Source organism: Dactylosporangium darangshiense, from assembly GCF_039537565.1.
Lineage (GTDB): Bacteria > Actinomycetota > Actinomycetes > Mycobacteriales > Micromonosporaceae > Dactylosporangium > Dactylosporangium darangshiense.
The window spans coordinates 565,438-673,254 of sequence record NZ_BAABAT010000002.1 but is presented as its reverse complement, the minus strand read 5'-3'; the positions used below and the strand labels follow the sequence as shown (position 1 = coordinate 673,254).

General features: G+C 72.3%; 90 protein-coding genes and 1 pseudogene (1 of these 91 only partly in view). 33 read left to right on the top strand and 58 right to left on the bottom strand.

Features of this window, described 5'->3' with window-relative positions; all coding sequences use genetic code 11:
* From ABD901_RS06700 to ABD901_RS06655, 10 genes are all read right to left on the bottom strand, one after another.
* Positions 1-1,002 (bottom strand): serine/threonine-protein kinase (locus ABD901_RS06700; RefSeq protein ID WP_345122362.1); only part of this gene is annotated, 1,002 nt, incomplete at its 3' end.
* 65 nt (positions 1,003-1,067) lie between these two features.
* On the bottom strand, positions 1,068-1,829 hold the full coding sequence (gene ppgK / locus ABD901_RS06695; RefSeq protein WP_345122360.1) for a polyphosphate--glucose phosphotransferase: 762 nt from the start codon (positions 1,827-1,829) through the stop codon (positions 1,068-1,070).
* An 87-nt stretch (positions 1,830-1,916) separates the two neighbouring features.
* A complete protein-coding gene (locus ABD901_RS06690) occupies positions 1,917-2,177 on the bottom strand; it encodes a Prokaryotic metallothionein (protein ID WP_345122358.1) in 261 nt (86 codons plus the stop codon).
* 33 nt (positions 2,178-2,210) lie between these two features.
* Positions 2,211-3,815, bottom strand: a complete 1,605-nt coding sequence (locus ABD901_RS06685; RefSeq protein WP_345122356.1) for a SpoIIE family protein phosphatase — start codon at positions 3,813-3,815, stop codon at positions 2,211-2,213.
* Positions 3,812-5,524, bottom strand: a complete 1,713-nt coding sequence (locus ABD901_RS06680; RefSeq protein ID WP_345122354.1) for an ATP-binding response regulator — start codon at positions 5,522-5,524, stop codon at positions 3,812-3,814. The genes ABD901_RS06685 and ABD901_RS06680 overlap by 4 nt, the downstream gene beginning before the upstream one ends.
* Complete coding sequence (locus ABD901_RS06675; RefSeq protein ID WP_345122352.1) at positions 5,521-6,552, bottom strand: ATP-binding protein; 1,032 nt, start codon at positions 6,550-6,552, stop codon at positions 5,521-5,523. Before ABD901_RS06675 ends, ABD901_RS06680 begins: the two co-directional genes overlap by 4 nt.
* The gene (locus ABD901_RS06670) at positions 6,549-6,968 is read right to left on the bottom strand and encodes an ATP-binding protein (RefSeq protein ID WP_345122350.1); all 420 of its coding nucleotides are present in this window, start codon (positions 6,966-6,968) and stop codon (positions 6,549-6,551) included. Before ABD901_RS06670 ends, ABD901_RS06675 begins: the two co-directional genes overlap by 4 nt.
* Positions 6,961-7,362, bottom strand: a complete 402-nt coding sequence (locus ABD901_RS06665) for an STAS domain-containing protein (protein ID WP_345122348.1) — start codon at positions 7,360-7,362, stop codon at positions 6,961-6,963. The genes ABD901_RS06670 and ABD901_RS06665 overlap by 8 nt, the downstream gene beginning before the upstream one ends.
* Positions 7,362-8,198: an STAS domain-containing protein gene (locus ABD901_RS06660; RefSeq protein ID WP_345122346.1), complete on the bottom strand. Its 837-nt coding sequence runs from the start codon at positions 8,196-8,198 to the stop codon at positions 7,362-7,364. Before ABD901_RS06660 ends, ABD901_RS06665 begins: the two co-directional genes overlap by 1 nt.
* Before the next feature lie 165 nt (positions 8,199-8,363).
* A complete protein-coding gene (locus ABD901_RS06655) occupies positions 8,364-8,612 on the bottom strand; it encodes an SCO4226 family nickel-binding protein (protein ID WP_345122344.1) in 249 nt (82 codons plus the stop codon).
* 163 nt (positions 8,613-8,775) lie between these two features.
* Between ABD901_RS06655 and ABD901_RS06650 the strand changes: the two genes are divergently transcribed.
* From ABD901_RS06650 to nth, 4 genes are all read left to right on the top strand, one after another.
* Positions 8,776-11,457 carry an ATP-binding protein gene (locus ABD901_RS06650; protein ID WP_345122342.1) on the top strand — a complete coding sequence of 894 codons (2,682 nt, stop codon included), beginning with the start codon at positions 8,776-8,778 and terminating at the stop codon, positions 11,455-11,457.
* A 51-nt stretch (positions 11,458-11,508) separates the two neighbouring features.
* Positions 11,509-12,297 (top strand): class I SAM-dependent methyltransferase, encoded by a 789-nt coding sequence (locus tag ABD901_RS06645; RefSeq protein WP_345122340.1) that lies wholly within the window; start codon positions 11,509-11,511, stop codon positions 12,295-12,297.
* A 70-nt stretch (positions 12,298-12,367) separates the two neighbouring features.
* The gene (locus ABD901_RS06640) at positions 12,368-13,357 is read left to right on the top strand and encodes a malate dehydrogenase (protein WP_345122338.1); all 990 of its coding nucleotides are present in this window, start codon (positions 12,368-12,370) and stop codon (positions 13,355-13,357) included.
* 70 nt (positions 13,358-13,427) lie between these two features.
* Positions 13,428-14,126, top strand: a complete 699-nt coding sequence (gene nth, locus ABD901_RS06635) for an endonuclease III (RefSeq protein WP_345122336.1) — start codon at positions 13,428-13,430, stop codon at positions 14,124-14,126.
* Here nth and ABD901_RS06630 read toward each other — a convergent pair.
* The 3 genes from ABD901_RS06630 to ABD901_RS06620 form a co-directional block, all read right to left on the bottom strand.
* Positions 14,119-15,204: a DNA glycosylase AlkZ-like family protein gene (locus tag ABD901_RS06630; RefSeq protein ID WP_345122334.1), complete on the bottom strand. Its 1,086-nt coding sequence runs from the start codon at positions 15,202-15,204 to the stop codon at positions 14,119-14,121. The genes nth and ABD901_RS06630 overlap by 8 nt on opposite strands.
* 170 nt (positions 15,205-15,374) lie before the next feature.
* The gene (gene lon / locus ABD901_RS06625) at positions 15,375-17,756 is read right to left on the bottom strand and encodes an endopeptidase La (RefSeq protein WP_345122332.1); all 2,382 of its coding nucleotides are present in this window, start codon (positions 17,754-17,756) and stop codon (positions 15,375-15,377) included.
* Positions 17,757-18,426: 670 nt separating this feature from the next.
* On the bottom strand, positions 18,427-19,617 hold the full coding sequence (locus ABD901_RS06620) for an FAD-dependent monooxygenase (RefSeq protein ID WP_345122330.1): 1,191 nt from the start codon (positions 19,615-19,617) through the stop codon (positions 18,427-18,429).
* A gap of 77 nt (positions 19,618-19,694) precedes the next feature.
* Between ABD901_RS06620 and ABD901_RS06615 the strand changes: the two genes are divergently transcribed.
* Both ABD901_RS06615 and ABD901_RS06610 read left to right on the top strand, forming a co-directional pair.
* Positions 19,695-20,267, top strand: a complete 573-nt coding sequence (locus tag ABD901_RS06615; protein WP_345122328.1) for a TetR/AcrR family transcriptional regulator — start codon at positions 19,695-19,697, stop codon at positions 20,265-20,267.
* Positions 20,264-21,454 carry an MFS transporter gene (locus tag ABD901_RS06610; protein ID WP_345122326.1) on the top strand — a complete coding sequence of 397 codons (1,191 nt, stop codon included), beginning with the start codon at positions 20,264-20,266 and terminating at the stop codon, positions 21,452-21,454. The genes ABD901_RS06615 and ABD901_RS06610 overlap by 4 nt, the downstream gene beginning before the upstream one ends.
* Before the next feature lie 258 nt (positions 21,455-21,712).
* On the opposite strand, the gene ABD901_RS06605 is transcribed toward ABD901_RS06610, so the two are convergent.
* The 3 genes from ABD901_RS06605 to ABD901_RS06595 form a co-directional block, all read right to left on the bottom strand.
* Positions 21,713-22,468, bottom strand: a complete 756-nt coding sequence (locus ABD901_RS06605; protein WP_345122324.1) for a PP2C family protein-serine/threonine phosphatase — start codon at positions 22,466-22,468, stop codon at positions 21,713-21,715.
* Between the two features lie 167 nt (positions 22,469-22,635).
* On the bottom strand, positions 22,636-22,935 hold the full coding sequence (locus ABD901_RS06600; RefSeq protein ID WP_345122322.1) for a hypothetical protein: 300 nt from the start codon (positions 22,933-22,935) through the stop codon (positions 22,636-22,638).
* An 8-nt stretch (positions 22,936-22,943) separates the two neighbouring features.
* Entirely contained in the window at positions 22,944-23,564 is a 621-nt protein-coding gene (locus ABD901_RS06595) for an NADPH-dependent F420 reductase (RefSeq protein WP_345122320.1), read from the bottom strand.
* A gap of 313 nt (positions 23,565-23,877) precedes the next feature.
* On the opposite strand from ABD901_RS06595, the gene ABD901_RS06590 reads away from it, so the two are divergent.
* From ABD901_RS06590 to ABD901_RS06575, 4 genes are all read left to right on the top strand, one after another.
* Positions 23,878-26,052: an ATP-binding protein gene (locus ABD901_RS06590; RefSeq protein ID WP_345122318.1), complete on the top strand. Its 2,175-nt coding sequence runs from the start codon at positions 23,878-23,880 to the stop codon at positions 26,050-26,052.
* A gap of 593 nt (positions 26,053-26,645) precedes the next feature.
* A complete protein-coding gene (locus ABD901_RS06585) occupies positions 26,646-27,947 on the top strand; it encodes a glutamate-cysteine ligase family protein (protein ID WP_345122316.1) in 1,302 nt (433 codons plus the stop codon).
* A 29-nt stretch (positions 27,948-27,976) separates the two neighbouring features.
* Positions 27,977-28,915, top strand: a complete 939-nt coding sequence (locus ABD901_RS06580) for a ribose-phosphate diphosphokinase (RefSeq protein WP_345122314.1) — start codon at positions 27,977-27,979, stop codon at positions 28,913-28,915.
* Positions 28,916-29,585: 670 nt separating this feature from the next.
* Positions 29,586-33,443: an ATP-binding protein gene (locus ABD901_RS06575; RefSeq protein WP_345122312.1), complete on the top strand. Its 3,858-nt coding sequence runs from the start codon at positions 29,586-29,588 to the stop codon at positions 33,441-33,443.
* 195 nt (positions 33,444-33,638) lie between these two features.
* Here the strand turns inward: ABD901_RS06575 and ABD901_RS06570 are convergent, their stop codons facing one another.
* A complete protein-coding gene (locus ABD901_RS06570) occupies positions 33,639-34,286 on the bottom strand; it encodes a hemerythrin domain-containing protein (RefSeq protein ID WP_345122310.1) in 648 nt (215 codons plus the stop codon).
* Between the two features lie 341 nt (positions 34,287-34,627).
* Here ABD901_RS06570 and ABD901_RS06565 point away from each other — a divergent pair, with 341 nt between their 5' ends.
* The gene (locus ABD901_RS06565) at positions 34,628-35,812 is read left to right on the top strand and encodes a cytochrome P450 family protein (RefSeq protein ID WP_345122308.1); all 1,185 of its coding nucleotides are present in this window, start codon (positions 34,628-34,630) and stop codon (positions 35,810-35,812) included.
* 232 nt (positions 35,813-36,044) lie between these two features.
* On the opposite strand, the gene ABD901_RS06560 is transcribed toward ABD901_RS06565, so the two are convergent.
* Positions 36,045-36,905: a helix-turn-helix transcriptional regulator gene (locus ABD901_RS06560; RefSeq protein WP_345122306.1), complete on the bottom strand. Its 861-nt coding sequence runs from the start codon at positions 36,903-36,905 to the stop codon at positions 36,045-36,047.
* 144 nt (positions 36,906-37,049) lie between these two features.
* On the opposite strand from ABD901_RS06560, the gene ABD901_RS06555 reads away from it, so the two are divergent.
* Entirely contained in the window at positions 37,050-38,033 is a 984-nt protein-coding gene (locus ABD901_RS06555; RefSeq protein WP_345122304.1) for an aldo/keto reductase, read from the top strand.
* A 648-nt stretch (positions 38,034-38,681) separates the two neighbouring features.
* Here the strand turns inward: ABD901_RS06555 and ABD901_RS06550 are convergent.
* The 5 genes from ABD901_RS06550 to ABD901_RS06530 form a co-directional block, all read right to left on the bottom strand.
* Positions 38,682-40,280, bottom strand: a complete 1,599-nt coding sequence (locus ABD901_RS06550) for an FAD-dependent oxidoreductase (protein WP_345122302.1) — start codon at positions 40,278-40,280, stop codon at positions 38,682-38,684.
* 847 nt (positions 40,281-41,127) lie between these two features.
* Positions 41,128-41,724, bottom strand: coding sequence for a hypothetical protein (locus ABD901_RS06545; RefSeq protein ID WP_345122300.1), 597 nt, complete (start codon positions 41,722-41,724; stop codon positions 41,128-41,130).
* Between the two features lie 241 nt (positions 41,725-41,965).
* Entirely contained in the window at positions 41,966-42,322 is a 357-nt protein-coding gene (locus ABD901_RS06540) for a tetratricopeptide repeat protein (RefSeq protein WP_345122298.1), read from the bottom strand.
* Positions 42,323-42,373: 51 nt separating this feature from the next.
* Positions 42,374-43,204 carry an alpha/beta hydrolase gene (locus tag ABD901_RS06535; RefSeq protein WP_345122296.1) on the bottom strand — a complete coding sequence of 277 codons (831 nt, stop codon included), beginning with the start codon at positions 43,202-43,204 and terminating at the stop codon, positions 42,374-42,376.
* A gap of 363 nt (positions 43,205-43,567) precedes the next feature.
* Positions 43,568-43,954 (bottom strand): VOC family protein, encoded by a 387-nt coding sequence (locus tag ABD901_RS06530; protein ID WP_345122294.1) that lies wholly within the window; start codon positions 43,952-43,954, stop codon positions 43,568-43,570.
* A 50-nt stretch (positions 43,955-44,004) separates the two neighbouring features.
* On the opposite strand from ABD901_RS06530, the gene ABD901_RS06525 reads away from it, so the two are divergent.
* On the top strand, positions 44,005-46,563 hold the full coding sequence (locus tag ABD901_RS06525; protein WP_345122292.1) for a hypothetical protein: 2,559 nt from the start codon (positions 44,005-44,007) through the stop codon (positions 46,561-46,563).
* A 221-nt stretch (positions 46,564-46,784) separates the two neighbouring features.
* Here the strand turns inward: ABD901_RS06525 and araA are convergent, their stop codons facing one another.
* Genes araA through ABD901_RS06490 form a run of 7 tightly spaced genes read right to left on the bottom strand, consistent with a single transcriptional unit; the run spans position 46,785 to position 55,063 of the window.
* Entirely contained in the window at positions 46,785-48,266 is a 1,482-nt protein-coding gene (gene araA / locus ABD901_RS06520; RefSeq protein ID WP_345122290.1) for an L-arabinose isomerase, read from the bottom strand.
* Positions 48,263-48,928 carry an L-ribulose-5-phosphate 4-epimerase gene (locus tag ABD901_RS06515; protein ID WP_345122288.1) on the bottom strand — a complete coding sequence of 222 codons (666 nt, stop codon included), beginning with the start codon at positions 48,926-48,928 and terminating at the stop codon, positions 48,263-48,265. The genes araA and ABD901_RS06515 overlap by 4 nt, the downstream gene beginning before the upstream one ends.
* Positions 48,925-50,544 carry a ribulokinase gene (locus tag ABD901_RS06510; protein WP_345122286.1) on the bottom strand — a complete coding sequence of 540 codons (1,620 nt, stop codon included), beginning with the start codon at positions 50,542-50,544 and terminating at the stop codon, positions 48,925-48,927. Before ABD901_RS06510 ends, ABD901_RS06515 begins: the two co-directional genes overlap by 4 nt.
* Positions 50,541-51,512, bottom strand: a complete 972-nt coding sequence (gene yjfF / locus ABD901_RS06505) for a galactofuranose ABC transporter, permease protein YjfF (protein WP_345122284.1) — start codon at positions 51,510-51,512, stop codon at positions 50,541-50,543. The genes ABD901_RS06510 and yjfF overlap by 4 nt, the downstream gene beginning before the upstream one ends.
* Positions 51,509-52,534, bottom strand: a complete 1,026-nt coding sequence (locus ABD901_RS06500; RefSeq protein WP_345122282.1) for an ABC transporter permease — start codon at positions 52,532-52,534, stop codon at positions 51,509-51,511. The genes yjfF and ABD901_RS06500 overlap by 4 nt, the downstream gene beginning before the upstream one ends.
* Positions 52,531-54,033: a sugar ABC transporter ATP-binding protein gene (locus tag ABD901_RS06495; protein ID WP_345122280.1), complete on the bottom strand. Its 1,503-nt coding sequence runs from the start codon at positions 54,031-54,033 to the stop codon at positions 52,531-52,533. Before ABD901_RS06495 ends, ABD901_RS06500 begins: the two co-directional genes overlap by 4 nt.
* Positions 54,034-54,064: 31 nt before the next feature.
* Positions 54,065-55,063, bottom strand: a complete 999-nt coding sequence (locus tag ABD901_RS06490) for an ABC transporter substrate-binding protein (RefSeq protein WP_345122278.1) — start codon at positions 55,061-55,063, stop codon at positions 54,065-54,067.
* Positions 55,064-55,363: 300 nt separating this feature from the next.
* Between ABD901_RS06490 and ABD901_RS06485 the strand changes: the two genes are divergently transcribed.
* A complete protein-coding gene (locus ABD901_RS06485) occupies positions 55,364-56,350 on the top strand; it encodes a LacI family DNA-binding transcriptional regulator (protein ID WP_425556661.1) in 987 nt (328 codons plus the stop codon).
* A 426-nt stretch (positions 56,351-56,776) separates the two neighbouring features.
* Here ABD901_RS06485 and ABD901_RS06480 read toward each other — a convergent pair whose 3' ends face one another.
* On the bottom strand, positions 56,777-57,814 hold the full coding sequence (locus tag ABD901_RS06480; protein WP_345122274.1) for a LacI family DNA-binding transcriptional regulator: 1,038 nt from the start codon (positions 57,812-57,814) through the stop codon (positions 56,777-56,779).
* Positions 57,815-58,257: 443 nt separating this feature from the next.
* Between ABD901_RS06480 and ABD901_RS06475 the strand changes: the two genes are divergently transcribed.
* Positions 58,258-58,428: a hypothetical protein gene (locus ABD901_RS06475; protein WP_345122272.1), complete on the top strand. Its 171-nt coding sequence runs from the start codon at positions 58,258-58,260 to the stop codon at positions 58,426-58,428.
* Between the two features lie 211 nt (positions 58,429-58,639).
* Here the strand turns inward: ABD901_RS06475 and ABD901_RS06470 are convergent, their stop codons facing one another.
* Together ABD901_RS06470 and ABD901_RS06465 are read right to left on the bottom strand one after the other, a co-directional pair.
* Complete coding sequence (locus tag ABD901_RS06470) at positions 58,640-59,146, bottom strand: DinB family protein (protein ID WP_345122270.1); 507 nt, start codon at positions 59,144-59,146, stop codon at positions 58,640-58,642.
* 126 nt (positions 59,147-59,272) lie between these two features.
* The gene (locus tag ABD901_RS06465; RefSeq protein ID WP_345122268.1) at positions 59,273-59,872 is read right to left on the bottom strand and encodes a hypothetical protein; all 600 of its coding nucleotides are present in this window, start codon (positions 59,870-59,872) and stop codon (positions 59,273-59,275) included.
* A gap of 101 nt (positions 59,873-59,973) precedes the next feature.
* Here ABD901_RS06465 and ABD901_RS06460 point away from each other — a divergent pair, with 101 nt between their 5' ends.
* On the top strand, positions 59,974-60,789 hold the full coding sequence (locus ABD901_RS06460) for an SAM-dependent methyltransferase (RefSeq protein WP_345122266.1): 816 nt from the start codon (positions 59,974-59,976) through the stop codon (positions 60,787-60,789).
* Between the two features lie 86 nt (positions 60,790-60,875).
* On the opposite strand, the gene ABD901_RS06455 is transcribed toward ABD901_RS06460, so the two are convergent.
* Positions 60,876-61,283: a hypothetical protein gene (locus ABD901_RS06455; RefSeq protein ID WP_345122264.1), complete on the bottom strand. Its 408-nt coding sequence runs from the start codon at positions 61,281-61,283 to the stop codon at positions 60,876-60,878.
* Here ABD901_RS06455 and ABD901_RS06450 point away from each other — a divergent pair.
* On the top strand, positions 61,251-63,269 hold the full coding sequence (locus tag ABD901_RS06450) for an EAL domain-containing protein (RefSeq protein WP_345122262.1): 2,019 nt from the start codon (positions 61,251-61,253) through the stop codon (positions 63,267-63,269). The genes ABD901_RS06455 and ABD901_RS06450 overlap by 33 nt on opposite strands.
* Here the strand turns inward: ABD901_RS06450 and ABD901_RS06445 are convergent.
* Entirely contained in the window at positions 63,266-64,009 is a 744-nt protein-coding gene (locus ABD901_RS06445) for an alpha/beta fold hydrolase (RefSeq protein WP_345122260.1), read from the bottom strand. The two genes, ABD901_RS06450 and ABD901_RS06445, sit on opposite strands and share 4 nt — an antisense overlap.
* 52 nt (positions 64,010-64,061) lie before the next feature.
* Between ABD901_RS06445 and ABD901_RS06440 the strand changes: the two genes are divergently transcribed.
* The 3 genes from ABD901_RS06440 to ABD901_RS06430 are packed head-to-tail and all read left to right on the top strand — an operon-like array spanning position 64,062 to position 67,802.
* Positions 64,062-65,741 (top strand): GMC family oxidoreductase N-terminal domain-containing protein, encoded by a 1,680-nt coding sequence (locus tag ABD901_RS06440; protein WP_345122258.1) that lies wholly within the window; start codon positions 64,062-64,064, stop codon positions 65,739-65,741.
* Positions 65,734-66,360, top strand: coding sequence for a TetR/AcrR family transcriptional regulator (locus ABD901_RS06435; RefSeq protein WP_345122256.1), 627 nt, complete (start codon positions 65,734-65,736; stop codon positions 66,358-66,360). The genes ABD901_RS06440 and ABD901_RS06435 overlap by 8 nt, the downstream gene beginning before the upstream one ends.
* Before the next feature lie 5 nt (positions 66,361-66,365).
* On the top strand, positions 66,366-67,802 hold the full coding sequence (locus ABD901_RS06430) for a flavin-containing monooxygenase (protein ID WP_345122254.1): 1,437 nt from the start codon (positions 66,366-66,368) through the stop codon (positions 67,800-67,802).
* Here ABD901_RS06430 and ABD901_RS06425 read toward each other — a convergent pair.
* The 3 genes from ABD901_RS06425 to ABD901_RS06415 are packed head-to-tail and all read right to left on the bottom strand — an operon-like array spanning position 67,749 to position 70,433.
* On the bottom strand, positions 67,749-68,351 hold the full coding sequence (locus ABD901_RS06425; RefSeq protein ID WP_345122252.1) for an acetoacetate decarboxylase family protein: 603 nt from the start codon (positions 68,349-68,351) through the stop codon (positions 67,749-67,751). The two genes, ABD901_RS06430 and ABD901_RS06425, sit on opposite strands and share 54 nt — an antisense overlap.
* A 42-nt stretch (positions 68,352-68,393) precedes the next feature.
* Entirely contained in the window at positions 68,394-69,596 is a 1,203-nt protein-coding gene (locus ABD901_RS06420) for a D-alanyl-D-alanine carboxypeptidase family protein (RefSeq protein WP_345122250.1), read from the bottom strand.
* A gap of 27 nt (positions 69,597-69,623) precedes the next feature.
* Entirely contained in the window at positions 69,624-70,433 is an 810-nt protein-coding gene (locus ABD901_RS06415) for a class I SAM-dependent methyltransferase (protein ID WP_345122248.1), read from the bottom strand.
* A 47-nt stretch (positions 70,434-70,480) separates the two neighbouring features.
* Here ABD901_RS06415 and ABD901_RS06410 point away from each other — a divergent pair, with 47 nt between their 5' ends.
* Entirely contained in the window at positions 70,481-71,050 is a 570-nt protein-coding gene (locus ABD901_RS06410) for a helix-turn-helix domain-containing protein (protein WP_345122246.1), read from the top strand.
* A gap of 65 nt (positions 71,051-71,115) precedes the next feature.
* On the opposite strand, the gene ABD901_RS06405 is transcribed toward ABD901_RS06410, so the two are convergent.
* Positions 71,116-72,060, bottom strand: coding sequence for a hypothetical protein (locus ABD901_RS06405; protein ID WP_345122244.1), 945 nt, complete (start codon positions 72,058-72,060; stop codon positions 71,116-71,118).
* Between ABD901_RS06405 and ABD901_RS06400 the strand changes: the two genes are divergently transcribed.
* Both ABD901_RS06400 and ABD901_RS06395 read left to right on the top strand, forming a co-directional pair.
* Positions 72,031-72,666, top strand: a complete 636-nt coding sequence (locus ABD901_RS06400) for a DinB family protein (RefSeq protein WP_345122242.1) — start codon at positions 72,031-72,033, stop codon at positions 72,664-72,666. The two genes, ABD901_RS06405 and ABD901_RS06400, sit on opposite strands and share 30 nt — an antisense overlap.
* 281 nt (positions 72,667-72,947) lie before the next feature.
* Positions 72,948-73,961 carry an SEC-C domain-containing protein gene (locus ABD901_RS06395; protein ID WP_345122240.1) on the top strand — a complete coding sequence of 338 codons (1,014 nt, stop codon included), beginning with the start codon at positions 72,948-72,950 and terminating at the stop codon, positions 73,959-73,961.
* Positions 73,962-74,128: 167 nt separating this feature from the next.
* Here the strand turns inward: ABD901_RS06395 and ABD901_RS06390 are convergent, their stop codons facing one another.
* The 7 genes from ABD901_RS06390 to ABD901_RS06360 form a co-directional block, all read right to left on the bottom strand.
* Positions 74,129-75,154 (bottom strand): phosphotransferase family protein, encoded by a 1,026-nt coding sequence (locus ABD901_RS06390; RefSeq protein WP_345122238.1) that lies wholly within the window; start codon positions 75,152-75,154, stop codon positions 74,129-74,131.
* Complete coding sequence (locus ABD901_RS06385; protein WP_345122236.1) at positions 75,151-76,569, bottom strand: SDR family NAD(P)-dependent oxidoreductase; 1,419 nt, start codon at positions 76,567-76,569, stop codon at positions 75,151-75,153. Before ABD901_RS06385 ends, ABD901_RS06390 begins: the two co-directional genes overlap by 4 nt.
* Positions 76,570-76,580: 11 nt before the next feature.
* Positions 76,581-78,557, bottom strand: coding sequence for an acetoacetate--CoA ligase (locus ABD901_RS06380; RefSeq protein WP_345122234.1), 1,977 nt, complete (start codon positions 78,555-78,557; stop codon positions 76,581-76,583).
* Positions 78,558-78,559: 2 nt separating this feature from the next.
* Positions 78,560-79,765: a sugar ABC transporter permease gene (locus ABD901_RS06375; RefSeq protein ID WP_345122232.1), complete on the bottom strand. Its 1,206-nt coding sequence runs from the start codon at positions 79,763-79,765 to the stop codon at positions 78,560-78,562.
* A 13-nt stretch (positions 79,766-79,778) separates the two neighbouring features.
* Positions 79,779-80,555, bottom strand: coding sequence for an ATP-binding cassette domain-containing protein (locus ABD901_RS06370; protein WP_345122230.1), 777 nt, complete (start codon positions 80,553-80,555; stop codon positions 79,779-79,781).
* A gap of 57 nt (positions 80,556-80,612) precedes the next feature.
* Complete coding sequence (locus tag ABD901_RS06365; RefSeq protein WP_345122228.1) at positions 80,613-81,755, bottom strand: substrate-binding domain-containing protein; 1,143 nt, start codon at positions 81,753-81,755, stop codon at positions 80,613-80,615.
* Between the two features lie 108 nt (positions 81,756-81,863).
* Entirely contained in the window at positions 81,864-83,636 is a 1,773-nt protein-coding gene (locus tag ABD901_RS06360) for an NAD(P)-binding domain-containing protein (RefSeq protein WP_345122227.1), read from the bottom strand.
* A gap of 158 nt (positions 83,637-83,794) precedes the next feature.
* On the opposite strand from ABD901_RS06360, the gene ABD901_RS06355 reads away from it, so the two are divergent.
* Positions 83,795-84,988 carry an acyl-CoA dehydrogenase family protein gene (locus tag ABD901_RS06355; protein ID WP_345122226.1) on the top strand — a complete coding sequence of 398 codons (1,194 nt, stop codon included), beginning with the start codon at positions 83,795-83,797 and terminating at the stop codon, positions 84,986-84,988.
* Positions 84,989-85,052: 64 nt separating this feature from the next.
* On the opposite strand, the gene ABD901_RS06350 is transcribed toward ABD901_RS06355, so the two are convergent.
* Positions 85,053-87,194, bottom strand: coding sequence for an FAD-dependent oxidoreductase (locus tag ABD901_RS06350; protein ID WP_345122225.1), 2,142 nt, complete (start codon positions 87,192-87,194; stop codon positions 85,053-85,055).
* 599 nt (positions 87,195-87,793) lie between these two features.
* Here ABD901_RS06350 and ABD901_RS06345 point away from each other — a divergent pair.
* Positions 87,794-88,099 (top strand): annotated as a pseudogene (locus ABD901_RS06345) (transposase); the annotation flags it as partial.
* Positions 88,100-88,147: 48 nt separating this feature from the next.
* Here the strand turns inward: ABD901_RS06345 and ABD901_RS06340 are convergent.
* From ABD901_RS06340 to ABD901_RS06330, 3 genes are all read right to left on the bottom strand, one after another.
* A complete protein-coding gene (locus tag ABD901_RS06340) occupies positions 88,148-88,669 on the bottom strand; it encodes an RICIN domain-containing protein (protein ID WP_345122224.1) in 522 nt (173 codons plus the stop codon).
* 749 nt (positions 88,670-89,418) lie between these two features.
* Entirely contained in the window at positions 89,419-90,192 is a 774-nt protein-coding gene (locus ABD901_RS06335) for an aminotransferase class IV (RefSeq protein ID WP_345122222.1), read from the bottom strand.
* A 42-nt stretch (positions 90,193-90,234) separates the two neighbouring features.
* On the bottom strand, positions 90,235-90,702 hold the full coding sequence (locus ABD901_RS06330) for an Lrp/AsnC family transcriptional regulator (protein ID WP_345122220.1): 468 nt from the start codon (positions 90,700-90,702) through the stop codon (positions 90,235-90,237).
* A gap of 69 nt (positions 90,703-90,771) precedes the next feature.
* Here ABD901_RS06330 and ABD901_RS06325 point away from each other — a divergent pair, with 69 nt between their 5' ends.
* Genes ABD901_RS06325 through ABD901_RS06315 form a run of 3 tightly spaced genes read left to right on the top strand, consistent with a single transcriptional unit; the run spans position 90,772 to position 93,208 of the window.
* A complete protein-coding gene (locus tag ABD901_RS06325; RefSeq protein ID WP_345122218.1) occupies positions 90,772-91,758 on the top strand; it encodes a Glu/Leu/Phe/Val dehydrogenase dimerization domain-containing protein in 987 nt (328 codons plus the stop codon).
* A gap of 42 nt (positions 91,759-91,800) precedes the next feature.
* Complete coding sequence (locus ABD901_RS06320) at positions 91,801-92,355, top strand: hypothetical protein (RefSeq protein ID WP_345122216.1); 555 nt, start codon at positions 91,801-91,803, stop codon at positions 92,353-92,355.
* 49 nt (positions 92,356-92,404) lie between these two features.
* Positions 92,405-93,208, top strand: coding sequence for a maleylpyruvate isomerase family mycothiol-dependent enzyme (locus ABD901_RS06315; protein WP_345122214.1), 804 nt, complete (start codon positions 92,405-92,407; stop codon positions 93,206-93,208).
* Between the two features lie 60 nt (positions 93,209-93,268).
* On the opposite strand, the gene ABD901_RS06310 is transcribed toward ABD901_RS06315, so the two are convergent.
* The 6 genes from ABD901_RS06310 to lipB form a co-directional block, all read right to left on the bottom strand.
* On the bottom strand, positions 93,269-96,187 hold the full coding sequence (locus ABD901_RS06310; RefSeq protein ID WP_345122213.1) for a glycoside hydrolase family 3 protein: 2,919 nt from the start codon (positions 96,185-96,187) through the stop codon (positions 93,269-93,271).
* A gap of 15 nt (positions 96,188-96,202) precedes the next feature.
* A complete protein-coding gene (yicI, locus tag ABD901_RS06305; RefSeq protein WP_345122210.1) occupies positions 96,203-98,533 on the bottom strand; it encodes an alpha-xylosidase in 2,331 nt (776 codons plus the stop codon).
* A 21-nt stretch (positions 98,534-98,554) separates the two neighbouring features.
* Positions 98,555-99,367 (bottom strand): carbohydrate ABC transporter permease, encoded by an 813-nt coding sequence (locus ABD901_RS06300; RefSeq protein WP_345122208.1) that lies wholly within the window; start codon positions 99,365-99,367, stop codon positions 98,555-98,557.
* Entirely contained in the window at positions 99,364-100,236 is an 873-nt protein-coding gene (locus ABD901_RS06295) for a carbohydrate ABC transporter permease (RefSeq protein WP_345122206.1), read from the bottom strand. Before ABD901_RS06295 ends, ABD901_RS06300 begins: the two co-directional genes overlap by 4 nt.
* Positions 100,233-101,528, bottom strand: coding sequence for an ABC transporter substrate-binding protein (locus tag ABD901_RS06290; protein WP_345122395.1), 1,296 nt, complete (start codon positions 101,526-101,528; stop codon positions 100,233-100,235). Before ABD901_RS06290 ends, ABD901_RS06295 begins: the two co-directional genes overlap by 4 nt.
* A 182-nt stretch (positions 101,529-101,710) precedes the next feature.
* Positions 101,711-102,346 carry a lipoyl(octanoyl) transferase LipB gene (lipB, locus tag ABD901_RS06285; protein ID WP_345122204.1) on the bottom strand — a complete coding sequence of 212 codons (636 nt, stop codon included), beginning with the start codon at positions 102,344-102,346 and terminating at the stop codon, positions 101,711-101,713.
* Positions 102,347-102,406: 60 nt separating this feature from the next.
* Here lipB and ABD901_RS06280 point away from each other — a divergent pair, with 60 nt between their 5' ends.
* Genes ABD901_RS06280 through ABD901_RS06260 form a run of 5 tightly spaced genes read left to right on the top strand, consistent with a single transcriptional unit; the run spans position 102,407 to position 107,369 of the window.
* A complete protein-coding gene (locus tag ABD901_RS06280) occupies positions 102,407-103,312 on the top strand; it encodes a S1C family serine protease (RefSeq protein ID WP_345122202.1) in 906 nt (301 codons plus the stop codon).
* Positions 103,313-103,370: 58 nt separating this feature from the next.
* The gene (locus ABD901_RS06275) at positions 103,371-104,360 is read left to right on the top strand and encodes an AAA family ATPase (protein ID WP_345122201.1); all 990 of its coding nucleotides are present in this window, start codon (positions 103,371-103,373) and stop codon (positions 104,358-104,360) included.
* A 5-nt stretch (positions 104,361-104,365) separates the two neighbouring features.
* The gene (locus tag ABD901_RS06270; protein WP_345122199.1) at positions 104,366-105,262 is read left to right on the top strand and encodes a DUF58 domain-containing protein; all 897 of its coding nucleotides are present in this window, start codon (positions 104,366-104,368) and stop codon (positions 105,260-105,262) included.
* A complete protein-coding gene (locus ABD901_RS06265) occupies positions 105,259-106,233 on the top strand; it encodes a VWA domain-containing protein (RefSeq protein ID WP_345122198.1) in 975 nt (324 codons plus the stop codon). The genes ABD901_RS06270 and ABD901_RS06265 overlap by 4 nt, the downstream gene beginning before the upstream one ends.
* Positions 106,233-107,369 (top strand): VWA domain-containing protein, encoded by a 1,137-nt coding sequence (locus ABD901_RS06260; protein WP_345122196.1) that lies wholly within the window; start codon positions 106,233-106,235, stop codon positions 107,367-107,369. Before ABD901_RS06265 ends, ABD901_RS06260 begins: the two co-directional genes overlap by 1 nt.
* Here the strand turns inward: ABD901_RS06260 and ABD901_RS06255 are convergent.
* On the bottom strand, positions 107,303-107,653 hold the full coding sequence (locus tag ABD901_RS06255; protein WP_345122194.1) for a hypothetical protein: 351 nt from the start codon (positions 107,651-107,653) through the stop codon (positions 107,303-107,305). The genes ABD901_RS06260 and ABD901_RS06255 overlap by 67 nt on opposite strands.
* 94 nt (positions 107,654-107,747) lie before the next feature.
* Positions 107,748-107,817, bottom strand: partial view of a LacI family DNA-binding transcriptional regulator gene (locus tag ABD901_RS06250; protein ID WP_345122192.1) — the end only. The gene runs 932 nt beyond the window's last position; only the last 70 of its 1,002 coding nucleotides appear in the window; its start codon lies beyond the right edge, outside the window; it ends in the stop codon at positions 107,748-107,750.

The window sequence follows — 107,817 nt, the reverse complement described above, 5'->3', positions numbered from 1 at the left end:
CGGCGGTGGGGGCGGCGGCAGCGGCGCGGACCGCCCGCCCGGCGGGTCGACCCGTGTCCCCGGGACCGAGCCGTGCCCGGCGGCGGCGAACCGCTGCGTCGGCGGCGACTGCGGGCGCACCGCCGCCGCGCCCTTCGCGAACGTCGCCGTCGCACCCGCCCGGCGGCCCCGGCCCGGTGCGCCGGCGGGGCGGACGGTCGCGGCGACCTGCGCGGCGGCGGGGTCGTCCTGGCCGACGAGCGCGAGGAGCACCTGGCGGGCCGTGGGCCTGCGGCCGGGATCGTCGGACAGCGCCCGGCGCACCACGCCGGCCAGGGACTCGTCGAGGCCGGCGAGGTCCGGCGGGCCGGACGCACCCTCGCCGACCGGCATGCGGCCCGTGCCGGCCCAGCCGACGAGCAGGCCCCAGGCGTACACGTCGCTGGCCTGGCTCGGCGGCCAGCCCCGCACCTGCTCGGGCGCCAGCCAGCCCGGCGTGCCGAAGTTCGGGCCGTGCCCGCCGGTCTGCCCCAGCAGCCGGGCCACGCCGAAGTCGATCACCTTCGGCCCGAACGGCGACAGCAGCACGTTGCGGGGGCTCAGGTCGGCATGGACCAGGCCGACGGCGTGGATGGCGGTCAGCGCCGCGGCCACCCCGACCGCGACCGCTTCCACCTGGCCCTGCAGCGGGCCGTTCGCGGTCGCGTAGTCGTGCAGCGACGGGCCGGCGACGTACTCGGTGACGATGTGCGCCACGGCACCGTCGAGGGCGACGTCGAGGACCCGCGCGGTGCAGAACCCGGCGACCCGGGACGCGGCGGCGGCCTCGGCGGCGAAGCGGTGCCGGAACATCGGGTCGCCGTGCAGCGCCGGGTTGATGACCTTCAGGGCCACCCGGCGGCCGTCAGGGGCCTCGGCGAGGTACACGGTGCCCATCCCGCCGACGCCCAGCAGGCCGCGCAGCCGGTACGACCCGACCTCGGCCGGGTCGCCGGCGCGCAGCGGCGCGGGCGGGTCCCCCATGGATGCCATGGTGCCTCACCCGCGCACGCGCGACGACAGTGCCCGGCGTCGCGCCGGGCCGGCGGTCAGGCCACGCCGGCGTTACGGGCGGCGAGCAGCGCCGCGCCGACGATGCCGGCGTTGTTCTGCAGCGTCGCCGGCACCACCGTCGTCGGCACGTCCACCAGGTGCAGGAACCGGTCCGCCTTCTTGCTGACGCCGCCGCCGATGATGATCAGGTCGGGCCACAGCAGCGCGTGCAGGTGCCGCAGGTACGTCTGCACCCGCTCGGCCCAGTCCGGCCAGCTCAGCTCCGCGCTCTCCCGGATGCGGTCCGACGCGTAGTCCTCCGCGTCGCCGCCGTGCAGGTGCAGCCCGGACATCTGCAGGTGGCCGAGCTCGGTGTTGGGCACCAGCTGCCCGTCGATGAACAGGGCGCTGCCGATGCCCGTGCCGAACGTGACCATGACGACCAGGCCGGACACGCCCTTGCCGGCGCCGTACTCCAGCTCCGCCACCCCGGCCGCGTCGGCGTCGTTGAGCACCGTCACCGGCTTGCCCAGCGCCTCGGCGAACAGCCGCTCCGCGGGCGCGTCTACCCACGACGCGTCCACGTTCGCGGCCGTCTTCGTCACGCCGTGCTGCACGACCGCCGGGAACGTGATGCCGATGCTCGCCGCCGGGTCGAAGGCGCCGGCGACGGCCACGACCGTCTTGACGACGGCGGGCACGTCGGCCGGTTGCGGCGTCTCGATGCGCACCCGGTCGGCCGTGAACTCCCCCGTGGCCAGGTCGACCGGCGCCCCCTTGATTCCAGATCCACCGATATCGATTCCCAGAACGACCACAGCAGCTCCTTCACGCCGATCGGCTCCACGTACTTGCGCGTTACCCAATCATGGCGGCCCAGAGCGATGATCACCGGGGCAAAACACTCAGCCGGGGTACGCCCCGACCGCGTCACGGATCTCGAACCCGGCCGCCGAGTCGGCGGAACGGGCACAGTGCGCACAGCAGTAGAACTTGCCCGACACCTCCGAGCCGTGCCCGACGATGCGGGTGCCGCAGTGCTCGCACAGCGGCGCCAGCTTGTGGATCGCGCACTCGAACGAGTCGAACGTGTGCGTGCCGCCTCCGACCGTACGCACCTCGAACGCCATGTAGTAGTCGTTGCCGCAGGTCTCGCAGACCGCCATGTTTCTTCCCCCCGTGGTTGCCTCCACGAAGCGTCACCGCCCGGGGCGTGCCGCCGCAACCGGTTCGGCCGAAATCCCCCGCCGGATCACCAGCAGGGCGACGTCGTCGTCGGTCTCCTCCCCCAGCCCCGCCAGCAGCTCGTCGCACAGCGCTTGGAGGTCCACCGGCCCCGAGTCCCGGGACATGCCCGCCACCAGCGCCGCGCGCAGCCGGTCCATGCCCTCGTTGAAGGTGTGCCCGCGCCGCTCGATCAGCCCGTCGGTGACCAGCACCAGGGTCTCGCCCTCGGCGAGGGTGAACGCCGTCTCCGCGTCATGCGGCGTCGGCACCCCCAGCAGCGCCACCCGCCCCTCGACCGTGCTCACCCGCGACCCCGACACCCGAAACGGCGGCGGATGCCCGGCGTTGGCCAGCCGGACCTCCCCGCTGGCCGGCTCGATGCGCAGCAGGCACATCGTGGCGATCTCCTCCGGCAGGAACAGCAGCATCATCCGGTTCAGCCGTTCGAGGGTCGCGCCGGGCGCATGGTCCTCGGCGAGGTAGGCGCGCAGCGCGTGCCGCACCTCCGCCATGATCGTCGCCGCCCGCAGCGAGTGCCCGGCCACGTCGCCGATCGCCGCGACCACGTACCCGTCCACCGCCACGACCTCGTAGAAGTCCCCGCCGACATACGCGTGGTCGCCGGCCGGCCGGTAGCGCACCGCGATGTCGTAGCCCGCCACCGGCGGCAACGACGTCGGCAGCATGCTGCGCTGCAGCGTCAGCGCCGTGCGCCGCTCCTCGTCGTAGCTGCGCAGCGCCTCCACCGCCAGCGCCATCGCCTGGCCGAGCTGACGCAGCACGTCGGCGTCGTCGTCGCCGAACCCCTCCGCCGGCACCGCGATGTGCAGCGGCTCCCGGCCCTCCTTGGCCCGCGCCACGACCCGCCACACCGGCACGCCCGGCCACGGCCCCACGTCCTGCCCGAACAGCTGCGTCCCGGCCCGCCCGCCGAGCGGGTCGACGTCGAACTGGGCCCGCACCGCCGGGCGCGCCTGCGCAGCCCCGCCCGGGCCGTCGACCAGCACCGCGAGGGCACCCGTCTCCGGCGACGCCGCGGCGACCGCGGCCGGACCGCCGAACACCCGCGCCGCCCCGTCCGCGCCGAGGCGCAGCAGCTCCGGCAGGCTGGTGGCGGCATTGATCGCCGCCGTCGTCTCCACCAGGCGGGTCAGCCGCCCGGCGAGGCGTTCGGCGCGGTGCCGGGCGCGGGAGTACCGCAGCAGCGCCCCCACCGTCGCCAGCAGCTCGTCCGGGTCGATCGGCTCGGCCAGGTACGCGTCGGCGCCCCTGGTGAGCCCCTGCGTGCGGTCCACCGCGTGCACCGCCGTCGCCGAGATGTGGACCACCGGCACCGCCGCCGTGCGCGGGTCATCCTTGATCCGCTCCGCGACCTCGAACCCGTCGATGTCCGGCAGCCGCACGTCCAGCACCACCAGCTCCGTCGGCGTCGCCGCGTCGTGCAGCAGCGCCAGGGCCTCCCCGCCGGTCGACGCCTCCGTGACACGATGGCCTTCGCGGCGCAGCCAGCTGGTGATGACATACCGCTTGGACGGGCTGTCGTCGACGACCAGGATGTCCGCCGCGGCGCCGTTCACCGCGCCAGCCCGGCCACGAGGTCCACGACCACCTGCCGGCTCAGGTCGTCCTTGGCCAGCACCGCCCGCGCCCGCGCCAGCTCCGCCACGTCGAACTCGGTCACGTCCGCGCCCGTCACCACGAACACGGCGACGTCGTCGAAGCCCCGGTCGGCGGCCAGCCCCGCCAGCAGCTCGGTGCCGTCCCCGCCCGGCATCCGCAGGTCCAGGAAGATCACCGACGGGCGTTCACGCGCCGCGATCGCCAGGCCGGAGCGCACGTCCGCAGCCTCGCTCACCTCGCCGGCGATCCCGGCCAGCAGCCGCCGCAGCAGGTGCCGCGCGGCCGGGTCGTCGTCGACGATCAGCGCCCGCTCCACCCTCGGCAACGGCCCGGCCGCCACCGTCTCGACCGGCTCCTCCGGCAGCGCCGGGCGCAGCGGCAGCTCGAGGGTGAACGTGCTGCCCTCCCCCGGCTCGCTGACCATGCTCAGCGACCCGCCCAGCAGGATCGCCAGCCGCCGCGCATACGGCAGGCCCAGGCCCGTCCCGCCCGCCTGCCGGGCGCCGCGCACCTGGTGGAACTCCTCGAACACCCGGGACTGCTCGGCGTAGGGGATCCCGATGCCCGTGTCCGCTACGGCGATCAGCAGCCGCTCACCGTCGACCCAGCCGCTCATGCCGACCGAGCCGCGGTCGGTGAACTTCAGCGCGTTGGCGAGCAGATTGCGCAGGATCTGCGTCAGCAGCGTCTCGTCGCCGACGAGCTGCACCGCCGGCGGCTCGGCCACCTCGAGCTCCACATCGGGCTTGGCCAGGGGCCGCAGCGTGCCCCGCAGCTGCCCGAACAGCGCCGCCAGGTCGACCGGCCCCCACGCCGGCTCGATGCGCCCCGACTCCGCCTTCGCCAGGTCCAGCAGGTCGTTGACCCGCGCCAGCAGGTCCGCCGCCGAGCCCTGCACCAGCTCCAGCTGGTGCGTCTGCTCCCCGCCCAGCGGCTCCGAACGCGGGTCCAGCAGCAGCCGCGCCAGCCCGATGATCGCCGTCACCGGCGCCCGCAGCTCGTGCGAGACGTTGGCCAGGAACCGGCTCTTGGCCTCGTTGGCCTCCCGCAGCTGCGCCGAGCGCTCGTCCAGCTCGGCATACAGCGCGACCACGCCCTGGTTGGTCTGCTCCAGCTCCTCGGACAGCTGGGTGTACAGCGCCATGACGCCCCGGTTGGTCTCCTCCAGCTCCGCGTTGAGCTGCAGCAGCTCGTCACGGTGCGCCTGGACCTCCTCCAGCGCCGACACGAGCTGGCGGTTCTGCACGCTCAGCTCGTCCAACGCGGTCGTGGGCACGCTCTGCGCCAGCTCCGCGCGCGCCTGCTCGAGCCGCTGCGCGCCGACCTGCCCGGGCAGGCGCCGCGTCAGCACGATCCGCTCGTCCTCCACCCGCACCTCATCCATCAGCCGGGCCGCTGCCGCGACTCCCTCCGCCATGCCCGTACCCACCCGGCCCGGCGACACAACAATCGCCAGGTGGGGCCACGGATCGTCGAGCGCGGCGAACGTCACCGTCGCGCCCGGCACCAGCCGCCCGATCTCGCTCAGCGCCGTGGCCACCCGCACCTGGTCCTGGTACTCCATGCCCAGCGCCGCGGCCACCTCCCGCCCCCGCTGGCGCAGCACGAACACGTCGTGCTCCTCGCGCAGCACCATCCGCAGCACGGGCGCCGGCTCCCAGGTCACGCCCCCTCACCCCCGCGGGCCACGGCCACGCACGCGTCGTCGCGGCGCACCCCGGCCTCGCGCAGCAGCGTCGCCGCCACCAGCAGCGGGTCCCGCCGCGCCAGCCCCGGATACTCGCGCAGGCTCCACCGTTCCGACACCCCGTCGGAGTGCAGCACCACGACCCCCTCGGCCGGCAGGTCGTAGGCGAACTCCCGCACCACGCGGGACTGATGCCCGACGATCCCCGGCATGCTCACCATGCCACGGCGCTCCCCGTCCGGGAACGCGATCGTCCCGGCCACATTGCCCAGGCCGGCGAAGACCACCGAGCCGCCGCCCAGCCGCGCCACCGACACCGCCGCGCCCCGCGTGTGCGACACCGTCCGGTGCACGTGCTCCAGGATCGCGCCCGGCGCCGACAGCGGCGTGGCCAGGAACGCGTCGACGACCGCCGCCGAGGCCGCCGCCGCGAGGGGGCCGTGCCCGAGCCCGTCGGCGACGAGCACCAGCAGCCCCCCGTCCGCGGCCACCCGCGCCGCGAAGCGGTCCCCGCACACCTTCTCCCCGCTGATCGGCCGCGACAGCCCGCCGACCGCCGCATGGCCGACCGGCCCATGCCCCTCCGGCCACAGCTGCGCGGCGAAGACCGTGCCCCGCCCCGGCTGGGAGTAGCCGGTGGCGCGGTCCGACAGACGCTGCACCGCGCCGAGACCGATGCCGAGGGTACCCGCCGTCGAATGCCCGTCCAGGGAGCTCAACGGCAGGTCGGCCATCCCCGGCCCGCTGTCGAGCGCGACGAGCTCGACGCCGCCGACCTCCCCGCGGCGCAGCAGCCGCACCGACAGCACGCCGCCGTCGGCGTGGCGGTGCAGGTTCGACGCCAGCTCCGCGGCGACGATCGCGACCTCGCCCGAGCGCTGCTCGGTAAAGCCGAGCCGGCGCGCGCAGTCCATCGCGACCCTGCGCGCGACACCCGCGGCACCGGCCTCGTCGACCGCGAGCCAGCCGAGCTCCTCGACCGTTGGTGGCGAACTCGGGGCGCTCACCGGGCCCACTTGGTCACCGACACGCGAGTGCCGGCGCCCGGGCTCGTGTCGATCTCGAACTCGTCGACCAGGCGCCGCGAGCCCGACAGGCCCAGGCCCAAGCCCGAGCCGGTGGTGTAGCCGTCGGTGAACGCCAGGCCCAGGTCGACGATCCCGGGGCCGGAGTCGACGAACTCGGCCCGCACCCCGGCCCGCCGGCCGTTGTGCACCCCGGCCACCGTCGCGTACCCGCCGCCGCCGTGCACGAGCGTGTTGCGCGCCAGCTCGCTCGCCGCGGTCACCAGCTTCGTCTGGTCGACCAGCGGCAGCTTCGCGGCCACCGCGGCGACCCGCACCGCCTGCCGGACCCGCACGACGTCCTTGTCGTCGACGATGTCCAGCCGCTGCGGCGCCGCGGCGGCCGCCGGCTCAGTCAACGTCGTCCTCGCGGGCGGCGAGCAGCCCCACGCCGTGGATGTGCCTGGCCGCGGCGAGGATCTCCAGGGCCTTGTCGACGTTGAGCGCGGTGCGCACGCCGTTGAGCGACAGGCCCAGCTCCACCAGCGTGATCGCGACCGCGGGGCGCATGCCGACCACGACCGTCTCCGCGTCGAGCACCCGTGACACCGCCGCGATCGTGGAGAGCATCCGGCCGATGAACGAGTCGACGATCTCCAGCGCCGAGATGTCGATGACCACGCCGTGCGCGCCGGTCTCCACGATCCGGTCCGACAGGTCCTCCTGCAGCTGCAGCGCCGTCTGGTCGTCGAGGTCGATCTGGATCGACACCAGCAGGATGTCGCCGATCTTCAGGACGGGCACGCGATCCATCAGAGCGCCCGGGAGCGCTTGGCGAACTCGACGCCGCTGGCGCGCAGGGCGTGCACGAGCGCGTCGGCGAGAGTCGCCTTCGTGACGATGTCACCGAACTCGATGCCCAGCGCCACCACCGTCTGCGCGATCTGCGGCCGGATGCCGGAGATGATGCACTCCGCGCCCATCAGCCGGGCCGCGACCACGGTCTTGAGGATGTGCTGCGCCACCTGGGTGTCCACCGCCGGTACGCCGGTGATGTCCACGATCGCGTAGCCGGACCCGGTGTCGACGAGGGTCTGCAGCAACTTCTCCATCACCACCTGCGCCCGCGCGGAGTCCAGCGTGCCGACCAGCGGCACCGCCACGACCCCGTCCCACAGCTTCACCACCGGCGTGGACAGCTCCAGCAGCTGCTCGGTCTGGTCGGCGATGATCGACTCGCGGGTCTTGGCGTAGGTCTCGAACGTGAACAGCCCCATCGCGTCGACGAGCGGCGAGAGCGCCAGGAGGTCGGCCGGCTCGGCCCCGGGAAGGCCGAGCGCGACCTCCTTCACGGTGAAGACCAGGTTTGCCGTCTCCGTCGGGGTGAACCCCTGCCGGGCCCAGCGCTGCGACAGCTCGGTCAGCGCGGCGCGCGACTCGCCGCCGAGCGCGCCGGCCAGCTCGCCGTCGCCGTCGACCATCCCCAGCAGCGCCCCGTACACGTCGCGGACCTGCGCGGTCAGCTCGGCGTCCGTGAGCCGGCCGCGCAGGGTCCGGGACGCGGCCTGCGCCCAGCGCTGCAGGACCTCGTCCTCGTGCGATCGCAGGAGCTCGCTGAGCCGCTGCCTGGCCTCGGCGTTCACCTTCACTCGATCCACTCCCCCTACGAAAAAGCTCGATTTCGCAGTGGACGGTACCGCTCGTCGCTCCCCCCGGCGAACGCAGACACCTATTTGTTGCACAGCAATAGTTGCGTGCTTTCGATGTGCCGTGCGCCGCTTCGCGCCTGGCGTCCTAGGAAGCTAGGTTGAAGGTCAGACCTCGATCGGCAGCTCGTACACCTCGGTCGTCGGGTGCCCCGCCTTCTCGTGCACCCGCATCACCGCCTCCTTGCTCGGCCCCGTCGACAGGCAGAACACCTTGCCCGACTCCGGGTCGAGCCACGCCCGCTCGAAGTGCACCCCCTCCTCGCCCTCGATGGCGAGGTCGGCCTCGTGCGCCGCCGCCAGCTGCTCCGCGGTGACGCCGACGAAACCCTCGTGCACGTCCATGAACTTGGCCATCTCAGTCGTACCTCACTCGTGGTCCGGGCCGCGCCGATCGCGGCCCTGCTGACCACCAGCGTTCGCGGCGCCCGTGCCCGCCGCATCGGTACATCGACCTACCGAGGCTCCACGGCGCTTCGCATGTCAGCGCCACGTCAACCCCGCGCCATACGATCCTGAGGTGCACGAGGCGTACCGGGCAAGGGGCCGGCAGGTGAGCCCGTCCCTCATCGGCCGGGACGACCTGCTGGCGCTGTCCGCCCGCCGCCTGCGCGAGGCCGCCGACGGCCACGGCCACCTGCTCTTCCTGGCCGGAGAGGCCGGCATCGGCAAGACCCGCCTGCTGCACGAGGTCCTCGCCCGCACCACCGGCCCCGCCTACGTCGCCGGGGCCTTCCCCGGCGACGCCGAGGTCGCCGGCGGCCTGCTCACCGACCTCGCCGTTGAGCTGCGCGCGGCGGGCGAGCCGGGCGCCACCGACGCCGGTGAGCGCATCGCCGAACGGCTGCGCAGGCGCGACGAGGACGGCGACGCGCTGCAGCGGCGGCGCACGCTCGCCGCCGACCTCGCCGACGCCGTCGCCGGCCTCGCCGCGCCCGGCGGGCCGCTCGTCGTCGTGGCCCTCGAGGACCTGCACTGGGCCGACGACCTCACCCTCGACGTGCTCGAGCGGGTCGCCCGGCGCCTCGCCGGGGTGCCGCTGCTGCTCGTGTGCACGTACCGCAGCGACGAGCTCTTCCCCGGCGCGCCCATCCGCCGGCTGCGCGCCCGCCTGCTCAACCAGCGCCTCGCCGAGGAGGCGCGACTGGCCCGGCTCGGCCCGGACGGCACGGCGGCGATGCTCGCCGCGATCACCGGCGACACGCCCGCCGCCGACGCCGTCGCGGCCGTCCACGGGCGCAGCGACGGGATACCGCTGCACGTCGAGGAGTTCGCGGCGGCGCTGGGGGCCCTGCCCGGGGTACCACTGCCGGATCTGGCTCTTCCCGAAACCCTCGCCGACGCCGTTCGAGCGCGGGCCGAGGCGCTGCCGGAGACGGCGCGGCGGGTGGCCGGCGCGGCCGCGGTCATCGGGCGGGACTTCGGGCTCGACCTGCTCGCCGCCGTCGTCGGCGAGGAGCCGGCCGACCTCGACGAGGCGCTGCGCGAGCTGCGGGACCGGTTCTTCATCGAGCCGGCCGGGGACGGCGACGCCTTCGACTTCCGCCACGCGCTCATCCGCGACGCGCTGTATGCCGACCTCGCCCCGCTGCGCCGCCGCGACCTGCACCGCCGGGCCGCCGAGGCGGGCGCGGCGCACGGCCTCGACGAGGCGTGCGTCAGCGACCACTTCGAACGGGCACAGCGCCCGGCCGACGCGCACCGCCACGCCGTCGCCGCCGGGCGGGTCGCCGCCTGCATGTCGGCCAACCGCGAGGCCGTCGACCTGTTCCGGCGGGCGCAGCGCACCATGCCATCGGCCACGCCCGACGAGGAACGCGCCCGGCTCCTGGCCGACCTCGCCGAGTCCCTCGCCGCCACCGACGACAACCGGGCGGCCGAGGCCGCCTACGCGCAGGCGATCGCGACGCTGCAGCGGGCCGGGCGCCGCGACCTCGCCGCCCGGCTCGCGCCGCCGCTCGTCGCCGTGCGGCACCTGCTCGGCGCGGCGCTGCCCGAGCGGGCGGCGACGCTGCAGGCCGCCCTCGGCGACGCCGCCGACGACGCCGACCGGGCCGCGATCGAGGACGCCCTCGCCGCCGCGTACATGCTGGACCGCCGCCTCGACGAGTCGCTGCGCCACGACCCGACCGGCGCCACCCTCGGAGCCGTACTCGTCTTCGCCGGGCGGATGGAGGACGGCTGGCGGGTCCTCGGCGACGCGACCCGGGCCGCCGAACGGGCGGGGCGGGAAGCGGAGGCCGCCCGGGGGTACCGCATGATCGGCACCAGCGCCTCGGTGCTCGTCGAGTACGACCTGGCCGCGCACTGGCTGCGGGCCGGCATCGCGTACGCCGAGCGCACCGAGCGGTTCAACGACCGCAACTACATGACCGCGCACCTCGGCCACGTCCGCTGGGCCACCGGCCACCTCGACGAGGCCGAGACCCTCGCCCGGCAGTCGCGCGCCGACGGCGAGGGCGGCGTCACCACGCTCATCACCGCCCTGCACGTGCTCGGCTTCGTCGCCCTGTCCCGCGGCGACCTGACCGCCGCCCGCACCCACCTCGGCGACGCCCTCGCCCACGCCGAACGGATGGCGGAGGTGCAGCGGCTCTCCCCGGCGCTGTGGGGCCTGGCCGAGCTGGCGCTGCTCGAGGACGACCCGGCCACGGCGATCGCCCTAGTCGAGCGCGGGTCCGCCGTCTCCGCCGCGGTCCGTGACGCCGCCTACCTGTACCCGCACGTGGTCACCGGCGTCCGCGCGTACCTGGCGGCGGGCGACCCGGACGGCGCCGCCGGCTGGCTGGCCCGCGTCTCGCCGCTGCTGCGCGAGCGGGCCATCCCCGGCACGCTGCCGGCTCTCGACCACGCGGCCGGGCTGCTGCACCTGCGGTCCGGGCAGACCGGCCGGGCCCGGCAGTGCCTCGAGCGGGCGCAGGCCGGATGGCGGGAGCGGCACCGCGCGTGGGAGGGCGCCCAGGTCGCCGGCGACCTCGCCCGCTGCGCCCGGCGGTCCCGGCGCCTGTCCCTGCCGCCCTCGCCGCTCTCGCCCCGCGAGCTGGAAGTCGCGCGGCTGATCGCCGGCGGGCTCACCAACCGGCAGATCGGCACGGCCCTGCACATCACGCCCAAGACCGTCGCGGCGCACGTCGAGCACATCCTCGGCAAACTCGAGGTGCGCAGCCGCGCGCAGGTCGCGGCCTGGGTGACCGCTTTATAGCGTTGTTATCGCGTTGCGGCCCGGTGCTCCCCCTCGGCAGACTCGACCGCCATGAACGACCTCGAGGAACTGCTGCGCGAGGGCGCCGACGCGCCCGTCGAGGGCTGGGACTTCTCCTGGTTCGACGGGCGGGCCACCGAGGAGCGCCCGCCATGGGGCTACGCCAGGCGCCTCGCCGAACGGCTCACCGCCGCCACCGCGGCGCTGGACGTGCAGACCGGCGGCGGCGAGGTGTTCCGCGAGGCGCTCACCGGCGCCCGCGAGGCCGGCGGCGGACCTTCCCGGGTCGCCGCGACCGAGTCGTGGGCGCCCAACGCGGCCCTCGCGCGCGAAGCCCTGGCGCCGTTCGGCGCGTCCGTCGCCGAGGTCGCCGACGACGCGCCGCTGCCGTTCGGCGACGGTGCGTTCGACCTCGTCAGCAGCCGCCACCCGACCGTCGTCGGCTGGGCCGGCATCGGGCGGGTCCTCGCGCCCGGCGGCACGTACTTCGCCCAGCACGTCGGCGTCGGCACCGCCGCGGCGCTCACCGACTTCATGATGGGGCCGCAGCCGGTCGGCGACGGGCGCAGCGTGCGCCGGGCCGTCGACGGCGCCAAAGCGGCCGGCCTCGAGGTGCTCGACGTGCGCGAGGCGAGCCTGCGGCTGGAGTTCTTCGACGTGGCGGCGGTCGCGGTGTACCTGCGCAAGGTCATCTGGATCGTGCCCGGGTTCACCATCCAGCGGTACCGCGACCGCCTGGCCGCCATGCACGAGCTCATCCGGCGGGATGGTTCCTTCGTCGCGACCACGGCCCGGTACCTGATCGAGTGCCGTAAGCCACACGCAGTGGACGGATGGTGAACGCCCGTTGGGGCGGTGAGGATAGTTTGAAGGCGAAGAGCACACCCGCCGCTGCTGCAGGAGAAGTCTGATGAGCGACTCGTCCGTCAATGTCACCGTGACCGGCGCGGCCGGCCAGATCGGCTACGCGCTGCTGTTCCGCATCGCCTCCGGGCAGCTGCTCGGCGCGAACACGCGGGTCAAGCTGCGGCTGCTGGAGATCCCGCAGGCCGTGCGCGCCGCCGAGGGCACCGCCCTGGAGCTGCAGGACGGCGCGTTCCCGCTGCTGGCCGGCGTCGACGTGTTCGACGACCCGAAGACCGCCTTCTCCGGCGCCAACGTGGCGCTGCTCGTCGGCGCCCGCCCCCGCACCAAGGGCATGGAGCGCGGCGACCTGCTCGAGGCCAACGGCGGCATCTTCAAGCCGCAGGGCGAGGCGATCAACGCCGGCGCCGCCGACGACATCAAGGTCCTCGTCGTGGGCAACCCGGCCAACACCAACGCCCTCATCGCCCAGCGCAACGCGCCGGACGTGCCGGCCGAGCGGTTCACCGCGATGACCCGCCTCGACCACAACCGCGCCGTCGCCCAGCTCGCCGGCAAGCTCGGCGTCGCGGTCTCCGACATCCACAAGGTCACGATCTGGGGCAACCACTCCGCGACGCAGTACCCGGACATCGTCCACGCCGAGGTCGGCGGCAAGAACGCCGCCGAGACCGTCGGCGACCAGCAGTGGATCGCCGACGAGTTCATCCCGCGGGTCGCCAAGCGCGGCGCCGAGATCATCGAGGTCCGCGGCGCCTCCTCGGCCGCCTCCGCCGCCTCCGCCGCGATCGACCACGTCTACGACTGGGTCAACGGCACCCCCGAGGGCGACTGGACGTCCGCCGCGATCGTCTCCGACGGCTCCTACGGCGTGCCCGCCGGCCTCATCTCCTCCTTCCCGGTCGTCTCCCGCGGCGGCCGCTGGGAGATCGTGCAGGGCCTCGACATCGACGAGTTCTCCCGCGCCCGCATCGACGCCTCCGTCGCTGAGCTCGCGGAGGAGCGCACCGCCGTCGAGCGCCTCGGCCTCATCTGACGTCTGTGTCCTTGGCGACGGGCGGCCCGACGGGGCCGCCCGTCGCCGGTCCGGCGCGTAGGCTCGTGCGGTGACGCCGAGCACCGTGGACGAGCCCACCATCGCCGAGACCCGCCGGGCGCGGCGGATTCTGCGCCTGCTCACCGCGCGGTATCCGGACTCCCGCCTCGAGCTGGACTTCTCCTCGCCGCTGCAGCTGCTCGTTGCCGCGACGCTCGCCGCGCAGACCCTCGACGAGCGGGTCAACGCGGTCACCCCGGCGCTGTTCGAGCGATACCCGGCCGCCGCCGATCTCGCCGCCGCCGACCCGGCCGAGATGGAGCAGATCCTGGTCCCCGTCGGGTACTACCGCAAGAAGACCGCCAGCGTCATCAAGCTCGCCGCCACCCTCGTCGAGCGCCACGACGGCGAGGTCCCCGCCACCCTCGAGGAGCTCGTCGCGCTGCCGTCGGTCGGGCGCAAGACCGCGAACATGGTGCTCGGCAACGCCTTCGCCACCCCCGCGATCTCCGTCGACACCCACGTCTCCCGGGTCGCCGAGCGCCTCGGCTGGTCGCCGGCCAAGGACGTCCTCGCCGCCGAGACCGCGATCCAGGCACTGTTCGAACGCAAGGACTGGGTGACGGTCAACCTGCTGCTGATCCTGCACGGCCGGCGCACCTGCCACTCGCAGCGCCCCGCGTGCGGCGCCTGCCCGCTGTCGCCGGAGTGCCCGTCCAACACCATCGGCGAGACCGACCCCGAGAAGGCCCGGGCCCTGCTCAAATAGCCGCGAGCCGGGCCCGCTCGGCCGCGAGCTGCTTCGCCGGCACGCGGCCCTGCTCCTCGAACAGCGTCGTGCCGTCCGCGTCCCACACCCCGGCGACCCGCCCGCGGCAGGCCACCACGCCCGAGATCCACCCTGCGGCGCGGCTCACCTGTGCCCTTCGCTCCTTCGGCACCATGCGGGTGTCCGCGGTACCCGGGCCGAGCACGAACTGGTCGAACGGCGGCAGCAGCCGCACCTCGTCGAACGGCTCGACGTCGGCGAGGGACTCCAGGTCCTCGGCCCGCGCGTACAGCCGCTCCCCCTCGACGTCGACCTGCGCCAGCACCCCGTCGCTGACCAGCCCGTCGAACCATCCGCGCAGCGCCGCCTTCTTCGACGCGCCGCGGATCAGCCACTGGTCGAACGCCGCCGCCGACGCGGGCCCGTACGCCCCCAGGTAGGCCGGTATCGCGACCCGCGCCGCCGCCTCGGGCCCGGGCAACCCCGCCCACCCCAGCAGATACGTGTCCGGCCGCGTGAACGTGACCCGGTTGTCGCCCTCGCTGTTCGGCCCGTAGACCAGGACTCCCCGCCACGCCAACGGCTTGAGCACCGCGCCCCACCCCGACGCCAGGTGCTCCCGCAAGGAGTCGTCCTTCGCCCGCTCGACGACCGCGGCGGCCAGCTCCTCCCGGGTCAGCACCGCCCCGTCGAGCACCTCGTACGCCGCCTCGGCGATCTTCTCCAGCTGCGCCACGGTCACGAACGTCTTCTGCCACGGCGCCTTCTCCCACGTGCGCGCCGCCGCGAGCAGCGCCAGGAACGCCGGCGCCTGCCTGGCCTCCAGCAAGTGCAGGGTGCCCCGCTGCGCCCACGTCTTGACCAGCAACTTGTCCTGCAGCGCCGCCCGCACGCTGTGCGGCTGCGGCACACGCTGCCGGGCCGCGACGGCCTGCTCCGCGCACGAGGCGACCTGTGCCTGCACCCCGGCCAGCGCCCGGACGACGGTCACCGGATCGTCCGCCTCGGCGGGCCGGTGCAGCAGCTGGCGCCGGCATCGCCAGTGCAGGACGTCGTCCCAGGTCATCGACAGCGTCACGCCGCCACGGTACAGCGAACAGGGCCCGCACCCACTCAGGTGCGGACCCTGCTGTTCATCGCGGCGCGTTCGCGTCTGACCGGGTTACCGGCTCCAGGCCCGGTGCGGCCGCGGCACGACGCGGCCGGCACCGCGCCCCCAGGGGGTGGGGTCGCGGTGCCGGACGTCGGTCAGATGCCGGCCGGGACGTAGTCCGGCACGGCCGGACCGTCGGCGTCGGAGCCCGGGCCGGCGGCACCGTCCTCGGGCCCGGCGGCGTCCTCCGCCGGGCGCAGCGCCAGAGCCAGCACGTCGGCGACGTCGGCCAGGGCGTGCACCTTCAGCTCGCCGCGGATCTCGTCGGGCAGGTCGTCCAGGTCGGGCTCGTTGCGCTTCGGGATGATGACCTCCGTCAGCCCCGCGCGGTGGGCGGCGAGCAGCTTCTGCTTCACCCCGCCGATCGGCAGCACCCGCCCGGCGAGCGTCACCTCGCCGGTCATCCCGAACTCCGGCCGCACCGGCCGCCCGGTGGCCAGCGACGCCAGCGCCGTGACCATCGTGATGCCCGCGCTCGGCCCGTCCTTCGGCACCGCGCCCGCCGGCACGTGCAGGTGGATGCGCCGCCCCGCCAGCCGGTTGGGGTCGATGCCGAGCCGCCGTCCGTTCGAGCGCAGGTACGACAGCGCGATGTGCGCCGACTCCTTCATCACGTCGCCGAGCTGACCGGTCAGCGTCAGGCCGGGCTCGCCCTCCATCGAGGTCGCCTCGATGAACAGCACGTCACCGCCCGCACCCGTCACCGCGAGCCCCGTCGCCACGCCGGGCACGGCGGTGCGCTCGGCCGACTCCGGCGTGAACCGGGCCCGCCCCAGGTACTTCGCGACCTCGTCCACCCCGACGTTCACCGGCGCCGGGTCGCCGGCCAGCGCGACCGCGACCTTGCGCAGGATCTTGGCCAGGGCCCGCTCCAGCTGCCGCACACCCGCCTCGCGGGTGTGCTCCCCGGCGATGCGCGCGAGCGCCTCGTCGGTGATGGCGAAGTCCGCCGGCTCCAGCCCGGCCCGCTCCAGCTGCCGCGGCAGCAGGTGGTCCCGGGCGATGGCGACCTTCTCCTGCTCGGTGTACCCGTCCAGGGCCACCAGCTCCATGCGGTCCAGCAGCGGCCCCGGGATGGTCTCCACCACGTTGGCCGTTGCCAGGAACAGCACGTCGGACAGGTCCAGGTCGACCTCGAGGTAGTGGTCGCGGAACGTGTGGTTCTGCGCCGGGTCGAGCACCTCGAGCAGTGCGGCGGCCGGGTCGCCCGCGTATCCGGCGGCGAGCTTGTCGACCTCGTCCAGCAGCACGACCGGGTTCATCGAGCCGGCCTCGCGCAGGGCGCGCACGATCCGCCCGGGCAGCGCCCCGACATACGTGCGCCGGTGCCCGCGGATCTCCGCCTCGTCCCGGATGCCGCCGAGCGACACCCGCACGAACTTGCGCCCCAGCGCCCGGGCGACGGACTCGCCGAGGCTGGTCTTGCCGACCCCGGGAGGCCCGGCGAGGGCGAGCACGGCGCCGGAGCCCCGGCCGCCGACGACCTGCAGGTTCTTCTCCGCCCGCCGGTTGCGCACCGCCAGGTACTCCAGGATGCGGTCCTTCACGTCCGCCAGCCCCGCGTGGTCGGCGTCGAGCACCGCACGCGCGGCCGCGAGGTCGGTGTTGTCCTCGGTCCGCTCGTTCCACGGCATCTCCAGCACCGTGTCGAGCCAGGTCCGGATCCAGCCGGCCTCCGGCGACTGGTCGCTGGCCCGCTCGAGCCGCCCGACCTCGCGCAGCGCCGCCTCCTTGACCTTCTCCGGCAGCTCCGCGGCCTCGACCCGGGCCCGGTAGTCGGCCGACCCGTCGGGCTCGTCCTCACCGAGCTCCTTGCGGATCGCGGCGAGCTGCTGGCGCAGCAGGAACTCGCGCTGGGTCTTCTCCAACCCGTCGCGCACGTCCTGGTTGATCTTCTCGTTGACCTGCTGCTCCGCCGCGTGCGCACGCGCCCACTCGACGAGCAGCTCCAGCCGCGCCGTCACGTCGGGCGCCTCGAGCAGCTTGATCTTCTGCGCGAGCGTCAGCCACGGCGCATACCCGGCCGAGTCCGCCAGCTCGGACAGATCCGTGATCTTCTCGACCGTGTCGATGACCTGCCACGCGCCGCGCTCCTGCAGCACGCCGATCACCAGCGCCTTGTACTCGCGGGCCAGCTCCCGCGCCTTGCCCGCCGGCGCCGCCTCGTCCAGCGGGGTGGCTTCGACCCACAGCGCTGCGCCCGGCCCGGGCACCCCGGCACCGATGCGCGCCCGCTCGAGCCCGCGGATCACGGCCGCCGGCTCGCCGCTGGGCAGCCGGCCGACCTTCTCGAGGACGGCGATGACACCGAACGACCCATATGCGCCGTCGACCCGCGGAACCGCAAGGACCCGCTTGTCACCGGCCGCGCGCGCCGCGTCGACGGCCGCCTGCGTGGGGGCCTCGAGCGTCACGGGAATGACCATGCCAGGAAGCAGGACGTCGTCGTTGAGTGGAAGAACCGGGAGAGTTGCCATCAGGACACACCTGCCATCAGTAGGTTGAGCGTGTCAGGCTTAAGTTACAAACGGTGCCCCATGTTCCCTCCAGTGCCTCCCATGTGAGCCAGGCCACTGCTTCTCGCCACTCCGGCTCCCAGGCCCACTCCCCACTCGCCACTCCCGGCCTGGCGGGCGGCGTTCTCTGTCACTTCGGCCCGGCCTCTCCCCTCGGCCCGCTCTCGCTTCCCTCGGCCGGGTAGGTCGCTCGGCCCGCCCGGGCGGAATGAGCTCCGACCCAGCAGTGCCGTCACGCGAGGCAGCACACCGACCCATGCAACGCCCGTCACGCGCCAGCAACTCCCACGCCGGCAGCGCCGTCCGCCGTGCAGCGCCGTCCGTCGGGCAGCGCGCTCGGGCCGGATGCCGGAGCCCGCACGGCCCCGCAGCGCCGCCATACAGCCGGCGTCATGCGCGGCAGCCGCTTCGGCCTCGGAAAGGCCGCGCGAGCCAGTGCTCCGACGTGGGCAGCGCCCGTCACGCGAGGCCGACCGCCATCCGGCGCAGCGCCGTCAAGCCGAATGCTGGACACTCCACACGGCCCTACGGCGACGGACCGCTCTCACCGTCCGCCATCCGGCGCGGCACCGTCCGGCAGGATGCCGGACGCCGCACGGCCGTGCGGCGCCGGACCGCTCTCACCGTCCGCTCATCGCCCTACCAGCTCCGGCAGCTCATACGAGGGCAGGTCGAACGCCGTCGCCGTCCTCGTCGCCAGGTACTTGAACATGCGGCGCGCCGGCGGCAGGTAGCGCACCGTCTTGAAGAAGCGGTTCCGCTGGGCGATCTTCTTCTCGGTCGAGGGCACCAGGAAGTCGGGGCTGCCGTCGGCCTGCTTCTGGCAGGTGGCGACGTAGGGGCGCATCAGCCGCTCGTAGCGCTCGAAGGCCGCCCGATGGTCGCCGCGCGCCGCGTCGAGCTCGCCCGCCAGGACGTGGGCGCCGACGACCGCGAGGCCGGTGCCGTTGCCGCCGGGGCCGCCCGCGAAGCCGGCGTCGCCGAGGAGCACGACCCGCCCGTGCGACCAGCGGTCGAGACGGATCTGGGTGGTGGAGTCGAACCAGAAGTCCTCGGCCCGCTCCATCGCCTCGAGCAGCTCCGGCGTGCGCCAGCCGACGCCGGCGAACCGCTCGGCGATGATCCGCCGCTGCTGGTCGACGTCGCGGTAGTCGAAGCGCAGGCCGGGCTCGGCGAACGACATGGACACGATCTGGTCCCCGCCGTGCGGCGACATGACCGAGACGGCGCGGTTGGGTTCGTTGTACATGAACCCGCTGCGCACCAGCCCCATCGTGCCCGGCATCGTGAAGATGCCGCCGTAGACGCCCAGCGGCTTGGTGTGTGCGGGGTCGTCGCCGAACACCAGGCGCCGCACGCCCGAGTGCACCCCGTCGGCGCCCACCACCAGGTCGAATCGCTGCGGCGGGGCCTCGGCGAACGTCACGTCCACGCCGCGCTCGTCCTGGGCGATCGCCGTGATCTGGTCGCCGAAGCGATATCGCACGTGCTCCCGCGTCGCCGCGTAGAGCACGTCGGCGAGATCCCCCCGCAGGACCTCGAGATCGCCGCTGAAGATCGCCGAGGGCAGGGCCGCGACCTGGGTGCCGGCGGCGTCGACGATCGCGATGTCGCCCATGTGCGTGGCGCGCGCCTCGAGGCTGTCGCGCAGCCCCATGCGCCCGAGGGTCTCCATGTGCACCCGCCCGCGGAAGTCGACCGCGTAGCCGCCGCCCCGCAGTGCGGGCGCCTTCTCCACGACGGTGACGTGATGCCCGTAGCGCTGGAGCCACAGCGCCAGCGAAGGTCCGGCGACGCTGGCGCCCGAGATGAGGATGTCCATGCCGAGGACCATACACCCGTCCTACACGTTTGTATAGAACGCTTGTATAGAACGGCTGTATAGTAAGATCGTGAACCATGGGACACCGCGAAGACCTGCTCGAGGGCGCCGTCCGCTGCCTCTACGAGAAGGGCTACGCCCGCACCACGGCGCGCGACATCGTCGAGGCGTCCGGCACCAACCTGGGCTCGATCGGCTACCACTACGGCGGCATGGCCAACCTGCTCAACGCCGCCCTGGAGCGAGCGGTGGAGAACTGGGGCATGGAGCTGGCCGGCGCGGTGCTCAACGCCGACGCGGAGGGGCTGACCGGCGCGGCGCGCTTCGAGACGTACTGGCAGCACATGATCGACACCGTGACCGCACACCGGCCGGTGCTCATGGCGACCTTCGACGCCTTCCTGCAGATGGACCGCTCGGCCGAAGTGCGCAAGATGCTCGTCAACGGGATGCGCGACGCGCGCCACCTGTGGGCGCAGGTGTTCCACGGCATCGACCCCGAGCTCGAACCGGTGCGGGCCGACCAGATCGGCTCGCTCTACCAGGCGCTGATCAGCGGCGTGCTGGTGCAGGTGCTCATCAACGCCGACGACGCGCCGACACCGCAGGACCTCACGGCGGCGCTGCGCGCGGTCGCCGCGTCGCTGTGATCCGCCGGGCCGCGCCGCTGCTGATCGCCGGCGTCCTGCTCATCGGCGCCGTCGGCCGCGCACCGCTGACCTCCGTCGGCCCGCTCGTCGCCGACCTGCGCGCCGACCTGGGCCTGTCGTCGGCCGCGACCGGCCTGCTCACCACGCTGCCGCTGCTCGCCTTCGCCGGGTTCTCACTGCTCGCGCCGCGCATCGCCGCCCGCATCGGCCTCGAGCGCAGCCTCGGCCTGGCCCTGGCGCTGCTCGTCGCCGGCATCGCGGTCCGCTCCCTGCCGAGCCAGCTGTGGACCGGCACCGTCGCCGTCGGCGCCACCATCGCCTGCTTCAACGTCCTGCTGCCCGGCGTCGTCAAGCGCGACTACCCGGACCGCGTCGCCCAGCTCACCGGTGGCTACACCGCAACGCAGAGCGTCGTCGCCGCCGTCGCCTCCGGCACCGCCGTCCCGCTCGCCGCCCTGCTCGGCGGCTGGCGCCTCGCCCTGGCCGCCTGGGCGCTGCTCGTCCTGGTCGCGGCCGCGGTCTGGGCCCCGCAGGTGCGCGACGGCCCGGCCGCGGCTCGCCCGACCCCGGCGCGCGCCGCCCTGCCGTGGCGCAGCACCCTGGCCTGGCAGGTCACACTGTTCATGGGCCTGCAGTCGCTGTGCTTCTACGTCCTCGTCGCGTGGCTGCCGACCTTGGAGCGCGACCACGGCATCCCCGCGGCCGTGGCCGGCTGGCACCTGTTCGCCTACCTGGCCGCCTCCGTCGTGGCCAACCTGACGGTCCCGGTCCTCATCCGCCGCCTGCCCGACCAGCGCCTGATCGGCCTGGCGTGCGCCGCCTGCATCGCCACCGGCGTGGCCGGCCTGCAGTGGCTGCCGTGGACGCCGGCATTTTCCCTGGCTGCGGTACTCGTGTCAGGCTTCGGCGCCGGCATGGCCATCGTCGTGTGCCTGTCCCTGTTCAGCCTGCGCACCACCAACGAGGCACAGACCGCCGCCTTGTCAGCGATGGCCCAGTCCGTCGGCTACCTCCTCGCCGCGACCGGCCCGGTCCTGATCGGCGCCCTGCGCGACACGAGCGGCGCCTGGACACTCCCCGCCGTCGTACTGTGCGGCGTCTGCGCCACGATGGCCGTCTTCGCCGTCCTGTCCGGCCGCGCCCGCACCCTCCCCGCCACGCCCGCCGCCGAGCCCCCGCCACCGTAGGCTCCACGGTCACTTCGCGAGGATGGCATCCTCGCCACCTGCCCGGCCCACGCCCGCACCCACCGCCCCACCGCCGAGCCCACGGCACCGCAGGCACCACGGCGACTGCGCGGCGATGGCCGCTTTCGCCATCGACACCCGGCGAGGCTGGAGCGGCGAGCCGTGGGCGACACGTTCGGCCGCGAATGGGCCGGGGACCGGGCGACGAGCCGCCGCGGGGTGAGAAGTCCGCTGCGACGCTCAGTCCTGCGGCACGACCTACGCGACCTTGACCACGACGGTCGTGGCGTTGTCGCGGCCGCCGGCCGCCAGGGACGCCGACACCAGGTCGGCGGCCATCACGTCCGGGGGCGCGCCGGAGCCGAGGGTGCGCTCCATGAGCTGATACGGGACCTGTTCGGCGATGCCGTCGGTGCACAGGCAGTACACGTCGCCGGGGAACATGGTCACGCTCAGGACGTCGGGCTCGGGTAGGCCGGGGTGGCCGATGAAGCGGTGCAGCTGGTAGCGGGCGGCGGCGGCCTGCGGGGAATCGGCCGGATACCAGCCGTGGACGGCGCCGAGCCAGGCCGCGGTGTGGTCGACGGTGAGCAGTTCGAGGAGGCCGCCGCGCAGCCGATACACGCGGGAGTCGCCGATCTGGGTCACCCAGGCGCCGGTGGCGTCGGCGACGAGGGCGGTCAGGGTGCAGCCGGTGAGCTCGCGCAGCTCCTGGCCGGCGGCGCGGACCCGGCGCTGGGCGTCGGCGATCGCGGCGAAGAGCGGGGTGGGCTCGAACGGGCCGCGGTGCTGCTGCACGGCGGCGGTGAAGACATCGACGGCCATCCGGCCGGCGGTGCGGCTGCCCTCGCCGGCGCCCATGCCGTCCGCGACGACGGCGCACAGGCCCGGGCGACGCTGCAGCTCGGCGGCGTGCAGCACGTCGAAGTTGGCCGGATAGCGCCGGCCGACCTCCGTGGCGGCCCCGACGCTGAGCTGTCGCCCGGCGCCCTGGACCTCGATCGTCATCGTCATCGCGTGCCAGCGTAGCGGTTGCCGTGACGTCCCTGCGGCCCCGTGTTCATCGTCCGTTCAGCGTTGATCAGTGACGTTCGTCGCTATCTCCGAACCACCGCCACCGATGTACCGCATATCCGGAAATACGGGCGGTCTCGTCCAACGCAGCGGGGCAGGCCACGGGGCTACGCCGCGGTGCGGTACGCACGGACCTCCCACGTGCCGTCGTCGCGACTGAGCCAGCCGTCGATCTCGCCGCCGAGCTCGGCGAACATCATCACCCGGTCGTACACCCAGTCGGCGAAGTCGTCCTGCTCCTGCTCGGTAAGGCCGGTGCGTACCGCGGCGCCGAACGTGATCAGGCCGGTGCCCTCCAGCGGCGACGCGCCCAGGACACCGACGACGCGCTCGTCGTCGGGGGCGATGTCGTCGCGCTCCTCGACCTCGAGGTACCCGCCGTCCGGCATCTCGACCAGGAACGCCACGGCGCAGCTCAGCGGGTCGCGGCGGCCAGGCCCGCGCGCACCTCGTCGGCGTCGCCGTCGGTGCCGTACACGGGGGTGCCCGGCTCCTGCCGCCAGCTGTCGTCGAGCCCGCCCGCGTCGATCGGGTCGAAGCCGAGCTCGTCGACGAGGCCCATGACGAGACGCTTCGCGGTGGCGTCGTCGGCGGCGACGGGCAGGGCGATGCGGCCGGCGCTGCCGGGCGGGCGGCCCATGCCGAGCAGGTGGTCGGACTGGATGTTGTTGAAGACCTTGACGAGCTGAGCGCCGGGCAGCAGGCCCGCGGTCCAGCGGCTGGACGTGCTGCCGCCGTCGATCTCGGCGATCTGCCCGTCACGGGACGGGTAGTAGTTGTCGGCGTCGATCACGACGCGTCCGGCGAGGTCGGCGGCGGGCAGGGCGGGGACGGCCCGCAGCGGTACCGCCAGAATCACCAGCTCCGCGTGCGCCGCCTCGGCGGCGGTGCCGGCGATCGCCCCGGTCTCGGCGGCCAGCCCGGCGAGCGATCCGGGCCCGCGCGAGTTGGCGACGGTGACGTCGTGCCCGAGCTCGCGCAGGCGGCGGGTGAGCGTGCCGCCGATGTGCCCGGACCCGATGATGCCGATCTTCATGCGTCTCCCCCATAGAGCGCCGAGTGCCGTGCCGCTCCCACGCTACCCGCGACACGGCGTCGCATCCGGCCGATCGCCGCGCCTCGCCATTTCCGTGCGAACCGTACGTGTCCGCGTGACCGCCTTGCGTTGCGGCCGCGGCGCGCACCGAACGGCAAGGCGTCGTGAACGTTGCGCGGCCGCTCGGCCACGTTGCGTCATACGCGCGGCACCCCTGCGCGACGGAGCGCTATGGCGGCGCGGCGGGGAGTGAGTGCGACAACGCGCAGGTAGGACACATGGCGTGTGGCCTGGTTGACGGTACAGTCGCCGGATGGAACCCGCGGCGGGTGCGACGGCGACGCTGCCGGCCCCGCTCACGTCGCTGGTCGGCCGGGACGCCGAGGTGCGTGCGGCCGTGCGACTGCTCGACGGCGATCGACGGCTCGTGTCGCTGGTCGGGCCCGCCGGCAGCGGCAAGACCAGGATCGCGATCGCGGTCGGGGCGGCGGCGCCCGGGCCGGTGCGGTTCGTCGATCTGTCCACGATGGACGGGCAGGAGCCCGCCGGGTTCGTACTGGACGCGTTCGGGGTCGCCCGCCGGCCCGACCTCGGCGCGGTAGAAACCCTGCTCGGGGCGCTCGACGAGGCCGCGCCGGGCGGGGCGCCGCTGCTGCTCGTGCTCGACAACTGCGAACGCGCCGCCGCCGAGGTCGGCGGGCTGGTGGGGCGGCTGCTCGCGGTACACCCTGGGCTGCTTTTGCTCGTGACGAGCAGGCAGGCGCTCGGGCTGCCGGGCGAGGCCGTGCTCGCGGTCGAGCCGCTCGACGCGGACACGGCGCTGCTGCTGTTCCAGACGCGGATGTTCGAGCGGACCGGGCGGCCGCTGCCCGCCGAGCATCGGCCCGCGGCGGCGGCGATCTGTGCCGCGCTGGACGGGTTGCCGCTGGCGGTGGAGCTGGCGGCGGCCCGCGCGGCGCTGCTGTCGGTGCCGGAGGTGCGCCGGCTGCTCGCCGACCGGTTCCGCGTCCTGGCCGACGCGAAGGCCGCCGGCCCCGAGCACCATCGCACGCTGCGGGCGGCGCTGGACTGGAGCTACCGGCTGCTCTCGCCGGACAAGCAGGCGCTGCTGCGGCAGCTGGCCGTGTTCCAGGGTGGCTGGGGCGCGGCGGCGGTGACGATCCTGCCCGCGCACCGTCCCGAGCTGCTCACGGCGCTCGCCGAACGATCGCTGCTGAGCGTTTCGGCGACGGGTCCGGCCGGTGACGGGTACCGCGGCCGGATGCTGCAGACCGTCGCCGCCTATGCCGCCGCGCGCCTCGCCGAGCACCCCGAGGAGGCCGCCGCCGCGCTGGACGCGCACGCCGCCTTCTATCTCGGCCTCGCCGAGCAGGCGGCGGCCGGCATCCGCGGCCCCGAGCAGCGCGCCTGGCTGCGCACGCTCACCCTGGAGCAGGAGAACCTGCGGGCCGCGATGACGAGGCTCGCCACGCGCCCCGGCGGCGGCGTCGACGCGGACCTGCGCATGGCCGCCGCCATGGCACCGTTCCAGCATTTCATCGGGGGGTACTCCCAGGGCCGCCACTGGCTGTCCGAAGCCCTCGAGCGCCGTCCCCACGCGCCGGCGCCCGCCCGCGTCGCCGCGTCCTCGGCCGCCGCGACCCTGGCCATGCTCGCGTGCGACTACCCGGCCGCGGCCGCGCTGGCGCACCAGGCGCTCCCCCTCACCGCCGACGACCCCGCCGCGCGCGGCCCGCTGCTCACCCTGCTCGGCAGCGTGGAGCGCGAACGCGCCCGCTACGAACAGTCACGGTCCCACCTCGAGGAGGCGCGGCAGCTGTACCGCAAGATCGGCGACTCCTGGGGCGAGGGCCGCTCAACGCAGCTCGCCGGCGCGACCGCCTGGCTGTCCGGCGATCTCGAAACCGCGGCCGAGCTGCTGGCCGCGAGCCTGGCAGCGTTCCGCGATCTGGCCGATGCCGAGTCCGCCGCCTCCGCACAGACCCACCTCGGCGCCGTCGCGCACTACCGCGGCGACCAGGCGAGCGCCCGCCGCTTCCTGGTCGACGCCCTCGACCGGTTCACGGAGCTCGAGTTCCCCGAGGGCGTCGCGTGGGCCCAGGACCTCCTCGGCCGCGTCGACCTCGCCGACGACCGGCTCCCCTCGGCGCTCGAACGCCTGCGCGCGAGCCTCACCCTGCACCGCCGCGTGGGCGACCGGTGGCGCACCGCGAGCGTGCTGGAGGCCCTGGCCGAGTGCCGCCGCCGCTCGGGCGATCCGGCCCATGCGGCGGCGCTGCTCGGCGCCGCCGACGTGGTACGCCGCGAGATCGCCGCCCCGACCCCCGCCTGCGAGCAGCCGGCCCGCCTGGCCACGGACGCCGCGGTGCGCGCGTCGCTCCCGCCGACGGGGTTCGAGCGGGCGTACCGCTTCGGCGCCCGCACCCCGATCGACGTCCTGCTCGACCTGACCGGCGCCGCGACCCTGGCGCCCGCCCCGGCGTCCTGATTGACCGGCCCGTCTGCCGTGCAGCGCTCACAGGTCACCTCGTCCACGCAGGGCGACGCGCAGGCCACGCCGAGCGACGCGGATCGCCGCCGCCGCAATCCCCTCAGGGTGATTGCCCATAGTCACGGGGGGCACACAACCGCAATTCGCCGTTGTCATCAGAATGATCATGCCGCCGTGCGGCGGCGGCGGCGCATCGCCGGTCGCCATTCCCGCTCCTGACGCCCGGGGGCCGCAGCAGGGGCGCGACCGCAGAAATCGTGTTCTTGAAGCGGCAAGAAATGCCGATCAAAAACCGACAAGCATCGATCTTATTCGCCGACGCCGGTCGATTCTGCATCATCGGCAACTTCTGACGCCGTCGCGCGGCGGACCCGCAGATCTTGGGGGCTTACAGCGGCTTCCCATCCAGAGTTCACCGCGCGTTGTCCTCTGGCGCTGGACAGAACGCCCCTCTGACCGCCTAATTGAATGCACCTCGCCCGGCACCCGCCGCCGGTCGGGCCCGCCGCTTCACCATGCACCTGAACGATCACTTTTCTCAACCGCAACACCACCCTGGGTAGCACGCACCCTTGATCCGGGAGGCCGCCGTGAACGACACGACACCCGCCATCCTCCTCAACGAGGCCACCGCCTCCGCGTACGTCGCAGCCGCCGGGTTCCGGGTCGGACCGGTGGGACGAGTCGGGGTGGAGCTGGAGTACTGCGTGCGTGATCCGCGTCGGCCGCTGCACCGCCCGGCGCCGGAGCGGCTGCTCGGGCTGCTGGCGCAACTGGGCAACCCGCTGCCGGGCGGCAGCGCCGTCACCATTGAGCCGGGCGGGCAGCTGGAGCTGTCCAGCAGCGTCGGCGCCTCGCTCACCGAGTGCACGAACGCCCTGGCCGGGGACCTGGCGCTGGTGCGTGCCGCGCTGGCCGAGCACGGGCTGTACCTCGACGGGACCGGTCTGGACACCGTCCGCCGGCCACGGTTGGTGACGAATCACCCGCGGTACGTGGCGCTGGCCGAGTACCACGACCGGTCGGGCACGCGCGGACGGACCGTGATGACCAACTCCGCGTCGATCCAGGTGTGTCTTGACTCGGGTACCGACGAGAACGGCTCCGAGGCCGACGAATGGTCGCACTTCGCGCGGCGCTGGTGGCTCGCGGACGCCATCGGCCCGGTGCTGATGGCCGCGTTCGCGAACTCTCCGCACGTCACCCGGGCCGGCCGCCGGTGGGCGTCCTACCGCCAGGGGCTGCGCTTCGGCACCGACGCCAGCCGCACCCGCGCGCCGCGGCGCACCGCCGACCCGCGCACGGCGTGGGCGCGCTATGCGCTCGCCGCGAAGGTCGCGATGGTGGCGCCGGCCGAGGACGAGTCGGTCGACGAGCACGCCAACGGGCCCTGGCTGGTGCCGAACGGCCTCACGATGCGTGACTGGCTGCGCGGTCACGGGCCGCGGCCGGTGACGCTGAGCGACCTCGAGCGCCACCTCGGCACGCTGGTGCCGCCGGTGCGACCGCGCGGTTACCTCGAGCTACGGATGATGGACCAGCAGGCCGGCGACGACTGGATCGTGCCCGTCGCCGTGGTCACCTCACTGCTGGACGACCCCGAGGGCGCGCAGGCCGCGGCCGACGCCACGGAGCACCTGCGCTCGCCGCTGCGCCGGCACCGCGACTGGCTCGGCGCGGCCCGTGACGGCCTGTCAGATCCCGCTCTCGCTGCGGCAGCGCTGGCGTGCTTCACCGCCGCGGAGTCGGTGCTCGCCCGCCGTGGCGCGCCGCTGCCGATGCGTGACGCGGTGGCCGAGTTCGTTGACCGATACGTCCTGCGGGGGCGTTGCCCCGCCGACGACGCGCCGCAGCAGCGGGAGCGCCGAATGGGTGTGGTATCAACGGGATGACCAGACCCCGGCCCCGAGGAGTCACGATCGTGCGCGACATCGCCGTGTTCAGTGGCAGCGCGCACCCCGAGCTCGCGGAGGAGATCTGCGCTCAGCTCGAGGTGCCACTACTGCCCGTAAGGGTGGACCGCTTCGCCAACGACTGTCTCGAGGTGCAACTGCAGGCGAACTGCCGCGAACGCGACGTGTTCCTGATCCAGCCGCTCGTCCCGCCGGTGCAGGAACACCTCGTCGAACTGCTGCTCATGCTCGACGCGGCCCGCGGCGCCTCGGCGGCGCGGACGACCGTGGTGATGTCGCACTACGCGTACGCGCGCTCAGATAAAAAGGACGAACCGCGCATCTCGATCGGTGGCCGGCTGGTCGCGGACCTGCTCACCGCGGCCGGCGCCAGCCGGGTGCTCACGCACACCCTGCACTCCCCGCAGGTGCACGGGTTCTTCTCGGTGCCCGTCGATCACCTGCACGCTCTGCGTGAGCTCGCCGCCCACTTCCGTGGTCGCGACCTGTCGAACAGCGTCGTCGTGTCGCCGGACCTGGGCAACGCGAAGCCGGCGTCGGCATTCGCGCGACTTTTGTCGGTACCCGTGGCCGCCGGCGCCAAGCAGCGCTTCTCCGACGACCGGGTCGTGATCAGCACCGTGATCGGCGAGATCGAGGGCCGCGACGTGATCGTCCTGGACGACGAGATCGCCCGCGGCAGCACGGTGTTCGAGCTCATCGACCGGCTTCGCGAGCGGGGCGTGGCCAGCATCCGGGTGGCGTGCACGCACGGTCTGTTCACCGGTGACGCTCTGCGCAGGCTGCAGGACCAGGACGACGTGCTCGAGATCGTCTGCACGAACAGTGTGCCGCTGCCCAAGGACAAGTGGGTGCCGAAGCTTCGCGTGCTGTCGATCGCCCCGGCGATGGCCGAGGCCATGCGCCGCATCCACAACGGCGAGTCGGTCAGCTCGCTGTTCCACTGACGCGATTCCGCCGGCCTCGCCGGGCCGCGCCGACTTCGCCGTGCGACCGCGGCGGGTCGGCCACATCGGCTCCCCCGCCGCTTCGCCAGCTTCGCCGGGCGACCGTGGCGGGACGGCCACATCGGCTCCCCCACCACCCCGCCAGCTCCGAGACTCCGCCAGCTTCGCCGGGCCACCGCGGCGGGACGGCCACATCGGGTCGTCCGCCACCCCGCCAGCTCCGAGACTCCACCAGCCTCGCCGGGCCGCCGCGGCGGGTCGGCCACATCGGGTCGTCCGCCACTCCGCCAGCTCCGAGACTCCGCCAGCCTCGCCGGGCCACCGCGGCGGGACGGCCACATCGGGTCGTCCGCCACCCCGCCAGCTCCGAGACTCCACCAGCCTCGCCGGGCCACCGCGGCGGGTCCGCCACATCGGGTCGTCCGCCACTCCGCCAGCTCCGAGACTCCGCCAGCCTCGCCGGGCCACCGCGGCGGGTCCGCCGCCGCGAAGGTTCGTCGGCCCGCTGAAGCCCCCGCTCCCACCGGCACCCAGCTGTCCGATCTCTGCGGGCCGGTTGTTCGCGGCACCGGCGCATGGTCCGATGCTGCTGACCTTGTTCCCCGGCCTCCGCGGTGCGATCCCGACCGGCCTCGACTCGACTTGGGTGAGCTCGTGTTCGTGACCTGGCGTGAGTGAGTCGTCACCGGGTGGTGGCCGGACCGACCCTGCGACACAGCCGGTCGCCGCGACCACACAGCGTCAGGCCGCCCTCACGGTCCGCATCGACGTGCTCGGCCCGCTGCGGAGCGAGGTCGGCGGCGAGACCGTCGACGCCGGCGGTCCGCGGCAGCGGGCGGTCCTGGCCCGCCTGGTCGCGGCCGGCGGGCATGTCGTGCCGACGGACCGGTTCATCGACGACCTGTGGCAGGTCGAGCCGCCGCCGAAGGCCCTCGCGGCGCTGCAGGTGTACGTCTCGAACCTGCGCCGCGCTCTCGAACCGGGGCGGGCGCCGCGCACGCCGGCCACGGTCGTCGTGTCCGTCGCGCCCGGGTACGCACTGCGCCTGCCCGACGAGCACGTCGACGCCTGGCGCTTCGAGGCGCTGTTGCGGCGTGGCAGCGAGCTGGCCGAGTCCGATCCGCGCTCCGCCGACCAGCTGCTGCGGGCGGCGCTGGGCGTGTGGGCCGGGCCCGCGTACGCCGAGTTCGTCGACGAGTCGTGGGCCGCGCCCGAGGCCGCCCGCCTCGAGGAGCTGCGCCTTGTCTGCGTCGAAACGGCCGGCCGCGTGGCGCTGCGGCTCGGCCGGGCCGCGCTCGTGGTGCCCGAGCTCGACCGGCACGTGCAGGGGCATCCGCTACGGGAGGAGGCGGTGCATCTACTGGCGACGGCCCTGTACCGGGCCGGGCGGCAGGCCGACGCCCTCGCCGCGCTGCGCGAGGCCCGCCGCCGCCTCAGTGACGAGCTGGGCGTCGATCCCGGACCAGCGCTGCGGGCGCTCGAGGCCGATGTCCTCGCGCACGCTCCGCATCTGACCGCCGACGCTCCGTCCGTCGAACTCAGCCGCGATGCCGGCCCGGATGCGGTGACCGTCCGCGGTTCGTCCGGCACATTCAGCTCGTCGGAGGTTGGCGCGCGCGCCACCGGCATCGGCACGCCTGCTGATGCGAACGCTGAGGCGTTCAAGGTCGGCGCGCAGGCTGCAGCGCCGGCGGTCGGGGCGCCGGCGTCGCCATCGCCATCGCCATCGGCGTCGGCGTCGCCATCGGCGTCGGCATCGGCATCGTCCGCGACGCCATCGGAAGGATCGACGGCCGGGGCCTCTGGATCGGCGTGGGAAGTCGGAGCGTCGTCCGCAGTGGTGGCGGTCGACGCGCACGGAACCGGGAACCGGATCGAAGTCCCAGGCATGGCGTCCCCGACTGAGGTCCCCGGAGCGGAGTCCGCGGTCGAGGCGATCGGGCGCGACGCCGAGCTGGCCGATCTCGGCGCCGTGGCCGCGGCCGTCCAGCAGGGCGGGCTGCGCATCGTCTGGATCGGCGGGGAGGCCGGCGCCGGCAAGACGACGCTGTTGCGGGCGTTCGGGGCGCGGATCACCCAGCGTGGCTGGCGCGTTGCTTGGGGTCGCTGTCCCGAGGTCGACGGCGCGCCGCCGGCGTGGGCGTGGGCCGAGGTGCTGCGCGACCTGGCCGCCGGTGACGGCGTCGACGAGCGGCTCCGGCCGCTGCTGGACGGGCGCGGCGGCGGCGACCAGTTCCAGCTCGCCCAGGCCGTCGGCGAGCGACTCGGGGCGGGCGGACCGCTACTGGTGGTGCTCGACGACGTACACCGCGCCGACGGCGAGACGCTGCAGGTCCTGCGGCACGTCGCGGTGGCGCTGGCCGAACGCTCCGTCATGATCGTCGCCACGTTCCGTGCCGGGGAGGAGCAGCCGCAGCTCGGGTCCGCCCGTGCGGCGCTGGCCGGGCCCCGCTCCTCCGACGTCGCCCTCGACGGGCTCGGGGCGGACGCGGCGGCGCGGGTGCTCGCCGGGCACCTCGGGGCGCCGCTCGACGCGGCGACGTCCGCGATCGTGCACGAGCGCACCGGCGGCAACCCGCTGTTCCTGGCCGAGACCGCGCGGCTCATCTCCGCCGAGGGGGCCGGTAGCGCGGTGCGGGCGATCCCGTCCGGCATCGGGCACGTGCTGCGGCGGCGGCTGGCGAGGCTGCCCGCGCAGGCCCAGACGGTACTGCGGCACGCGGCCATCCTCGGCCGTGACGTCGACATCGACGTGCTCGCCGAGGCGTTCGCACAGGACGAGGATGCCGTGCTCGACGCCCTGGAGGCGGGTGTGCTCGCCGGGCTGCTCGAGGAGCCGGCGCCCGGCCGCGTGCGATTCGGTCACGCGCTGCTACGGGACGTGCTGTACGACGACATGCCGCAGCTTCGTCGCCGACGGTTGCACGAGCGGGTGCTGGCCGTGCTGGAGCGCACCAGCCCCGGCGATGTGGCCGCGCTCGGCCACCATGCGCTGGCGGCGGCCACGCCGGCGACCGCCACACGGGCCGCCGGACACGCGGCCGCCGCCGCCCGGCAGGCGACCGCACTGTTCGCGCACCGCGAGGCCGCCGTGCTGTACGCCGGGGCGCTCGACGCTCTTGCCCTGCAGCGCCCGCTGATCGGGCCTTCGCATCGCACCGTCGCGGTCGGGTCACCCTCGCATCCGGCCGCCGCGGTGACGCATGACCAGGCAGGGGCGATGAGCGGCCAGCGAGGACCCGAGCACGCACAGTCGTGGACGCTCGCCGATCCGCGGCTGCGGGCGGCGACGGCATTCCAGTACCTGGCCAACGCGGCCTCGCTGGCGCCCGACGAGGCCGCCATGCGCCTCGACCTGCTGTGCGGTCTCGTGTCGGCCCGGGCCAACTCCGGCGACGCGATCGGGGCGCGGGCGGCCCGCAACGAGGCGGCCGCGGTCGCTCACGCACTGCCCGGCGTCGAGCCGCTGGCGCGGGCGCTCACCGCGTTCGACGCGCCCGTGGCGTGGACCATTCGCGTGACGCGGGGCGTCGACGAGCAGCTCGTCGAGCTCATGGAGCAGACCCTCGCCCGTCCGGACGTGCCCGCGGCGCTGCGCTGCCGGATGCTGGTCGCGCTCGTGTACGAGCTGGAGGGCTCTGACCTGCGCCGCTGCGACGAGGCGAGCGCCGAGGCGCTGCGGATCGCCCGTGACGAGGACGACGCGCTGCTGCTGTGCCAGGCGCTCAACGCCCGCTACTTCGCGGTACTGAACCCGCAGCGACGCCACGAGCTACCCACCGTGGGCGAGCGGCTCCTCGAAGCGGCCGAGCGGGCGGGGTCACTCGGCTTTCAGGCGCAGGCACATCACGTGCTGTACCAGGTCGCGCTCGAGCGCAGCGACCTGCCGCTCGCACAGGAGCACCTCGACCGGGCGCTCGAACGCTCGACGGCGGGCCAGCTCGGCGTGACGCTGCTCGTCATGGCGATGCTCGGGGCGATCCGGGCCCTGTTCGCCGGCGACTACGCGACCGCCGAGCGGCTGTACACCGACCTCGGCGAGCGCATCGAGTCCGCCGGGCAGCCGAACGCGAGCCTCGTCGGCCTCGGCGGCGTGTTCTTCGTCCGGCTGGCGCAGGGCCTCAGCCACACATCACTGCCCGTGCTGGAGGCGGTACGCCCATTCGCCCCCGACGACGTCGACGAGCTCATCACGCGAGCCCTCGTCGACGGTGGCCGGCTCGACGAGGCCCGGGCCTGCTGGCGGCCGGAGACCCAGATCCGGGAGGACTACTACTGGCTGGGCTGGATGGGCCTGCGGGCCGAGAACGCTGTCGCGCTCGGTGACGTCACCGTGGCGGCCCGCTGCTACGACGACCTGCTGCCGTGGGCGGGACAGTTCGCCGGGCTGGCCAGCGGCTCCGTCACCGGCCCGCCCGTCGATCAGCTGCTGGGTCGCCTCGCGGCGCTGCTCGGCCGGCCCGCGGACGCGCACTACGCGGCCGCGCGCGAACTCGCGGTGCGGGCTGGCGCTACGCCCTGGACCTGAACCAACACCCACCGTCAGTTCGCGCGGCGCAGCCGGAGCCTCCGACGAGCACGGTGCCGCCGATGACGACCGCCGCGATCGCGTCGAGCTCCATGCCCAGGGCGTTGAGGCCGCTCCCGGGGGCTGGATCGCCACCGAGCGCACATGGCCTCGCACGCAGCGCGACCCGTCGCCGAAACCCGGGCGCTGCAGCGTTCAGCCGAAGATCACGCGTTCGCGGCGGGCGAAGCCGGGGCGGACGGCGGCCAGCATGAGCAGGAGCACCGGGCCGGCCGTGCGGCGCAGGTCGGCGAGCTCGTCGGGGGTCGCGTACCGCTCGATCCGGGGCAGCTCGAAGCCGATCTTGGAGCCCTTGCGGACCGCGTTCTCGACCTGCTGCCACTGGTCGTGGTTGACGTACCGCCGGATCACCGGGAACACCGTGCGCTCCTCGTCGTCGATGTGCTCGTCGAGGAGGTCACGCAGCGTGGCCAGGGTGTCCGACAGGCGGCCGGCGGCGGCGCGGTCGGCCGGCGCGGCGGCGAGCGCGGTCGCCTCGGCGCGGACACGGTCGAGCAGCGGGTCGAGCTGCTTGTGGTCGTCGGTCAGCTCGGCCAGGTCGACCTCGGCGCCGGCGGTCTCCCGCAGCACGGGCCACAGCACGTCGTCCTCGGCCTGGTGATGGTGGTGGATGCCGTCGCAGAGACTGGTGAGGTACTGCTGAATCGCCCTGGCGCGACCCGGAGTCCCCGGCAGGCTGCCATCCGCGATGGCGCGCGTGACGTCGGCGAAGCGGCGCGCGTCGCCACGCATCGAGCGATGGTTGATCGTGATGCCGAGCAGGTTGGGTTCGGTGTTCTTCATGCGGTACAGCAGAAGCGAACACAGTTGGCGGGCACTTAATGTCGGCTTGGCGGACGCGCCTCGACCGACTCCGGCCCGGCTGGCTGCGCCGATCCCTGCACGTGGCGACTCGAAGCCTCCGCGTGACTCTCCGTCGATCGAACCGGCCGGCTGCATGAGCCGAGGCGAAGGTCGACCGTCCGCCGGCCCGACCGCACACACGGTTACGCACACAGCGGCGCGCTGCGGCGGGCGAAGCGGCATGCTGCGGCGGGTGAGACGACGCGCCGCGCCACGCCGATCGGGCAGCAACGATCTTCGAGGTGATTTCGAGACGCTCGCGGATTGGTTACCGTTGATGCGTGACGTCGCCGACGCTGTTCACGCAGGAATTCTGGAACGATCCCCATCCCGTGTACGCCGCGTTGCGGCAGGAGGCGCCGGTGCATCCGGTGACGCTGCCCAACGGCATGGAGATTTGGCTGGTCACGCGGTATACGGACTGTAAGGCCGCGCTTGCCGATCCACGACTTTCGAAGCGACAAGGGGCGGGCGACAACGCGCGCACGCTGGCCAGCCCGGTGCGCAGCCCACTCACGCACCACCTGCTGGCCGCCGACCCGCCCGACCACACCCGACTGCGCAAGCTGGTGTCGAAGGTGTTCACGGCGCGTCGCGTCGAGGAGCTGCGGCCGCGGATTGGCGAGCTCAGCGCGGCGCTGATCGAGCCGCTGCGGGGCAAGGACGGCGCCGACCTCATCGAGGAGTACGCCGTTCACCTGCCGATTCAGGTCATCTGCGAGCTGCTCGGCGTGCCGATCGAAGACCAGGCGGACTTCCGGCACTGGACGTCGGTGATGGTGTCGGCGTCGGCCGGCGGCCCGGGCGTGCCCGAGGCGGCGGCGGCATTCGTCGGGTACCTCCTGGGTCTCATCGAGCGTAAGCGCGCAACTCCGTCGGGTGACCTGCTCAGCGCACTCATCGCGACCAGGGACGAGGGCGACCGCCTCAGCGAGGACGAGCTCACGTCGATGGCCTTCCTGCTGCTGCTCGCCGGGCACGAGACGACGGTGAACCTGATCGGCAACGGCATGTACACCCTCATGACGCTGCCGGACGCGCACCGGCGGCTGCGGGAGGACCCGTCGCTGATTCCGGCCGCCGTCGAGGAGTTCCTGCGGCTCGAGAGCCCGGTCGAGACCGCGACGTCGCGGACGGCCATGGAGCCGGTCACGTACGGTGGCGTGACGATTCCTGCCGGTGCGATGGTTGCGGTGTCGCTGCTGTCGGCGGACCGGGACGCCGAGCGGTTCCCGTCGCCGGGCGAGTTCGACCTGAATCGGCCGGACAACCAGCATCTCGCGTTCGGGTTCGGCGTCCATTACTGCCTCGGGGCGCCGCTGGCCCGGCTGGAGGCGCAGATCGCGTTCACGGACCTGCTGGCGGCCTTCCCGAACATTCGGCTCGCAGTGCCGCCGGCCGACGTGATGTGGCGGCCCGGCACGTTGATCCGCGGCACGGTGGCACTGCCCGTACTGCTGCAATAGCAGCGCGTATATGCCGTGCAATAGCACGGCGTATTGCCGCTGTCGTCGGCCGAGGGCGCGCGCGGTGCGACAGTCGTGCAGCTGGCGATCGCGTGGGAGTTCGCCGTGGACCGGGGCGCCAGTCTTCGGGCGATGCGCCGATCCTGACCGTCAGATGGTCCTCCTGCCCACCTGGCAGGAGGACCGCTGCGTCACGGCCGGCGGCCACAGGACGGGCCGTGCGCTCCGGTTACTAGGCGAAGTCGCCGCCGCGCGGTTCCGCGAACTGCTGAAGGCCGACGACGGCGAGGAGCGCGAGCTTCTCGGCCGCGTCGGTGCCGGGCGTCGGGGTCAGGACGAGCAGCAGTTGGCTCTGGTCCGGCGTCATCAGGGTCTCGCAGTCGACCTCCACCAGGCCCACCTGCGGGTTGTAGATCCGTTTCCGGTCGCCGCGGCGGACCTTCACCTCGTGCTCGTCCCAGCGCCGGGCGAACTCCGGGCTGACGGCCCGCAGGCGGCCCACCAGGCGCTCCACGTCGGCGTCGCCGTGGCGGCGGGCGGCCGTCGCTCTCAGGTCGGCGACGATCACCTTGGAGTGATGTTCCACGTCGTCCGGTGGGCGATGGGCGCGCATGTCCGGATCGGTGAACCAGCGGTAGGCATGGAATCGCGCATCGCCACGGAATCGGCTCTGCTCGCCGATCAGCAGGGTGGACATGCGGTTCTGCGCGAGGGTCTCCCCCAGGTCGGACATGACGTGCGCCGGGGCGTCGCCGAGCAGGTCGAGCATGCGCAACAGGCCGGCCCTGGCGTGTGCCTCGGCTCCGACCGACGGCGGAGGCTGGTGGCCGGCGAGGTGGAACAGGTGGTCGCGCTCGTCGTCGCTGAGCCGCAGTGCGCGGGCGAGCGCGGTCAGTATCTGGGCGGAGGGCTGGGCGCTGCGACCCTGCTCGAGGCGTACCACGTAGTCGGTCGACATCCCGGCCAGCATCGCGACCTCCTCGCGCCGCAGGCCCGCCGTCCGGCGGCGCGGGCCCTCGGCGAGGCCGACGTCGGCGGGCTGGATCGCCAGGCGCCGGCGGCGGAGGAAGTCGGCGAGGTCGTCGCGCTGCATGGATCAATCCTCGCCGCCACGGCCCGCCGGCATCCAGTGTCCAGCCAGGGAGCGCCGCTCCTACGAAGAGCGCTCCGCTGGCCGCACCGGGCCGGCGGCGGCAGTGTCGAGGGGGAAGGCACTCGAGGTACAGGAGAAACAACAATGCGCAGCAGGAACCTCGGCACCGCCGGGCCGGCCGTCTCGACGCTCGGGCTCGGCGCGATGTCCATGTCGGGCTCGTACGGGCCCGCCGACCGTGACGAGAGCATCGCTACCATTCACGCGGCCCTGGACGCCGGCATCGACATCATCGACACCGGCGACTTCTACGGGATGGGCCACAACGAGTTGCTGATCCGCGACGCGCTGCAGTCGGTGGGGCGGGAGCGTGTCAGGCTGAGCGTCAAGTTCGGAGCGTTGCGGGGGCCCGACAATGCGTGGGGCGGGATCGACAATCGGCCGGCGGCGATCCGGAACTTCCTCGGGTACACCCTGACCAGGCTCGGCACGGATCACGTCGACATCTACCGGCCGGCCCGCCTCGACCCGGCGGTGCCGATCGAGGACACCATCGGCACGCTGTCCGACCTGGTCAAGGAGGGATTCGTTCGGTACGTCGGGCTGTCCGAGGTCGACGCCGAGACGATCCGGCGGGCGCAGGCCGTCCACCCGATCGCGGATCTGCAGGTCGAGTACTCGCTGATCTCGCGGGAACCCGAGTCGGGCGTGCTGGCCACGCTGCGTGAGCTCGGGATCGGCATGACCGCGTACGGCGTGCTGTCGCGCGGGCTGATCTCCGGCCACTGGTCGGCCGGGCGCACGTGGGAGCCGGGCGACTTCCGGGTCAACAGCCCGCGGTTCTCGGCCGAGAACATGGCGCACAACGTGTCGCTGGCCGAGTCGCTGCGGCCGATCGCCGAGGCGCACGGTGCGACGATCGCGCAGCTGGCGATCGCGTGGGTGCTGGCGCAGGGCGCTGATATCGTGCCGTTGATCGGTGCGCGGACGCGGACCCGCCTGGCCGAGGCGCTTGGCGCGCTCGACGTCGAGCTCAACGCGGACGATCTGGCCGCGATCGAGCGAGCGATTCCGGCCGGTTCGGCCCGCGGCGAGCGGTACCCGGCCGCCGTCCGCACCACGCGCTGACTCCGCGACTGCGTACAGTGAGCGTCGACGGGTTCGCGGATTTCCGGTTACGAATCCGGCCGGCGCGCGCCGGTCTTCCACGGCCGCGCCGAATTATCGTCAGTGGATTGCAGATAATCGGTAATTCAGTAATCCGGTAATTCGGCGGCGCGGTGCGGCTGGACCATGATCGCGCAGGCTTGGGCAGGTGTCTCGTCGGCAACGCGTTCCCGCGGCGCGGATAGTGCGACGCGGGAACGCGAGACGAGAACGAGAGATGGGACCGAGCGACGAGATCGCCGTGCGCGGCCGGCTTGGTTGACGACGCAGCGCAACTCAGGCGGCGTCGTAGGTCCAGCCCCGACGCATCGAGCGTGATAGGTGCAGTCCCGACTCAGACGGCGTGATAGCTGCAGCTCGGACTCAGGCGGCGTCGTTAGTCCAGCTCCGACCCAGGCGGCGTCGTAGGTGCAGCCCCGACTCAGACGGCATCGTAGGTGCAGCCCCGACTCAGACGGCGTCATAGGTGCAGCCCCGACCCAGGCGGCGTCATAGGTGCAGCCCCGACCCAGGCGGCGTCATAGGTGCAGCCCCGACCCAGGCGGCGTCATAGGTGCAGCCCCGACCCAGGCGGCGTCGTCGATGCCGCCTGGCGGTGAGGGTGCATTGTCAGGCCGGGACCGATGCGGCGGCGCGAGCCGCCAGGCGTGCGGCGATCCACGGTGCGCCGAGCGCGCGCGGTGGATCGACCAGCGAGGTGACGCGGATGAATGCGGCGGCGAGCTCGCCGTCCTCGACCGCTGCCAGCTGGAGCTGCCGGATCATGTCGGCGGGGCTCGGAGCGGCGGGCGCGCTCGATGCGACCATGGGCTCCGCGGGACTGAGGTCGACGGTCGGCTCGGCGACGCTCAAGTCGGCGGCTCGCTCGGCGACGCTCAAGTCGGCGGTTGGCTCGGCGACGCTCACGTCGACGGTCGGCTCAGCGACGCTCACGTCGACGGTCGGCTCGGCGGCGCTCAAGTCGGCGGCCAGCTCGTCGGCGTCCGCGCCACCGGACGCAGTGCCGGAAATCGCGGAAAGCGTGGTTCCCGAGCCCGCAGCGGCCCGCGGTGTGACCGCCGCGGTGGCCCGTGGCGTGACGGCTGCGGTGGCCCGTGGCTTGGCGGGCGGTGGGGCCGTGGTGGCAGCGTCGAGGGCCATGTCGGCGCCGACGGCGAGGGTCCACGGTGCCTCGTGCAATTCGGCCTGGCGGACGTGGAAGCGCTGCGGGTCGTCGTCCTCGCGCAGAGTGGCGGCCGACATCGCGGCGGTGGACATGCCCTGGCCGTAGACGGGGTTGAAGGCGCAGGCGGCGTCGCCGATGACGATGATGCCGGGTGGGAGGTGGGCGCGGTCGTAGCGGCGGCGGATGTACGCCGGGAAGTGGAACGGGACCGCGTCGCCGAGCGGGGTGCCGGACTTGATGACCGCTGCGGTGTCGGGGACGGCGAGCGACTCGGCATAAGCGGTAAAGCCCTCGAGGTCCGTGGGCGGGCGCTCGCCGTGGACGCCGGCCAGGGTGACCAGGACGCGGTTGCCCTCGAGGCGTTGCATCACGGAGCTGCGCAATTGGCCGGGGTAGCGGGCGGTGATCACGACCATGTCGTCGCCGAGCAGGTTGCCGGCGAAGACGCGGGAGGCGTAGCGGACGTCGATGTCGACCACCTCCTCTTCGGGAGCGCTGTAGCCCAGCTCCATGAGCCATTGGGGCATCCGTGAACCGCGGCCGGTGGCGTCGACCAGAAGGTCGGCGGGGACGATGCGGGAGCCGGCGCCGGCTCGGCTGGTGATGTGCACCGAACGGTCCGACGTCAGGCCGACGATGTCGTGGCCGTCTGTGATGCGGACGTTGGGCAGGGCGCGTACGGCGGTGCGGATCGTGTGCTCGATCAGCGGGCGGCTCGCGGTGACCGCTGCGAGGCCGGTGTGGCTGCGGCGCAGGGGGCGGCCGTTGAGGTACCAGCGCGCGTCGGCGAGGACGTCGCCGCAGTAGGCGCCGGCGGCGGTGAGCTGCTCGGTGAAGCCGGGCAGCAGCGACTCGACGGCCTGGACGCCGCGCGGGAGCATGGCGTGCACGTGCTGGCCCTGCGGCGCGCCGCGGCGAGGGCTGGGGCCGGCCGGCAGGATGTCGCGTTCGATGACTTCGATCGTGTTGTACCGCGGGGAAAGCGCCGCGGCGGCAAGGAGCCCGGCGACGCTGCCGCCGAGGACGACTGCGTTCTGCTTCATGCACGTACGGTGAACGTATCCGGGTCGGGTGTCTGCGTACTTGTACGCGGTTGGCGCGCACGGCCAGTCACAAGGCCGACACCGGCATGCCGCCAAAGCTCTCGGGCGGCCGGTGGGCTGGTCGGGCATGCCCGGCACCGGCATGCCGGCATAAAGCCTCAGGTAGCCGGTGGGGCTGGTCAAGCACGCCCGGCACCGGCATACCAAGCCTGAGGTAGCCGGTGGGCGGGTCGAGCATGGCCGAGAGCGGCATGCCGGCAGAGGACTCCGGCGGCCGGTGGGGCTACGGCGTGTTTCAAAAGTACGGCTTGGCGGTCCCGGGGCGGGTGTGGTGGATCGGCACGGTGTGTAGTTGTGGGTGTGGCGGGGCGCGCCGCCACCACTGCCCGACCTGCGGCCTGACCGGCGACCGGGACCTCGTCGCCGCGCTCCTCGGCGCCCACACCGTCCTGCACGATCGGGCCCGGCCCGGCAGAGCCCGCATCGACTGGGCTGGCGCGCAACACACCCTCGACACCTATGGCGTCGAGGCCATCAACAATGGGCTGCAAGGAGCCCTGACCGAGTCAACCGGACACCGCCCCAGCCCCCACCCCCGTAGTGGCGGGACGCGGCGGCCGCAGCGCAGCACCAGCCCCACCGGCCGGTGCCGGCGTGCTCGGCGAACTGCCGGCATGAACCCACCACCCGCCACCAGTTACGGCGGCGGGGGCGGGCCGGTGCCCCCGACAACCCCGGATGAGATCCAGCCAGCCACACCACTGGTCCGGACCACGCCGGAACGACGAGGCGCACACCCCGGACTGTCCACCAAGACCGGCACCACACCGGCCTTAGAAAACAGACCTTAGTCGGGCATGTGGCCGGACACGCCGAGGATCAGGGCGACCAGGCCCAGCACGCCGACGATGAGGGCGGCCAGCTTCGTGAACCTGCCGGTCGGGTCGGAGACGGTGACGTTGAACCAGCCGCGCGGGTCGACGCGCACGCGGATCTTCTCGCCCACCTTGGGCTCGGTGTCCAGGAAACGCAGGCGGCCCAGGTTTTCGCCGGTGCCGCGGTCGGCGACCTGGTAGGCGGGAAAACGCTTCTCCGAAACGCTGCTCAGGCCCCGTACGACGTGGGTGACCACGGCGTCGGTCGGGGTGCCCTGGCGGGACATGTACGCCGGGGCGACCAGTAGGGCGGCCAGCCAGGCGGCGAACGTCAGGACCAGCAGCATCACGACGCGGTTGCCGGCGCTGTGGTCGGGGGCGCCGATGCGGTACAGCAGGTAGCCGGGGACGGCGGCCAGCAGCGACAGGGCGGAGCCGATCGCCAGCCAGGTGAAGCTCGGACCGCCGGCGAGAGTCCCGGTGATCGCGACGAACGCCGACGTCACCGCGAGTGCGAGGAGCGTCCGCCAGATTCCCTTGAACAGCGCGCCCCACGGATAGTGCTTCACGAGTGGCACCGTAGGCGATCTCCGGTCGAAGCGCTGCCCCCAAGTGCTTTGAAATTCCCGGTAATGCAGCGGAGGCCGCGCATCGATCCGATGCGCGGCCTCATTTGGCGGCAAACGAACGGGCTGACCAGGGCCGGCAGGCGGGGGCGCGCAGAGGCCGCGATCGAAATGCATTTCAGCGCGAACCGATGGAGCGGCCGCGGCCGAGAAAGGACAGGTGGCCGCGGCCGAACAATGAGGGTCAGGGAGTGCCGGCTACTCGGCGTACCGCTGCGGAATAGTCGGGAACCGAGGACATCGCGGCGGCCAGGCGCAGGTAGCGCAGGGCGTCCTTCGGGCGGTTCTGGCGCTCGAGGGTGCGACCCAGCAGGTGGCAGGCGTAGTGGTCGGTCGGGTCGCGGTCGACCAGCGCGCGCAGGTGCCCCTCGGCGCGGTTGAGCTGCGCGGAGGCGAAGTAGGCGCGCGCCAGCCACAGGCGCACCTCGGCGTTGGCCGGGTCCTCGTCAAGGACGGTTGACAGGATCTTGGCGGCCTCGATCGGGTCACCGGCGTCGAAGTAGAGGACTCCCCTGCGGTACTCGGCGATCACGTCGTTCATGGCAGGCTCTAACGCCGGGCGGGCCGCTCATTGTTCCCGGCGGGCTAGGGGTCAGTGGGACTTGAGCCAGTCCGACAGGTCGTCCAGGACGCGATCCTGCTCGGGTTCGTTGTACACCTCGTGGTGCAGGCCGTCGTACACGTGCAGGGTCAGGTCCTTCGAACCGGCCCGCTCCGCGATGAGGCGGCTCGACTCCGCGGCGACCAGGCCGTCCTCGGAGCCGTGCAGGACGAGCGTGGGCAGCGTCAGCTCGGGCAGGCGGCGCTGGAACTCGGTCATCTGGGTCAGCATCGCGCCGCCGAGACCGGCGGGGACCTTGCCGTGGTGGACGAGCGGGTCGGCGTCGTACTTCGCGACGACCGCCGGGTCCTTCGAGATCAGCTTCGACGGCAGCGCCTGGACGGGGGCGCCGGGTGCGATGCGGCCGAGGACCTTCGCGACGGCGATCGCGGGCTTCGAGATGCCCTTGCCGGGCAGCACCGGGGTGCCCGACAGCACGAGGCCGCGCAGGCCGGCCTGGTGCTCCAGCGCGTACGCGAGGGCGATCATCGCGCCCATGCTGTGGCCGATCAGGAACGGGGTTTGCCCCGGGTGGCGGCCGCGGACCTCGGTGAACAACAGGTCGAGATCGTCTGTGTACTCCGCGATGCGGCGCGCGAGCAGGCGCTTGCCGCCGGAGCGCCCGTGCCCACGGTGATCGGGCGCGTACACGGCGAGGCCGAGGTCGCCCAGGCGCGCAATGACGTGGTCGTACCGCCGGGCGTGCTCGCCCATCCCGTGCGAGAGGACGACGACGCCGGAGACGCCCTGCTCGGGCAGCCAGGCGTCGTACACGATCCGGACGCCGGCACCGCCGGTGAGGGCGAGTTCATCGCGCTGCATGGCAGCATGGTGCGCCGCGCCCGCGCCGCTCCGCAAGGAGCACACCGGCAGCGAGTGGCAAACTCCGCAGTCGGTCGACTACCGATCGCGACCGCCGCGAAGGCTGTGACGCCCGCCGCAATGAGGCATGCCCCACACGGAGAGACGGATGAGGCATGCCCCACACGGAAGACGGAGGCACGCCGCACACGGAAAAAGCGACCGCCACTAACACGAGCGGAAGCGGAATAGGACCAGCCACGCACGACCGCGATCGCCACCAGCACACGCGGAACAGGAACCAGCCGCACACGGAATGCGACCGCCACCAACACGCGCGGAACGGGAACCGGTCGCGCACGGACCGCGACCACCCCGGCAAGATCAGGCGTTACGCTCGGCGGCGCTGCGCTCGACGCAGAACTCGTTGCCCTCGGGATCGGCGAGTACGGCCCAACCGGTACCGTCTGGACGTCTGAAATCACCGACGAGAGAGGCGCCCAGGGCAAGAATGCGCTCGATCTCCACGTCGCGGGTCGCGTCCAGCGGCTGCACGTCGAGGTGGACGCGGTTCTTCACGGCCTTGGGCTCGGGGACGCGGATGAACAGCAGGCCGGCGGAGCCGTCCGGGGCCAGGATGAGCGCCTGATCATGCGTGGGCAGGTTGGGGTCGTTGGGTTGCTCCTGGTAGCCGGTCGCCGCACTCCAGAACAGAGACAAGCGGTACGGATCGGCGCAGTCGATCGTGATGTGCCTGATGCGGACGGTCATTGCGTCAAGGTATATGTGACAGCGGTGTTGCCGCCGAAGGGAGCGGAAGGTTGCTGACAGCTGGCCCGGCTTGGTCGGTCATGGCCGACAGCCCGCAGACGCCCGCGCCGCTGCTCCGCGGCGCCGAGGAGGTGCTCGTCCTCACCCACAACTGCGACCTGGCTTTTGTCGAGGCATGCCTCCGGCCGGCGCGAGCGGCGGGGGCGCGCGTCACCATCCTGTACGACGCCGCCGGCGCACCAGAGCACCACGGCGCGAGCACCGGCGCGGCGGACGGTGACGGCGGCAAGCCGGTGCGTGACGTGCTGCCGGTGCCGGTGGTGTGCCGGTCCGGGGGCGCGTTCCGGCCGCGCCTGGTCATCTCGGCGTCACCGACCGCGGCGACGGTGTCGATCGGCTCCGGGGACGCGACGCCGGACGGCTGGCAGCGCAACGCCGAGGCGTGGACGCACCTGACCGTCGAAGGCGCGACGGTGCCGACGCTGATCACCGACCTCGCCGAATGGCTGCAGCGGCTGCCCGACCAGCTGTGGATCGAGCCCGCCGGCGTCGAGCGGCTCGCCGCCGTCGCGAAGCTGCTCACCGCCCGGCCGCACGCCGCCGAGGCCGACGAGCCGCTGCTGCTGACCAACGACCTGGTACCGATCTTCGAGCAGCTGCCGTTCCCGTCGGGCGCCGACCGGCTCGGCGTCGCCGCGCCCGAGTTCGACCCGGCCGGGCGCGCGCTCGGCGAGATCGCGCGCAGCGTCGGGGCGGCGCGCACGCGGCTGCTGCTGCCGCCCGGGGTGCGCTGCGACCCGGTGGGCCTGTGGGTCGCGCTGGACGACGCCGGCGAGTTCGACGTGCAGACGCCGGTTTCGCCGCGGTACCTCCACGCCGGCGCCCTCGAATGGTGGACCGCCGGCTCGGGAGTGCTCGTCAGCGGCGGCCTCACCTGCACCCCGGAGGCGCTGCTGAGCACCACCGGCGAGCCGGGCGGCAACTGCGAGCTGAGCCTGTTGCAGGAGGTGACCGAGTCGCTGCTGGACGCGGTCGAGGCCCGCGACATCGCGCTGGACGACGACGACCTGCGCCCGCTCCCGCCCGCCGCGCCGGCGAGCCCGGCCACGCGGGTGCTCGCGGTGCGGCTGCACCCGGACCGGATCGAGGCGAGCCTGGTCGCGGCCGGCACGACGGCGCCGGACGGCCTGGTCGTGACGGCCGGCGACACCGCGGTGAAGCTGCCGTGGACGGGGGCCGAGGGGCGCCTGCACACGTACGCCGGTGAGGCTGCCGCCCTCGACGCCCGCACCGCCCACGTGCGCGCCGCGGATGGCACCGCGCTGGGCACGGCACCCGTCACCGACGTCGCCGGCGCCGTGGTCCGCTTCAGCCACGCGTCCCCGCTGGAGATGGTGGCCTTCCCATCGGTACTCCCCGACGCCGCCCTCCTCGAAGCGCTGTTCGCCGCCGTCGCCCAGCTGGCCACGGGCCGCACGGCGCGCCACGGCGTGCCCGCCGCCGAGCGCCGCGCGAGCGAGGAGGAGCGCCTGCGCGCCCTCGTCGGCCCCGCCCTGCTCGACCTGGCGTTCGGCCGCACCCCCATCCGCGCCGGCGAACGCACCGAATCCGGCAGCGCGATGCATCCGGCACAGTCGCTCACCGCGACGGAGACGCCACACGGCGCCGCCGCCACGGCCGGCGGCGCAGCGGGAGCGCATAGCGCCACGGCCGGGGGTGGAACGGGAACGCACGGCGACACGGCCGGCGGCGGAGCGGGAACGCACGGCGATACGGGCGGTGAGGCCAGCGTCGCAGCAGTGGTGGCTCGGCTCGACGCGCCGCAGCGGGACCGGCTGCGCCAGCAGGTGCTCCGGCTCGGCGGCGCCGCCGCGGGGTGGCCGCTGCCGGCACGGCTCGCCGCGTTCCGCATCGTGCTCGTGCTCGCCGCCGGCGGGCTGTGGCCCGAGCCGCAGGACTGGACCCCGCTCGTCGCCGCCGGGCTCGACGCGCTCGTCGCGACGGACGACGAGGCGTTCGCGGGCGAGCAGGCGGCGCTGGCGACGGTGGGCCTGGCCGCGGTACACCACGGGCATCGTCTTTCGCCCTTGGCCGGCTTCGCGGACCTGCGCGCGGCTGTGCGGCTCGACCAGGCCCCGCCCGAGAACCTCGTCGCGCGCTACGCCGCCGGGCTCGCCGGTGCGGTGCTCGGCGACGGGTTCGGCGCCGAGGACGTCGCCGCCGACACCAGTGAGCTGCTCGTGCGCTCGGCGTTCGACGACGCCGTGGACGCCATCCCGGAGTCGGTCGGCATCGTGCAGCGCACCGACGCGGGCGGGGTGCGCGTCGACACGGCCAAGGACCCGCGGCGCACGGCGCTGCTCGTGCTCGACCTGTTGCGGGACTTCCCCGACACGCACGTCACCGTGCGCGGCAGCGCGGGTACCGAGACCCACGGCTGGTGGAACGGACGGCGCCTGGTGCTGCTCAGCCCGTTCGGCGGGCGGTGGCGCGGTTCGCTGTGGCCGGGCCTGATGACGGGCATCGCGACGTACGCCAAGGGCGCCTCTCCCCTGCCGGCCGCCGCCCGCACGTGGATCACCGAGGTCGCCGAAATGGGCGAAGGCTGACGGGCATGACACATCCGGTCCAAGCGGTGATCTTTGACCTTGACGGCACGCTTGTGGATCACGTCGGCTCCCCACGCTGCTTCTCGATGCCTGAACCATCACGGGAAGGCCGGAGCCCCGCGTCGTAGGCGACTGAGCCAGTCACGCAAGCAAGGGCGCGAAAGCAGGTGTGGCCGAGCCGACGAGCGGCCCGGCCACATCTCAAGGACCAGCGAGCAGCGTCAGAAGCCGCGCGCCAGGCGGTAGTAGGCCGCGTTCCAGCGGACCTCCTTCGCGAACTGGCGCGTCGTCGTCGACGAGTCGATGACCAGCAGCTCGGTGGAGACCATCTCGGCGAGGTCCTGCAGCTCCTCGACCCCGACCGCCTGCGACAGCACCGTGTGGTGCGGGCCGCCGGCGGTCAGCCACGACTCGGCCGAAGTCGACAGGTCGGGGGCGGGCTTCCACACGGCACGGGCGACCGGGAGCTTCGGCAGCGGCTGGGTCGGCGCGACGATGTCGATCTCGTTGGCGACCAGGCGGAAACGCTCGCCCAGGTCGGCCAGGCCGAGGACCACGGCCGGCCCCGGTGCGGCGTCGAAGACGAGCCGCACCGGGTCCTCCCGGCCACCGATGCCGAGCGGGTGAATTTCGCACGACGGGGTGTCCGCCGCGATCGACGGGCACACCTCCAGCATGTGGGCGCCGAGGATGACCTCCTGGCCGGGCGTGAGGTCGTACGTGTAGTCCTCCATGAACGACGTCCCGCCGCCCGGGGCCATCGCCTTCAGGGTGCGCACGAGGACGGAGGTCTTCCAGTCGCCCTCGCCGCCGAAGCCGTAGCCGTCGGCCATGAGGCGCTGCACCGCGAGGCCGGGCAGCTGGCGCAGGCCGCCGAGGTCCTCGAAGTTCGTGGTGAACGCCTTGTACCCGCCGGCCTCGAGGAACGAGCGCAGGCCGAGCTCGATGCGGGCGGCGTAGCGCAGGGAATCGGCGCGCTCGCCGAGCAGGGCCGCGGAGACGCGGTACGTGTCGGCGTACTCCTTGACGAGCTTGTCCACGTCGGCGTCCAGGGCAGCATCCACGGCGGCGACGAGGTCGTTGACGCCGTAGGTGTTGACCGACACGCCGAAGCGCAGCTGGGCCTCGACCTTGTCGCCCTCGGTGACGGCGACGTCGCGCATGTTGTCGCCGAAGCGGACCAGGCGCAGGGAGCGCATCGCAGCGTACCCGGCGGCGGCGCGCGACCAGGCGCCGATGCGCTGCAGCACCTTCGGGTCGCTGACGTGGCCGGCGACGGTCTTGCGGGCCACGCCGAGGCGGGACTGGATGTAGCCGAACTCGCGGTCGCCGTGCGCGGCCTGGTTGAGGTTCATGAAGTCCATGTCGATCTCGGCCCACGGCAGGGCCACGTTCGACTGGGTGTGCAGGTGCAGCAGCGGCGTGCGCAGCGCGTCGAGGCCGGAGATCCACATCTTCGCCGGCGAGAACGTGTGCATCCACGCGATCACGCCGACGACGTTCGGGTCGCTGCCGGCCTCCAGGCACACCCGCAGGATGTCCGCCGCCGAGGTCAGCACGGGCTTCCACACGACGCGCTGGCCGATGTCCGGCGCCTCGTCCAGCGCGGCGGCGATCTCGCGCGACTGCGACGCCACCTGCTCCAGGGTCTCGGGTCCGTACAGACCCTGGCTGCCGGTCAGGAACCAAACCTCTTGCGTCATCGTGCGCCCTTCTGGCCGTAGACGTTCTGGTAGCGGTCGTGCAGGGAATCGACGGCCTGCGAGGGGAGTCGTTCCACGGGTCCGAGCTGGCGGGCGAGGTGCATGGTGCGGGCCACGTCCTCGCACATGACGGCCGCCTTCACGGCGGCCTTCGCGGTGGCGCCGATCGTGAACGGACCGTGCTGGCGCATCAGCACCGCGGGCGAGCGGTGCCCGGCGAGGGTCTCCACGATGCCCCGGCCGATGGCGTCGGAGCCGATGAGCGCGAACGGCCCGACCGGGATGTCCCCGCCGAACTCGTCGGCCATCGCGGTGATCGAGCACGGGATCGGCTCGCCGCGGGCGGCCCAGGCCGTCGCGTACGGGCTGTGCGTGTGCACCACGCCGCCGATGTGCGGCATGTGCGCGTAGACGTAGCCGTGCGCCTCGGTGTCCGACGACGGCGCGTGGTGGCCGTCGACCAGCCGGCCGGAGAAGTCGGCGACGACCATCGCCTCCGGGCTCAGGTCCTCGTACGAGACGCCGGACGGCTTGATGACCAGCAGGTCCTCCCCCGGCACCCGCGCCGAGACGTTGCCCGCCGTCCAGGCGACCAGGCCCCAGCGGATCAGCTCCCGGTGCAGGTCGCAGACCTCCACCCGGAGCTTCTCGATGACACTCACCGGGAGACCTCCTCGCGCAGCGCGCGCAGACGGTGCAGCACGTCGTTGGTGCCGCGGCCGAAGTAGTCGTGCAGGGTCACGTACTCCGCGTAGAGGCGGTCGTAGACGTCGGCGGCCGCAGGGTCCGGCGTGTACACGTTGCGCTCGACCCTGCCCATCGCCTCCGCCGCGGCCCGGATGTCCGGGTAGGCGCCGGCGGCGACCGCGGCGTGCATGGCGGAGCCGAGCGCGGGGCCCTGCTCCGAGCCGATGACCGAGATCGGCCGGCGCAGCACGTCGGCGTAGATCTGCATGAGGAACCGGTTCTTGAGCAGCCCACCGGCCGCGATGAACTCGACGACCGGCACGCCCGAGGTCTCGAGGGCCTCGATGATGGTCCGGGTGCCGAAGGCCGTCGCCTCGATCAGCGCGCGGTACACGTCCTCGGGCCGGGTCGCCAGGGTCTGTCCGACGACGACGCCGGACAGGCCGTGGTCGACGAGGACCGAGCGGTTGCCGTTGTGCCAGTCCAGGGCCACCAGGCCGTGCTCGCCGGGCCGCTGTGCGGCGGCGCGCCGGGTGAGCTCGTCGTGCGTCAGGCCGCCGGACAGCAGCGTCTCGACGTACCACGCGAAAATGTCGCCGACGCCGGACTGGCCGGCCTCGAAGCCCCACAGGCCGGGGATGATGCCGTCCTGCACGACGCCGCACATGCCGGGCACGTCGGCGAGCTCGGCGCCGCTCATCACGTGGCAGGTCGAGGTGCCCATGATGGCCACCAGCTGCCCGGGCTCGACCGCCTTGGCGGCGGGCGCCGTGACGTGCGCGTCGACGTTGCCCACCGCGACCGCGATGCCGGCCGGCAGACCGGTCCAGCCGGCCGCCTCCTCGGTGAGCGAGCCGGCCCGCCCGCCCAGCGGCGACAGCGGACCGTCCACCTTGGACACCCAGTCGCCGAAGGACGGGTGCAGCGCCTCGAGGTAGGCCTTGGACGGGTACGAGCCGTCCTGGAAGACGCCCTTGTACCCGGCCGTGCACGCATTGCGGGTCTCCACGCCCGCCAGCTGCCAGACGATCCAGTCCGCCGCCTCGATGAACCGCTCGGCGCGTGCGTAGACGTCCGGGGCCTCCTCGAGCACCTGCAACGCCTTCGCGAGCTGCCACTCGGAGGAGAGCTTCCCGCCGTACCGCTGGATCCAAGGCTCGCTGCGGGCGGCCGCGAGTGCGTTGATCCGGTCGGCCTGTCCCTGCGCCGCGTGGTGTTTCCACAGCTTCGGGTAGGCGTGCGGAACGCGGACGAGGTCGGGCAGCGAACACAGCGGCGTGCCGTCGGCGAGCACCGGCAGGAACGTGCACGCGGTGAAGTCGGTGGCGATGCCCACGACCGCGGCAGGGTCCACGCCGGCCGCGGCGAGGGCGGCCGGGACGGCGTGGCGCAGCACGTCGACCCAGTCCGACGGCATCTGCAGCGCCCAGTGCGGCGGCAGCGCCTCGCCGGTGGCCGGCAGCGTGCGCTCGACGGCGCCGTGCCGGTACTCGTGGACGGCCGTGCCGACCTCTTCCCCGTCGGCGACCCGCACCACCACGGCTCGCCCGGACAGGGTGCCGAAGTCGACACCGACTACGTATTGCGTCATCTGGCTCTCCGCGCGGTCTGTTTTCTGGTCACCGTCCGCTGCAGCACGATGAAGACGAACAGCAGCACGCCGATGACGATCTTGGTCCACCAGGAGCTGAGGGTGCCCTGGAACGTGATGATGGTCTGGATGAGGCCGAGCACCCCGACGCCGAGGACGGTGCCGAGCACGAAGCCGGAGCCTCCGGTGAGCACGGTGCCGCCGATGACGACCGCCGCGATCGCGTCGAGCTCCATGCCCAGGGCGTTGAGCCCGTAGCCGGAGGGGGTGTAGAAGGTCAGCAGCACGCCGCCGAGGGCGGAGCACACGCCGCTGATCGTGTAGACGGTGATCCGGGTGCGCCCGACGGGCAGGCCCATGAGCAGGGCCGACTGCTGGTTGCCGCCGAGCGCGTAGATGTTGCGACCCAGCCGGGTGTACGCCAGGACGTACGCGGCGGCCGCGACGACCACGGCGGCGATGACGACGCTCCACGAGATGTGGAAACCGCCGAAGCGCAGCTTGGCGGAGGCGACGTTGTTCCACCACTCGTTGGTGATGGGGATCGAGTCGGTGCTGATGACGTAGCAGGTGCCGCGGGCCAGGAACATGCCGGCGAGCGTGGCGATGAAGGGCTGGATGTCGAAGAAGTGGATGATGCAGCCCATGCCCAGGCCGATCAGCCCGCCGACGGCGAGCACCACCACGAGTACCAGTGCGGGATTGAGGCCCTTCTCCAGCAGCGAGGCGGCGATCATCGTGGTGAGTGCCACGACGGCGCCCACCGACAGGTCGATGCCGCCGGTCAGGATCACGAACGTCATGCCGACCGCGACGACGAGCAGGAACCCGTTGTCGATGAAGATGTTCAGCACGATCTGCGTGTCGTCGAAGCCCTCGTAGCGCAGGACGCCGGCACCGTACATGATGCACAGCAGGATGGCGGTCGCCATCGCCGGTTTGCGCAGCCAGTTCGCGGCGAGCGTCATGCGCGCACCTGCACCTTCTCGTCGGCCGGCGCGGCCGCCACGACCGTCCGGCTGCGCTGGAACATGGCCCGGAACTTCGCCGACTGCGCCAGGCAGAGCACGATCACGACGACGGCCTTGAACAGCAGGGTCACCTCGGGCGGTACGCCGACGGTGTAGATGGTGATGTCGAGCGTCTTGATGATCACCGCGCCGAGCACCGTGCCGACGATGGAGAACCGGCCGCCGGACAGCGACGTGCCGCCGATGACCACGGCGAGGATCGCGTCGAGCTCGATGAGCAGGCCCGCGTTGTTGCCGTCGGCGCTGGAGACGTTGGAGCTGATCATCAGCCCGGCGACGCCGGCGCAGACGGCGGCGAAGACGTACACGCCCAGGATGAGCCACCGCGACTTGATGCCGGCCAGGCGCGACGCCTCGGCGTTGCCGCCGACCGCCTCCAGCAGCATGCCCAGCGCCGAACGGCGCACGAGCACCGCGGCGAGGGCGACGACCGCGCCGGCGATGAGCACGCACAGTGGCAGGCCGAGCCAGTAGCCGGCGCCGATCATCTTGTACGGCCCGCTGTTGACGGTGATGATCTGCCCGTCGGTGATGAGCTGGGCGAGGCCGCGGCCGGCGACCATGAGGATCAGGGTGGCGATGATCGGCTGGATGCCGATCGTGGCCACCAGGAAGCCGTTCCACACGCCGAGCACCAGCGACAGCGCGAGGGCCAGGCCGACGGCGACGAGCACGCCGGCGACGCTGCCCTGGTCGGACAGGCCGCTGATGTGCAGGCAGGCCAGGGCGCCGGCGATGGCGACGACGGCGCCGACGGACAGGTCGATGCCGCCGGTGGCGATGACGAGGGTCATGCCGAGCGCGACGAGCGCGAGCGGGGCGGAGGAGCGCAGGATGTCCACGATGGACCCGTAGAGGTGCCCGCCGCGCATCTCGATGCTGAAGAAGCTGTGCGAGAAGAAGACGTTGGTGATGAGCAGGGCGACGAGCACGCCGACGGGCCAGACGAAACGCTTCATGCGGTACCGCCTCCCTCGGCGATGGCGGCCATGAGCCGGTCGGTGTCGACGTCGTCGGTGTTGGGCAGCTCCGCCACGACGCGCCGGTCCCGCAGGACGGCGATCTTGTGGCTCAGCCGCAGCACCTCCTCCAGCTCGGCGGAGATGAACAGCACCGCCATGCCGCCGTCGGAGAGCTCGGTGACCAGGCGCTGGATCTCGGTCTTGGCGCCGATGTCGATGCCGCGGGTGGGCTCGTCGAGGATCAGCAGCCGCGGCTCGGTGATGAGCCAGCGGGCCAGGAGCACCTTCTGCTGGTTGCCGCCGCTGAGGTTGCGCACGGGCAGCTCGGGGTTGGCCGGGCGGATGTCGAGGGCCTTGACGTACTTCTCGACGAGCTCGTCCTGGCGGCGGCGCGACAGCGGGCGGGACCAGCCGCGGGCGGCCTGCAGGGCGAGCACGATGTTCTCCCGCACCGACAGCTCCTCGATGAGGCCCTCGGTGCGGCGGTTCTCCGAGCAGAAGGCGATGTCGTGCTGCATCGCGGTGCGCGGGCCGTGCATGGCCACGGGCTTGCCGTCGATGCTGACCCGCCCGCTGTCGGCCTTGTCCGCGCCGAAGAAGAGCCTTGCCGCTTCGGTACGCCCAGAGCCCAGCAGTCCCGCCAGCCCGACGACCTCGCCCTTGTGGATGGTGAGGCTGAACGGTGCGATGGAGCCGCTGCGCCCGAGCTCCTCGGCCTGCACGACCGGCTCGGCGTTGTCCAGGCGGCGCTTGGGCTGGTCCTCGAGGCGTTCCAGCAGCGCCAGCTCCTTGCCGATCATGAGGCTGACCAGCTCCAGCTGCGGCAGCTCGGCGACGACGTGCTCGCCGACGAGCCGGCCGTTGCGCAGGATCGTCATGCGGTCGCAGATCTCGTACACCTGGTCCAGGAAGTGCGAGACGAACAGGATCGCGATGCCCTGCTCCTTGAGCTGGCGCATGACCCGGAACAGCTGGGCCACCTCACCGGCGTCGAGGCTGGAGGTCGGCTCGTCCAGGACGAGGACCTTCGCCTCGACGTCGATGGCGCGCGCGATGGCCACCAGCTGCTGCACCGCGATCGAGTACTCCGACAGCGGCGCCGAGACGTCGATGTCGAGCTCGAGGCGGTGCAGCAGCGCCGCGGCCCGCCGGCGCATCTCGCCCCAGCGGATGTGGCCGAACGTGCGGGGCTCCCGGCCGATGAAGACGTTCTCGGCGACCGAGAGGTTGGGGCAGAGGTTGACCTCCTGATAGACCGTGCTGATGCCGGCCTGGGTGGCCTGCAGCGGCCCGGAGAACCGCACCGGGGTGCCGTCGAGGACGATCTCGCCCGCGTCGTTGCTGTAGACACCCGTGAGCACCTTGATCAGGGTGGACTTCCCGGCGCCGTTCTCGCCCATGAGGGCGTGGACCTCGCCTGGCAACAGGCGGAAGTCCACGTCCTGCAGGGCCATGACACCCGGGAACTGCTTGGTGATGCCGGTCATGGTCAGCATGGTTTGTCAGACTCTCGAGTCAGGCTCTCGTCTAGTACTTGCGGTCCGGGAGGGCGGCCTTCGCCTGCTCCGGCGTGAACTCGCTCTCCACGGTGAGGATGCGCGGCTCCACCGTCTCGCCCTTGACGACCTTCTTCGCCAGGTCCATCAGCTGAGGGCCAAGCAGCGGGCTGCACTCGACGATGTGGTTGATCTTGCCGGCGGCCAGGGCGGTCATACCGTCCTTGACCGCGTCCACCGTGATGATCTTGATGTCGGTGCCGGGCTTCTTGCCGGCCGCCTCGATCGCTTCGATGGCGCCCAGGCCCATGTCGTCGTTGTGCGCGTAGAGCACGTCGATCTTCGGGTTGGCCTTCAGGAAGGCCTCCATGACCTCCTTGCCCTTGGCCCGCGTGAAGTCACCGGTCTGCGACGCGATGATCTTCAGGTTGGGGCTGCCCTTGATCGCGTCGGCGAAGCCCGACTTGCGGTCGTTGGCCGGCGCGGAACCCGTCGTGCCCTCCAGCACGACGATGTTCACCGGATCGGTCTTGCCCTGGTACTCCTTGACCAGCCACTCGCCGGCCTTCTTGCCCTCGAGCACGAAGTCCGAGCCGAGGAAGGTCTTGTACAGCGTGGTGTCCTTGGAGTCGACCGCACGGTCGGTCAGGATGACCGGGATCTTCGCGTCCTTGGCCTCCTTGAGCACCGTGTCCCAGCCGGACTCCACGACCGGCGAGAACGCGATGACGTCGACCTTCTGCGCGATGAAGCTGCGGATCGCCTTGATCTGGTTCTCCTGCTTCTGCTGCGCGTCGGAGAACTTGAGCTCGATACCGGCGGCCGCCGCAGCGTCCTGGACCGACTTGGTGTTGGCCGTGCGCCAGCCACTCTCGGCACCGACCTGCGCGAAGCCCATGACGATCTTGCCGTCACCCTTGGGGGTGCTGCCGCTGCCGGCGGAGTCGCCGCTCTTCTCCCCGCCACAGGCGCCCAGGGCGCCGACGAGGAGCACACCGCCGAGGACGGCGGCGGACCATCTTTTGAGCACTGCGTCTTCCCTTCGCGTAGCGTTAACGTTCACATCTACGAGCGGATGGCCACACGCCTGGGGTGTTTGGCGGTGACCTGGCCGCGCTTGTGGCCCGAATGCATTGGCCGTCGCGGTTGTATTTCGAGAGTGTTAGCGTTCTCATCCCGGGCGTCAAGTAGCACCGGTCGGAAAGTTGCCGGAAGGAGACACTCCGTGGCTGCAGTCATCGGACCGGACCGCGGTCGCCCCGGGCCGGTCGCGCACGCCGGCGGCGGGCCCGGCCTGGACGCGGTCGAACCCCCGCTGCGCAAGGTCGGCATGCGCGACGTCGCACGCCTCGCCGGCGTGTCGCACCAGACGGTGTCCCGGGTCCTCAACGACCTGCCGAATGTGAGCGCATCAACCCGCGAGCGCGTCCTGGACGCCGTCCGCGTGCTCAACTACCGCCGCAACATGGCCGCGCGCACCCTCGTGACCAGCCGCTCGCGCACCATCGGCCTGATCGGCTTCGAGACCACCCTCGCGGGCCCCGCCTCGATGATCTACGGCATCGAGAAGGCCGCCCGCGAGGCCGGCTACTACGTCAGCATCGCCACGATCCGCTCCCTCGAGCGCCACGCCGTCCTCGACGCCGTCGAGCAGCTGTGCGCCCAGGCGGTCGAGGGCATCATCGCGATCGCCCCGAAGAACTCGGTCGCCGACGCCCTGACCCAGGTCCCGCTCGGCACCCCGGCCGTCGGCGTCGGCGGCGCCGACGACGGCTTCGTCCCCATGCTGCGCGTCGACAACGTCCGCGGCGCGTGCCTGGCCACGAGCCATCTGCTGGAACTGGGCCACGGAACCGTCCACCACATCCCGGGCCCGGCCGACTGGCCGGAGGCCCGGGACCGCATCGACGGCTGGCGCCAGACCCTGCACGCCGCCGGCGCCCCCGTCCCCCCGATCGAGCCCGGCGACTGGAGCGCCCGTTCGGGCTACCTGCGCGGCCAGCGCCTGGCCGCCGACTCCCGCGTGACGGCGGTCTTCTGCGGCAACGACCACATCGCGTTGGGCGTGCTGCGCGCCTTCCACGAGGCCGGCCGCCCGGTACCCGGCCGGGTCAGCGTCGTCGGCTTCGACGACACGCCCGAGTCCGGATACTTCCTGCCGCCCCTGACGACGATCCACCAGGACTTCGCGGAGCTGGGCCGGCGCAGCGTGGACCTACTGGTGTCACAGCTGGCCGGCTCGCCGACCCCGGAGGTGGGCCCGGTCCACCTGTCACCGCACCTGGTCGTCCGCGCCTCGGCCAACTCCGCCCCGTGAGACCGCGCTTTCTATCCGCAATCTAACTCACGCGGGAGACCGCCGCCCCAGATGAGCGCGCACCACTCGCAGAGCGCGGCAGCGCCGCAGCGTGCGCTCCAGCGCCGTCGCCAGCATTTTCTCTCCACGATGATGCGTTTTCGACCCCGCCTCGGGCCGGTTTTCCATGATCGGGTCCGCGTGTTGTCGGTGGCGGACGGCCCGGACCACTGACGGCCGCCCCGCTGGCACGGAGGGCTCCCGGCGACCACCGTGGACCGCGCGCGACCGAAGCCGCAGGTCGTTGCCGTAACGGCGAACCTCGAGGCGCCGCAACCAGGACCGGACGTGACAGGCAACCGTCGGGGCCGGCCCGCTCAGTTCTCCTCCACGCTAGCCCATGCCACCAAATCACCGGCGCAGGCGGCTACCCGGCGTGAAAAGGCGTCACGCAGAGCGAGGAGGTGCAGAGCTGCGGCGCAGGATCAGGGTCGGCTCCACGCGTGGATCGGGAGACGGGCGGTCGGGGCCCTCGCGCAGATCGGCCTCGATCACGCGCAGCAGCGCGGCGATGCAGCGGCGGCCGACCTCGTCGAAGTCCTGGCGGATCGTGGTCAGGGGCGGCGACAGGAACTCGGCCTCGGGGATGTCGTCGAAGCCGACGATGCTCACGTCGTCCGGGACGCGGATGCCGCGCTCGTGGAAGGCGCGCATCATGCCCAGAGCCATCTGGTCGTTGCCGGCGAAGACCGCCGTCACGTCGTCGCGCGCGGCGAGCTCCAGGCCGGCGGTGTAGCCGGAACGGGCGCTCCAGTCGCCGGTCATCAGCGGCGGGGCGGGCAGGCCGGCCTCCTCCAGCGTGAGGCGCCAGCCCTCGATGCGGCCGTGCGTCTCGAGCCAGTCGCGAGGGCCGGAGAGGTGCCAGACCTTGCGGTGGCCGAGCTCGAGCAGGTGCTGCACCGCCATGCGCGCGCCGGTGACCTGGTCGACGGAGATGGCGGGGACCTCGCCGCCGACGTCGGACTCGACCGCCACCGCGGCCATGCCCAGCGGCATGTTGTGCAGGGCGGCGGCCGCGGCCGTCTGCGGGGCGATCACCACGACGCCGGCCACGGACTGGTCGGCCAGAGCCGAGAGGGCCGAGACCATGCCGGTGTGGTCGACGCGCTCCAGGGTCACGATGCTGACGCCGTAGCCGGCCGCGCGGGCGGCGCGTTCGATGCCGAGCAGGGTGGAGGCCGGGCCGTAGAGGATGGTGTCGAAGGAGACGACGCCGACGACGCGGGAGCGGCGGCCGGCCAGGCCGCGAGCCATCGCGTTGGGGCGGTAGTTCAGCTGGCGCACGGCCTCGAGGACGCGCTCGCGCGTTGCGGGGCTGACGCTGGGGTGGTCGTTGAGGACCCGGGACACCGTCTGGTGTGAAACACCGGCGAGCCTCGCCACGTCGTTCATGACGGCGGCCCGGTTGTGGCTGGTTGCGCGCATGTCCCTCCCCCCGCAGTTGATGTTAGCGCTGCCACGATAAGCCCGTACTTGCGGCATGGCGTGGTCCCGGTCACGCAAAATGCCCGTTCGGCTGACCCAGGGACGGAAAACCTTTCCCCGAAGGCCGAAAGCCGAACGGCACCCAACGCAACGCAACGCAATACAACAACAATCAGGCCCGCAATCGGCCCTCCGCGGAAAACAGCGACACGGCGTCGGCGTACTTGGCGTCCGGGTCGAACAGATTGGACTCGTGCGGGCCGAGGGCGCGGTCGGCGCAGGGCTCGGGCACGACCGCGGGACTCGTCGCTGTGCCGCACACCGCTGAACGCCACCGGGCGGCCCGCGCGGCGCGCCGCCTCGATGGTCGACGGGCAGCACTGCCGGGCGCGGGCCCCAGCCGAGGCGGCGCGCGAGGCCGGGCCGGGCGCAGTCGTGGTCCAATGTGGACATCAGACGGTGCCCGCCGCGCGGACGCGGTCGAGCGTGGCGTCGTCCAAGCCGAGCAACCCGCCGTAACCCGCCTGATCGCCGACCGGCACTTCGGCATCCTGGTCGCCTGCCTCCGCAACGACGACCTCAGCACCTCACCCGGCAACGATCACCAGCACTGAACCTGCACCGAGCGCGCCGACCGCCCACCAGGTGCTCGCCGTGCCCTGCCTCGCGCGGAGCGCGGAGCGGCCGCGGCGGAGCGCGGAGCCGGCCGGCGGCGCGGCCTCGCGTGGAACGGCCTCGCGCGGAGCACGGAGCGCGGAGCGGGCCGGCGGCGCGCCGCGTGTCGCGGTGTCAGGGCCGCCGAGCATCGACCCCCGTCAGAGCCCGTCAGAGCCCGACGACGCCGTCGAGCCGCTCGCGAAGCAGATCGGCGTGGCCGTTGTGCCGCGCGTACTCCTCCAGCAGATGCATCAACACCCACCGCAAGGAAACGGGACCCTCGCCGGGCTCGTCCCCCGCCACGTCGAGATCGCGCGCCTCGTCGACGAACCGCTCGCCGAACTCGACCTCCCGCCGCCAGGCCGCCCAGGCCTCGTCCACGGTCCGCTCATCGGCCCGCGCCACGTCGAACGCCCCGTCGCCGGCGTACAGCCCTTCGAACGGCTCCCCGGCCATCACCGTGCGGAACCAGAACCGCTCGGTCTCCGCCGCATGCCGTACGAGCCCGAGCAGCGACAATCCCGAGGGGCTCAACACTCGGTCCGCCAGCTGCGCGGCTGTGAGCCCCGCGCACTTGACCCGCAGCGTCTCCCGGTGCCAGCCCAGGAACGCCACGAGCGTCGTGCGTTCGTCAGCCGTCGGCGGGCGCCGGACCCGCGAATCGGCAGCGCTCACGGCCGGTGTGTCCGTATCCATCCCGCCATCCTCCGTCCCATCGCCGGCCTGCACGTCACCGACACTCCATCAGCCGCCATGACCGCTCTCGGTGCCCGGCCTTCGAGGGCTCCCGGTGTCGGTGGGTCAGGCCGGGGTGAGTTGGGCCGTCACGTGCTGGCGCAGGTCCTCCGGGACGTTGCGGTCGTGCATGGCCCGCTCGATCAGCGCGCGATCGGGGGTGTGGGTGCGCATATGCGCCAGCAGAGGGGTGTAGCGGTCGGGGCGGTTGCGGACCAGTTCCGAGACCAGGCGGAGCTCCAGGCGCACCGCGGGCACGGTGTGGCGGTCCAGTGGGACCTCGACGTAGTGGGTCCACGGGCCGGTGCCAATGCACTCCAGCGTGTCGGCCGAGGTGGGGTGCTCGACCGTGCTGGCGCCTACCTCGTAGCCCTCCAGGTCGAAATGGGTGAAGTACTGGGCCGCGGCGGGGAGCCACTCCGGCGGGGACAGGCAGCGATAGGACGACAGCGCGGCGGCGAAGCGGTCGACGTCGGCGCGGTGGTGCATCAGGATGTCGATGTCGCCCGTTGGCAGGGGCACGCCCTGTGCCAGGGCGGCCGCGGTGCCCACCAGGCGGTATTCGAAGCCTTGCGCCCGCGGGTCCAGGAGGTCGAGCAGCAGGGTCAGGATGCGCCGCAGGTCGGCCGGGTCGCGGAATGGTGTCAGGGCCCCGTTGTGGTTCATGGGCGTGATTCTGCTCTGGGGGTACGACAGTTTTCGGGGGCAGCCCGGGGGAACCGCGTCGATGTATCGTCGATCGGGCGAACTGACGACGGGAGGGTGCGGTGGGACTGCCGGAGTGGGTGCCGGACGGGGTCGACATCACCACGCCGAACGCGGCGCGGGTCTACGACTACACGCTCGGCGGGTTTCACAACTTCCAGGTCGACCGCGAGTTCGCCGAGGCGGCGCAGCGGGCGTGGCCGGGGATCTTCCAGCTTGCGCACGCCAACCGGGCCTACCTGGGGCGGGCCGTGCAGTGGCTGGCCGACCAAGGGGTGCGGCAGTTCCTCGACATCGGGTCCGGGATTCCGACGCTCGGCAACGTCCACGAAGTCGCGCAGGCCACCGTGCCGGGCGCCCGGGTCATGTATGTCGACATCGACCCTGTCGCCGTCGCGCACAGCCGGCACATCCTGGCTGGCAACCCGCACGCCAGCGCGATCAGCGGGGACCTGCGGCGGCCCGATGAGATTCTCTCGCATCCCGAGGTGCTCGCGCTGCTCGACTTCTCCGAGCCGGTCGCGCTGCTGCTCATGGCGGTGCTGCACTTCGTGCCGGACGAGGACTCGCCCGGTGACATGATCAAGCGGTTCGACGAGGCCACGGTGTCGGGCAGCTACGTCGCGCTGTCGCACGGGATTCCGGCCGAGGTGCAGGCCGACGCGCAGAATCAGGTGCGGACGTTGTACCAGCGTACGCCGACGTCGGTGCACCTGCGCACGCCGGAGCGGGTTTCGGCGCTGGTCGACGGGTGGAGCCTGGTGCCGCCTGGGTTGGTGCCGATCACCGGCTGGCGGCCGGATCCGGACGACGACGAGGCTCCGCAGCCGGCGGTGCTCGCCGCCGTCGCCCGCAAAGGGACACCGGATCGTCCGTGATGCGGCGGTAGTACTGGATTCGCCGGGGCGCGGCCCGTCATAATCACTTGTTGGAGACAAGCAATTCTCGGCTCCGGTTTAGTGCGTCATGTCCTGGAAAGGGTCGCCCACATGACGAAGCCCGGCCTTGCCATGTCCAGATCAGCAAGCTCCACCGGATCGACGTGCGGCGCGATGCCGCACGCGCTGGCCGCGGGTGGCCGCGGGTGATCCAGGAAGGCGACGGCCGGGCGGACACAGGCCGGCATGGCGAGGTCGACGAACGGACCACAGCGTTTGCCGTAACGCAACGCGACGAGGTCGACGAGCCGGCGTTCGCGGCCACGCAACGCGACGAGGTCGACGAGCCGGCGTTCGCCATCACGCAACGCGACGAGGTCGACGAGCCGGCGTTCGCCGGCACGCAGCACGGCGAGGTCGACGAGCGAATCGTGGCGTTTGCCATCACGCAACGCGGGGAGATGAACGAGCCCGCGTTCGCTGCCATGCAGCACGGCGAGGGCGACGAGCGGATCGCGGCGTTCGCCGTCACGTGGGAACGGACGCTGCCCGCCGGGACGAGCTTCGTGCGCGGCGGCCGGGCACGGCGCCGGCAGCTGCTCGAAGGGTTCGCCGCGCGGCTCGTCGCCGCGGTGCGAGCGGCCGAGTTCGACCGGCGGGACGGCTACCGGGTCGGGCAGGACATGGTGCTCGAGGCGCTCGCCGATCCGAAGATCCTCCTGGCCAGCTCCCAGCTGCTGCGCGAACAGCTGCTCGGCGCCGTCGGGCTGCGCGACGCGCGGGCCGCGAGCCGGCTCACCGAGCTGCTCGACGAGCTTGCGCACGGGTTCGCCACGGCGATGCGGACGCAGGTGTGGGTGGCCGCGGAGTCGCTGGGGCGCGGCGAGCGGACGGCGTGGCGGGACAGGCAGCGCGACCTCGAGCGGCAGGTGCACCACGCCCTCATGCACGACCCGCTGACCGGGCTGCCGAACCGGGCGGCGCTCATCGCGATGCTGGGCGAAGGGCGGCACCACCGGGCGGCGCGGCGGGCGCTGTGCATCGTCAACCTGCGCCGCTTCGGCGCCGTCAACCAGCTGCTCGGGCACGACGCAGGCGACCGGCTGCTGGTCGGCATCGCGCAGCGGCTGGCGACGTTCGCGGCCGAGCGCGGCGACGAGCTCGCGCACCTCGGCGGGGACACGTTCGTGCTCGTCATGACGGGCGTCTCCGGGGCCGACGAGGCGGTCAAGGCCGCCGACGCGGTCCTGCGGGCGCTGCCGGCGTCGTGGCCGGTGGACGGGCACGACGTGCCGGTCTCGGGGCGGGCCGGCGTCGTGGAGAGCGCGGCGGGCGCCGCCTCGCCGGACGAGCTGCTGCGGCAGGCGTCGATGGCGCTGGACTGGGCGCGGCACGACGGCTCGGCGTGGGCGGTGTACAACTCCGGGAGGGCCACGGCGCACCTGCGCCGCCACCAGCGCGCGCACGCGCTGCCGGAGGCCTTGGCGGCGGGGGCGGTGACGGCGGCGTTCCAGCCGATCGTGCGCCTGCACGACCACGCCATCGTCGGCATGCACGCGCTGCCGCGGTGGGCGCACCCCGCGACCGGGCCGGTGCCCGAGGCGGAGCTGCTGCGCCTGGCCGAGCAGAGCGGCCTGCTGGTGCCGCTCGGCCACCGGCTGCTCGCCGAGGCGTGCGCCCGCGCCGCCCGGTGGCGGCTCGACGACACCGGGCCGCTGGACCGGGCCTCGCGGCGGCTCGGCGCCGCCGGTCCGCAGGACCGGGCCACGCGTTGGCAGGCCGGCCCCGGTGCGGTGGAAGACCCGGCGGCGCAATGGCACTGCGACGGACCGGGCGACGGGGCCACGCTCTGGCCGGGCGACGCGGCCGAGGACTGGCGCACCGGCGAGGCCGGAAAGTATCTCTGGCGCGCCGGACAGCAAGACCCGCACGACGAACGGGCCGGACGGTGGCAGCCCGGCGACGGGGCGCCGATCGTCACCCTCGACGTGGCCGAGGCGCAGCTGCGTCACCCCGACTTCGCCGACACCGTCATCGACATCCTGCGCGAAACCGGCCTCGCGCCGGGGCGGCTGCACCTGGCGGTGCCCGAGCACGCGCTGCACGACCCCACCGACGCGGCCGCGTTCGCGCTCGACGGCCTCGACCGGGCCGGGGTGCGCATCGCGGTGACGCAGGTCGGCATCGGGCACGCCAACCTGACCGCCACGCCGGTGCACAGCGTCCGGCTCGAACCGCAGCTCATCTCCGGGCTCGACCCGAACGAGCCCGCGCACCGGTCCAACCTGTCGATGGCGACGTGGCTCATCTCGATGTTCCACGACCTTTCCATCTCGGTGACCGCCACCGGCGTCGACCATCGCGGGCAGACGACGGCGCTGCAGCTGCTCGACTGCGACCATGGCCTCGGCCGGGCGCTGGGCAAACCGATGACCGCGGACGCCGCCGACATACTGTTCGGACTCCCCCAGGCCAACTAGCGTTCCGCCGGACCCTGGACGATGAGGTCCGCGCAGGTGCGGGGGTCGTCGGCGAACGGCAGGTGGCCGCAGCCGGGCAGCCGCACGTGCCTGGCCGAGGGCAGCAGGCGCTCGGCCCGGCGGGCCTGGAACGCGGGCAGGATCAGGTCCCGCGTGCCCCACGCGATGGTGACCGGGATGCCGGCGAGGGCCTCGGCGCCGGCGAAGCGATGGCGGGCGAAGGCGGCGCGGGCGACCGCGAATCCGGGCCCGTCGGCCAGATGCCGCGCGTCGGCGAGGCCGGCTTCGGGATCGACGCGCGTGGGGTGGCCGAAGAAGAGCCCGAACAGCGCGACCCGGCCGGCCGCGGTGCGCGACAGGGCGGGCAGCGCCGGGGCCAGGGCGCGGGCGCAGCCGCGGGCGGCGGTCACCGACGCCTGGCACCAGCGCCGCGACGCCGGGCCCCAGAAGCCGATCGGCGAGAACGCCGTCACCGAGCGGGCCGCGCCGCGCCGGCCGAGCTCGAGGGCGACGCCGCCGCCCATCGAGCTGCCGGCGACGTGGAACGGGCCGTCGCCCGCCAGGCGCAGCACCTCGTCGGCGAGCTCCGGCACGCTCGCGCCGGCCAGGGTCGGCACCAGGACCTCGAAGCGCTCCTCCAGGCGCGGCAGGACCGGCGCCCACACCTGCCAGCGGCTGCCGATCCCGTGCAGCAGCACGAGGAGCTCGCCGCGGCCGCCGAGATGAAGCGAGAGCGCCACGGACGGATCGTAGGTTGTTGACAGCCCGACAACAACCGGGCACCGTGCTGGCATGCCCACGGCGGAGGTCGACTACGACGTCATCATCATCGGCTCCGGCTTCGGCGGCAGCGTCTGCGCGCTGCGGCTGGCCGAGAAGGGGTACCGCGTCGGCGTCCTCGAGGCCGGGCGGCGCTTCGCCGACGAGGACTTCGCCCGCACCTCGTGGCGGCTGCGCGACTACCTGTTCGCGCCGGCCGCCGGCTGCTACGGCATCCTGCGCATGACGCTGCTGCCCGACGTGCTCGTGCTGTCCGGCGCCGGTGTCGGCGGCGGCTCGCTCGGCTACGCCAACACGCTGTACCGGCCGCCGGACGTGTTCTTCGACGACCCGCAATGGGCCGGGATCACCGACTGGAAGGACGAGCTGGGGCCGCACTACGACCGGGCGGGCCGCATGCTCGGCGTCGCCGAGAACCCGCGCACCACCGCCGCCGACGACGTGCTGCGGGCCGTGGCCGAGGACCTCGGCGTCGGGCACACCTACCGGCGCACCCCGGTCGGCGTGCTCTTCGGCGAGCGCCCCGGCGAGCCGGTGCCCGACCCGTACTTCGGCGGCGCCGGCCCGCAGCGCACCACGTGCACGTTCTGCGGCTCCTGCATGACCGGCTGCCGGGTCGGCGCGAAGAACACGACGGTGAAGAACTACCTGTACCTGGCCGAGCGCGCCGGCGCCGAGGTGCACCCGCTGACCACCGTCGTGCGCGTGACACCGCGCGCCGGCGGCGGCTACACCGTGCGGACGGTGCGCACCGGCGGCAAGGTGCGCCGCCGCCCCCGCACCTTCACGGCCACCGAGGTGGTCCTCGCCGCCGGGGCGGTCGGCACCCAGCGGCTGCTGCACCACATGCGCCGCAGCGGCGACCTGCCGCACCTCTCGGCGCGCCTCGGCGAGCTCAGCCGCACCAACTCCGAGTCCATCCTCGGCCCCCGCGCCCGGGCCCGCGACGCCGACTTCAGCCAGGGCGTGGCCATCACCTCGTCGATCCACCCGGACGCCGACACGCACATCGAGCCGGTCCGCTACGGGCCCGGCAGCAACCTGCTCGGGCTGATGGGCGCGGTCCTCGTCGGCGACACCGGCCGCACCCCGCGCTGGCTGGCGGCGATCGGCCGCACCCTCGCGAGCTGGCGGGACTGGCCGCGGCTGTTCTGGGTGCGCCGCTGGTCGCAGCAGACGATCGTGCTGCTCGCCATGCAGCCGAAGGACAACTCGATCACCGTCGGGCCGCGCCGCGGTCCCCTGGGCGGGCGCCGCCTCACCAGCCGGCCGGGGGTCGGTGAGCCGAATCCGGTGTACCTCCCGGTCGCGCACGACGTCGCCCGGCGCGTGGCGGAGAAGATCGACGGTGTGCCGCTGGGGTCGGTCACCGAGCTCGCCGGCCGGCCGGTCACCGGGCACTTCATCGGAGGCGCGGCGATCGGCGCCGACGCCGGCCGCGGCGTCATCGACCCGTACCACCGCGTCTACGGCCACCCCGGCCTGCACGTCATCGACGGGGCGGCGGTGACGGCGAACCTCGGCGTGAACCCGTCGCTGACGATCTGCGCGATGGCCGAGCGCGCCGTCGCCCTGTGGCCGAACCGCGGCGGGCCGGACCCGCGCCCGCCGCTGGGCGAACCCTACAAGCGCTGCGATCCGGTGGCGGCGCAGCGTCCCGCGGTACCGATGGAGCATGATGAGCGTGACTGAGGTCGTGGCCGAGCGGGGCCGTCGCCTGGAGCCCGACGAACGCCGGGAGCAGATCCTGTCGTGCGCCGTGCGGCTGTTCGGGCGCCGCCCCTACGCCGAGGTGTCCACAACGGACATCGCCAACGCCGCCGGCGTCGCCCGCGGCCTCATCAACCACTACTTCGGCACGAAGAAGGGCCTGTTCATCGAGGCGGTCCGGGTCCTCGTGACGATACCGGCGGTCGCGGTGGAGCAGCTGCCGGAGGGCGACCTCGCCACCCGCGTCGACGCGAGCGTCACCTGGTTCCTCGACGTGGTGTCGCGGCACAGCACGTCGTGGCTCGCCGCGGTCGACGGCGGCGGCGTGGGCCGCGACCCGGACGTGCAGCGGGTGCTCGCCGAGGCCGACGAGATCGCGGCGGAGAGCATCCTCGTCGCGGTGGGCCTGGCCGGCGTCGAGGAGCATCGCGACGAGCTGCGGGCGATGATCCGCGCCTACTGCGGGCTGGCGAAGGCGACCGCCCGGGAGTGGCTGGAGCGCGGCGCCCTGGACCGCGCGCAGGTGCACGCGCTGCTGGCCACGATGCTCATCACGCTCGTGCAGGACGTGTTCCCGAAGGCGATCGGGCGGCTGCCGTGACGCGCGTGGCCGTCATCGGGGCCGGGTTCGGCGGCATCGCCGTGGCGCACCTGCTGCGGCGGGCCGGGTTCACCGAACTGACCATCTTCGAGCGGGCCGGCGACGTCGGCGGGGTGTGGCGGGACAACACCTACCCGGGGTGCGCCTGCGACATTCCGGCGCCGCTGTACTCGTACTCGTTCGCGCTCAACCCCAACTGGTCGCAACGCTTCCCGCCGCACACCGAGATCCTCGAGTACCTGCGGCATTGCGTCGCCCGCTTCGGCCTCGAGCCGCACCTGCGGCTGGGCGCCGGCGTCGCCGAGGCGGCCTGGACGGGCACGGCGTGGCGGCTGACGCTCGAGGACGGCACGACCGACGAGTTCGACGTCCTCGTCCCAGCGACCGGGCAGCTGTCCCGGCCGGTGATCCCGTCGATCCCGGGCGCCGACGACTTCGCCGGCCTCGCCACCCACACCGCCGGCTGGGACCCGGCCATCGACGTCGCCGGCAAGCGGGTCGGGGTCATCGGCACCGGCGCCAGCGCCATCCAGCTCGTGCCCGCCATCGCCGGCGTTGCCGGCCGCATCACCGTGTTCCAGCGCACCGCGCCCTGGACGCTGCCGAAGCCGAACCGGCGCTACGGCCGCGCCCGCCGCCGGCTCAACCGCGCCCTGCCGTGGCTGATGCGCGCGTCCCGGGGCGGCACGTGGGCGCTGACCGTCGTCACCGGGCGGGCCATGACCGGCCGGCCGGTCGCCAAGCGGCTGGTGCGGGCCGTCTCCGACGTGCAGCGGTTCGTGCAGGCGCGGCGGCTGCGCTCCCGGGTCACGCCGGACTACGCGATGGGGTGCAAGCGGGTGCTGTTCACCGGCGACTGGTACCGCACGCTGCGCGCACCCCACGTCAACCTCGTCACCGACGACATCCTGCAGATCACCGGCGCCGGCGTGCACACCGTCGACGGGGCCGTGTACGACTGCGATGTTCTGGTGTACGCCACCGGCTTCGCGGCGACCGAGTTCCTCACGCCGCTTCGCGTGCTCGGGCGCGACGGGCTCCTGTTGTCCGACGCGTGGCGCGACGGGGCCTACGCGCACCTGGGGATCGCGGTGCCGGGGTTTCCGAACATGTTCCTGATGTACGGGCCGAACACGAACACGGGCAACACCTCGGTGGTGTACTTCCACGAGGCCCAGGCCCGCTACATCGTGCAGGCGGTGCAGGCGATCGCCGCGACCGGGCCCCTGGAGGTGCGGCCCTCCGTCGCGGCGGCCTTCGACGCCGAAATGCAACGGCGGCTGTCCGGCTCGGTGTGGGCGGGGTGCACGAGCTGGTACCGCACCGGCTCCGGGCGCGTCGTGACCAACTGGCCGGGGATGGCGTCGGAATACCGCGCCCGGACGGCTTTACTGCGGCACGCGGACTATGCCGAACTGCATACGGAACTCGTCCGCGACTAACGACAGCAGCGGGCGGCGGCCGGCCAGGAACGCCGGCTCCTGTATGTGCCAGCCGACCCGGGCGAGGCCGCAGCGCGCGGTGGCCCGCACCGGCGTCGTCTTCGGCGCGCCCGCGAGCTCCTGCACGACCCGGAAGCCGATCGGCAGCCTGATCTTCGGGCCCCGCATGCGCAGGTCGGCGGCGGCGAGCCCGGCCGCTTCCGCGCGGTCGTCGGACAGCTCGAACGTCGCAAGGTCCTTCGGGATGCCCCACAGCGCGCGGCCGCCGTCGCGGGAGTCTTCGCTGTCGACCCAGATGTGGGTGATCGTCACGCGCGGGCGCCAGCCCGCCCGCACCAGCACCGCGGCGAGCAGCTCGCGGTAGCTCATGTCGCCGCCCGGCCGGTAGTCGACCCAGGCCGCGCCGACCACCGCGCGCCGGCCCAGGCGCACCACCTTGATCGCGCCGGCAAGCTGTGCCGGCAGTTCGGGGACATCGGCCGCGGGCAGCAGGAACACCGACACGTACATCCGGCCGCGCAGCGACCAGGGCTCCGCCGGATAGGCCATGCCGGCACTCTACGCCTCTTGGCAGCCTGCCAACAGCGGCCGTCAACGGTGGCGGCGCCGGGCCCGCACGAACACGATGGCGGCGCCGCCGACCAGGGCCACTGCGGCCCCGCCGAGCGCCAGGGCCGGCCCGGTCGGCGTCCGCTTGCCCGGTGTCGTGGCCTTCGCGGCCGGCGCGGCGATGGCGGCCACGGCCGAGGGCGGCGGGCTGTGCAGCTCGGCCGCCTCGGCCGGCGTGACGAGATGTCCGACGCTGCTGCCGGCGGGCCGCGCAAACCCCCAGTCGAGCAGCAGCGTGCTCTGCTTCCACGCCCGGGCCGGGACGATCTCGGCGCCCATGATGGTGACGACGAGCCGCCGCCCGTTGCGCTGCGCGCCGCCGACGTAGGTGTGGCGGGCCTCGTCGGTGAACCCGGTCTTGCCGCCGATCGCGCCCGGATACTCGGTCAGCAGCTTGTTCTCGTTCTGGATCTGGAAGCCCTTGGGGTCCTTCGGCGGCTGGGCGGGCCACTGGAAGACGGGCATGGTGTCGTACTTGAGGAACTCCGGCCGGTCGAAGTCCTCACGGGCGATGAGCGCGAGATCGTAGGCGCTGGTGAGCTGGTCGGGCCCGTCGAGCCCGGACGGCGTGACCGCGTGGGTGTCGTCGGCCCCGAGCCGGTGCGCCTCGGCGTTCATCGCCGCGATCGTCGCGGGCACCCCGCCGTCGCCGCCCGCGACCCGCGCCAGGGCGTTGGCGGTGTCGTTGCCGGACTGCAGCAGCAGCCCGTACCACAGCGTGGAGACGGGATAGTGCCCGCCGACGATCATCCCGACGGCCGAGCTGTCGGACGGCAGGTCCAGGTCCGCGTCCGTGGCCTCGACGACGAGGTTGGGGTCGAGCTTTGGCAGCACGGTCGCGGCGAGCAGCAGCTTCTGCACGCTGGCCGGCCGCCGCGGCAGGTGCGGCGCGCATGCCCCGAGCACCTCGCCGGTGTCGAGGTCGGCCACCACCCACGACATCGCCGACAGCGTCGGCGGCGCGGGCGCCCCGTCGGGCACCGCGAGCCCGCGGGTCGCCAGCCGCTCCCCGCCGATGACGGGCTTGCTCGGATCCCGTTCCGGCGACGGCGGCGTGGGCGGGATGGCGGCGATCGACGCATACGGGCACGGCACGTCGGCGGGCGCCGACGGCTCGCGCACCGGCACGGGAAACACCGCCAGCACCGCGGTCATCGCGGCCCCCAGCAGGCTCCAGTCTCCCATGCCGGGAGCCTACCCAGCCCGCAACGGTCAGGCCTGCCGGACCGCGATCCACCCGAGCCGCTCGGCGCGGACCGTGAGGCCGGTGCGGTGCGCCGCGAGCCTTGCCATGTCCTCGTCCGGCAGGTCGCCGCTGTCGCGCATCCGCTCGAACGTGGCGCGCGCGTACTGCGCGGTCGCCTCCTGGTCCGGGTCCGTCAGGTGCGCCGTGAACCGCCGCGCGTCCCGCACCTCGAACCCGGCCGCGGCGAGGGCCGCCCCCCAGTCGTCGCCCATGTGCGGCATGTCGACGGCGCGCCGGCGGGCCATGGCCTCGTGGCAGCGCTCCTCGACCTCGGCGTCGGCCGTGTCGGCCAGGAATCGCGGAAACCCCTCGATCTCCAGCAGGGCGAGCACCCCGCCCGGCGGCAGCGCATCGTGGATGGCCCGCAGCACCTTGGCGGGGTCCGCCATGTGATGCATGGAGTTGGACGCCCACACGAGATCCGGTTTCGGTACATCGTGAGGCCAGCCATGGTCGAGATCCCCCACGACCGTTCGCACCCTGTCCTGCCCGGCCGCGTGCTCGTCGAGCCGGTGCAGCATCTCGTCGGAGCTGTCGACGGCCACGACGTGCGCGTCCGGGAAGTGCGCCAGCAGCTGGAACGTGCCGGCCCCGGTCCCCGCCCCGATGTCGACGATGACCTTGGCGTCCGGTACGTGCCCCTTCACCCACGACACGATCTCGGCATGGAACTCGCGCAGGACGACGGCATCGAGGTCGAGCATCTCGGCCAGCCCGCCGTGATGCTGATGCTGGTTGTCGTGGTGAGGATGGTGGTGATGATGGTCCGCGTGCATGCTCTTACTGTAGGCACGCCTTGCTCCTATCGCATACTATCTTGCGTATGACGCAAGACGGCGACCTGGACGCTCTGGTCCGCAAACGCATCCGCGGCCTGCGCGCGGCATTGGGCATGTCATTGGACGACCTGGCGGCGGCGTGCTTCATGAGCCCGTCGACGCTGAGCCGGATCGAGACCGGCCACCGCCGCATCAGCCTGGACCAGCTGACGGCGATCGCGCGCGCTCTGGGCACAACCCTGGACCAGCTGGTCGAGTCCGCCGACGCCGACGTGGTGATCCGCCCGAAGCACGAGCCCGACCGCGGCATCACCACCTGGACCCTGCGCCACGAGGCCGGCCCCGGCGGCACGACGGTGGCGAAGATGCGCATCGAGCGCCCCGTGCCGTCGCCCGATCAGCTGCGCGCCCACCCCGGCTGGGAGTGGTTCACGGTCCTCTCGGGCACGATCGCACTCATGCTCGGCGAACGCCTGATCCTGATCGAGGCGGGCGAGGCGGCGGAGTTCTCCACGATGGTGCCGCACGCGTTCGGCGCCCACGAGGGCCCGGCCGAAATCCTCGGCATCTTCGACCACGACGGCAGGCGCACGCACCTGCGTCGCCTGCCGTAGCGCGGTCTCACGCTCCGCAGGGGTTCGGGTCCCATGCGGTCCACCAGTGGCTTGGCCTTCGATACTCAGGACATCTCTGTTGTGCTGCCAGCCGCCGGCGATCCGCCGGGATCGTCGCGGAAGGTCAGCCCGGCCGCACCCATCGCGGCTCGAAGATGGCGCAGGGCGTAGGGCCCGACTCCATGGAGTGCCTGCACCTCGGCCTCGCTGAGTTCGGCAACCTGTTCGAGGCTGGCCACGCCGTGCGAGGTGAGCGCACGGGTCGCGGCTGCACCCAGATGTGGCAGCGGGATGCCCGGCACCGGCACCGGCCGGTCGGGGACCGGACGGCGATGCCCCTCCTGGTCCAGGACGGCGGCGCCGCGCGCCGAGAGCCGGTACCCGATGTCGAGCGATTCGGTCAGGCCGCGCTCCTTCAGCTTGCGCACGTTCTGTTTGAACGCCGGGGTGTCACGCCCCAACCGTTGTGCGAGGTCGGGTGCTCGGGTCGCCGGCAGTTCGTCGATCAGCAGCAGCGTCGCCCGGGTCCAAGGCCCGGCCGGTGAGGCGCGGTCAAGCCGATCGAGCCACGCGACGATCTCGTCGATCTCCGCAGCGTCGGGCACTGATTCCCGCAACGCGTGCCGCGGGTCCACGCCCGCGTACCGCAACCCGATCCGATACACCGGCCGATCGGGGTGCAGGCGGTCCAGCCCCTGCCGGAGCGCGGCCAGCGACACCGCGCCGGCCCGGCGGGCGTCTGCGGCGGACAACGAGCTCACCGCCACGCGGTCGACTGACGTGACCTCGATCAGTCCGACTGCGGTACGCATCCGAGTACCGACCCTGACACGAGGCCGTTCCCAGCGGCGGAACGCCACCTCGACCTCGCCGGCACGGATCGCCGCCAGTTCTGCGGGACGCATCTGCATATCCCAGTTCAACACATGCAGCGGCTGGTGCGGACCCTGCCAGGAGGTGGATGGTCCATGGTCCTCGGTGTGGAGCTGCTGCTGCACGGGCGGCGGCACGAGCAAGTGTCCGCGCCCATGCCATGTGCCCGTACGAGATCCGCCGATATGCGGTATACCGGCAGTGTGTCGAACGCGTTTGTGCAGAGCATGGCCCACAACTTCGAACAGGCGCTGCGGCTGATGGAGACGGCGCTGACCGACTGCCCCGACGAGCTGTGGCAGACGGACCTGTGGCCCGACGAGGCGCCTACGGCTCCGACGCCGCACGGGGGATTGCACGGCTCGGCTCCCTGGTTCCTCGGCTACCACGCGCTGAATACGCTCGACTATGACCTGGCCGGCGAGTTCGAGCCGTGGGCACCGCCACAACCGTTTGACGACAACACCTACGGCTTCCCCAACCGCAAGTTCACGAAGCCCGAGCTTCTCGGGTACGTCGACTGGTGCCGCGTACGCGTACGCCAGACCCTTGACGGCCTCACCGAGGAGATGGCCGCTCGGCCACTTCCAAGCGCCCATCGATACCACGGAATGCTGTTCGCGGTGATTGTCGGCAGCATGCCGCTGCACGTCGTTGAGCACGCCTCCCAGATCCGTCAGTTCCTCACCGCCGCGGGCGTCACAGTGCAACCCATGCCCGGTGACCGTGGGTACACGGGTTGACTGAACACGCGCTCATTGGCATGAATGTGCACCGACTCGCGAGATCGGCCGCGGCTGTTCAGCATCGCACGTGTGTCGGATGCTGGTTCAGCATCCGCCGTACGTCATGGCCGGTATGCCAGAGGTCATCGGCGTACCGTGTCGAGAGACAGGACAACGCCCGGTACGAAGATCCACCGGTCCTCGACCGCTGGCACCGGTTTGCGGAGGCCCGGGGTCGGACCGGGAAGTGAGACTCAGATCAACAGCCGCAGGTGAACCGGTCGCAGTAGCGTGGCGGTGTGCCAACACATACTGCTCTGACCAGCGCGGATCTTCGTGAGATCCGGCAATCCGCCCTCGGCGCTGCCGATCCTCTCGGCATCGCGGCCGAGCTGGCCGACGCTGTGGATGCCGGGCGACTGACCGACGAGAACGACGCTGGGTTCGCCCTCATGCTGGCCGCCGAGATCGCCGAGAGCCGGACGAAGCTCGATGCTGCCCTCCGATACGTGGAGCGGGCCGTCAACACGTACGCGACGCGGGACGACAGCGAGGTCGGCGCTGCCCGGGCGTTGCGGGCCCGGATCCTGTTCCGGTCCGGCCGCGAGGACGAGGCGATGGCCGAACTCGAACCCCTGCGCCCGCTACTCACTCGGTATCCCGATGCGGCGGCGTACCTCGGCGCCGCCCTGGCCGTCGGCGGGCGCAACCAGGTCGCCGAGGAATGGCTGACCGAGGCGGTGCGGGTCGCGCTTGCCGAACGCGCCGCCTCCACGGAGCAGTCCGCCGAGCCGGTCAGCGCGGAGGACGCCGGTCTCCTCTTCTTCCTGCTGCAGCAGCGGCACCGGATCCGTCACGCCATCGGCCGGCCGCACGACGCACACGACAACCTCGCCGAGCGGCTGGAGAGCAAGCTGGCCCGCGCCGGCGCCTCCGCGGCCGCTGAGTCGGCCGACGACCTGCTGTTCTGGCCGCACGCCGAGTTCGACAGCATGGTGGTGCAGTGGCCGGCTCTGTCCCAGTCGTACGGCGGGACCTGGGACCAGCACCGCGCCCGCCTGGAGCGCGAACTGGTCCGGTTGGCCGGCACCGGCCGCACCGGCCTGACCCTGCTCCCCGGCTCGGTCGCCGGCCTGATCGGGTACGCCGGACGCGACGGCGAGCCGGCCGATCCGAAGACCCGGGCCAGCTACGCCCGCCAGCTGGCCGCCGGCTCAAGACAGATCAACTGGCCGCCCGAGCGCAACGAGCCGTGCTGGTGCGGGTCCGGGAGCAAATACAAGAAGTGCTGTCTGCCGCGATCGCGCGGCTGATCCAGGTCGGAGATCGCCCTGGACGGGCAGCGCCCGTTGCCGCACGATTCGCCCCCGTTGCTCACCTGCAGCCGGCCCGCGGGAAGAGGACAGAGGCAGCTCTGCCGCTGGGTGGGGCTGTCTGTGCGGTAGTCGAACCGGCCGGCTTGCGAACGACGAACACCGGCCTATGACGTCGGCAGTTGCCGCAGGCCGGCCGCGAGGAGCGCGGGAACGGCCTGCTCGGCCGACGCCGAGGTCGTATCGGCCACCGCGCCCCGCCGCGCGCGGTAGCTGATCCCCTGCGCGATGACGGCAAGCTTGAAGTTGGCAAGGGCCAGGTAGAACGGCCAGTGGTCCAGGTCGACACCGCGCCGGCGGGCGTACGCCTCGGCGATCGCGTCACCATCAGGCAGCCGATCGCTCGCCCACGCTGCGTCAAACCCGAGGATCGAATCGAGCTGCGGTTGACGGTAGACGCACATGAGCGCGATGTCCGTCTGGACGTCGCCGACGGTGGCGAGCTCCCAGTCGACCACCGCGAGCACCTTGGTGATGTCCGAGCCGTCCAGCAACGCGTTGTCGATCCGGTAGTCCCCGTGGACCACGCCGATGTGCCCCGACCCGCTCGGCAGCGCGGCGAGCAGGTTTGCGTGCAGGCGCGTCGCGTCGGCGAGGTCCTGGCTCTTGACCTCGTTCCACTGTCGCCACCACAGGCGGACCTGGCGCCCGAGGAAACCGTCGGGCCTGCCCATGCCGTCGAGTCCGACCTCGGCGACGTCGACGGAGTGCAGGTCCGCCAGGACCCGCACGAGCTCCGTGACGCAGGACTCGAGCTCGCGGGACGTGTAGGCGTCCAGCTGCGCGCGGCTGCGCACGACCTGGCCCGATACGAAGCCCGTGACCGCGAAGGGCGCGCCGATGACCGCCGGGTCCTCGCACAGGGCGACCGCCGGAGCAACCGGGACGGCGCTGTACTGCAGGGCCTGGGTGACCCGCCATTCCCGCGCGACGTCGTGCGCCGACTGGGTGAGACCGGACATCGGCGGCCGCCGGACGACCCAGCGGTGCGTGCCGTCCGTGACGACGTACGTGAGGTTGGACTTTCCGCCGCTGACCAGCTCGCTGGTCAGCGGTCCGGTCGCGTGGACGCCCTGGCGCTCGAGGAACCTGGCCACACTGCGGACGTCGAGGACGGACGGGTCGGGACTCATGCCTGGTATCCCGTTGTCCCGGCCCGGCTGAGCACGATCTCGTTGATCACGCTGCGCGGCGACAGGTCGAGCAGCCCGGTCACCGTGGCGACGACGTCGTCCACCGGGATCATCGACTCGGGCGGCACCGCATCGCGCACCCACGCGCTCATGTCGGTGTCGACGTACCCGGGCGCGATCGCCGTCGCGGTGACGCCACCGGCCGACTCCTCGGCGTTGAGCCCGCGGCACAGGGCCAGCAGGGCCGCCTTCGCGGCCCCGTAGACGGCGAGTGACGGTTCGGCGTACACCCCGCCGATCGACGCCAGGGCGATGACCCTCGCTCCGCTGGACGGACGCCGCTGCGCCGCGGCACGCAGCAGCGGCAGCGCTTGGCTGATCATGAGGAAGGGGGCGCGTGTGTTCAGCGCGAACTGCTTCTCGTACCGCGATACCGGATATCCGTCCAGCGGCGCGGCCGAGCCGACGCCCGCCGAAAGCACGAGGGCGTCCAGGCTGTCGTGCCGCGCGGCGTGCGCGGCGACGACCGCTGCGGGCCCGTCCGGTGTGGCGAGGTCGACGTCGATGTAGTCCACCTGCGCCGCTCCGGCCGCCTCGGCCTCGGCCGCCACGGCGGCCAGGCGGTTCGGATCGCGAGCCGCGAGGGTCAGCCGCCATCCACGCGCGGCGAGCGCGAGCGCGATGCCGCGTCCGATGCCGCGGGACGCGCCGGTGACGATCGCGGACCGCGCCGGCTCATGATCGGTCGCCGCCGACCGTCCGACCGAGGGTTCGGTGGTGGTCGTCATCGAGGCTGTCTCGCCAGAGCCTCCTTCGCCGATCCCGACGATCGACCGCGCGATCGTCAGGTAGCGATCGAGGAGCGCTTCGACCGGCAGTGTGCCGTCCGGCCGGTACCACGACGCGACGCCTACGCACAGCGACACAATCGCCCGGCTCGCATGCTCCGGATACGGCGTCGAGAACTCGCCGTTGCGCACACCTTCGAGGATCACCCGGTCGAGCATGCGTTGCTGCTCGTCCCGTTTGGCGACGTAGCGCTCCCGGTTGCCCGGCTCGAGGCTGCGCAGCTCGGCCGTCGACACCATGGCGCCCGTGCGCCGGTACATGTGGAATCGCAGCAGCGACTCGACCAGCGCGTCGAACCGCGAGCGGGCGTCGTGGGACGCGCTCTCCAGCGCCTGGCGGCTGCGGGTCAGCAGCTCGTCGATGACGACCATCATGAGGTCGACGAGGATGTCCTGCTTGGACGGGTAGTAGTGGTAGACGCCGGGCACGGACAGGCCGGAGCGGCGCGCCAGGTCACGCGTGGTCGTGCCGTGGTAGCCGTGTTCGTGGAACGCCTGCAGGGCGGCGTCGAGAATGCGCGGGGACTCGAAGGGCCCGTATTCCCGCCAGTTGGAGTCGGCAGACATCGGCTCGGTCGTCACCTCGCCCGCCTCGAGCGTGCGGAGCTGATGAGCATGTCGAGAGCCTCCGGGTTGTCGACGGCACCGCGGTTGACCACGCGGTCCGCGTCGGCGCCTTGCAGGATGCGTTTGACCGGGACCTCAAGCCGCTTGCCGGTCTTCGTGTGCGGCAGTTGTGTCACCAGGATCACCTCGTCCGGCACGTGCCGGGGCGAGGCCCGTTCGGCGATGCGCCGGCGGATCCGGCTGACGAGGCCGGCCGGGTCGTGATCGCCGTGCGGTACGACGAAGAGCGGCATCCAGTATCCGCCGCCCGGTTCCTCGACGCCCACGACGAGAGCGTCCTCGACCTGCGGCATGCCGCTGAGGGCCTCGTAGATCTCCGCCGAGCCCAGCCGCACGCCGTGTCTGTTGATCGTCGCGTCCGAGCGCCCGTAGATCACGACGGTGCCACGCTCCGTGATCGCGGTGAGGTCCCCGTGGCGCCACACGCCGGGGAACATGTCGAAGTACGTGTCCCGCAGCAGCCGGCCGTCGGGGTCGTCCCAGAAATGCAGCGGCATCGACGGCATCGGCTCGGTGATCACCATCTCTCCCGGTGTGCCGGCCGGGACCTCCTCGCCCTCGGCGTTCCAGACCTGGACGGCCGCGCCCAGTGCGGGGGCGCTGATCTCACCGTCGTACACCGGGGTCGTGGGTGCGCCGGCGACGAAGATCCCGACGATGTCCGTGCCTCCACTCATCGATGCGAGCTGAACGTTCGCGCTGACATGCTCACGGAACCACGTGTTGGCGGTGCCGGGCAGCACCGATCCGGTCACGCCGACGAGCCGCAGCGCCGAGAGGTCGAGGTCCTTGCCCGGCTCGAGGCCCGCCCGCTGGGAGGCTTCGAGATAGCCCGGGCTCGTGCCGAACACGGTGACGCCGAGATCGGCGACCAGCCGCCACAATGCATCGGGCCCGGGCGATGTCGGCCGCCCATCGTACAGCACGATGGTCGCGCCGTGGAGCAGCCCGCAGACCTGGGCGTTCCACATCATCCAGTTGGGCGTGGTGAACCAGAAGAACACGTCGCGGCCGCTCAGGTCCATGTGCAGGCCCGGCGACACCAGCTGCTCCAGCAGCACTCCCCCGTGCCCGTGCACGATTCCCTTGGGTTTGCCGGTCGTACCCGACGTGAACAGGACCCAGAGCGGATGGTCGAACCCCACGACCACACCGATCGGATCGGGCTCGGCGGCGAGCGCGTCCGCCCAGGTGCTGACGCCGGGACCGGCGGCGTGGCCGGCGACCCCCGCGGTCTCAACGGTGATCGTGTGCCGCAGCCCGGGAAGCAGGTCGCGCAGGTCGCGCACGTCACCGCGGCGGTCGTGCACCTTTCCACCGAACCGGTAGCCCGAGCCGGCGATGAGCACCCGGGGTGACAACTGCGCCATCCGGTCCGCGGCCGATGGCGCCGCGTAGTCGAGGCCCGTCTGCGCCCACACCGCACCGACCATCGCGGTCGCCACGAACGCGACGACCCCTTCGATGCAGTTCGGCAGGTACGCGGCGACGCGGTCGCCCGGTTCGACGCCGAGGGCGCGCAGGCGGCCGGCCACGGCGGCGGCCTGCGTGCGCAGCGCGGCGTACGTGATCGAGGACCGCTCGCCGTTCTCCGCGACCAGGATCACGGATTCCTGGTCGTCGTCGCCGGCGCGCAGCAGATGCTGTCCGAAGTTGAGCGTGCCGCCGGGGAACCAGACCGCGCCCGGCATCCGGCGTTCGGCGAGCGCGCTACGCGGCCGGGTGGACCATTCGACGTCGAAGAAGTCGGCGACCGCCGCCCAGAACTCCCCGGGATGGGCAGCCGACCAGGCGTGCAGCGCGCGGTAGTCGGTCACGTCGTCGAGGCTCGCGCGGCCCTGCGTGTCGAGCCAGGTCGCGAACCGCACGATCCGGCTCTCCCGGACCCGTGCCGGGTCCGGCCGCCAGCTCGGTTCGATGGCAGTCATGGTCAGCGCCGCCTGGGCAGGAGGGACCCGCGGGCGAGGACCACGTCGATGGCGACGGCGACGATGAGGACGGACCCTGTCGCGAAGTACTGCACCTCTGTCGACAGACCCAGCAGCTGGACGCCGTTGTTGATCGACCCGATGACCAGGGCGCCGAGCAGTGCCGACCAGATCGAACCGCGCCCGCCGAAGAGGCTGGTGCCGCCCACGACGGCCGCCGCGATCGCGTTCAGCATCAGCGGACCGGAACCGGAGGTCACCGATACGCCCAGCTGGCGGGACGCGTCGACCATTCCTGCGACGGCCGCACACACCCCGAGCACCAGGAACGAGTAGAGCACCATGCGGCGGACCGGGATGCCGGCACGCTGGGCCGCCTCACGGTCGCCACCCACCGCGTACAGGTGGATGCCGTAGCGGGTCTGTGTCGTGGCGTACCACGCGATCAGCAGCATCGCCGTGAGGATCAGCAGCGGCAACGGCAGCCCTCGCTGCTGCGTCAGCGTGAAGACTCCGCCGAAGAGGACGGCGGCGACGATCACGCAGGGCAGGACGACCGCGGCCACCGAGGCCGACGCGCCCGTGGACAGCCGCTCCCGGTGCTGGAACAGCCGGTACGCCACGAACGCGACCGTCCCGGCCGCGGCCAGAGCGTAGCTCGAACCCGCCGGTATCGTCGTACTCGCGATCTCGGCGAACGGCGTGCCGGCGACGCTGACCGTGAACTCGGGCGGCAGCACGACCAGGATGAGTCCCTGAAGGATGACCATCCCGCCCAGGGTCACGATGAGCGACGGTATGCCGAACATGATCACCTGGGCCTCGACGAACGTGACGGCCATGCCGGCGACCACCCCGGCCGCGATGCCGACCGGCAGCGGCAGGCCGCTGTTGACGGTCAGCCCGGCGGCCACCGCGGCGCAGACCCCGGACAGCACGGCGGAGGACAGGTCGATCTCGCCGACGAGCAGGACGAAGACCACGCCGAGGGCGAGAATCGCGGTCGTCACGATCTGCAGGGTGAGGTTGGTGAGGTTCTGGAAGCTGAGGTACGCCGAGTTCTGGCTGTAGAAGACGGTCCAGATGATCGCCAGGACGACGAGCACCGGGATGCTCCGGTGCGCGCGGGCCGCCGACTCGATCGCCCGGCCGACCGAGGTACGGCGGGCCGCCGGCGCGCCGGCCGCGGGGGATGTCGAGATGCTCACAGGTCTTCCGTCCTCAATCGTTCGTCGACTCGTCCGCGCCGGTCATCGCGCTGACCAGGTCGGACGGTGTGTAGGCGCCGCGGCGGAACTCGGCGACCTTGGAGCCGAGCCGCAGGACCACGACCCGGTCGGCGACCTGCCGCACGTCCTTCATGTCGTGTGAGATCACGACCACGCCCCGCCCCTGCTCGCGAAGGCGGTGGATCAGGTCGAGCACCTCACCGCGTTGTGAGACGCCGAGGGCCGCGGTCGGCTCGTCGAGGATCACCACGGCGGGGTCGCTGATGAGCGCGCGGCAGATCGCGATGCCCTGACGCTGGCCGCCCGAGAGCGCGACGACCGGGGTCGTGAGCGAGCGGAGCTTGACCGAGAGCGACGCGAGCACACGCTGGGCCTGCTCCTCCATGAGGTGGCGACGGACCCGCCGCCCGGACCACACCGGGCCGCAGTGCTCCTGCCCCAGGAAGAGGTTCTGCACGGCGTCGAGGTTGTCGCACAACGACAGGTCCTGGAACACCGTACGGATCCCGGCCTCCGCCGCGGCCCGCGGCGACTCCAGGCGCGCGGTCTCGCCGCGCACCCGGATCTCGCCCGTGTCCGGGGACTCCACTCCGGACACGATCTTGACCAACGTGGACTTTCCGGCGCCGTTGTCGCCGACGAGGGCGACGACCTCGCCCCCGTACACCGACATGTCGACCTCGTGCAGGGCCCGTACCCCACCGAAGTACTTCGAGACCTTCGTAAGCTCGAGCAGGATAGGCAGCTGTGGTTCGCTGTCCACGGTCATGGTTTCCTCCGCGGGGCGGCCGGCGGCTGCCGGCCGCGCCCTGCCGATGGGATTGGGCTACTTGTTCTTGGTCTTGCAGGTCTCGGTCTGCGCGGCCGGGCCCGTGCAGATCTGCTGCCACGTGAACATGCCGAGGTCGACGGCCTGCTGCACCGCGTCACCGGGGTCCTTGCCCTCTTCGAGGTGAATGAGCGTCGCGTCGAGCTTGGCCGTGGGCACCTTCATCGCACCGTTGTCGATGGTGTCCTTGACGAGGTCGGCCGGGGGCTGCTGGCCACCGATCGCCGCGATCGTGATCTTCGCCGCCGCCTCCGCCTCGACCTTGAACGCCTTGAGCACGTTGTCCTGCTGGTCGCCGGTGAGCATGTACTGCAGGCCGGTCAGCTCGGGGTTCTGGCCGCCGTACACGGGAATCTTGAGGTTCTTGCCCTTGAGAGCGGCGATGATGCCCGCTGTGATGCCGTCGTAGAACCCCAGGAACGCGCCGACGCTGTTCTGCGTCTTGGTGAGGCACTGCTCGGTGGCCTTGGTGGCGTTGTCCGGCGCCCAGTCCTTGATGTAGTCCTCGCAGACCACCGTGATGTCGCCGCTCTTGATGAGCGGGTCGAGGACGTTGTTCTGCCCGGCGAGCATCTGGGTCGTGTACACGTCGCCCTTGTTGCCGTACTGGCGGGCGACCTTGACCGGCCTGGCGCCGAGCTTGCCGCTGGCAACCTGCTCGGCGAAGTACTTGGCCTGCTGCGCGCCGACCTTCTCCGGGTCGAAGACCACCTGGCTGTACAGCGTGCCCTTGATCGGCGGGTTCTCGTACCCGATGACCGGGACCTTCGCCTGCGCGGCGGCCTGGAGCAGCCCGGCACTGGTGTTCGGGTCGGCCGCGACGACGACCAGCGCCTTGGCGCCGGCGGCGATCGCCGCATTGGCCTGTGCGAGCTGCTGGCTGGAGTCGCCTCCCGCGTTGACGAACTTGACGTCGATGCTGGGATTTAGCGCCCTGATCGCCTTCTCGAACGCCGGACCGTCCTGCTGGATGTAGCGGGTCGGCGTGGTGTTGGGTGCCATGAAGTAGACGAGCTTGGACTGCGAACCGCTGTTGCCGGAGCCGGGGTCGTTCGAGCCACAGGCTGCGGCAAGAAGGATGCTGGCGCATGCCCCTCCGGCGATGACCGCCCGGAGGATCGCGCCATGGGTGCGCTTCATGGGTACTCCTTGGGGTTGCGGGGTGTGGGTCGGGCGGAGCCGGTGGGTGCGTGCGGCATCGGGGCGGCCCGAACGATGTCGGGCCACCCTCCGCCGGCGTCGTGCCCGTCAGGGCGTCTGCAGTCCCGCGTGCTTCGCGGTGATCTGCAGAGCGAGGTGCTTGGAGTAGATGCGGACCCAGGCGAGCGGTCCGCCCATGTACCAGAACGCCGGATGGCCCGTGCGCCGGTAGAGCCCGCCGATCTCGCCGTCCTCGCCGATGCCGAGGACGAGCGGAAGCCGGTCGGCGACCTCGTCGCCGAAGAGCCGGCGGGCCGTCTCGCGCATGTTCTTGTAGCCGGTGGCGAGCACGACGAGATCGGCCTGCAGGGTCCGGCCGTCCTCGAGGCGGATGCCCTCGGGCGTGAACTCCGCGAGCCCGGAGCCCTGCGCGAGCTTGATCTTGCCGTCGGCGATGAGCTGCGAGCAGCCCACGTTGATGTAGTAGCCGCCGCCGTACGCCAGCGCGTAGCCCATCAGCCCGGTGCCGTCGGGCCCGTCGTTGCGCTTGAAGCCGACCGCGTCGAGCGCGGCGAGCAGCTCCGCGTCCTTCTTCGCGGTCTCCTTGACGCCTTCCTTGGCCATCTCGAGGACGAGCGGCCACGGTGTGCCGCTGGCCAGCAGGTCGGCGTACTTGGTCGGAGGGCCGCCCTCGACGAAGTTGCTGCCGAAGATCGCCGGGATGCCGTGCTCCTGGCTGATGATGTGGGTCGACGAGCGCTGCACCAGCGTGACGTCCGCGCCGGCCTCGTAGAGGTCCTGCGCGATGTCGTGGCCGCTGTTGCAGGCGCCGACGACGACGGCCTTCTTCCCGGCCCAGCTCTGGGCCGAACCGTGCCGGCTCGAGTGGTAGCTCGTGCCCGCGAACCGGTCGCGCCCCGCGACGGCGGGAACGTTCGGCTCGCCGGCGGCGCCCGTCGCGAGGATGACGTCGCGCGGGTGCAGCTCCCGCTCCCCCTCCGGCGTACGCACGCGCAGCGTCCACCGCCCGGTCGCCTCGTCGTAGGCGCTCGAGGTCATCTCGGCCGACGTCCAGACGTTGAGCTCCATCGCCGAGGCGTACGACTCGAACCAGTCGGCGATCTTGTCCTTGGGGCAGTAGACCGGCCATGAGTCGGGATAGGGCATGTAGGGAAGGTTGTCGGCCCACACCGGGTCGTGCAGGACCAGCGAGTGGTAGCGCTTGCGCCACCCGTCGCCGACCCGTTCGCTCTTCTCGAGGATCAGCGTGTCGACGCCCATGAGCCCCAGGTTCGCGGCGACGGTCAGGCCGCCCTGACCGGCCCCGATGACGACCACGTCCGGGTCGGAGCCGGCGTAGCGCACGTGCTCCTGCCGCTTCTGGAGCCAGTTGCGCCCGCCGCTGTCGGCGGGGTTGTGCCGCGGCCCCCTGGACCGGTGCGGGCCGATCGCCCGCTCGTGGTCGCGCAGGTCGTCGAGCTCGGTCAGCACGGTCCAGGCGACCCACTCGCCGTCCTCCCGGAGGAGCCGGACGGCCCCCCGTCCGAAGCCGAGCGGGGTCTCGAAGGTGATGAAGCCTTCGACGATCTCGCCGTCGCCCTGGTACCGCGGACCGAACTCGGTGGTCATCCGGATGTTCGCGAACGAATCCGGCGCGAGGTGGTCGCCGAGCATCGTCGCGACCTTGTCCCGGCCGCGGTAGGTGCCCAGGTCCCAGGTGAGCGCCAGCAGGTCGCGCCACCAGCAGTCGCCGGCGAGCAGCGCGGTGGTTCCCGCAACGTCGGCGGCCTGGAGTGCTGCCGTGAACCGGTCCAGCCACGCGGCGAACGTGGCTTCTGCCGTGACCTCGGCCGCGATCGCCTGGTGTGTCTCCGTCGCCATTGACGCGCCCTTCCGTCCGTAGCATCTTGTTACAGTCCGAGCGCTCGCTCGGTAGCCACAGAGTCTGGACTTCGGACACGTGACGAGCAACACCTTCGCGAAACTTTCTTGTAACGAAGATCGCTTCGAGGTCCACGACCACCGACAGTGAGGTGCCCATGACCAGCCGAGCCGACGACCTCGTCGCGCGCACCCGAGCCTTCATCGACGCCCACGTGATCCCGGTCGAGGACGAGTCCGACGGCGACGTCGCGGCCGCCGGCGGCGAGCAGCTCCGCCTCCAGCTGCAGCAACGGGCGCGCGCCGAAGGCGTCTTCGCACCGCACGCGCCGCGGGAGTTCGGCGGCCTCGGTCTGGGGATGGAGCAGCGTGCGCCGGTCTTCGAGGCGGCCGGGCGGTCGCTGTTCGGCCCGATGGCCCTGAACATCAACGCTCCCGACGAAGGCAACCTCCACCTGCTCGACCGTGTCGCGGCCGGGGCACAACGCGAGCGCTACCTCGCACCCCTGGCCCGCGGCGAACAACGCTCGGCGTTCGCGATGACCGAGCCACCGCCCGGCGCCGGATCGGACCCGAACGCGCTACGGACGCTCGCCCGGCGCGACGGCGACGGGTGGGTGATCAACGGCCGCAAGAAGTTCATCACCGGTGCTGACGGGGCCGGCTTCTTCATCGTCATGGCCAGGACCAGCGGGGAGCCGGACTCCCCCGGCGGCGCCACGATGTTCCTCGTGCCGGCGGGACGCGACGGGATCCGCATCACGGGGCATGTGACCACGATGGACAAGTCGATGCTCGGCGGGCACTGCGAGCTCGAGCTGACGGACGTCCGGGTCGACCCGCAGGACGTGCTCGGCGCGGTGGACGAAGGGTTCCACTACGCCCAGGTCCGGCTCGGCCCGGCGCGCCTGACGCATGTGATGCGCTGGCTCGGTGCGGCGCAGCGCGCCCACGAATCGGCGGTCGCGTACGTCAGCGAACGCTCCGCCTTCGGCGGCCCATTGGCCCGGCACGGCATGGTCGAGCTCATGATCGCCGACAACGAGCTCGACCTCGCCGCCACTCGCTCGCTGCTGCTCACCGCCTGCCGGGTCCTCGACGCCGGCGGTTCGGGGCGCGAGGAGACGTCGCTGGCCAAGGTCTTCGGGGCCGAGGCCGTGCATCGTGTCGCGGACCGCGCGGTGCAGATGTGCGGCGGCGCCGGCGTCTCCGCCGACCTGCCGATCGCCCGTATCGCCCGCGAGATCAGGCCGTTCCGGATCTACGACGGCCCCTCGGAGGTCCACCGCATGTCGCTCGCCCGACGTGCCGTGCGCAGGTACGGCCGGCGCACGCCGGGGACGTCGGGCTGAGCGCCGAGACGGCCTCGGCATCTTCGACCACGACCGCGAACTCCCGGTCATCCGCCTCACGCGCTCACAGCGGCAGACTGCTGTAGGCGTGGTCGAGCTCGTGCTGCCCGTGCCCGCGGGCAGCCACGTACCCGTCGGGTCGCACCAGCACCCAACCGTCGTGGTCCAGCCCGAGGGTGTCGGCGGCGGGCCGGTCGACCGGGCAGCCGCGCGCCAGGCGCGGCAGCTCGGGTGGTGCCGCGCCGTCGGCCGCCGTGCGTGCGGTCGAGGTGACGAGCAGCCAGGCCGGATCGCGCAACGCCTCGAAAAGTTTCCTCCAGCCGGCGGTGTCGGCCTCGGGGTGACGGATCTGCACCAGGCGCTGCCCCGCAGCGGGTCCGGGCCGCAGGGTGTCGGTGTCCGGGACCGTCAGCAGGCTGGTCGGGTAGGCGATACCGAGGCCGGACATCGAACCGAACAGAGCCTGGTTGAGTGCCTCGAAGATCGGGGGCCAGGCGTTGACGATCTCGAACATGGCGGGCAGGTACTCGTCGATGACGGCGTTGCGCAGCTCGACGAGCTGGGTTGCCATCCGGGTCGACCTCAGCAGGGCCTTCGCGATCGGCACCCGCTCGGCGCTGTAGGTGTCCAGCAGCCGGGCGGGTGCCCGGTCGTTAATCACCGCGGCGAGTTTCCAGGCCAGGTTGAAGGCGTCCTGCACTCCGGTGTTCAGGCCCTGCCCGCTGGCCGGGCTGTGCACGTGGGCGGCGTCGCCGGCCAGGAAGCAGCGCCCGGACTGCATGGTGGGCGCCGCGCGCTGCTGGATGGTGAACACCGATACCCACGTCGGGTGCGCGACGTGCGCCGGGTTCCCCAGACCGCGGCTGAGCTTGCGCGTGAAACGCTCGGCGACGGCGGCATCGTCGCCGACGTAGTCGACGTCCACGGTGTCCAGCAACCGCCAGCGCCGGTCACCGACCAGCGGAAACAGCATCATGGACGTGCCATCGGCCCGAATCCACCGGATCCGGTCGCGCTCGACCGGCCGATCGAAGGTGATCTCGGCGTCGGCGACCAGCCACGTTTCCGTGGACTCGCCCTTGAGCACCAACCCGAGCTGGTCGCGCACCGTGCTGTGCCCGCCGTCGCAGCCGACCAGCCACGGCACCGACACCTCCTCGGTAGCGCCGTCGCGCTCCAGCGTCGCGCGCACACCCCCGGAGTCCTGCGCGACGGCGACGAGCCGTACGCCCCACTGCACCTGGCCGCCGAGCCGTTCGACCGCCGTGCGCAGCAACCCCTCGGTGATGACCTGATCGAGCAGCAGCATCTTGTCGAACCGGGTGGGGTACCCGACGAAGTGGGCGTCCATGGAGGCCAGTTGCCGGCCGTCGGCGTCGAAGGCGGTTCCCCTGCCCTGCACCGCGCGAGCGTTGAACTCCTCGTAGAGCCCGGCCTGGTCCAGCACCTCCATGGTGCGCGGATGGATGACGGCGGCCCGGCTCGTGGTCGCCGGGCCGGGCGCAGCGTCGACCACCCGCACCGAGATCCCGCGGCGCAGCAGCTCGTGTGCGGCCATCAGCCCGACCGGACCGGCACCGACAACCAGCGCATCCGCCTCGAGCGCACCGGACGAGGACGGCTCCGCTCTCGTCGTTTCCGGCCGCGGTAGGACCGCGAGCTCGCGGATGATGAACGCCCGGAACTCCTCCATGAACTTGCGCAGGAACCGTTCCGTGCCGGCGTCGGTGACCTCACCGGCGTCGGTGATCAGGCCGGGCTTGAACTGGATGTACCCCTCCGGGGCGCTCATCTGCGGGGAGTTGCAGTAGCTGAGCACGCCGCGCAGGCTCTGCTGGGCGAGGGCCGTCCGGATCGTGCCCGGGGACGCGCCGATCGCGGCGGACGGCTTGTGCGCGAACGAGTTGTCCCCCCACGGGCGGCTCGCCCAGTCGATGGCGTTCTTCAGGCCGCCCGGGAGGGAGCGGTTGTACTCCGGGGTCACGAACAGCACCGCGTCCACGGCGGCGATGGCGTCCTTGAGCGCCCTGCCTGCGGCCGGGTAGTCGGCGTCGTAGTCGTAGCTGTACAGCGGCAGATCCTTGATCGGGATCTCCACGAACTCCAGATCCGGCGGGGCCAGGCGAATCAGCGCCTTGGACAGCGTGCGGTTGATCGAGGCGGTGGCGAGGCTGCCGACGAAGTAGCCCACCTTGTACCTGGTCATGTCGGCCCACCCTCCTGCTCGGCCGAGCGGTCCCAGCCCACAAGCTGCCCGTTCCCGGCGGGCTCACCCATGACATCCCAAGATCACTCGACCGCCCGGTTGCGAAGCGCAACTCGGCAAGCGGCTAGTGCGGTGACCGCAAGCGTTGGCCGGGTTGGTGTCGGCCAGACTATTTCGTACCTGTGTGCTAAACCGCGGGTATGCCTCGTCGCTGCGATCCGGAAGGGTCGCCTGTGGTGTATCGCACGGCCCAAGTCGGGTTGCGGCTGACCCGTGCGCGGCGGCGGCGGTGTTTCGGGTTGCTGCGCTCGGCTGGTGATGTGTGGGCGTGCGTGCTGGAGGTCAATGCGTGGCGGCGGCAGCGCCGGGATGCGCCGCTGGCGTCATATCAAGCGTTGTGCCGGGAACTGGCCGCAGCCGGGCCGGGCACCTTCGGCGACCTGCCCAACCTGGTCAATGCTTGTGGTCACAGCACTACGTCGTGTTTCGAAAGAGCGACGACCCGACCGCCGCCGCCGTCCACGCCGTGGCCGGGCGCCTTCCCGCGCCAGCCGCCTGACCCAGGCCGGGTGGCGCTGACTTCTACCGACGATGTGTCGGTGGTTCCTCGTAGCGAGCTGACTGACGCGGACTGGACGGTGATCGCGCCGTTGTTACCCCAGCCTGGGTCCAGGTCCGGGCGGTGGCGTGATCAACGGCAGGTGATCAACGGGATTCTGTGGAAGTTGCACACGGGTGCGCCGTGGAGGGATCCGCCGGAGCGGTATGGGCCGTGGAAGACGTGTCATGATCGGTTGACCGCGGACGGCACGTGGGAGCGGGTTCTTGCCGCGGCGCAGGTCCATGATGATGGTCAGCCGGTTCATGACAGTCAGATAAGCCAGGCGCAGCAGCACGAGGCAGGAACAGTGCCGCGACCTGCGCACTCCGGGCGCGCAGGTCGCGGCGTCTGATCAGGAGAACACCCAGCGCTGGTTGGTCGAGCTCGCGGCGCACGGCCATGCGAGAACGCCCGAATGCTCGACCCCGTTGGTGTAGTCCTGGTCGAGGCACTGCCCGCTGGCGTGGTTCTGCAGCTTGTAGGAACCGTCGGATTGCTTGTTCAACTCCCACAGTTGGTTGGCGTCCCCGTTGCACACCCACACGAGCACGCCCGAGTGCGGAACCCCGTTGGTGTAGTCTTGGTCCAAGCACCCGTTACTGCCCACGTTGCGGATTGTGTACACCTCCTGGATTCCAAACTTGATAAACTCCCAGGTCTGGTTGGGCTGCCCGTTGCACACCCACGCGAGCGTGCCCGAATGCGGAACCCCATTGGTGAAGTCCTGGTCTAGGCACTTGCCGCTGCGCTCGTTGTGCAAGATGTTGTACGGCGACACATCCGTTGCCTTGGCCGGCGCGGCCCAGGCCCCGGCCGCCGGGGCGGCCATGACCAGAGCCAGGGCAACGGCGATAGAGACGATGGCACGTCGCATCAATGCTCCCAACAGAGCGATATTGTCGCGCGGACTCGTCAGGCATGCGCCGAGCACACGGCAAAGGCCAGCGGGCCCGGCCGCATGCGTTTGGCAGTCGTTTTCCCGCGACGGAATGCGGAATCAATTCCCCGTGAATTGACTACGGCGCCCCGTGCGCCGCACACGGAGAGTTTAGTGTGCGTCGACGCCTAGCGCAATGCGTCAATGCCGAATACTCGGCGTAATGACGTCAGCGAAGCAATATGGCCCGAGCCGCCGACGAGCAATTTGTGGGGGTGAGGCACAGGACCTCGCGCGCCGAAACGGGTCGGCGCACGCGTTATCCACAGGCGGACCTTCGCCCTTGAACGTCGCACCGAAGACCCGGCTCCCTGAACCCATCCATTGACATCGGCCAACGGGGAAGCAGTGTCGGGGCCGACCCATCCCATCTAGCAGCGCCCGCCACGCGGTCTGGAACTCCGCCGTCGCCTCCTCGGCCCGGCGCAGCACCTCGGTCCGCGCCGCGTCGACCGTGCCGGCCGTCACCGGCTACTCGGCCGTCAACGCCTGGACCACGTTCTGCACCTGCACCTGCACCGCCCACTGCGCGTCGGGTCAGGTCATGGCGCCTCGCTGCCGATACGCTCGGCACGAGGTCTCCGGTCTGGTATTCGGTTTTGCTTGGTCGCTAAACCACCTACCGGAGACCTCTTCAGTTATCGAACACCGCCATGCCCGCAACCGGCCGCCCTTACGAAACCCGGCTAGAGGGCGTCCCACGGGATCGTGGATTCCGCCTGCGTCAGGGCGGACATCAGCGCGGGATCGATCGGGTACTCGACGTCGTCGATGCGGCGGACCGCCGTGATGCCGATCGAGTTCGTCACGAACGCGGCCCGGAACGACGGGAGGTCCGACAGCTCGACCCGGGCGGTCCGTGACGGGATGCCGGCCTCGGGCAGGCGTGGGGCGAGCAGCTGCATGGCGATGCCGGCCAGGTGCGGCGCCGTGGGCCAGGTGACGGTCGTGCCGTCGTAGAAGCCGACGTTGTGGATCGCGGCCTCCTCCACCGCGCCGGTGTGGTCGACCAGCAGTGCGTCGTCGAAGCCCGCGGCGACCGCCTGTGCGGCGTGGTAGCCCTGACCGAAGCCGCCCAGGTGCTTGATGTGTGCGGCCGGGCGCTCGTACCGGGCCGAGCGCAGTGCCAGTGGCGCCGCAGGCGGGGACGCCGGTGGGCGGACGAGGACCAGGACGCGCAGCTCGGCGGGGTGGTAGATCATGATGCGGACCGCGGCGTCGGCGATGTCACGGACCGCGTGCGCCGCGTAGGCGCGGACCTGGTCGGTGTCCAGGTCGACCGACCACAGCTCGCGGGTCGCCGCGGCCAGGCGGGACAGGTGCAACGACAGGCCGCGGACGCGGCCGGCGCGCAGCTGCATCGCGGTGAAGTGGCCGTAGCCGGTCAGCAGGGGGTGGTAGAGGTCCTCGAGGCGCGGCTCGCGGCCGTCGACCTCCAACCGGATCGGCGCCGTCGTCACGATGGTCAACCTTACCGTTCGGCGGGCCCGGGGCCGGCTCCGCTACAGGTCCAGTGGCGCCACGACCGGTGTGCGGGAGTGCTGGTAGATGACCGAGCTGCGGAAGCCGACGATCTCGCGGCGCTTGCTGAACTTGTCCATGAGGAACGCGTGCAGCGAGTCGACGCCGGGCACGGCGACGTGGACGAGGAAGTCGTCGCCGCCGGCGACGACGAAGAACGACAGGACCTCGGGCAGGGTGCCCAGGTAGGCCTTGAACGCCTCGATGACGGTCCGGCTCAGCGGCCGGATCTGCACGTGCAGCAGCGCCTGGACGTGCCGGTTGAGGGCGGGAAGGCTGACCTCGGCGTGGTAGCCGGTGATGACGCCGCGCTCCCGCAGGGCGCGCACGCGCTCCAGGCAGGTCGACGGCGCGATCCCGACGGCGGCGGCGAGCTCCCGGTTGGTCTGGCGGGCGTCGCGCTGCAGCCGCTCCACGATCGCCGCATCAAGTTCGTCCACGGCCACCATTGTAGGCGTTTTGCCGAACGATGTTCGGTGAGGCTTATGTGGTACCGCTGCCGCCTCTAGGTTTTGGGCATGGAACACGAACAGGTGGTGATCCACCGGGGCGCCCGCTCGGGGCTGCCCGTCATCGTCGCCGTCCATTCGACGCGGCTCGGGCCGGCGCTGGGCGGCTGCCGGATCCGGGCGTATGACGGCTGGCGCGCCGGTCTGGACGACGCGCTGCGGCTGTCGGCGGCGATGACGGCGAAGTGCGCAGTCGCCGGGCTGGCGCACGGGGGCGGCAAGACGGTGGTGGCGCTGCCGCCGGGGACCGTCCTCGACGCGGATTTTCGTTTGGCGGTACTGCACGACGTCGGCGACGCCATCGAATCCCTGGCCGGTGGCTACGCGACGGGCCCGGACGTCGGGACCGGCCCGGCGGACATGGCGGCGATCGGCGAGCGCACCCGGCACGTCTTCTGCCGCCCGGTCGCGGCGGGCGGCAGCGGCGACTCCTCCCCCGCCACCGCCGCCGGCGTGATGGCGGCCCTGCGGGTGCTGGGCGGCGCCAGCCACGCCGTCGTCGGCCTCGGCAACGTCGGCGCCGACATCGCCGCCCGCCTCCTCGCCGCCGGCAAGCGGGTGGTGGTCACCGACGTCGACGAGGCCAAGCGGGCGCTGGTGCCGGGAGCGGAGTGGGTCGCACCGGACGAGATCCTCGGCGCCGACGTCGACGTGCTCGTCCCGGCGGCGCTCGGCGGGCTGCTGACCCCGGCGAGCGTGCCGCGGCTGCGCTGCCGCGCCGTCGCCGGCCCGGCCAACAACCAGCTCGACGCGCCGGCGACCGCGGACCTGCTGCACGCCCGCGGCATCCTGTGGGCACCGGACCACGTGGTGAGCGCGGGCGGGGTGGTGTACGCAACGCAGGTCGAGCTGCACGGCGCCACCCACGAGGCCGCCCTGGCCCGCGTCGAGGGCATCGGCGACACGCTGCGCGGGCTGCTGACGGCGGCGTCCGCGAACGGCACCACCCCCGCCTTCGAGGCCGAGGAACTGGCCCGGTCGCGGCTGCTGACCTAGGCGGGACCGCACGCTGAGCGCGGCCGTGTATATATTGCCGACGTGTCGAGCGTCGATGCCATCCCTGCGCCTGCCGGAGACGCACTGACCTTCCGCAGCCGTCGGTGGCGGGTGTTCGGAACACTGCTGTGGATCTTCGCGTCCGTCTGGATCCTGCTGCAGGTCGCCCTCATGGTGCTGAGGGTTGCCGTGTCAGGCCGTGCGCCGATCATGTTCGACGTCGTGTCGGCCGCGGTGGGTGTCGTGGTGTTTCCAACGGTAGTTGCGAGCGTTGTCATGCTGAGCTGGAGGCGGCGCCCGGCCTGGGTACGAGTCTCGGCGGCCGGCGTGGAACTTGCGGCAACCCGTCGGCAGCCGGTGTTGCTGCCATGGTCGGCGGTCCGGGCGGTGCGGCTGCGCTATCGCGGCCCGTTCACCGAACTGCTCGTCACGCCGTCCGGCCTTGACGCTGACGCCGTGGCACCGATCTGGGCGTGGGCGCCACGGCTGCACCGCCGGTCGGGCGCCCCCGCCTTCGTGGTCGACGTCGGCATGCTGACGCCCGGGCCATCCGTCCTGCTCGCCGAACTCGACCGGCGGCTGGCCGCCCGCGCTTGACGCACTCCGCACATCGGACGCACAACGAACCTACAGAGAGGTCAATCCAATGACCGAGCTGAACGCGGAACGCGCCCGGCGAGCGATCGTCGAACACACCCGACGTCTGGCGGAATCAGCCGCCGCGGCCGGACCTGACGCCGCCGTGCCGACAGCCCCGGCGTGGACCATCACCGACCTGGTCGAGCATGTGGGCCAGACCCAGCACTGGGTCGCGGAGATCATCGAGCGGCGCATCACCGATCCCGCACAGCTGCCCACGGAGATGGCCGTACTCCCCACCGACCCCCGCGAGTGGCAGGCGTGGCTGTCGGATTCCGCGCAGCGGGTCGCGAGCGCGTGCTCCGATGACGCGCTCGACGCGCCGGTGTTCAACCCCGCGGGGGACGAGCGGCCAGGGACGCGATTCTGGATGGCCAGCGTCCTCAACGAGACGGTCGTCCACGGCTTCGATGCAGCCAACGCGGCGGACCGACCGGCCGACATCAACGCCGACATCGCGGCTGCGCTCATCAGCAACCACCTCGCGATGCTCACCTCCCCCTCGTGGCAGATGCAGCGGTCCGAGTCCGCCCACGCCATCCGGGGCACCGGGCAGACCCTGCAGTGGCTGGCCATCGACGCCGCGGACGACGCGCGCGCTTGGTTCGTCGAACGGCGGCCTGACGGGGCGACGTGGCAGGCCGGAACCCGGCAGGCCGATGTGACGGTGACCGGCCCGGCGCGATCGCTGCTGCTGGCCTTGACCCGACGACTCCCTCTCACCGACGGCGAAGCCACCAACATCAGCGTCGACGGCGACACCGACCTCGCCCAGCACTGGCTCGACAACACCGCCCATGTCAGCGGCTGACCGGCTGATCGAAAGCACAGAGGACCGGCGCCGCCCCACAAACGGCGCCGGTCCGGATCATCAGCGCAACGCGAAGGTCGACAGGCGGGCCGGGCCGCCGAAGACCAGGTACACGTCGTGCCGCCCACCGGTGCGGGGCAAAGCCGCCGTAACGTCGGCATAGCTGTATACGTCGGCGGTGGCGGAGACGTTCACCGTGGCGAGCAGGCGGCCGTTGACGGGGTCGTCGAGGCGCACCTGCAGCGTCGTCGGGCCGCCGGGGCCGGCGACACGGGCGGTGAACGCCGCCGGGTTGCCCCGCAGGTCGGCGTCGGCGAAGCGCAGCCACTGTCCGGCGGCGGTCGCGGCGACCGCGGTGCCGGACGCCTTCGACTCGTCGGTCAGGATCGTGCCCTGGTAGGCGTCGAAGTTCTCGGCCCGCACCGAGCGCAGGTCGCGGGGCGGGATCGTCTCGCCGCGGACCTGCACCTGGGCGGTGGCCCGGATGTCGGCCGACGACGAGCCGATCATGATGTCGTGCGTGGCGTCCTCGACGACCCAGCGGCCGCGGGTGACGTCCCAAAAGCGCAGGTCCGACGCGGCGAGCGTGAAGGTGACCCGCTTCGTCCGGCCGGGGTCCAGGTGCACGCGCTGGAAGCCGCGCAGCTGCTCGACCGGCTGCGGGACGCGGGAGGCGCGCTGGTGGGTGTAGAGCTGCACGACCTCGTCGCCGGCGCGGGCGCCGGTGTTGGTGACGTCGAGGGAGACCCGCACGGTGCCGCGGGCGTCCATTGTGGACGCCGACACCTGCGGCCGTCCATAGTGGAAGGTGGTGTACGACAGGCCGTACCCGAGCGGGTAGAGCGGGTCGCCGGTGTAGTACTGGAAGGTGCGCTTCGAGCCGATGACGTCGTAGTCGGTGATGGACGGCAGGCCGTCGGCGGTGCGGTACCACGTCTGCGTCAGCCGGCCGGATGGGTTGCGGTCGCCGTAGAGCACGTCGGCGAGGCCGTGGCCGGTCTCCTGGCCGCCGTGGCTGGTCCACAGCAGCGCCGGGGCGTTGGCCTGCTCCCAGTTCAGCGCCGTCGGGTAGGAGTTCTCCACGACGACGACGGTGTTGGGGTTGGCGGCCCTGACCGCGCGCACGATCGCCTCCTGGCCGGCGGCGAGGTCGAGGCTGGTGCGGTCGTGGTCCTCGCGGCCGTTGATGAACGGCATGCTGCCGACCACGACGACGGCGGCGTCGGCGCCCTTGGCGGCGGCGACGGCGCTGTCCACGCCGCTGGTGAGGGTCTCGCGGGCGAACTCGGTGGCGGTGTCCGCGGTGGCGGCGCCGAGGTTGAGGGTGCCGTCTGGCTGCACGACGACGTACGGGGTGTGGTAGGACGGCGCCCAGTCGTAGGCGGACTCGTAGCCGGCGTAGCGCAGCACCACGTTGCCGTCGGGGCGGGCCTCGAGGGAGAACTGCTGCTGCACGAACCAGCCGTTGGGCTGGGGCTGGTCGGCGGCGAAGCCGGACCAGTTGTAGCCGACGGTCTTGCCGTTGGCGACGTTGCGCAGGGTGACGATGCCGGAGCCCCAGTCGAAGACGTCGAACTGGGCGGCCGGGTCGGCGGTGGCGGCGGTGGCGGACAGCAGGGCGCCGCCGCCGGTGACGTAGCGGCCGGTGCCGGCCTGCTTCAGGGCGATGCGGTCGACGCCCTCGCTGAAGGCGACGGCCGAGCGCTCGGCGATGCCCTGGCGCGGGGTCACCTTGTAGGGCATGTTGCCGCCGTACCAGTCGCTGTAGACGGTGTCGGCGAGGGGGCCGACGACGGCGACGGTGCCGCCGGGGCGCAGGGGCAGCACGCCGGTGTTCTTCAGCAGTACCGTCGACTCGGCCACGGCCTGGCGGGCCAGGCGCTGGTCGGCGGCGAGGTCGGCCCTGACGTTGCCGTAGGGGCCGCCGCCCGGGTCGAACTCGCCCAGGCGGAAGCGCAGCGACAGGTTCTGCTTCACGGCGTCGTCGATGTCGGCGACGGTGAGCAGCCCCTGGTCCAGCGCCGAGTGGATCGCGGCGGCGGTCGCGGCCGGGTCGGTGTTGTCCTGGGTGAAGCTGTTGAGGCCGGCCTTGATGGCGGCGGCGTCGGCCTCGGCCTGGGTGGCGTAGTAGGCCTCGGAGCCGGTGAGGTTGCCGGGCGCGAAGGCGTCGCTGGGGTTGAACAGCGGCTGGCTGCTCCAGGCGCGGATCGCGTCGAGTTCGGGGCTCACGGTGTTCGGGCGGCCGTTGACGAGGTTGTAGGACGGCATGACGCCGGTGGCGGCGCCGGCCTGCAGCGGGATGCGGAACGCGGGCTCGTCGTACTCGTGCAGCACCCGCGGCGGCACGGACGCCGAGTTGGTGTCGCGGCGGACCTCGTTGTTGTAGGCGAGGTAGTGCTTGAGGGTCGGCGCGGCCTTGAGGTAGGTGGGGTCGTCGCCGGCGATGCCGCCGGCGTAGGCGGTGGCGACCTGGCCCGTCAGCCACGGGTCCTCGCTGTAGCCCTCCTCGTTGCGGCCCCAGCGCGGGTCGCGCAGCGGGTTGACGACGGGCGCCCACAGGTTGAGGCCGAACACGTCGGGGTTGGCGGCGTGCTGGGATCGGGCCTCGTCGCCGACGGCGGAGCCGATGCGGGTCAGCAGCGCCGGGTCCCAGGTGCTGGCCAGGCCGATCGCCTGCGGGTACTGCGTCGCCGTGGCGGTGACGACGTCGCCGTTGTGCTGGTAGTCGTTGGACCAGGCGATGCCGTGCAGTGCCTCAGTGCCGGACTTGAACAGTCCGATGCCGAGGCGCGGTATCGCCGGCTGGTACTGGTGCAGCAGCGAGATCTTCTCGTCGAGGGTGAGCCGGCCGACGAGGTCGTCGACCCTGACCCGCATCGGCAGCCGCGGGTTGCGGAAGTCCTCGGCGGGGCGGTCGGCGACCGCGGCCGGTGGCGCTAATGCGAGGACCAGGGTGGCGACGATGGTGCTTGTGTACATGCGGTGCCTCCTGATTCAGGGGAGGTGCACGATCACCTGCTCGGTACCGGGGTCCGCCTCGATGAGGACGCCCGCGGGTTCGGCGCTGCTTGCGGGAGCGAGCCGGCCGGCTGCGACGGCCGCCACCGTGGCGACGCCGGCCAGCTGCACCCGCCAGGGCGCCGCGCTCCCGCCGCGGCGCACCTCGACGACGGTCCCGGTCCGGCGCACGGTGAACGTGGCGGCGGGCCGGCCCTGGAGGTCCGGGATCTCGACCGTGACCGTTGCGCCGTCGGCGGGCTCGTAGACCCGCAGGGTGACGCCGTCGGCGTAGTCGTAGTCGGGGCGGTCGTCGCGCGCCCCCAGTGCGATGACCGAGCCGGGCCGCACGAACACCGGCAGGTCGCCGATGCCGTACCGGCGCCGGATCCAGCCCGGACCGGTCAGCACGTCCCCGCCGCGCAGGTCGGTCCAGCGGCCCGCCGGCAGGTAGAAGGTGGTGTCGCCGTCGGCGCTGAACACCGGGGCGACGAGGATGTGCTCGCCGAGCATGTACTGCCGGTCGAGGTGTGCGCAGGCGGGGTCGTCGGGGAACTCCAGGGCCATGGGGCGCATCACCGGCACGCCCTCGCGGTGCGCGGTGACCGCGGCGGCGTAGAGGTACGGCATGAGCCGCGCCTTGAGCCGGGTGAACTCGTGCAGGACGGCGACGGCGTCGTCGCCGAACAGCCACGGCACCCGGTAGGACTCGTTGCCGTGCAGCCGGCTGTGCGAGGACAGCAGCCCGAACGGGATCCACCGGGTGAACACGGCCGGGTCGGGGGTGCCCTCGAAGCCGCCGATGTCGTGGCTCCAGAAGCCGAACCCGGACATGGCCAGGGACAGCCCGCCGCGCAGGCTCTCGGCCATCGACGGGAACGTGGACTCGCAGTCGCCGCCCCAGTGGACCGGGAACTGCTGGCCGCCGGCGGTCGCGGAGCGGGCGAACAGCACCGCCTCGCCCTCGCCGCGGTGCTCGCGCAGCACCTCGAAGACGGCCTCGTTGTACAGGTGGGTGTAGTAGTTGTGCATCCGCAGCGGGTCGGCGCCGTTCGCCCACACCACGTCGGTGGGGATGCGCTCGCCGAAGTCGGACTTGAACGCGTCGACGCCGAGGTCGAGCAGGGCCCGCAGCTTGCCCTGGAACCAGGCGCGGGCGTCGGGATCGGTGAAGTCGACGAGGCCCATCCCGGCCTGCCAGCGGTCCCACTGCCAGACGTCGCCGTTGGCGTGGCGGACCAGGTAGCCGGCCGCCGCGCCTTCGGCGAAGAGCTTGGAGCGCTGGGCGATGTACGGGTTGATCCAGACGCAGATGCGCAGCCCGCGGGCCTTGAGCCTGGCCAGCATGCCGGCCGGGTCGGGGAACGTGGCCGGGTCCCACTCGAAGTCGCACCAGTGGAACTCGCGCATCCAGAACGTGTCGAAGTGGAACACCGACAGCGGCAGGCCGCGCTCGGCCATGCCGTCCACGATGGACGTGACCGTCGCCTCGTCGTAGTCCGTGGTGAACGACGTGGACAGCCACAGGCCGAATGACCAGGCGGGCGGCAGCGCCGGCCGGCCGGTCAGGGCCGTGTACTTGCGCAGCACGTCGCGCGGGGTGGGTCCGTAGACGACGAGGTACTCGAGGATCTGCCCCGGGACGCTGAACTGCACCCGGGACACGGTCTCGGAACCGACCTCGAAGGAGACCGGGCCGGTGTCGTTGACGAAGACGCCATAGCCGCCGCTGGTGACGTAGAACGGCACGTTCTTGTACGCCTGCTCGCTGCTGGTGCCGCCGTCGGCGTTCCACACGTCGACGACCTGGCCGTTCTTCACCAGCGGCCCGAAGCGCTCGCCGAGGCCGTAGACGCTCTCGCCGACGCCGAGTTCGAGCTGCTCGCGCAGGAAGTGCCCGTCGGGGGTCTGCAGGGCGGCCATCGCCTTGCGGGGGCTGCCGGTGAGCACGCGGCCGCCCGCGATGAAGTCCACCCGCCAGTCGCCGAGGCTGAACCGGGCGCTGAGCTCGCCGGAGGTGAACGTGACGTGCTCGTCGTCGCGGGTCACCTTCGGCGCGGCGGCCGGGTCGGCCTCGATGCGGAAGTGCGGGCCGCGGTCCACGCCGCCGGTGTGCCGGGCGATGCGCACCGCGACCACGTCCGGTGCCGGCGCCGTGCACTGCACGGTGAGCAGCGGGGTGTTGAGGGTGTCGCCGCGTGCGGCGACCCGCTTGCTCGGCGCGTACACGGTGAGCCGGTCGGCGCCGACCTCGACGTCGCGGACGTGCACGGGGTAGAGCGGCTCCACGCCGGAGCGCAGCTGCCAGTACCCGTCGGTGAACTTCATGCGGGCTCCATCGTGTGGTGCTTACTTGATCGCTCCCGCGGTGACGCCGCGGGTCAGAGTGCGCTGGAAGACGAGGAAGAACAGGACCGCGGGCGCGATGCCCAGCAGCGCCGACGCGCTGGTCGTGGTGGCGTCCATCATGCGTTCGCCCTGCAGGACGCCCAGCGCGACGGGCACGGTCTGGTTGTCGTTGGAGATGAGGAAGATGAGCGGGATGAACAGCTCGTTCCACGTCCAGACGAAGAAGAACGTGAACAGCACGCCCAGCGTCGGGCGGCTGACCGGTGCCACGACCCGGATCAGGGTGCGCAGCCGGCCGGCGCCGTCGATGGCCGCGGCGTCGAGCAGTTCCGGCGGGAACTCCGCCAGGACGCCGGCGAGCAGGAAGGTGCCGAACGCGCTCTGGATCGCGGTGAAGATGATGATGACCGCGAGCCGGCTGTCGTAGAGGTCGAGCTGCTTGGCGATGTAGTACAGCGGGTAGATGAGCGCCTCCTGCGGTACCAGATTGGCCAGCAGGAACGCGCCGAGGAACCAGTTGCGGCCGCGGACCCGCCCGATGCCCAGCGCGTAGGCGTTGAACAGCGAGAAGGCCACGCCGAGCACGGCCACGCAGCCGGAGATCAGGGCGCTGTTGGCGAGCTTCTGCCCGAACGACACCCGCTGCCAGAAGTCCGCGATCCCCTGGAACGACAGGTGGTGCGGGACGGTGAGGGGGCCGGCGGTGGCGTACTCCTGCGGCGTCTTCACCGCGTTGAGCACGATCAGCACGAACGGTGCGAGGACCAGCAGCACCACGACGAGCAGCGCCCCGAGCACGAACCAGCGCCTCATCGCGGCTGCACCCGGATGAAGACGTAGGTCAGCGCCACGATGAGGACCGTGAGCACGGTCGACATCGCCGAGGCGTAACCGACGTTGGCCCGCTCGAAGTAGTTCTGGTAGGCGAAGTAGGACGGCACGAGGGTGGCGTTGCCGGGCCCGCCGCGGGTCAGCACGAAGATCTGCGCGAACACCTTGAGCGCGGCGATCGTCGTGGTGATGAGCACGACCGCGATCTCGGGGCGGATCTGGTGCACGGCGATGCGGGTGAAGCGCTGCCACCAGCCGGCGCCGTCGAGCGATGCGGCCTCGTACAGCTCCGGGTCGACCCGCTGCAGCCCGGCCATGAACATCACGACCGGGTAGCCGATCTGCACCCACAGCATGACGGCCATGACGGTGTAGAGGGCGTAGCGGTCGTCGCCGAGCCAGTTGCGGGCCAGCCCGCCGAGGCCGATCTTGTCGAGGATCGTGTTCAGGGCGCCGTAGCTCGGGTGCAGGATCCAGCCCCAGACGATGCCGGTGACCGCCAGCGGCAGCACCTGCGGCAGGTAGAGGCCGGAGCGCAGCGCCCGGGCGGTGCGGTTGCCCAGGCGCGGCGCCACGTAGTCGAACAGCACGGCGGCGAGGAAGAGCCCCAGCAGCGTCGGCACGACCGCCATGGCGACGATCATGAGCACGATGTTGCTGAAGGACTTCCAGAAGTTCTCGTCGTGCACGAGCCGGTCGTAGTTGGCCAGGCCGGTCCAGCGCGGCGAGCCCACGCCGGACCACTCGGTGAAGCTGGTGCCGATCGTCATGAGCAGCGGGACCGCCACGACGAGCGACACCAGCGCCAGGCCCGGCACCAGGAACGGCCAGTACCCCTTGCGGTTCATCATCCGCCGACGTTCGCCCGGTTGTCGTTGTACGGCTTGGCGATCTCGTCGAGGACGGCGTCGGGCTTGGCCGAGCCGTTGATGAGCTTCTGCACGCCGGCGACGAGGACGTCGTAGTAGCCGGGGGCCGGCCAGTCGGGGTAGAACGCGATCCCGTCGTCCTTGGTGATGGCGTCGAAGTTGCCGATGAGCTCCTTGCTCTTGGCGTCGGTGATCTTCGAGGTGTCCGCGGCGACGGGGATGCCGCCGGAGTTGCCGAGCAGGTTCTGGATCTCGGGCTTCATCGTGATGTCGATGAAGTCATAGGCCAGCTGCTTGTTCTTCGCCTTGGCCGGCACGACCCACAGGTTGCCGCTGGAGCCCGGGTGCAGCTTGTTGCCCGGGAACAGGAACGTGCCCCACTGGAACGTGGCCTCCTTGACCATCCGGCCGTACCACCAGCTGCCGGAGATCATGATCGGGAACTTCTGCTGCTCCCAGGCCACGCCCATGTCCTCGGCCTTGATGCCGGCCGAGTTCTTGTCGATGTAGCCCTTCGACACCCAGTCGGCGAACGTGTTCGCCGCGTAGGTCAGCTGCGGGCCGTGGAAGTCGACCTTGTTCTTGTACAGCTGGAAGTCCTCGACCCACGCCCGGTCGGCCTTGCTCAGGGCGAGCAGGTAGAGGATCTGCTGTGCCGGGTACTCGGCACCGCCGACGGACAGCGGGGTGACCCCGTTGCGCTTGAAGGTGTCCATCGCCGTCTCGAGCTCGGCGAGGCTGGTCGGGACCTGCACGTTGTACTTCGCGAACAGGTCCTTGTTGTAGTACGCCATGACGTACTCGGCGTAGTTGGGCACGCCGTACCACTTGCCGCTGCCCATGACGCCGCGCTGGTCGTAGCGGGCGGTGGTGGCCAGGCCCGGGGTGAGCGCCTTGCTCCAGCCGCGCTTGTCGGCCTCGGCGGTCAGGTCGGTGAGCAGGCCCTGCTTGGACAGCAGGCCGGCACTGGCGTTGCCCTTGTTGTACTCCATGACGTCGGGTGCGTCGTTGGAGTTGAGAATCATGTTGGCGCTCTGGCGGATCTGCTCGAAGTTCTTCTCCTCGAACACGACCTTGACGCCGGGGTGGGACGACTCGAACTGCTTGATCGCCTCGTTCCAGGCGATGCCCATGGCGCTGTTGGCGCCCTCGTAGTGCCAGAGCTTGAGGGTCTTGCCGTCGCCGGTGGCCTCGCCGCCGTCGCCGCACGCGGCGAGGGTTCCGGTCAGGGCGAGTATGGCCGCCGCGGCGAGCGCGGCGTTGCGGATGCGCATGAACACGTCTGCTCCTGGGTGGGGTGTGGGGAGCCTCCGATGTAGTGCGGCGTTTCGAACCGGTTTGTTCAGAACCTTGTCGAAGCGCTTCGACAGCAGGTTACGGAAGCGCTTCGACGGCTGTCAACAGGCGATTCACGCCGCCCAGGCCAGGGCGGCGCCGAAGGGGAAACTTCCAGGCGTCAGGCGGCGCCGAGACGGGCGGCGACCGCGTCGCGCACGGCGGCCATCGACGGCGCCGGGCGGCCGCCGGCCGCCGCCATCCGGGCCAGGGACGTCATGGTGACGCCGGGCAGCCGGCAGGCGGTGAACCGTTCGTAGACGCCGAGGTCGGAGTCGACGTTGATCGCGAAGCCGTGGCTGGTGACGCCGCCGCGGATGCGCATCCCGATCGACACGACCTTGTGGTGCTCCGGCGTCCACACGCCGACGAGGCTGTCGGCGCCCTGGGGAGTGTCCCGGCGTACCGCGGCCAGACCCAGGTCGGCGAGGGCGTCGATGAGGCCGAGCTCGAGCCAGCGCACGACGTCGCCGGGCCCGCCCTCGCGCAGGTTGACCACGAGGTAGCCGACGAGCTGCCCGGGCCCGTGGTAGGTGGCGTGCCCGCCGCGGTCGACCTCGACCACCTCCAGGGAGCCGTCCTGCGGCAGGTCCTCGGCCGCGGTGTGCCGGCCGTAGGTGACGACCGGCGGGTGCTCGAGCAGGAACAGCCGGTCGGGCGCCGTCCCGGCCTGCCGCTCGGCGACCCAGCCGCGCATCGCCTCGACCGCCTCGCGGTAGCCGACGGTCCCCAGGTCCACGCGCAAGATGTCCGCCACCGATCCATCGTTGCTCGCAGCTCTTACCGTTCTCCGAGCAACGGCGGTTATGTTCGACACATGCGCCCAGCCGGCAAGCCCGCGCCGTCCGCCCATCAGTGGGCCGGACCCGAGGTGACCGTCATCGGGGAGCGCCCGGCGGACGAGCCGGCGCCGGCCGCCGACGACGACAAGGGTCCGGGTGCGCCCGTCGCGCTGACCCGGCGGGACCTCGCCATCGGCGTCGGCGCGGTGGTCCTCGCGATCGTCGTCACCGCCGTGCTCGCGTTCCGCGCCGGCGGCTCCGGCGACCCCGCGCCCGCCGCGCGGCCCTCGGCCGGCGCCTCGCCGAGCGCGTCCGGGCCGCCGACGACGGCGCAGATCTATGCGGCGGTCGCGCCGTCGGTGGTGAGCATCGAGTCGACCGAGCCCGGCGGGATCGCCACCGGCACGGGCGTCGTGGCCAGCGCCGATGGCAACATCCTCACCGCCTTCCACGTCGTGAAGGGCGCCACCGCCGTGAAGGTCCGCTTCGCCGACGGCACCGAGTCCACCGCCGAGGTCGCCGGGTCCAACCCGAAGATCGACATCGCGGTGCTCACCCCGGCGAACCTGCCCGACGTGCTCGTCCCGGCGGTGCTGGGCAACTCCGGGCGGCTCGCCGTCGGCAACGACGTCGTCGCGATCGGCAACCAGCTCGGGCTGACCAGCAGCGCCACCGCCGGCGTCATCTCCGGGCTCAACCGCACCGCGGCCAACCCCGACGGCACGCGCCTCACCGGCCTCATCCAGTTCGACGCGGCGGTCAACCCGGGCAGCTCCGGCGGCCCCCTCGTCAACGCCCGCGGCGAGACCATCGGCATCGTCGTGGCCCTGGCCAACCCGACCTCGGCGGGGACGTTCGTCGGCATCGGCTTCGCCGTGCCGATCGGCGCCGCGCTGGGCGCCGGCGGCAACGGGGACGGGGTCCCCGGGCCCGAACAGTAGATCGGCAATCGAACACGACCTTCGAACCAAAGCATCACCCGATTCGGTAAGGAAGACCATGGACGTACCGAACCCCGCCAACGCCGTCGAGCAGGTGCTGTACGAGGTCCGCAAGACCATCGTCGGGCAGGACGCGCTGCTCGAGCGGCTCATGGTGGCGCTGCTCTCCCGCGGGCACATCCTCGTGGAGGGCGTGCCGGGCCTGGCCAAGACCCTCGCGGTCAAGGCCCTGGCGGCGGCGATCGGCGGGCAGTTCCACCGGGTGCAGTTCACCCCGGACCTGGTGCCGGCCGACATCGTGGGCACGCGGGTGTACCACCAGCCCAGCGGCGAGTTCCAGACCTCGCTCGGCCCGGTGTTCACCAACCTGCTGCTCGCCGACGAGATCAACCGGGCCCCGGCGAAGGTGCAGAGCGCCCTGCTGGAGGTCATGCAGGAGCGGCAGGTGACCATCGGGCGGGAGACGCACCACATCCCCAAGCCGTTCCTGGTCATGGCCACGCAGAACCCGATCGAGTCCGAGGGCGTCTACGCGCTGCCCGAGGCGCAGGTCGACCGGTTCATGATGAAGGTCCTCGTCGGCTACCCCAGCCCCACCGAGGAGTTCGTCGTGGTCGAGCGGTCGCTGCTGCCGGCGCCGGACACCCAGGCCGTGGTCGACCCGGAGCGGCTGATCGCCATGCAGGCGCAGGTCGAGGACGTGTACGTGGACCCGTCGCTCATCGAGTACTCGGTCCGGCTCACCAACGCCACCCGCAACCCGGCCGACGTGGGGCTGGGCGACCTCACGCGGTACATCACCTTCGGCGCCAGCCCCCGCGCGTCGATCAACCTGGTGCTCGCCGCCCGCGCCCTGGCCTACATCCGCGGCCGCGACTACGTGGTCCCCGAGGACCTGCACGAGCTCGCCACCGACGTGCTGCGCCACCGGCTCGTACTGTCCTACGAGGCACTCTCCGACGACGTCACCCCGGACATGATCGTGGCCCGGGTGCTCGCCGCGGTGTCGGTGCCGGCGCCGGCCCCGCAGCGCAGCGGAAGCCGCTGACGGCCGTGGCCACCGCCGCCGACCGCCTGCTGCGCCGCCTGGAGTGGCAGGTCGTGCGCCGCCTCGACGGGCAGCTGCAGGGCTCCTACCGCACGCTGTTCCGCGGCAGCGGCATCGACTTCGCCGACCTGCGCGAGTACACCGCCGAGGACGACGTCCGGCACATCGACTGGAACGTCACCGCGCGGCTCGACGAGCCCTACGTGCGGCAGTACACCGAGGACCGCGAGCTCACGGCCTGGCTGGTGCTGGACCTGTCCGCGTCGATGCGCTTCGGCGGCGAGGGGCGCGGCAAGGACTCGACGCTGACCGAGCTGGCGGTGTGCCTCGCCCGGATGCTCACCCAGGGCGGCAACCGGGTCGGCGCGGTGCTCTTCGACAACCGTCACCGCTTCGTCCTGCCCCCGCGCTCCGGCCGCCTGCACGTGCTGCGGCTGGCGCACGAGATCGACAAGGCGGCGGCGCGCCCGTCCGAGCCCGGCTCCACCGACGTCGACGGCATGCTGCGGCTGGCCGCGGCGACCGCCCGGCGGCGCAGCCTCGTCTTCGTCGTGTCGGACTTCATCGGCGCCGGCGGCGTCGACTGGGAGGCCTCGCTGACCCGGCTCACGTTCCGCCACGAGGTGGTCGCGCTGCGGGTCGTCGACCCGGTGGAGCTGGACCTGCCCGACCTCGGCCTCGTCGTCGTCGAGGACGCCGAGACCGGCGAGCAGGTGCTCGTCGACACCGGCGACCCGCAGTTCCGCCAGCGGCTGCGGGCCGAGGTCGACGCGCGGGAGGCCGCCGTCGACGCCGCGATGCGCCGGGCCGGGGTCGCCGCGCACCTCGTCGGCACCGACGAGGACCCGCTGCAGGCCCTCGTCGCGATGATCCAGGACGCCCGGCGCCGGCGGCGGCGATGAGATTCCAGTACCCGCTCGTCGTCGCCGTCGCGGTCCTCGCCGCGGCCGGGTTGATCCTGCTGTACGTCATGTCGGCCCGCCGCCGCGCCCGGGCGCTCGCCGGCACGGGGCTGCGCACCGCCCGGCCGCGCCGCGACGCGCTGCGCCGGCACCTGCCGCAGGTCATGTTCCTCACCGCCGCCGGGCTGCTGCTGCTCGCCGTCGCCCGGCCCGAGGCGACCCTGCCGGTGGCCCGCTCGGCCGGCACCGTCATCCTGGCCTTCGACGTGTCCAACAGCATGAAGGCCACCGATGTCGCGCCGAGCCGGCTCGCCGCGGCCAAGACCGCCGCCACCGAGTTCGTGCAGGCCCAGCCGGACAGCGTGAGCTTCGGCATCGTCGCCTTCGACCAGGGCGCGCTCACCACGCAGAACCCGACCGACGACCACGAGGCGACGACCGCGGCGATCAAGCGGCTGCAGGTCAACGGCGGCACCTCGCTGGGCCAGGCGATCCTCGCCTCGCTGACCGTCATCGTCGGGCACCCGGTGAGCCTGCCGGCGCAGGACTCGCCGCAGCCGGCGCCGGAGCTGGGGTACTTCGGCAACGCCACGATCGTGCTGCTCTCCGACGGCGAAGACACCGGCGGCCCCGACGCGGTCGCCGCGGCCGGGCTGGCGGCGAAGGCCGGGGTGCGCATCCAGACCGTCGGCGTCGGCACCGTCGACGGCGCGACCGTCGAGGTCGACGGCTATCAGGTGGCGACCTCCCTCGACGAGGACATGCTGACCCAGATCGCGCAGACCACCGCCGGGTCCTACCACCGGGCGGAGAACGCGCAGGCGCTGCACGACGTGTACCAGAACCTGGACCTGCGCCTGACAACCGAGCGCAAGCCGGTCGAGCTGACCGGCGCGGCCGCGGCCATCGCCGTGCTGCTGCTCACCATCGGGGGCATACTGATGACCACCTGGTTCGGACGGATCCTCTGATGTCACTGACCTGGCCGTGGGCCCTCTGTGCGCTGCTGGCGTTCCCGCTGCTGCTGGCCTACCGGTGGTGGAGCCGCCGCCGCCGGCGCAAGGTGGCGGTGCGGCTGTCCAGCGTGGCGCTGGTGCGCGCGGCGCTGCCCGGGCGCACGTCGTGGCGGCGCCGGGTGCCGCTGGCGCTGCTCGCCGCCGGCCTGGTCGTCACCGGCACCGCCGCCGCCCGGCCGCAGGCCTCCGTCGTCGTGCCCGACAACGCCGCGACGATCCTGCTCGCCGTCGACGTGTCCGGGTCGATGTGCTCCACCGACGTCGACCCGAACCGGCTCACCGCCGCGCAGAAGGCGGCGAAGGCGTTCATCTCCGACCACGACGGCGGCGCGAAGATCGGGCTCGTCGCCTTCTCCGGCACCGCCGGGCTGCTGGTGCCGCCGACGACGGAGAAGGACAAGCTGCTCAAGGCGATCGACGGGCTGCGCACCTCCCGCGGCACCGCGATCGGCCTGGCGATCCTCGCCTCCATCGACGCCATCGCCGAGATCAACCCGGACGTGCCGCCGACCGGGGCCGAGGTGCCCGACAACAACGGCGCCAACGGCGGGACCGCGAACGGCGACTACGAGCCCGACACGATCGTGATCCTCACCGACGGGCGCAACACCGACGGCGTCGACCCGATCACCGCGGCCGAGCAGGCGGCGGCGCGGCGGCTGCGGGTGTACACGATCGGCTTCGGCACCGACCAGCCGTCCCCGATGGTGTGCAGCAGCAACCAGATCAGCGGCGACTCGTTCCGCGGCGGGCCGGGCGGCGGGTTCGGCTTCGGCGGGCGCGGCCGCTTCCAGGACATGGACGAGCCGACGCTGACGAAGGTCGCCGAGATGACCGGCGCGAAGTACTTCAAGGCCGACAACGCCAAGGCCCTCACCGACGTGCTGCAGGACCTGCCCAGCCAGGTCACGCTGCAGAAGCGCAAGACCGAGCTGAGCTTCTGGTTCGCCCTGGTCGGGGCGCTGCTGGTGCTGGCCGCGGTCGGCCTGGCGCAGTGGTGGAGCCGGGCGCCGGCCCCGGTGCGTCAGCCGCCGTTGGCGAGGGACCAGCCGACGAACACCAGCAGCAGGGCCGGCACCAGCAGGCCGTAGGCGGCGGTGCGGTCCAGCAGCGGCTTGCCGGGCTCGAGGGTGCGCTCGTTGCGCCCCCGCTCCGGCGCCGGCAGCCGCGCCACCTTGCCGCGGCGCACCGCGTTGAGCACCAGCACGAAGGCCGCCGCGAACAGCGAGAACGGGCCCCACCAGCCGCGCACCAGGGTCTCGGCGCTCATGTCGCGGTAGACGGCCAGGCCGCAGTCGCGGCAGAACGGGCCGTCGGCGTGGCTGAACCGCATCATCACGAGCATGCCCTGGTGACCGTGGAACCGGACGTTCACGGCGGGCGCCCGGTGACAGATACGGCAGGAGATTTCGGACATGGCGCGCTACTCCGATTGATCACGAACTCAGGGGCGGCGCCATGCTAACCGATCACGTGCGGGCGGCGCTGTCCCGGCTGACCAGCACCGGCGGCACGAGCGTGCCGGCGGGCACCGCGCGG

Coding starts and splice junctions, on each gene's coding strand:
- ABD901_RS06690 (WP_345122358.1), bottom strand. CDS start 2,177: ATGGCGGTCTGCGAGACCTGCGGCAACGACTACTACATGGCGTTCGAG.
- ABD901_RS06665 (WP_345122348.1), bottom strand. CDS start 7,362: ATGGATCGCGTGCCCGTCCTGAAGATCGGCGACATCCTGCTGGTGTCG.
- ABD901_RS06655 (WP_345122344.1), bottom strand. CDS start 8,612: ATGGCCAAGTTCATGGACGTGCACGAGGGTTTCGTCGGCGTCACCGCG.
- ABD901_RS06645 (WP_345122340.1), top strand. CDS start 11,509: ATGAACGACCTCGAGGAACTGCTGCGCGAGGGCGCCGACGCGCCCGTC.
- ABD901_RS06640 (WP_345122338.1), top strand. CDS start 12,368: ATGAGCGACTCGTCCGTCAATGTCACCGTGACCGGCGCGGCCGGCCAG.
- lon (WP_345122332.1), bottom strand. CDS start 17,756: ATGGCAACTCTCCCGGTTCTTCCACTCAACGACGACGTCCTGCTTCCT.
- ABD901_RS06620 (WP_345122330.1), bottom strand. CDS start 19,617: ATGGACATCCTCATCTCGGGCGCCAGCGTCGCCGGACCTTCGCTGGCG.
- ABD901_RS06615 (WP_345122328.1), top strand. CDS start 19,695: ATGGGACACCGCGAAGACCTGCTCGAGGGCGCCGTCCGCTGCCTCTAC.
- ABD901_RS06605 (WP_345122324.1), bottom strand. CDS start 22,468: ATGACGATGACGATCGAGGTCCAGGGCGCCGGGCGACAGCTCAGCGTC.
- ABD901_RS06595 (WP_345122320.1), bottom strand. CDS start 23,564: ATGAAGATCGGCATCATCGGGTCCGGGCACATCGGCGGCACGCTCACC.
- ABD901_RS06590 (WP_345122318.1), top strand. CDS start 23,878: ATGGAACCCGCGGCGGGTGCGACGGCGACGCTGCCGGCCCCGCTCACG.
- ABD901_RS06570 (WP_345122310.1), bottom strand. CDS start 34,286: ATGAAGAACACCGAACCCAACCTGCTCGGCATCACGATCAACCATCGC.
- ABD901_RS06560 (WP_345122306.1), bottom strand. CDS start 36,905: ATGCAGCGCGACGACCTCGCCGACTTCCTCCGCCGCCGGCGCCTGGCG.
- ABD901_RS06555 (WP_345122304.1), top strand. CDS start 37,050: ATGCGCAGCAGGAACCTCGGCACCGCCGGGCCGGCCGTCTCGACGCTC.
- ABD901_RS06550 (WP_345122302.1), bottom strand. CDS start 40,280: ATGAAGCAGAACGCAGTCGTCCTCGGCGGCAGCGTCGCCGGGCTCCTT.
- ABD901_RS06540 (WP_345122298.1), bottom strand. CDS start 42,322: ATGAACGACGTGATCGCCGAGTACCGCAGGGGAGTCCTCTACTTCGAC.
- ABD901_RS06535 (WP_345122296.1), bottom strand. CDS start 43,204: ATGCAGCGCGATGAACTCGCCCTCACCGGCGGTGCCGGCGTCCGGATC.
- ABD901_RS06530 (WP_345122294.1), bottom strand. CDS start 43,954: ATGACCGTCCGCATCAGGCACATCACGATCGACTGCGCCGATCCGTAC.
- araA (WP_345122290.1), bottom strand. CDS start 48,266: ATGACGCAAGAGGTTTGGTTCCTGACCGGCAGCCAGGGTCTGTACGGA.
- ABD901_RS06510 (WP_345122286.1), bottom strand. CDS start 50,544: ATGACGCAATACGTAGTCGGTGTCGACTTCGGCACCCTGTCCGGGCGA.
- yjfF (WP_345122284.1), bottom strand. CDS start 51,512: ATGACGCTCGCCGCGAACTGGCTGCGCAAACCGGCGATGGCGACCGCC.
- ABD901_RS06500 (WP_345122282.1), bottom strand. CDS start 52,534: ATGAAGCGTTTCGTCTGGCCCGTCGGCGTGCTCGTCGCCCTGCTCATC.
- ABD901_RS06495 (WP_345122280.1), bottom strand. CDS start 54,033: ATGCTGACCATGACCGGCATCACCAAGCAGTTCCCGGGTGTCATGGCC.
- ABD901_RS06485 (WP_425556661.1), top strand. CDS start 55,364: ATGCGCGACGTCGCACGCCTCGCCGGCGTGTCGCACCAGACGGTGTCC.
- ABD901_RS06480 (WP_345122274.1), bottom strand. CDS start 57,814: ATGCGCGCAACCAGCCACAACCGGGCCGCCGTCATGAACGACGTGGCG.
- ABD901_RS06475 (WP_345122272.1), top strand. CDS start 58,258: ATGTGGACATCAGACGGTGCCCGCCGCGCGGACGCGGTCGAGCGTGGC.
- ABD901_RS06465 (WP_345122268.1), bottom strand. CDS start 59,872: ATGAACCACAACGGGGCCCTGACACCATTCCGCGACCCGGCCGACCTG.
- ABD901_RS06450 (WP_345122262.1), top strand. CDS start 61,251: ATGAACGAGCCCGCGTTCGCTGCCATGCAGCACGGCGAGGGCGACGAG.
- ABD901_RS06440 (WP_345122258.1), top strand. CDS start 64,062: ATGCCCACGGCGGAGGTCGACTACGACGTCATCATCATCGGCTCCGGC.
- ABD901_RS06425 (WP_345122252.1), bottom strand. CDS start 68,351: ATGGCCTATCCGGCGGAGCCCTGGTCGCTGCGCGGCCGGATGTACGTG.
- ABD901_RS06420 (WP_345122250.1), bottom strand. CDS start 69,596: ATGGGAGACTGGAGCCTGCTGGGGGCCGCGATGACCGCGGTGCTGGCG.
- ABD901_RS06415 (WP_345122248.1), bottom strand. CDS start 70,433: ATGCACGCGGACCATCATCACCACCATCCTCACCACGACAACCAGCAT.
- ABD901_RS06410 (WP_345122246.1), top strand. CDS start 70,481: ATGACGCAAGACGGCGACCTGGACGCTCTGGTCCGCAAACGCATCCGC.
- ABD901_RS06390 (WP_345122238.1), bottom strand. CDS start 75,154: ATGAGTCCCGACCCGTCCGTCCTCGACGTCCGCAGTGTGGCCAGGTTC.
- ABD901_RS06385 (WP_345122236.1), bottom strand. CDS start 76,569: ATGTCTGCCGACTCCAACTGGCGGGAATACGGGCCCTTCGAGTCCCCG.
- ABD901_RS06380 (WP_345122234.1), bottom strand. CDS start 78,557: ATGACTGCCATCGAACCGAGCTGGCGGCCGGACCCGGCACGGGTCCGG.
- ABD901_RS06370 (WP_345122230.1), bottom strand. CDS start 80,555: ATGACCGTGGACAGCGAACCACAGCTGCCTATCCTGCTCGAGCTTACG.
- ABD901_RS06365 (WP_345122228.1), bottom strand. CDS start 81,755: ATGAAGCGCACCCATGGCGCGATCCTCCGGGCGGTCATCGCCGGAGGG.
- ABD901_RS06360 (WP_345122227.1), bottom strand. CDS start 83,636: ATGGCGACGGAGACACACCAGGCGATCGCGGCCGAGGTCACGGCAGAA.
- ABD901_RS06355 (WP_345122226.1), top strand. CDS start 83,795: ATGACCAGCCGAGCCGACGACCTCGTCGCGCGCACCCGAGCCTTCATC.
- ABD901_RS06350 (WP_345122225.1), bottom strand. CDS start 87,194: ATGACCAGGTACAAGGTGGGCTACTTCGTCGGCAGCCTCGCCACCGCC.
- ABD901_RS06340 (WP_345122224.1), bottom strand. CDS start 88,669: ATGCGACGTGCCATCGTCTCTATCGCCGTTGCCCTGGCTCTGGTCATG.
- ABD901_RS06330 (WP_345122220.1), bottom strand. CDS start 90,702: ATGGTGGCCGTGGACGAACTTGATGCGGCGATCGTGGAGCGGCTGCAG.
- ABD901_RS06325 (WP_345122218.1), top strand. CDS start 90,772: ATGGAACACGAACAGGTGGTGATCCACCGGGGCGCCCGCTCGGGGCTG.
- ABD901_RS06315 (WP_345122214.1), top strand. CDS start 92,405: ATGACCGAGCTGAACGCGGAACGCGCCCGGCGAGCGATCGTCGAACAC.
- ABD901_RS06310 (WP_345122213.1), bottom strand. CDS start 96,187: ATGTACACAAGCACCATCGTCGCCACCCTGGTCCTCGCATTAGCGCCA.
- yicI (WP_345122210.1), bottom strand. CDS start 98,533: ATGAAGTTCACCGACGGGTACTGGCAGCTGCGCTCCGGCGTGGAGCCG.
- ABD901_RS06300 (WP_345122208.1), bottom strand. CDS start 99,367: ATGAGGCGCTGGTTCGTGCTCGGGGCGCTGCTCGTCGTGGTGCTGCTG.
- ABD901_RS06295 (WP_345122206.1), bottom strand. CDS start 100,236: ATGATGAACCGCAAGGGGTACTGGCCGTTCCTGGTGCCGGGCCTGGCG.
- ABD901_RS06290 (WP_345122395.1), bottom strand. CDS start 101,528: ATGCGCATCCGCAACGCCGCGCTCGCCGCGGCGGCCATACTCGCCCTG.
- ABD901_RS06280 (WP_345122202.1), top strand. CDS start 102,407: ATGCGCCCAGCCGGCAAGCCCGCGCCGTCCGCCCATCAGTGGGCCGGA.
- ABD901_RS06275 (WP_345122201.1), top strand. CDS start 103,371: ATGGACGTACCGAACCCCGCCAACGCCGTCGAGCAGGTGCTGTACGAG.
- ABD901_RS06265 (WP_345122198.1), top strand. CDS start 105,259: ATGAGATTCCAGTACCCGCTCGTCGTCGCCGTCGCGGTCCTCGCCGCG.
- ABD901_RS06260 (WP_345122196.1), top strand. CDS start 106,233: ATGTCACTGACCTGGCCGTGGGCCCTCTGTGCGCTGCTGGCGTTCCCG.